The sequence below is a fragment of the Streptomyces sp. NPDC018029 genome, from assembly GCF_044327655.1.
GTDB lineage: Bacteria > Actinomycetota > Actinomycetes > Streptomycetales > Streptomycetaceae > Streptomyces.
Genome location: NZ_JBIRFV010000013.1, coordinates 56,486 through 169,399 on the forward strand (window position 1 = coordinate 56,486; position 112,914 = coordinate 169,399).

Sequence of the window (112,914 nt, forward strand, 5' to 3'; positions counted from 1 at the left end):
TCCCGGGGAGGTTGGACAGGAAGCGGTTCGAGTCGAGGTAGGCCGGGAAGTCGCGCCGGTCCTCGGGGACGTCCAGGCGGTGGTCGAGGACGCGGACCTTCGCCTGCCGGGCCCGCTCGACCAGGCTCGTCGCGTCGAGGGGCGTGGTGGGGGCCGGGTCCAGTCTGCGCAGGAAGTACGTGCCCGAGTCGTTGATCAGGAAGAAGTGCGTGCCCTGCGCGTTGTCGGGGCTGCCCGCGGTGCGGCCCGCCATGGTCATGTTGGGCTTGGCCATGATCGGCTTGCCGTCGCGCGGGTCGTCGAAGGGCCGGTCCGGCATGGTGAGGCCGGTGCAGCCGGTGAGCGCGATGAGCACCGCCTCCTCCAGCTCGGTCAGGGGCCGCGGCTCGTGCGGCGAGCGGTAGCTCATCGAGCCCGCGGGGACGGCGGCGCCGCGGCTCACCCGGTGGGTGCGGCGGCGCCAGACCGTCTCCAGGAGGGGCCGGGCGAACAGGTCCGCGAGGCCCGGGTGGCCGGGGTCGCCGTCAGCCGTCCGCACGCCCGCCACCGTCACTGATCGGCTGCACCTGGCGCCACGGCGCGAACGCGCTGGCGCCGCGCGGCAGCAGCCCTGCGAGGTCCGGGCAGTGCCGGAGGAGGACGGATTTCATGCCGCCCTTCTGGACCCAGTCGATGCCGAGCGGCGTGTAGATCTCGGGGCGGAAGTCGACGGTCAGGAAGCGGTCGCTCTGCAGCCGCCGGGTGGCCATCAGGATGAAGACGCGGAACGCCGTGTCGCTGAAGCCGAAGCCGTGCGGCGGGTTCTCGGCGAACAGGCCGACCACGGTGTCGATCTCGTCGACGGAGCGGTAGACGTCCTTGAGGCGGGCGACGGTCTCGGGGTCCTGCGACAGGTCCTCGAAGCGGCGGATGCGCTGCTTGTGCAGCCCCTCGCGGAAGTCGTTGTAGCGGGGCACGCCACGCCTGCGGGTGCGGACGAGGTCGACGACGGACAGGTCGATGATCTCGCCGTCGCGCTCGAAGTGCTGGAGCGCGCGCGGGAAGTTGTGCAGGGTGATGGCGCCCGGGTGGGAGATGCCGAAGGAGTACAGCGTGTCGGCGAGGCCCGTCTTGCGGATGGCGGCCTCGGCGGCGGCGCCCTGGATGTCGTGGAAGCCCAGGGTCTCCAGGCGCTGCCCGAAGTGGTGCTCGCGCATCTCGAAGTCGTCGGGGATCAGCGGGTGCATGCGGTAGACGGTGACGAAGTCCTCCGTCAGGGAGTACGGCGCGCCGTGGTGGTCCGGCAGCGTCCTGGGTATGCCCGTCAGCGAGTGCGACTCGAACAGCCAGAGTCCGAGCTTGTTGAGCCAACTGCTGGGCGGACCCTCCCAGTTGGTGCGCAGGCCGATGTCGATGGCCTCGGTGGCGAGGATCGCCGGGGTCCACTCCACGGTGTGGATCTTGGCGATGAGGGCGGAGACGACGAGGCGCGCGGTGTGGTAGACGCTCTCCTGGCTCATCGACGGGTAGGCCTGCCGCAGCGCGTCGCAGACGGCGTTGTGCTCGCGGGCGAAGAGGGTGTGCATGGCGCTGAGGCCCATCCACCAGCTCTCGGCGAAGCCGGTCAGCGGGATGCCGTTCGGGCCGATGGGCAGGTGGCCCTCCTCCAGGCGGAGTTTGGCGCCGCCGTCGGGCTCGCGCAGGAACCGGGCGGTGTGTTCGTTCTCGCCGTACACCTCGGAGCCGTCCCACCAGTGCGACGCGGTGTTGGCGAAGAGGATCGGCGGCTGGTCGCCGGGGAGTTCGACGCCTTCGTTGTCGGCGAACCGCATCACGCGTTCGGCGGGCCCGCCCGGGGTGTTGTACCAGGTGGTGCCGGGCGGCAGCGGCACCTCGACGGACTTGCCGCCGGGCTTGTGGCGGCGGTGGTTGACCCAGTCGTGAACCTGGAACTGGATCCAGGCGGCGGCCAGGACGTTCAGCGAGGTGGCGGGCAGGAACGTGTCGCGGTGCAGCAGCTCACGGCTGACGGTGACCGGGTTGGGGACGTCGAAGAGGTCGGGCCGGTAGACGGGCTTGAGGTTGCGTCCGAAGGGGGCGCCCACGGCCCCCATGGCCGGCCTGGAGAGGTCGTTGTACGTCCCGTCGTAGGAGCGGACGGTGCGCAGCTGCTCGTCGACCGGGGCGGGCACGGGCATGGTCTTCGGCGGCGCCTCGTGCACGTCGGTGTCGATGAGGTTGAAGCGGCGCAGCGCCTTGCGGAGGAAGACGAGGTTGAGCAGACCGGCCTGCAACGGCAGCTTGTGCCACGGCACGTAGCGGTTGAGCAGCCGGAGAGCCGCGTCGGCGGGCACGCCGACCACCTTGTTGCGCAGGGGCTCCTCGGTGACGAACCGCAGGCCGTGCCGGTGCGCGGCGCTCGCCTCGTACGCCGTCTTGCGGGCCCGGTTGAGGTTGCCGAGCGGGCGGAAGTCCTCCGTGGTGAACCAGGGGTTGAAGCCCATCACCTCCACGCGGCCGCCCGCGGCACGCGCCTCGGCGGTGTCGAGGTCCTGGCTGGGGATGGTGAGCGTGGCCACGGGCACGGCGGGGGCGACGGACTCCAGCCACTCCACCGAGCCGTCCTCGACGGGGGTGCGGCGCTCGTCGACGTACCGCTGCAGGCACAGCTCGAAGGTGATGTCCTGCCGGGCGAGCCGGGTCTCGAGGTCGCGGCGCAGGTACTGCGGGTCGCGGCGCTCGGGGTCGGACCTGGCGGTGGCCGCGCCGCCCGCGGGGCGCAGCAGGTAGCGTACCGGGCCCGCCTCGCCCCACAGGATGGCGCTGCGGCTCCAGTACGTCTCGGCGGCGAGGCTGTGCACGGTGCGCCGGGTGGCGGCCCGGACGTTGCGGCGCATCCTGGTGGCGGTGGTGAGGCCGACGGTGAGGGGGAGTTCGACGAAGAGCGCGACGGCTTTCCGCAGCCGGGTCGTCGCGCCCGCCATGGCCTTGGCGAAGGCGACGAACTCGCGGGCGTCGCGGGCGTGCGAGACCGGGTGGTTGGTGGCGAGCAGGTCGTGGTGCTCCTCGGTGGAGACGGCCACGCGCACGGCGGCGCCGCGCAGGTCGGGGGCGCCGTCGGCCTGCCGGATGCCGCCCGCGTTGGAGAGCCGCACGGTCGCCGGGTACTCGGCGCCGGGCTGGGCGAAGCCGCAGCGCAGCGTGTCGGGCAGGTCGTCGTGGAAGCGCAGGCGGGCGTTCTCCACGCCGAGCGCGGCCTTCTCGTGCTGGACGCGCCCGATGTCCGCCGCCCGGGCCGCGCGCCGGTTCTTCTCCTGGACCTTCATCAGTTCCTTGGCCAGTCGCTCGAAGAGCCGGCGCTCCGCTTCCGGGCTGCCGCCCAGATAGCGCTCGTAACTCTGCTGGTGCTGTCCGGTGTCGGCCATCGGGCGCCTCTTCCTTCGCACGTTCCTTCGCACGGCTGGTGGCGGTACTGCGTACGGGACAGGGGGGCAGGCAGACGCTACTGGCGGCACCGGTCGGCCGCAGCGATGGTTCCCGCCTATGTGCGGGGCCGCCCGGGTGCCTCGAACTGGCGGGCGGGCCAGGGCGTTTGGGCCCGTGGGCGGGGTGGGCCCGGGTGCGGCGGGCGACGGCGGGTGTTCCGTTCACACCCCGTGTGAGTCTCCGTTCCCATCAGTCCCACGCGCGGGGCGCGCGCGATGGCCAAGTCCCGTCGGGTGCCGGCCGCCGCGACGCCGGTGAGTTGACGGTGTGCCGGGCCGGTGGTGTGCTCGCAACTCCGTTGCAGTCACCGCTCGTTGTGGGGGGACGCCATGCGGGACGACTTCGCCAGGGGGCCGAGCTTCGCGGAGCTGCGCCCGTTCAAGGAGCCCACCGAGGGCGCGCCGGGACACCCGGCCTTCCCCGTCCACCGCGACCTGGTGGACCTGCTGGCCGCGGACAAGGGCCTGCCGGACACCGAGGGGCCCGTCCCGCACACCATGGCGACGTGCGCGGCGTACGCGTACGCCGGTGCGGGACGGGTCGGCGACCCGCGGACCGTCGCCATGATCATGTCCAGGCTGGGCCTGGAGGAGAACCGCTGCCGGGTCTTCGAGCAGCGGGTGGACGCCATGTACATCGCGTCGGCCGCGTATCTGATCCAGGACAAGGACCGGCGGGTGGTGATCCTCTGCTACCGCGGCACCCAGCCCGAGGACATCATCAGCATCCTCACCGACGCCGACGTGCGCCCCGAGACGCTCTGCGTGGACCTCGCTGGCGAGCGTCACGAGGTGCACGCGGGCTTCTACCGCAACATGCGCGCCACCCGCCATCTGATCATGCAGGCCCTCGACCGGGCGGCCCGCGGCGAGTCGGTCGACCCCGAGGAGAAGGGCGTACGCGGCGACGGCATGGAGGCGCTGTACATCACCGGGCACAGCCTCGGCGGGGCGATGGCCGCGCTGATGGGTGTCGTCCTGGCCCACGAGCCGCGCTTCCACTCCGTCGCCGAACGGCTGCGGGCCGTCTACACCTTCGGCCAGCCGCTGCTCGGCGGCCCCGAGTTCGCCGACGCGTGCGCGCGGGCCACCGACCACCGGGGCGAGTACGTGCTGCGCGACCGGCTGCTGCGCTACATCTTCGACCGTGACGTCGTGCCCGCGCTGCCGCCGCGGCCCGTCGGGCCGTACGCCCCCTTCGGCCGCGAGCTGCACTACCGCAGGCCCCGCGGGGTGGCGGAGGGGACGCTCGCCTTCGCGGCGGAGACGGCGATCGACGCGGTTTCACTCCCGGGCGACCTGCTGCGCGGGCAGCTGCGCCGGATGGCGGGCCGCAGGGCGCGGGCGGCGGGACGCTCGCTGGCCGAGCTGGCGCGGGGGCCGCGGGCCGGCGGCTGGGCCGAGGTGCGCGACCCGGGCCTGCACTATCCGCAGATGGACAGCCTCGCCGGGCTCGCGGTGGTGGCGCCGCTGGCGTTCTTCGCGGCGCGTCTCGCGTTGACGCGGACGATTCCGTTCACTTACTCGTTCGAGGACCACGGGCCGGGGCACTACGTCAACGCGCTTACTCCGCCGGGGGTTTTGAGCGAGTTCGGGGATGTGCGGTGATCGTGCAGGTGCGGGTCCGTTGTGGCTGGTCGCGCCCACGCGGCGGAGCCGCACATGTCAGGGCCCCGCGCCCCTGGCCTAGCCGTCTCACCCTCAGTCGATGAAGGCGCCGTCGACGTACGTCCACACCCCGTCAGTGCGCTCGAATCGGCTGCGCTCGTGCAGTGCGTCCGGCCGGCCACCGTCCGTGTAGCGGGCCCGGAACGTGACCGTGCCCGTGGTGTGGAAGGCCGTGCCCTCCGTGGTTTCCTCGATGTCCAGGCCCACCCAGCGCAGCGCCGGGTCGAACTCGACGCGCGGCGGCCTGGTCCGCGGGTGCCAGGTGCGCAGCAGGTAACCCTCGTCCCGTACGGCGAAGGCGCTGTAGCGGGAGCGCATCAGCTCCTCGGGGGTGGCCGCGGCGGCCTCGCCGCGGTGCAGCCTGCCGCAGCACTTCTCGTACGAAAGGGGCTGCCCGCAGGGGCAGGGCGTGGCGGTGGGGCGTGGCGCGCGTCGGGACATGGCGTCCATTGTCGCCGACCGTGAGCGGGCCGGGACCTCAGGGCGCGAGGATGTCCAGCTCCTCCAAGGCGCCGAGGGCGATCTCCCGCGTCAGCGCCTCGGCACGGACCGCGTCGCCCTCCCTGACCGCCTCGGCGACCTGGACGTGCAGGGTGACGGCGGGCGGGTCCGGGTCCTCGAACATCACCTGGTGCGCGGTACGGCCGGTGAGGACCTCGGCGACGACATCGCCGAGCCGGGCGAACATCTCGTTGCCGGACGCGTTGAGGATGACCCGGTGGAAGGCGACGTCGTGCTTGAGGTAGCCCTCCAGCTGGTGTCCGCGCGAGTGGGCGACCATCCCGAGGGCGCACTCGGTGAGCTCCGCGCACTGGGCGGCCGTGGCGTGCCGGGCGGCGAGCCCCGCCGCGACCGGTTCGACGGCCGACCGCAGGACGGTCAGGGAGCGCAGCTGCCGCGCCCGGTCGGTACCGGCGAGGCGCCAGCGGATGACCTGCGGGTCGAAGACGTTCCACTGCTCGGCGGGCAGCACGGTGACGCCCACGCGGCGGCGGGACTCGACGAGGTGCATGGACTCCAGGACCCGCACCGCCTCCCGCATCACGGAGCGCGACACCTCGAAGCGCTGGCCCAGCTCGTCGGTGCGCAGCACGCTGCCCGGCGGGTACTCGCCGGCGGTGATGGCGGGCCCGAGGCTTTCCAGGACGCGGGAGTGCAGCCCCCGGGCGTGTGCGGTCATGACGGAAGCCTACGAGGAGCGGCACGGGAACAATAAGTCAGACTTTTATGTCACAGACTCTTGAATTCGTCAGACCTAATGGGTTTCAGTGACGTGAACAACCGACCGATGTCGATGAAGACAGCGAGGCAGTACGCGATGCAGGATCGGCGCACCCCCCACGTCGTCGTGGTCATGGGCGTGGCAGGGACCGGCAAGACCACGATCGGGCCCCTGCTCGCGGACCGGCTCGGCGTTCCCTACGCCGAGGGCGACGACTTCCACCCGGCGGAGAACATCGCGAAGATGTCCTCCGGCACGCCGCTCACCGACGACGACCGGTGGCCCTGGCTCGACGCCATCGGCGCCTGGGCGCACGGGCGGGCCGGGCTCGGCGGGGTGGTCAGCAGCTCCGCGCTGAAGCGGAGCTATCGCGATCGGCTGCGGGCCGCCGCTCCCGATGTCGTCTTCGTCCACCTCACCGGTGACCGGGCCCTCATCGAGGACCGGATGTCGCATCGGCAGGGGCACTTCATGCCGACGGCGCTGCTGGATTCGCAGTTCGCCACGCTTCAGCCTCTCGGGGCGGACGAGGCGGGCGTCGCCGTCGACGTCGCCGGGTCCCCGGAGGAGATCGCCGACCGGGCCGTCGAGGCGCTCGGTCGTCTTGGCTGAGCGCTCCCGCCGGTAGTTCTTCGACTGCGGGCCGCTCGTGGCTGGTCGCGCAGTTCCCCGCGCCCCTGAGGGGCGCACCCCGTACCCACGTCCAAGGAAGCCACCGTGACCCATCTCAGCGTCGAGATGTTGGCAGCGGAGTCCGTCGAGCCGATCACCTCGGCGGGCCATGCCCAGCTGGGGATCGCCGTCCTCGCGGGCATCGCCGTCATCGTCCTGCTCATCACCAAGTTCAAGCTGCACGCCTTCCTCGCGCTGACCGTCGGGTCGCTCGCGCTCGGCGCCTTCGCGGGGGCGCCGCTCGACAAGGCCATCACCAGCTTCACCGGCGGCCTCGGCTCGACGGTCGCGGGCGTCGGTGTGCTCATCGCGCTCGGCGCGATCCTCGGGAAGCTGCTTGCCGACTCCGGCGGGGCCGACCAGATCGTCGACACGATCCTCGCCAAAGCGGGCGGGCGCGCGATGCCCTGGGCGATGGTCCTCATCGCCTCGGTGATCGGTCTGCCGCTCTTCTTCGAAGTCGGCATCGTGCTGCTGATCCCGGTCGTCCTGATGGTCGCCAAGCGCGGCAACTACTCGCTGATGCGGATCGGCATCCCGGCGCTGGCCGGCCTCTCCGTGATGCACGGGCTCATCCCGCCGCACCCCGGCCCGCTCGTCGCGATCGACGCGGTCAAGGCCAATCTCGGTGTCACGCTCGCGCTCGGCGTCCTCGTCGCGATCCCGACAGTGATCATCGCGGGCCCCCTCTTCTCGAAGGTCGCGGCCCGCTGGGTCGACGTACCGGCCCCCGAGAAGATGATCCCGCAGCGCCCGTCGGAGGACCTGGACAGGCGCCCCGGCTTCGGCGCGACGGTGGCGACCGTGCTGCTGCCCGTCGTGCTGATGCTGGCCAAGGCGCTGGTGGACATCGTGGTCGACGACCCCGAGACCACCGTGCAGCGGGTCTTCGACGTCATCGGGTCGCCGCTGATCGCCCTGCTCGCCGCGGTGATCGTCGGCATGTTCACGCTGGGCCGGGCGGCCGGGTTCACCAAGGACCGGCTGTCGACGACCGTCGAGAAGTCCCTCGCCCCGATCGCGGGCGTGCTGATGATCGTGGGCGCGGGCGGCGGCTTCAAGCAGACGCTCATCGACGTCGGCGTGGGCCAGATGATCCTGGACTTCTCCAAGGACTGGTCGATCCCCGCGCTGCTCCTGGCCTGGCTGATCGCGGTGGCCATCCGGCTCGCGACGGGCTCCGCGACGGTCGCGACGATCTCCGCGGCGGGTCTGGTGGCGCCGCTCGCCGCCGACATGTCGACCTCGCACACGGCGCTGCTCGTGCTCGCGATCGGTGCGGGTTCGCTCTTCTTCTCGCACGTCAACGACGCGGGGTTCTGGCTGGTCAAGGAGTACTTCGGCCTGGACGTCGGCCAGACGATCAAGACGTGGTCCGTCATGGAGACGATCATCTCCGTGGTGGCCGGAGCGCTGGTCCTGCTCCTGTCCTTGGTCATCTAGCGCGCCGTCTCCCGGGGCTCCGCCCCGGACCCCGCTCCTCGAACGCCGGAGGGGCTGACTTGGTCAGCCCCTCCGGCGTTCTGTTCACGCCCCCGGCGAGGAGGACGCCTTCTCCAGTTGGAACGCCTCGTTCCCGAGGCCGATCCGCGCATGGGCCTCCGGGTTCCTGGAGCGGAGGACCAAGCCGTAGAGGACGCCGATCACCGCCGCGGCGAAGATGACGCCGGGCAGCACCCAGCTGAGCGCCGAGCCCTCGCCCGCGCCGACGAGGACGTCGAAGTCCTTGACGGTGTAGCCCGCGATGACGAGCAGTCCGACCGCGGCGAGCGCGGACGCGGCGATCCGCCAGGCCTGGGCGCGCGCGGCGCCCCGGCGGGCGAAGAAGACGATGACGGCGACGGAGGCGGTGGCCATCAGCAGGATCACGCCGAGGGCACCGATGTTGCCGCCCCAGGTGAACAGGTGGAGGACGGGCGCCGTCGGGTCGCCCGCCTTGCCGTCGTCGGCGAGGGCGAAGCCGATCACGACCACGACGGAGACGACGGTCTGGAGCAGCGAACCCGTGCCCGGCGCGCCCGTGGCCGTGTTGGTGCGGCCGAACGCGGCGGGCAGCAGTCCCTCGCGGCCCATCGCGAACGCGTACCGCGCCACGACGTTGTGGAAGCTGAGGATCGCCGCGAACATGCCGGTGACGAACAGGACGTGCAGGACGTCGGTGAAGGTGCCGCCGAGCCGGGACTCGGTGAGGCCGAAGAGCAGGCCCGCGCTCTGCTCCTGGGCGGCCGGGACGATGCCGGACGGGCCGGCCGCGACCGTCAGCGCCCAGGAGCTGAGCGCGAAGAAGACGGCGACGAAGCCCACCGCGAAGAACATCACGCGGGCGACGACGACCTGCGGGCGGCTGGTCTCCTCGGCGTACACGGGAGCCTGCTCGAAGCCGGTGAAGGCGGCGATGCAGAAGCAGAGCGAGGTGGCCACGCCCGCGCCGGTGAGCGTGTCCGGGTTGAACGCGTGCAGCGACAGGCCTTCCTTCGCCGGGTCGACGACGGCCGCGATGTCGAAGATGACGACGAGCGCCACCTCGATGAGGAGCAGTACGCCGAGCACGCGCGCGTTGAGGTCGATCTTCAGCCAGGCGAGGACGCCGACGAGGGCCACGGTGACCAGCGCCGGTATCCACCAGGCGACCTCGACCTCGAAGTACGTCTGGAGCAGCCCGGACACCTCGAAGCCGAGCAGTCCGTAGAGGCCGGCCTGGAGGGCGCTGTAGGCGACGAGGGCGACCAGCGCGGCGCCGGCGCCCGCGGTGCCGCCGAGGCCGCGGGATATGTACGCGTAGAAGGCGCCGGCGTTGTGGACGTGCCGGCTCATCTCGGCGTATCCGAGGCTGAAGAGCGCGAGGACGACGCCGAGGATGAGGAAGAGGAGGGGCTGCCCGACGACGCCCATCACGCCGTAGGTGGTGGGCATGACGCCGGCGACGACCATCAGGGGGCCGGTCGCGGCGAGCACGGAGAGCAGCAGTCCCGCCGTGCCGAGCCGGCCCGCGCGCAGCGCCTGCTCCTGCCCCTTGTACGTGCTGATCCCGGTGCCGCCCGCCGGGTCGCTGGGGGATCTGGTTCCGCTCGGGCTCGAACTTCCCGTCGCCATGGCGCGGTTGTCCTTTCGGGGGTTTCGGAGAGTGCTTCAGGCCGCGCCGAACGCGGTGGCCCGCGCGGCGGTGAACGCCTCGTACGGGTCCCGGTCCGGGTACGACCAGGGGGCCGGGGTCGCGTGCCGTCCGATGCGGTGGAAGAGCGCGGCGGCTTCGGCCGCCCTGCCCTCGCAGGACTTCGCGTGGGCAAGGAAGTTGAGGTCGACGTGGCAGCGCGGGTGGGCGGGCTCGTCGGGCGTCTCCCACTCCAGCCACCAGTCGAAGGCGGCCTTCATGACGCCGCGGGCGCGCCGCCCGACCCAGTGCCCGGACGCGGCCGGGTCGGACGGTTCGAGGCCGGCGGCGGCGAGGACGCGGTAGCGCTCGGCGTGCGCGACGACGGGCAGCACCGCGAGCGGCGAGTCGGCGGGCGCCTGTTCGGCGGCCCAGGCCGCGAAGTCGTACACCTCGTGCATCGGGTCCTGGCCCGCGCCGGGGCGCCGCTCGGCGAGCCGGGCGACCATCAGGTGGTGGGCGTGGTGGTGTTCGGGGTGGCGGTGCCGGATCTCGTCGAAGAGGCGTACGACGTCCTCCTCGTGGCCCAGCGAGCGTTCGAGGAGGAGCAGCGCGAGGATCGGGGTCGGGTCGGCGGGGACGCGCGCGGCGGCGTCGCGGCAGCGGGCCCGCACCCGGTCCGAGCGCTCCTTGCCGCGCAGTGCCTTGTGCACGGCGGCGAAAGCGAGCAGCACCTCGGCGTCGTGGCTCTCGGGCTCGGCGAGCTGCCAGTCGCCGGCCCACGCGGTGGTGGTCGGCTCCTGGCCGAGTACGTCGAAGCGGTGGCCCCTGCGGTCCCAGTCGTCGCCGGTGGCGGCGAGCAGTGCGCGCGCCTCGGTCCAGCGGCCCTGCGCGAGTGCCGCCCGGGCGGTGACGAGTTCGGCGTCGTCGAGGGCGGCGTCGAAGGCGTACCCCGCGGCCTTCTTGCGGGAACGGCCCAGTGGGGGTGGGGGTGGTGACACCGCGGGACGTCCTCCCCGGCGCGGCTTGCGAGCGGATGATCACGCACAGCAAAGCGGTAGGCACTGCTCCACGTCAAGGCCCGGCGGTGCCCCGCCTTCACCAACTCGTCTCAAAATCCGCAGACTTCGCCCGCCACCCGGGACGGGCTCCCCTACCCTCCGCCGGTCGAGAGCCGCTCAACCCCCGCTGGAGTCCTGGTCAGTTCACCGCTCGGGCGGCCGCGCGGCCCGCCGTGCGTCCCGAGAAGAGGCAGCCGCCGAGGAAGGTGCCTTCGAGGGAGCGGTAGCCGTGCACTCCCCCGCCGCCGAATCCGGCGGCCTCCCCCGCCGCGTACACGCCCGGCAGGGGCTCGCCGCCCTCGGTCAGGACGCGTGAGGAGAGGTCGGTCTCCAGGCCGCCGAGGGTCTTGCGGGTGAGGATGTTGAGGCGGACGGCGACGAGCGGGCCGGCCTTGGGGTCGAGGAGGCGGTGCGGGGCGGCGGCGCGGATGAGGCGGTCGCCGAGGAACTTGCGGGCGCCGCGGACGGCCGTCACCTGGAGGTCCTTCGTGAAGGGGTTGGCGATCTCGCGGTCGCGGGCGGCGATGGTGCGGTGCAGGTCGTCCTCGTCGATGAGGGCCTTCCCGGCCAGCGCGTTCATGCCGCGTACCAGGGCGCCGAGATCCTTCTCGACGACGAAGTCGACGCCGTGGTCCATGAACGCCTTGACGGGGCCCGGCACTTCGGACCTGGCCCGGTCGACGACGCCGCGCACCGACTTGCCGGTCAGGTCGGGGTTCTGCTCGGAGCCGCTGAGGGTGAACTCCTTGCCGATGATGCGCTGGTTGAGCACGAACCAGGTGTAGTCGTAGCCGGTCTTCATGATGTGGTCGAGGGTGCCGAGCGTGTCGAAGCCGGGGAAGAGCGGCACGGGCAGCCGCTTGCCCTGCGCGTCGAGCCAGAGGGAGGAGGGGCCCGGCAGGATGCGGATGCCGTGCCGTTCCCAGATGGGGTTCCAGTTCTCGATGCCCTCGGTGTAGTGCCACATGCGGTCGCGGTTGATGAGGCGGGCCCCGGCGTCCTCCGTGATGCCGAGCATCCTGCCGTCCACGTGCGCGGGGACTCCGGAGATCATCTTCCGGGGCGGGGTGCCGAGCCGCTCGGGCCAGTTGGCGCGGACGAGGTCGTGGTTGCCGCCGATGCCGCCGGAGGTGACGATCACCGCCTGGGCGCGGAGTTCGAAGCTCCCGGTCACCTCGCGGCTGCTGGCCTTGCCCCGCTCCACGGTCGACGGCTCCAGGATCTCGCCGGTGACCGTGTCGACGCTGCCGCCGGTGCGCGAGAGTCCGGTGACGCGGTGCCGGAACCGCAGCTCGACGAGGCCGCGCGCGGCCCCTTCGCGCACCCGCCGCACGAACGGCGCGAGCAGCCCCGGGCCCGTCCCCCAGGTGATGTGGAAGCGGGGGACCGAGTTTCCGTGGCCCTGCGCGTCGTAGCCGCCGCGCTCGGCCCAGCCGACGACGGGGAAGAACCTGACGCCCTGGCCGTGCAGCCAGGGCCGCTTCTCCCCCGCGGCGAAGTCGACGTACGCCTCGGCCCACTTGCGCGGCCAGTGGTCCTCCGGCCGGTCGAAGGCCGCCGTCCCCATCCAGTCCTGGAGGGCGAGCGCGTGCGAGTCCTTGATCCGCATCCGCCGCTGCTCGGGCGAGTTCACGAAGAAGAGGCCGCCGAAGGACCAGTGCGCCTGACCGCCGAGCGATTGCTCCGGCTCCTGGTCGAGAAGGATGACCCGGCGGCCCGCGTCGACGAGTTCCGCGGTCGCCGCCAGTCCGGCGAGCCCTGCCCCGATCACGATCACATCTGCGTCGTACGCCATAGAGGTCGTCCTCCTCGACAAGGTCCCGCAAGGTTACTGGTGGGTCATGTGCCGTGCAGGTCGAATCCTGGGCAGCGGCGTGACGGACGTCAACCGGACGGTGGACGGGAACCTCCCCTCGCTTTTAATAATGGCCAGCATTAACATGTGGGCATGGCAAGGACGTCGGGCCCGGAGACCCGGGAGAAGCTCATCCGCGCCGGCGAGGAGGTCTTCGCCGCCCAGGGCGTGGACGGTGCCCAGCTGCGCGACATCGTCCGGCTCGCGGGACAGAGCAACCCCTCCGCGGTGCAGTACCACTTCGGTTCCCGCGGCGGTCTCCTCGACGCCGTGATGGCCGCACGCCAGCAGCGCACCGAGCGGGTGCTCGCCGCCGAGCTGGAGCGCGCCGGAGGGGACGCGGCGGATCTGCGCGGACTGCTGACAGCTTTGGTGAACGCCGAGGCGGGCGAGTTGCGCACCGAGCGCGGGCGGCGCTGTCTGCGCATCTCAGCGCAGCTCAGCCACGAGAGCGGCGTGCGTACGCGCACTCCGCACCCCACCATCGCCGGCACCGTCTACTGGACGCTGATCGGGCGGCTGGAGGAGCACCTCGCCCCCGTCCTGCCGGAGCCGTTGCGCCTGGAGCGGCTCGACCTCGCGCTCACGCTGATCGGCGCCGCCCTGGGCGACCGCGCCCGTCAGTACCTGGCCGGGACCACCCCCCTGACCGGCGAGGACGTCTTCCTCGCCGACCTCGTCGAGACCACCGCGGCGCTGCTGCGGGCCCCACGGCCCACCCTTGGCACGACCCCATGACCCTGACCCTTGGCACGCCCCATGCCCCTTGGAGAGACCCCATGACCCAGCACGACCTCACCGGCAGGACCGTCGTCATCACCGGCGCCGCACGCGGGCTCGGCGCCGAGGCCGCCCGGCAGGCCGTCGCCGCGGGAGCCAACGTCGTCCTGACCGACGTGCTCGACGAGGAGGGCAGGGCCACCGCCGCCGAGCTCGGCGAGCGCGCCCGCTTCGCGCACCACGACGTGACGTCCGAGGAGGACTGGCAGCGCGTCACCGACCTCGCGGTCGCCGAGTTCGGCGCGCTCCACGGCCTGGTGAACAACGCCGGCATATCCACCGGCCAGTTCCTGGAGTCCGAGTCCGTCGAGCACTTCCGCAAGGTCCTCGACATCAACCTCACCGGCGTGTTCATCGGCATGAAGACCGTCGTGCCCGCCATGAAGGAGGCCGGGGGCGGCTCGATCGTCAACATCTCCTCCGCCGCGGGCCTGATGGGCCTCGCGCTCACCGCGGGCTACGGCGCGTCGAAGTGGGGCGTGCGCGGCCTCACCAAGATCGGCGCCGTCGAGCTCGGCACGGCCCGGATCCGCGTCAACTCCGTCCACCCCGGCATGACGTACACCCCGATGACCGCCCAGGTCGGCATCGAGCTGGGCGAGGGCAAGTACCCCAACACCCCGCTGGGCCGGGTCGGCGAGCCGCACGAGATCGCGGGCGCGATGATCTTCCTGCTCTCCGACGCGGCGTCCTACGTGACCGGCGCGGAACTGGCCGTCGACGGCGGCTGGACGGCCGGGCCCACCGTGAAGTACGTCATGGGGCAGTGAGGCCGGAGCTCAGGCGCTGAGGTTGGATGGACGGCATGACGTCGAGCCATGGTCCCGTGTCCGATCCCCGTGCGGAGATGATCACTGTCGTCGACGAGAACGACGACGTGGTCGGTGCGGCGCCGCGCGGTGAGGCGTATGCGCGCGGCCTGCGTCACCGTTGCGTGTTCGTCCTGGCGCGGGACGCCGAGGGTCGCGTCTTCGTGCACCGTCGCACGCCGGTCAAGATGGTCTTCCCGTCGCTGTACGACATGTTCGTGGGCGGCGTGGTCGGGGCGGGCGAGTCGTACGACGACGCGGCGTTGCGCGAGGCCGAGGAGGAGCTGGGCGTGCGGGGGCTGCCGCGCCCCACTCCGCTGTTCAAGTTCCTGTACGACGACGGCGCGGGGAAGTCCTGGTGGTCGTACCTCTACGAGGTCCGCTGCGAGCTGCCGGTGCGGCCGCAGGTCGAGGAGGTCGCCTGGCACTCCTTCGTCACCGAGGACGAGCTGGAGCGACGGCTGGACGAATGGGAGTGGGTGCCGGACGGGCTCGATGCCTACCGCCGGCTGCGGGCCTTCCGCGCGGGCTGAGCAGCGCGGCACCCCTGACCACGGCTTATGGTGCGGCCGTGAGCAACTTCGTACAGAATCTGCGCCTGTGGTTCGCCCCGGAGCGCGTCCGCGAGGAGGGTGACACCCCCGACTACCGCTTCTCGCTCGCCAACGAACGCACCTTCCTGGCCTGGCTGCGCACCGCGCTGGCGCTGATCGGCGGCGGCTTCGCCGTCGACCAGTTCCTGCCGGACCTGCGGTGGGGCTGGCGGATCGGCCTCGCCCTCGCGCTGCTCGCCGCCGGCGTCCTGTGCTCGCTGCGCGCGGTGAACCACTGGGTGCGCTGCGAACGCGCGATGCGGCGCGGCGACGACCTGCCGACCAGCCGCTTCCCGACCGTGCTGAGCCTGGTGGTCGCGGTGGTCGCGCTCGCCATGGTGGTGGTCGTGCTCTTCGGGTGGGAGGGGTGACGCGGCGGGGGCCGCAGGACGGGCAGGTCCGCGACCCCGGGCTGCAGCCGGAGCGCACCCGCCTCGCCTGGCGGCGCACCACGCTGTCCTGCACGGTCGCCGCGGTGCTCGCCGCCCGCGCGGTGCTCCACGACGGGACCACCGCGCTCGGCGTGCTGGCCTGCGCGGTGTGTCTGCTGCTCTGGCTCGGGTTCCTGGCGGTGGCGCACCACAGGATGGTCGCCCTGGCGGCGCACCAGCCGCGGACGATGTCGTTCCGGGCGGCGTGGACGGCGGCGCTGTGCACGTTCGCGCTCGCGGTGTGCGCGGCGCTGATGCTTCTCTGAGAGCCGCTGCCCCCCTGAGAGAGCCCTCAGTCCTCCCAGGCCACCGTCACCACAATCTTGCCGCGGGTGCGTCCCTCCGCGCTGCGCCGGTGTGCGTCGGCCGCCCGCTCCAGCGGGAACGTCTCGTCCACGTGGACGGTCACGACGTCCTGTTCCGCGAGCTCGGACAGGCGCTGGAGGTCGGCGGCGACGGGACGTACGAAGCAGTAGTGGCCGCCCATGCCGAGCACCGCGCCGTCCGCGATGGACGCCAGCCGGCCGCCGGGCGCGAGGAGTTCGGCGGACGCCTTGAGCGTGTCGCCGCCGATCGTGTCGAAGGCCGCGTCGACCCCCTCCTCGACGAGCGCGCGGACGCGTTCGACGAGCCCGTCCCCGTACGTGACCGGCTCGGCGCCGAGCTCCCGCAGGAAGTCGTGGTTGCGCTCGCTCGCGGTGCCGATGACCCGGGCGCCCGCGTGCCGGGCGAGCTGCACGGCGATCGAGCCGACGCCGCCGGCCGCCGCGTGCACGAGGACCACGTCCCCCTCGGTCACGCGCAGGGCCTGGTCGATGACCTGGTAGGCGGTGAGACCGGCGAGCGGCAGGCCCGCGGCCTCCTCGAAGGTGAGGTTGCGCGGCTTGCGGGCGAGGGTGCGCACGGGGGCCGCGACGTACTCCGCGAAGGTGCCGCGCGAGAGGAAGTCCTCGCGCACATAGCCGATGACCTCGTCGCCGACGGCGAACTCCGGGGCGGAGGCGCCCGGCTGGACGACGACGCCCGCGACGTCCCAGCCGGGGACCACGGGGAAGACCGGTTCCAGGAGGCCGTCGAGGTAACCCTCGCGGCACTTCCAGTCGACGGGGTTCACGGCCGCGGCGCGCACCTTCACCAGGACGGAGTCGGGCCCGACCTTGGGGTCGCGCACCTCGCCGTACTCGAGGACTTCGGGCCCGCCGTAGCTGCGGTAGCTGATCGCCTTCATCGGGTCGCCTTCATGGGGTCGCCTTCTTGGGTCGCCTTCGCGGAGGACAGGGAGACAGCGGAGGAGAGGACATGGAAACAACGTCAACGCTCCCATAAAGGAATTAAAGGGGCATAGGGGGCTAGCCTGAGAGAGTCACCCCAACCCCCCGAAGTCACAGAAGGTGCGCGTCATGACCACGCTCCACCACGAACACCCGGTGCACGACCACATCCACGGCCCGGCCTGCGGCCACCCCGAGGTGCCGCACGGCGACCACGTCGACTACGCGCACGACGGCCACCTGCACCGGCGGCACACCGACCACTACGACGAGTGCGAGCCCGCCGGTCACGTCGCCCACCAGAGCCACGACCACCGGCACGGCGACGGCTGCGGGCACGCCTCCGTCCGCCACGGCGACCACGTCGACTATCTCCACGACGGCCACCGGCACGCCGAGCACGACGGACACTGGGACGACCACTGACCCCTTCGCGCGAGGCCTGAGGCGGGGGCCTCTGGACGGCATACCGACTGGTCGGCATCATGGGGTGCCACGCCACATCATGGTGTGGCGTGCCACCACCACGCCGATCAGGAGCGAAGATGAGCGCAGACCACCCGCCGGGCCTCGACCTCGACCAGTTGCGCGGCCACCTCGACCGCGAGCGGCCCGGCCTGGTCGGCGGGCCGCTCACCGCGCGGCTGATCGAGGGCGGCCGGTCCAACCTCACCTACGCGGTCACCGACGGCGTCGCACGCTGGGTGGTCCGGCGGCCCCCGCTGGGCCACGTCCTCGCCACCGCGCACGACATGCGGCGCGAGTACCGCGTGATCGAGGCGCTGCACCCCACGGACGTGCCGGTGCCCGCGCCCGTGCTGCTCTGCCAGGACGAGGCCGTGGTCGGATCGCCCTTCTACGTGATGGAGTTCGTGGACGGGACGCCGTACCGCACCGCGGAGGAGCTCGCCCCGCTCGGGCCCGAGCGCACCCGGGACGCGGTGCTCGGCCTCGTCGACACCCTCGTCGACCTGCACGCCGTGGACCCGGCGGCCGTCGGGCTCGGCGACTTCGGGCGGCCCGACGGGTTCCTCGACCGGCAGCTGCGCCGCTGGGGCAAGCAGCTCGACGCCTCCCGCAACCGCGAGCTCGCCGGCATCGACGAGCTGCACGCGGCGCTCGGGCGCTCGCTGCCCACCTCGCCCGCGCCGGCCGTCGTCCACGGCGACTACCGCCTCGACAACGTCCTGATCGGCGACGACGACCGGATCAAGGCCATCCTCGACTGGGAGATGTCGACGCTCGGCGATCCGCTCACCGACCTGGGCCTGCTCGTGATGTACAGCGCGAAGCTCGAGGTGCCCGACTCCCCCGTCAGCACCACGGCGGGCGCCCCGGGCCACCCCGACCCGGCCGAGCTGATCGAGCGGTACGCCGCGCGCTCGGGGCGCGACGTGTCGGCGATCTCCTGGTACACGGCGTTCGCGTGGTTCAAGCTCGCCGTGATCCTGGAGGGCATCCACTACCGCTACACGCTGGGCCAGACGGTCGGTGCGGGCTTCGACCGGATCGGCGAGCTGGTGCCCGTGTTCATCGAGCACGGTCTGACGACCCTCCAGGAAGGCTGATCCCCCGTGGACTTCGCATTCGACGCCCGCACCCAAGAGCTGCGGGAGCGGCTCCTCGCCTTCATGGACGAGCACGTGTACCCGGCGGAGGCCGTCGCCGACGAGCAGCGCGCGCGGCTCGACTCGCCGTGGCAGACGCCCGCCGTCGTCCGGGAGCTGAAGGCCGAGGCCCGCAGGCAGGGCCTGTGGAATCTGTTCTTTGTGGACCAGCACAGCCTCCCGGACGCCGAGCACGGCGCCGGGCTCACCAACCTCCAGTACGCGCCGCTCGCCGAGATCACCGGCCGCTCCCCGCAGTTGGCGCCCACCGCGCTGAACTGCGCGGCGCCCGACACCGGCAACATGGAGGTGCTCGCGCAGTTCGGCACGGACGAGCAGCGGAAGCGGTGGCTGGAGCCGCTGCTCGCCGGGGAGATCCGTTCCGCGTTCGCGATGACCGAGCCGGAGGTGGCCTCCTCCGACGCCACGAACATCACGACGCACATCGAGCGCGACGGCGACGCGTACGTCATCACCGGCCGCAAGTGGTACATATCCGGGGCGATGAACCCGGACTGCGAGATCTTCATCGTGATGGGCAAGACCGACCCCGACGGCGCCGACATCCGCCGCCAGCAGTCCATGGTCCTCGTCCCGCGCGACACCCCCGGCCTCGAAGTCCGGCGCGCCATGCGGGTGTACGGCTACGAGGACCACTACCACGGCGGCCACGCCGAGGTCGTCTTCGACCGGGTACGGGTGCCGGTCTCGAACCTCATCGGCGAGGAGGGCGGCGGCTTCGCCATCGCGCAGGCGCGGCTCGGCCCCGGCCGCATCCACCACTGCATGCGGCTGATCGGCATGGCCGAGCGTGCCATCGAGCTGATGTGCAGGCGGGCCGTGTCGCGTACGGCGTTCGGCAAGCCGCTCGCGCAGCAGGGCGTCGTGCAGGAGTGGATCGCGGACGCGCGGGTCACCGTGGAGCAGCTGCGGCTCCTCGTCCTGAAGACGGCCTGGCTGATGGACACGGTCGGCAACCGCGGCGCGCACACGGAGATCCAGTCGATCAAGATCGCGACCCCGCGCGCGGTGGTCGACATCCTCGACCGTGCGGTGCAGTTGCACGGTGCGGGGGGTGTGAGCCAGGACTTCCCGCTCGCCGAACTGTGGGCCGCGGCGCGCACGCTGAGACTGGCCGATGGGCCTGACGAGGTGCATCAGCGGTCGCTGGCGCGGCGGGAGCTGAAGCGGTACCTGTAGCCCCGTCAGGGGGCGGTCGCGTCTGCCGAGTCACGTTCCCTGGCGGGTGCGGCTTGTACCTGGTTGCGCGCGCAGTTCCCCGCGCCCTTACGGGGTCCGGAGGGCCCTCAGGAGGAGGTCTGCCAAGTGGTCGGCGACCTGTTGCGGGGTCAGGGGGCCGTCCGGGCGGTACCACGTGGACAGGTGGTGGACCGAGCCGAAGTGGTAGTCCACCACCAGGTCCGCGGGGGTCGCCGTGGAGAAGACGCCGGACTCCTGGCCCTCCTCGATCAGGGCGCGGAAGCGCTCGTGGTAGCGGCGCCGCTCGGCGCGGACCTGCTTGTTCTTCTCCGGGCTGAGGCTGTGCATGGAGCGGAAGAAGATCGACGCGTCGTCGAGGTTGTCAATGGTGGTGACCACGACGTCCGCGGCGGCGGCGCGGACCCGCTCGGCGACGGGGGCGTCCGCGTCGGCGATGGCGTCGAGCCGCTCCTGCTGGACGCGCAGCATCCGGGCGTAGACCTCGTGCAGCAGGTCGTCCTTGGAGCCGAAGTAGTGGTAGAGCGCGCCCTTGGTGACGCCTGCCGCCTCGACGATCTCCTGCACTGACGTGCGATCGTAGCCCCGGTCGGCGAAGAGCCTGGTGGCGGCGGCGAGGAGTCGCTGCGGGACGGGCGTGCCGTCACCGTCCGTCGTTCTGGCCACTGCCGCCACCTGCCTTTCGCGTCACTTGCTGTGTTGTGCCCGGGAACGCAGTTCCCGTCGGAGGATCTTCCCACTTGTGGTCTTCGGCAACTCCGCCAGGATCTCGACCTCGCGCGGGTACTTGTACGCGGCGAGCCGCTCCTTGCAGTACGCGGCCAGCTCGTCGGGGGCCGTGCCGCTGCCCGGGCGGAGGCTGACGTACGCCTTCACGGTCTCTCCCCGGTAGCTGTCGGGGATGCCGACGACGGCCGCCTCGCGCACGGCGGGGTGGGTGTAGAGGACGTCCTCGACCTCGCGGGGCCACACCTTGAAGCCGGACGCGTTGATCATGTCCTTCTTGCGGTCGACGACGTAGAGCCAGCCGTCCTGGTCCATGAACCCGATGTCTCCGGTGCGCAGTTCGCCGTCGGGGAAGGTCTCTGCGGTGGCGTCGGGCCGCTGCCAGTAGCCGGGCACGACCTGCGGTCCGCGGACGACGATCTCGCCCTGCTCCCCGAACGGCACCTCGTGGCCGTGGTCGTCCAGGATGCGTACGACCGTCTCGGGTCCAGGGACGCCGACGGCGAGGGTGCCGGAGACGGGGTCGACGGGGGCCTCCTGGCCCGGCGGCACGGAGGCGCAGGGCGCGGTGCACTCGGTGAGGCCGTAGCCGTTGTGGAGGTAGGGGCCGAAGGACGCGCGGAACTTCTCCACGAGGGCAGGGGGCAGCGGCGCACCGCCCGAGGAGATCATCGCGAAGGAGTCGAAGTGGGCACGGGTCACCGACGGGTGGGCGGCCAGGGCCATGAAGGCCGTGGAGGGGCCGACCGTGTACGCGGGGCGGTGCTCGGCGAAGGCGTCGAGGACGACGCCGGCCTCGAAGCGGTAGGCGAGCGCGAGCGTGCCGGCGTTGGCGACGCACGCGGCGAACTGCGCGACCATGCCGGTGATGTGGAAGAGCGGCGCCATCGCGAAGTAGCAGGCGCCTTCCGGTATTCCGGAGCCCGCGCGCTGGCGTTCGGCGTTGTAGGTGATGTTGCCGTGGGTGTTCATGGCGCCCTTGGGGGTGCCGCTGGTGCCGGACGTGTAGCTGATCAGCGCGATGTCGGAGGGGCCGACGGCGCGGTCGGCGGGGGCCGGGAGTCCCTGGCGCGCGACGGCCACCAGGTCGTCGGCGTCGGCGGCGGGCGGCAGGCGCTCGAAGTCGAGGACGCGCGGGTCGTTGCGGGTCTGGAGGTCGAGCTGGCAGGCGGTGAGGACGACGCTCACCGGGGAGGCCGCCGCCGTGTCGCGCAGATACGTCTCCCATGCGCGGTCCGAGCAGATCAGCGCGGTCACCCCGGCGTCGGCGAGGACGTGTGCGACCTCCGCCGACCGGTACATGGGGTTGACGGGGACGACCGTCGCGCCCGCCTTCCAGGCGCCGAGGAGCGCGAGGACGAAGTGCGGGGTGTTCTGCAGGAGGATCGCGACGCGGTCGCCGCGGGCGACGCCGCACGCGGCCAGGTGCCCGGCGACGGAGTCGCTGAGGGCATCGGTCTCGCGGTAGCTCAGCCGCCCGTCGAAGTAGGCGAGGGCGGTGCGCTCGGGAGCGCGATCGACGGCCGCACGGAAGGCATCGAGCACGGAGGCGGCGGGCTGCACGGGGGCGCGCTGGACATCGCTGAGCCGCCCGAGCCAGGGCTTGGCCGCGTAGAGGGACCCGGCGGGGACACGGCCGTGACCAAGACCGCGCACGCCGCCGCCGCGCGTGCCGGCGTCCTGGGGGAGGTCGTCCTGCGTGAGGTTGTGCGTGCCGTCGTTCACCGGTCGGTCGCCTCCCACTTCTGCTGGATGTGGTTCATGCCCTTCAGCCACTTGTCGGGGGTCTCGGCACGGGCCCGGTAGAACGCGGCGACCTCGGGGTGCGGCAGGATCAGGAAGCGGTCCTCCGCCATGCCGGCGAAGAGCGCGGCGGCGACGTCGTCCGGCTCGATGGCGGTGGGCGTGAGCACCAGGTCGCCCGCGGTGCCGGTGGCGGCGAGCATGTCGGTGCGGACGCCCTGCGGGCAGATCGCGTGGACCTTGAGGCCGCGGTGGCGGTAGGTGAGCGAGAGCCATTCGGCGAAGGCGTACGCACCGTGCTTGGTGACGCTGTAGGGCGCGGCGCCGATCATGGTGAGCAGGCCGGCCGCGGAGACCGTGGAGACGAAGCGGCCGCTGCCGCGCTCCAGCCAGTCGGGCAGCAGCGCGTGGGCCGCCCGTACGTGTGCCATCACGTTGACGTCCCAGGCCGCGGCCCAGACCTCCTCGGGCGCGGCCTCGCTGCCGCCGGAGCCGAGTCCGGCGTTGGCGCAGTACACGTCGACCGTGCCGCCGAGCGCCTCGCGGGCCTGCGGCACGATGCCGGACGCGTCGCCCGTTACGGCGATGCCGCCCACCTCGTCGGCGACGGCCTTCGCCTTGGCGCCGTCCAGGTCGTTGACGACGACGCGCGCCCCCTCCGCGGCGAAGCGGCGGGCGAGCGCGGCCCCGATGCCGCCGCCTCCGCCCGTGACGACGACTCCCTTGTCCCGCAAGGTTTCCACGATGGTTCTCCTTCGGCCCGCGGCTCGGCTTCGCTGGCAGACTAACCAGTCGGTATGTCGTCGCGAAAGGGGGGCGCCGCGGAGCGGGGCGGGGAAGCGGACGGCTCAGGTCCGCGCGGCGGCGTGCAGGATCCTCGCCAGCTCGCGCGGCTGGGAGAACATCGGCCAGTGGCCGGTGTCCATCTCGACGAGGCGCCAGCGCTCGCTCTTGAGGAGTTCGGTCACGTCGTCGGTCGGTTCGGCGCCGTCGAGCAGGCACTTGACGTACGTCGCGGGGATGTCGCCGAGCGAGCGCTCCAGGACGGCGGACTCCGTCAGGGTGGCGCCCGGATGCGGTGTCGAGCCGCCGGCGAACCGGGCGATCTGCTCGCTGTCCAGGTCCTGGCCGTCGAAGTCCGCGGCGCTGAGGGGCGGCCAGGAGCCGTCGCTCTCGTCGAGTGTGGCCTCGAACATCTGCTGGCCCTGCCACCACATCGACGCGAACGACTCGCCGTCGACCGGGACGCTCGCGTCGACGAAGACGACGCGCCTCAGCCGGTCGCCGATCCGCTCGGCGGCCTGGCCGACGGGAATGCCCGCGTAGCTGTGCCCGACGAGGACGACGTCACGCAGGCCGAGCCGTTCGACCTCGTCGACGATGTCCCGCACATGGGTCTGCTGTCCGGCCGGTACGTCCTGCTTGTCGGCGAGCCCCGACAGCGTGAGGGGATGAGCGCCGTGCCCGGCGGCGCGCAACTCCCGCGCCACGTCCTCCCACGCCCACGAGCCGAGCCACGCGCCTGGCACCAGTATGAATTCCGCCATGGCGCCGAACGTACACGCCGTGGCGGCGGTGGGGCAGACCCCACCGGTCAGGGTGGTGTCAGCCGGATGGTGCGGCGCCCGGCCCGCGCGGGACCGTGATCTTCACAGGAAATCGGTCGGGTTCAGGAGGCACGACATGGCACGGGTGATGCGCCGCAGGGCTTCTCTTCTGCTGGTCACGGCGGCCGGGACGGGTGCGTTGCTCGCTCCCCACACAGCGGTGGCCGCGCCACCGCCCGCGGATCCGGTCGCGGATCCGGTCGCGGCGATCGAACGCGCTGCCCACCCCCTGCGGTCGACCGATCCGGGCGGGAGCACGAAGGATCTTCGGCCGCTGGGCCGGATGGTCGGCGACGCGGCGGTGGTGGGTCTCGGCGAGGCGACGCACGGCTCGCACGAGTTCTTCACCATGAAGGAGCGGGTGTTCCGCCACCTCGTCGAGGAGAAGGGCTTCACCACCTTCGCGCAGGAGATGAGCTGGACGACCGGCGTGCGCTTCGACGCCTATGTGCGGGGCGGCGCGGGCGACGCGCGCGAGCTGGTCCACCGCGAGCTGGCGAAGACCCCGTGGGACACGGACGAGTACGTCCATCTGCTGCGCTGGATGCGCGCGTACAACGACAGACATCCGGAGCGCGAGCTGCGCTTCATGGGCAACGATCTCAACTACCCCGAGCAGGGCGCCGAGTTGTTCGACGGGGTGAGTGACTACGTGCGCGCCCACGAGCCGGATCTGCTGCCCCGGATCACGAAGCTGTACGCGCCGCTGCGGCGCCTCACGGACGGCGACACGTACATGGCACGGCCGCTCGCCGAGCGCGCGGCGCTGGCGAAGAAGGCGCGCGAGGCGTACGACCTGCTGAAGGAGCGCGGTCCCGGGGCGCGGAGCGAGGCGTACGAACTCGCCCTGCACCACGCCAGGTCCGTCGCGCAGACCGGCGACGTGTACGCCTTCCCGCTCGATACGCCCGAGGGCCAGCGGGACGCGATGCTGTACCGCGACCGGATCATGGCGGACAACACGGCGTGGTGGCAGCGGCACGCGGGCGGCAAGGTGCTCCTCTCCGCCCACAACGCCCATGTCGCGTACGAGTCCTTCGATCCGCGCTATCCGAAGATGCAGGGCGCCTTCCTGCGCGACCGGCTCGGCAAGCGGTACACGAGCATCGGGTTCACCTTCAACGAGGGCGGGTTGATGGCGCAGAGCGCGGACTCCCAGGCCTGGAAGCCCCGTTGGCTCGCCCCGGCGGACCGCGGCACGAACGAGCACACGCTCGACAAGGTGCGCTTCGACGACTACTTCGTCGACATGCGGACCGCTCCCCCGGCCGCCCGCACGTGGCTGGGCGAGCCCCGGACCACCCGGAGCATCGGCAACGTGTATCCGGACGGCCCGTACAAGATCCGCCTCAAGGCCTCGCACGACATCCTCATCCATCTGCACGACATCACACCGGCCCACCGTCGGTCTCAGTGACCGAGACCAGCCGTATCACCTATTGACTGCCCCCTACATCGACCACGAGAGTGCCGCTCGTGCACAGCGAAGCGACAGCAACAGAGAAGCAGCAGGTCCGGGCCTCGGAGGGCGACGCGGGTGGCGCGGAGGGCAGCGCCGAGAGCCTGCGCCGGGTGGCCGTGGCCTCCTTCATCGGGACGGCCATCGAGTTCTACGACTTCTACATCTACGGCACGGCGGCCGCCCTCGTCCTGAACGAGGCGTTCTTCCCGACCCTCGACCCGGTCAACGCCACCCTCGCGTCGTTCTCCACGTACGCGGTGGCGTTCGCGGCCCGGCCCATCGGCTCAGTGGTCTTCGGGCACTTCGGCGACCGGGTGGGACGCAAGTCGGTCCTGGTGGCCTCGCTGCTCCTGATGGGGCTCTCAACCGCCCTCGTCGGCCTCCTGCCCGGCTATGGGACATGGGGCGTCTGGGCGCCGCTGCTGCTGATCCTGCTCCGCTTCCTGCAGGGCATCGGGCTCGGCGGCGAGTGGGGCGGCGCCGCGCTCCTCGCGGTGGAGCACGCGCCGAAGAAGAAGCGCGGGATGTACGCGGCCTTCCCGCAGCTCGGACCCTCCGTGGGGTTCTTCGCGGCGACCGGTGTCTTCTGGCTCCTGTCGGCCACGCTCTCCGACGACGCGTTCAGGTCGTGGGGCTGGCGGGTGCCGTTCCTGCTCTCGTTCCTGCTGGTCGCCGTCGGCCTGTTCGTGCGCCTCAGGATCAGCGAGACGCCGGTCTTCGCGAAGGTCATGGAGGCACAGGAGGCGAGCAAGGTGCCCGCGCTCGACGTGCTGCGCCGCCACCCGCGCGAACTGCTGCTCGGCGCCGGCGGCATGGTCGTCGCGTACGGCCTCTTCTACACCGCCACGACCTACTGCCTCTCCTACGCCACCGGCACCCTGCACATCTCGCGCGACACCATGCTCGGCCTCTCCTTGGTGGCCTGCCTCTTCCTCGCGGCCGGCACCTGGCTCGCCGCGACGCGCTCCGACGGGGCGGGACGGCGCAGACTGGTCCTTGCGGGCACGGCGCTCGCGGTGGTGTGGGGGCTCGTGCTCTTCCCGCTCCTGGACACCGAGCAGCCGGTGCTCGTCGCCCTCGCGATCGGCGGCGCGCTGTTCTGCATGGGCGTCGTCTACGGCCCGATGGGCGCCTATCTGCCCGAGCTGTTCTCCACGAGCGTGCGCTACTCGGGCGCCTCGCTCGCGTACAACCTGGGCGGCGTGCTCGGCGGCGCCGTCTCGCCGCTGGTGGCGACCCGGCTGCAGTCGGCGTTCGGCTCCTCGTCGGTGGGGTGGTACGTGAGCGCCATGGCGGTCGTGTCGCTGCTGTGCGTCCTCGCGCTGCCGGAGACGCGGGAGCGGGAACTCGCCTGAGCCCTCGACGTGTTCGCGGGGCGGGTGCTGCGCGGCGTATGGCCAGGTGGCCCGGGCGGCAGGATCATATGGGCGTGGAGCCCTACTGGGAATTGACCTTCGACGCCGACGGCGACGTCGACACCGCGCAGCGTGCGCAGCTGCTGTCCGGCGCGGAACGCGAACGCGTCACCGATCTGCTGGTCTTCGCGCACGGCTGGAACAACGAGCAGAAGGACGCCAGGAAGCTGTACCGGCGCTTCTTCGGCCCCTGTCAGGACCTGGCCGGGCCAGGGGTGCGCCTCGGCTACGTCGGGGTGCTGTGGCCCGCCATCCGCTTCCCCGACGAGCCCATCCCCGACTTCGACCCCTCGGCCGCCCCCGTACCCGCCACACCGCCCGGCGAGCCCGTGCTCGACGCGGCGACCCGGCAGGCGCTCGACCGGGCCTTCCCCGACCACGCCGAGACCCTCGACCGGATCGGCGAACTGCTCGCGGAGCGCTCCCAAGTGCCGTCACGGGTGTACGAGTTCGGGCGGCACGTCCGGGAGCTCGTCTCCCTGCGCGAGACGCACCCGGCACGCCACTTCGGCCAGGACACCGGCGCGGGCGAACCCGCCATGCTCACCGACGACGCCGTCCAGGTCTGCGAGATCTTCGCCGCCGCGCGCGCGGACACCGGGGAGCCGCTGCTCCTCGGCGAACTGCGCGAGCGGCTGTGGGACGGCGCGCACGAGCTGCTGCGGCAGGGCACGTACTACGCGATGAAGCGGCGGGCCGGCGCGGTCGGCCAGCTGGGGCTCGGCCCCGCGATCGGGCTGCTCGCCGCCGATGTGCCGACGATCAGGGTGCACCTCATCGGGCACAGCTTCGGCGGCCGGCTCGTCTCGTACGCGCTGCGCGGGATGCCCGCCGACGTGCGTGCGGTGAAGTCGGTGACGCTCCTCCAAGGGGCCTTCTCCCACTACACGTTCGCCGAGCGCCTGCCGCACGACAAGTCGCGCGGCGGCGCCCTGCACGGCGTGCAGCGCCGCGTCGACGGCCCGCTGGTCTCCTGCTACTCGCGCCACGACGACGCGCTCGGCCGCCTGTACCCGCTGGCGTCGAAGCTGGCCGGTGACTCCTCCTCCTTCCTGAGCCTGTGGGAGCGGTGGGGCGCCATCGGCTACAACGGCATCCGTGCCGTGGACGGCACCAAACGCATCAAGCTCGGCGACAAGCTGCCGGCCAAGGGGTGCGTGAGCGTCGACGCGGCATCGGTGGTGCGGCGCGGCGGTCCGCCCTCCGGCGCGCACAGCGACGTGTGCCATGAGGAGCTGGCACGCCTCGTGTTCGCCGCGGGGCGGATCGCTCTCGCCTGAGGGGACGCGCCTACCGGTGCCGGGGGAACTCGACGACCTGCTGGTACGTCGGGCGGTTCTGCCACTGGATCGGCTTGTGCGTGATGCCGCCGAGTGCCCGGTGGATGACGGAGTCCGCGCACCACTGGTCGCCGGCCTTGCAGGAGTCGTCACCGGGGTAGACCTCGGTGGCGGGCTCGGCGACGGCCTGCGCGAGGGTGGCCAGCATGGCGTCACGGCAGGCGTCGAGTTCGCCGTCGCCGCAGTAGGCGTCGGCGAGCTCGCCCTTCACCGGTTCCCCGAGGACCTTGCGCAGGTCCTTGTCGGCATAGCCCCACCAGCCGTACTGGAAGGCCGATCCGGCGTGCGCCCCGGTGGGTCCGTGGCCCGCGGACGGCGCCTCGTCGGTGGCGAGCTGTGACGTGAGGGCGGCGTAGAGGTCCTTGCCGAGGCCCGGTTTGAACTCGGCCTCGATCAGCAGCGGCCACCAGGCGTCCATGATCCGCACGGCGTCGGGGTGGGCGTACGTCTTCGACCCGGCCGACGTCTGGTTGCGCTGCGCGCCCGCCTTGCGCCACGCCTCCAGCTGCTGGAGCGCCTTGGACAGCTGCGGATCGGTGACCGGCTTGCTGCGGAGCACCTTGAGCAGCTCGGGCAGCACCTGTTCGCCGCGCAGGTCGGTGACGGCCGCCTCGGACATGGCGCGGGTGAGGGAGGCGCGGGTGACGCCGCCCTCTTCGGTGAGCTTCCTGACCCGCCCGTCGAGCAGGTCGCCGCGGTGCACGGCGCTCACGCCGAACCCCGCCGTGCTGAAGTCCTTCGCCTGCTTGTTGTTCCAGGAGATGTAGTAGTCCTGGTTGACGGACTGCGGGTGCTCGGCGGGCGGGGTCTGCTCGGAGGTGTTGTTCTCGGGGTCGAAGTCCCGCCACTCGTAGGCCTGTTCGGCCTTGACCGGCAGGGCGGGGTCGACGCCGTCCGCGCGCTCGGGGTTGGCGCCGCTGTTGTAGTACGCGATGTCGCGGGAGTCGGCGTAGAACCAGTTGAAGGCGTAGCTGATGTGCTGCGCCGCCTTCTGGAAGCTCGCGGCGTCCTTGACGTACGACGGGTCGTTGAACATCTGGAAGCCGATGATGGAGTCGGCCTCGTGGCGGTAGGTGGAGCGCAGCGAGACGTATGCGACGGGCTTGCCGTCGACGCTCGCGCGGTGCGTCACGATGCCGTACTTCGTGCGGAAGACCTGCATGCGGTAGGAGCCGGCGGCCGTGGAGTCGGCGAGGGTCGGCTTCCAGGCGTTCTTGCGCTCCAGCTTCTCCATGGGGGTGCAGGTGCCCCGGTGGAGGTAGCCGGCCGACTGCTTGGTGGGGGTGCCGCCGCCCGGTTCGCAGAGCTCGACGGCGTACGTGTCGGTGATGTCCTGTCCCGCGGAGGTGGCCGACCAGGCGTAGTCCTGGCCGCGCCCCAGCTGGACGTACATGCCGACGCCCGCGAAGGAGACGCCGCGGGCGCTGATGCCGGGGCCCTGGAGCTCCTGCTGCATGAGGAGCTGGGGCGCGAAGTAGCCGGTCTGCGGGCCGAAGACGGCGACGGGGTTGCCGCTCGCGGTGTGCTTGCCGGAGACGAGCAGGGCGTTCGACATGCCTTTCTTGTGGCCGTCGGCGCGGAAGAGGTCAGCGGGCAGGACGCCCTTGTCGTACATGCCCTGGAGCGGCTTGAGCTTCTTCGGGGCCTTCACCGGGTCCTTCGCGCCCGTCCTCGCGCCACCCTCGCGGTCGTACACGAGCTGCTCGCGCTCGACCGAGCCGGGGTCGGGCAGCGCGGTGCCGCGCGCCTTCTCCGGCTTGCCCGCGTACGGGAAGCTCGTGCCGTCGTGGATGGTCTGCACGGCCTCGGGGTCGTTGCGGGCGCGGAAGGACTCCCAGACCTTCGTGCCCTTCTCGACGCCGTACTTCTCCTGGGACTTCAGGAGGGAGAGGGCCGACTCGACCTCTCCGCCGCCGCCGTTGCCGAAGAGGCCGCCGACCACGGAGGCCAGCGCGATCATGTCGGTGACCTTGAAGGGTTCGATCTCACCGGCGTTGGTGATCGCGTCGACCTTGCCGGTCAGGACGTACTCGCCGGGGAAGTAGCGGCCGTTCTTGGACTTGACGCGGTAGGCGTTGAGCCCGTCTATGTAGGCCTGCGCGTCCTCCATCGCCTGCCTGCCGCGCTCGCCCTGCGTCGACTTGATGTACTCGACCTGCTTCTCCAGGTCCTTCTCGGTGTACGGGGCCTGCGGCCAGAACTGCTGCTCCAGGCCCTGGTTGGCGAGCGCGCCGCCCGCGAACGAGGTCAGCTGCCCGCGTCCGATGTGCCGGAAGAGGTCGATGAGCCAGAGCCGGTCCTGTCCGGCGGCGAAGCCCGCGCCGAACTCGGTGCCGTAGCGCGTGGTGCCCTTGATGTGCGGGATGCCGTACTTCTTGTCCCGGGTGATCGTCACGTCGTCGCGCGGCCTGGTCACGGAGGCGACCTGGCCCTCCCGCACGCCGAAGGAGGCGTCGTTGAAGAACTCGGTGAGCCGGTCGTCGGTGAGTGAGGGGTAGCCGGAGGAGAGCGCGTCGTAGGGCGCCAACTGGTCGTCGGCGTGCGCGGGCTGGGTGCCGAGGAGCCGGTGGGCGAGGATCTCGGCGAGCGTCGCACTGCCGTTCGCGCCGGGCGGCAGGATGTCCGCGCACTGGCTTCCGCAGTGGTCGACGGCCTCCTCCTTCGGCGCCGGGTCCCGCGGGGCGGCGGCGCCCGCCTGGGGCGTGAGCAGGGCGGCGCCGAGCGCGAGCACCGCCCCCGACGTGAGCGTTCTGAGCCTGAGGGTGCGACGTCGCATGGGTGCTCCTCCGGTTTCTGCGGAAGGCCGATGCGGCGGAGGCTACTGGCGGGTTGCCGAACCCGAAAGATGAACAAGCGTCGCCTTTGCCGAATCACCACAACGCGCCCCCCTTGTGCCGGCATCACCCCAGATGAGGCGGGCAGGCGAAAAACAGTCGCGCGAAGAGGGAGCCGAATCGCGTGTCGATACGTCTACTCGGCAACGTCGTTTCGAACTCGATCGACTTGGCTCGACATCGACGCAGGCGAATGCGGAACACGGGGTACCAGTACGCGAAGCATGTGTGACGGAGGTGCAGGGCGATGGCCGGATTCCGGAGTCTCGCGAGACAGGTGCGCGATCCGAAGAGCGATCTGGCGCTGCGACGCTACTCGCTGCGCAAGTGCCTGGAGAGGTTCGCCCCCTACGGACACCGGGCGACCTGGGACCATCTGTGCGCCAGGGCCGGGTTCGGGCCCGAGGACAGGTCCCCCGACCCGGCACGGCTGGTGTCGGCGCTGAACGAGCTGGAGGCGGCCCGCGCGGTCTGGCTCGCCTACGAGGCGGGCTTCGCGGAACGCCGCCGCAAGGAGAAGCACGACGGGCTCAGGCGCCCGGGCAGCGTCGACGACTGGCACCGCTGCACCTGGGGCGGGTTCGGGGTCGCCTGGTGCGACGACCCTGACGTCCACCCGCACGAGCCCCTCGCCGAGGTGCTGCGCCGGCTCATCGCGGCGCTGGAGAGGGAGCCGGGCACGGCCTGCCCCGTCTGCGCGGACACCGCCCTCGCCTGGAAGCACGGCCTGGCGCACGAGCCGTCGTCGGGAGCGGTCTGCACGGGCTGCGGCATCGTCGTCCCCGGCCCCGTCCTCACACCGGAGGCGGTCACCCAGGCACGGTCGAGGTCCCTGCGCCCTCTGGTGTCCGTGTGACCGTCCCTCGGTGAACTCCGTACCGGGTGGACTCTGTACCGGCGCGGCCTGGCAGCTCCGGGCCGCACCGGCAGACGGCGGCTAGGGCGTCTTCACGTCCGTGTGGATGGCCAGCTTGAACTGGGCGTGGATCAGTGGGGTCCGGAGCTTCACGTCGCCCGCGCCGCGGGTCGAGATCTTCAGGCCCACGGGTGTGTCCGGGTGCACGAACATCTGCCAGAGGTAGGTGCGGTACTGACCTCCCCTGGTGGGTGCCGCGTCGGTGGTCGCGGTCGAGTCGTAGCCGGTGGTCAGGTTCAGCGGGTCGCGGACGTAGCGCGAGCGGTGCTCGGTGGCCTTGGCGTCGGCCGTCCAGAAGACCATGGCGGAGAGCATGCCCCAGCCGTCGTGGCTGGGCCATATCAGCCCTGAGCGGGCGTCCGGGAACTTCGACGGGCTGGTGCCGCCCTTGGAGGGGTCGTGCATGCGCCACGGGTCGTAGGACTCGTCACCCGTGCCGTACGGAAAGCGCACCAAGTAGTAGCCGTCACTGTCGTACTTGATGGGCTGCTGGCCGTGCCGTGCGGCGTCCCACAGCAAGGAGCAGATGGCGACAGACATGTGATCCCCCGATCCGCGTCGATGTGCTCTGCGTTCTTCCTTCTGCGTTCTTCCTTCTGCGTACTTCTCTCTGCTTTCCCTCTTGCTTGCCCTCTGCAGAACACGTTGGTGCCTCGCGGGCGGTTGCGGGAGGCCTAGCACAGGGAAATTCCGGTGGTCACGTCGATTTGCGGGACGGCAGAGTGATCGTCGATGACGGACACCGGAAGCACTTGAGGAGAACGGCCCCATGTCGACGCTGCGCGTCACCGCCGAAACACTGACGATCCATGAGCATCCGGGCGCCGACGCCCTCGAACTGGCCCAGGTGGGCCTGTACCGCGCGGTCGTCGCCAAGGGCGCTTACCGCACCGGTGACAGCGCGGTCTACATCCCGGAGCAGTCGGTGCTGCCCGCCGCGCTCATCGAGGAGCTGGGGCTCACCGGACGGCTGGCGGGCGGCAACCGCGACCGGGTCAAGGCGGTGCGGCTGCGCGGTGAGCTGTCGCAGGGCATCGTCTGCCGCCCGGCCGCGCTGGCCGGCGTCGACCTGGCGCGGGCGGCGGCCGACGGCACGGACTTCGCGGAGCGGCTCGGCATCACCAAGTGGGTGCCGCCGATCCCGCCGATGATGAACGGCGACGTGGAAGCCGCGCCCGACCTGCTCCCGTGGGTCGACATCGAGAACATCCAGCGCCATCCGGACGTCTTCGAGGCCGGCGAGCCGGTCGTCCTGACCGAGAAGCTGCACGGCTCGGCCTGCCTGCTGACGTACGTCGCCGACAGCGGCCGCGTCCACGTCTCCTCGAAGGGGTTCGGCGCCAAGTCCCTGGCCCTGCGGGAGGACCCGCGCAATCTGTACTGGCGGGCGGTCCACGGCCACGGCGTCGCGGCCGCGGCGGCCAGGCTCGCGGAGCGGCTCGGGGCGCGCCGGGTCGGCATCTTCGGCGAGGTGTACGGGGACGGGGTGCAGGACCTGGCGTACGGCGCGGACGGCCGGCGCGACACGCTCGGGTACGCCGTCTTCGACGTCAGCGCGGACATCGACGGGCAGGTGCGCTGGCTGGACGCGGCCGAGCTGCTCGCCGGCGAACTGCCGCTCGTGCCACGGCTGTACGAGGGCCCCTACGACGCCGAGCGCGTCCTGGAGCTCGCGACGGGCCGCGAGACCGTGTCGGGGCGGGCGCTGCATCTGCGCGAGGGCGTCGTGATCCGGCCGGCCATGGAGCGGTACAGCCCGGTGACGGGCGGGCGGGCCATCGCGAAGGCGGTCAGTCCGGCGTATCTGACGCGCAAGGGCGGCACGGAGTACGAGTGACCGCGGGCTCCGGCGGGCGCCGCACACTCGTCGGGGCCTTCCGGTCCACCAGCAGCCGGGAGCCGCTGTGCCGCTCGCCGAAGACGTCGTCGGGATTGGAGAGGACGCAGGTGTCCAGGGAGAGGCAGCCGCAGCCGATGCAGTCCGTGAGGTGGTCGCGCAGCCGGCCCAGCTGCTTGATGCGCTTGTCCAGCTCCGAGCGCCACCCCTCCGAGAGGCGCGCCCAGTCCTCGCGAGTGGGGGTGCGCTCCTCGGGGAGCGAGTCGAGGGCCTCGCGGATCGTGGAGAGCGGGATGCCGACGCGCTGGGAGGCGCGGATGAAGGCGACGCGGCGCAGCGTGTCCCGGTGGTAGCGGCGCTGGTTGCCGGAGGTGCGGCGGCTGGTGATGAGGCCCTTGGACTCGTAGAAGTGCAGGGCGGACACGGCGACGCCGCTGCGGTCGGCCAGCTGGCCGACGGTGAGTTCGTGGACCTTCTCCGGTATCTGGGGCACACCTCAAACCTACTGGCAGGTCCGTTGACACGCGTCGGCCCACACCTCATGCTGAGCAAGCGCTTAGTCTGCGTACGTTTCTTGCATGCGTACGTCTCTCGCATGCGTACGTTTCTTGCATACGTCTAGGAGGCCAGGGACATGGCGGAGCCGAGGATCTTCACGTCGCCCGAGGAGCTGCGCGCCGCGGTCGGCGAGCAGCTCGGGTACAGCGACTGGCTGGAGATCGACCAGAAGCGGATCGATCTCTTCGCGGAGGCGACCGGCGATCACCAGTGGATCCACGTGGACGCCGAGAAGGCGGCGCAGGGGCCTTTCGGCAAGACGATCGCGCACGGCTATCTGACGCTGTCGCTGCTGCCGAGCCTGGTGCCGCAGACCATGCGGGTCGAGGGCATGAAGATGGGCCTCAACTACGGCACCGAGAAGGTCCGCTTCCCCTCCCCCGTGCCGGTCGGCTCGCGGCTGCGCGCCACCGCCGTGCTCACCGACGTCACACCGACGAAGGACGGGGGCGTGCAGGTGACGGCCAAGGTCACCGTGGAGCGCGAGGGCGGCGACAAGCCCGCCTGCGTGGCGGAGTCGGTGTCGCGCTACTACTTCTGAGGCCGGGCTGTTTCCGGTTCTGAGGCCGGGCTACTTCCGGGTCTCCGCGGGCCGGGCGCCCACCATCCGCAGCACGAGGTCGGCGTAGAGCGCGCCGACCTCGTCGGGCGTCCGGTGGCCCGCCACGTTGAACCAGCGGGCGACGTCGATGCAGAGCGAGAGCACGGCGAGCGTGGTGCCCGGCACGTCGGGGACGTCGAACTCCCCCGTCCGCACCCCGTCGTTGATGATGTCCCGCACGGCCGCGTCCGACTTGCGGCGCAGCGCGACGATCTCCGTGCGGTGCTCCTCGCCGAGCGCGTCCAGCTCGTACTGCACGACGCGCGCGGTCGTGTGGTGGGCGGCGTGCCAGCCGACGAAGGAACGCACGGCCGCCGCGAGCCGCTCGGCGGGGCCGCCCTCGCCGTCCGCGGCGGTCCGCAGGATGGCCAGGGCCTTGTCGTGGCCGATCCGGCTGATGCGGTGGAGCAGCTCTTCCTTCGTCTTGTAGTGGATGTAGAGCGCGGCGGGGCTCATGCCGGCGCGGCCCGCGATGTCCCGGGTCGTCGTCGCGTGGTAGCCGCGCTCGGCGAAGGCCTCGACGGCGGCGATCAGCAGTCGCCTGGCCGCGTCGGGGCTGACCTCGCCCCACGGCTGCTCCTCGCCGCCGGTCTCCTCCGCCGCACCCATGTCCGCTCCTTCGTGCCTGACCCGTCTGCCGGGAGGGACACCATACCCCCGACGGTGAGCAAGCGCTTAGAGCGACGGTCAGGGCTTGGCGAACGGGTCGTGTTCGGCGAGGAGCCTGTCGACACGGGCCTGGTCGACCCTGCTGACGATCTGTTCCAGCTCCTGGCGGTCCCTGATCACCTTGGCGAGGGTGAACGCGGAGGTCGTCAGATAGAGCACGGCGATGGCCAGGAAGCCCCGCACCCAGGCGGAGGCGTCGAGGTAGCCGATGCCGACGGTGACCGCGCCCAGGGCGATGGAGAAGGAGGCGATGGCCTGGCCGTAGTAGGCGGTCGTTGTCTGCTGTTTGACGGGTGAGTCGGTCATGACCGAAGCTTCCGGGTCAGCCGGGCCCCGCCGCATCCGCTCGCGTACTCAGACGCGTACTCAGTCGGACACGTACACACGCAGAGACGCGTTCAGAAGGCCGAAACCCCGGTCAGCGCACGGCCGATGACGAGCTTCTGTATCTGGCTGGTGCCTTCGTAGAGGGTCATCACCCGGGCGTCGCGGAGGAGCTTGCCCGCCGGGTACTCGTCGATGTAGCCGTAGCCGCCGAAGACCTGGAGGGCGTTGTTGGCGGCGCGCACGGCGGCCTCGGAGGCGAACAGTTTGGCCTTGGAGGACTCCGTGGCGAAGGGCTGCCCCCGGTCGATGAGGTCGGCGACCCGCCAGGTCAGCAGGCGCGCGGCGTCCACGTCCACCGCGATGTCGCTGATCAGCTCCTGCACCAGCTGGTGGTGGGCGATGGTCCTGCCGAACTGCTCGCGCTCGGTGGAGTACCGCACCGCCGCGTCGAGGGCGGCCTGCGCGATGCCCACACAGCCGGCGGCCACCGACATGCGCCCCTTGGCGAGGGCCGACATGGCGACGGAGAAGCCCTTGCCCTCGGGGGCCATCATGGCCGACGCGGGGACCCGCACGTCCTCAAGGACGAGTTCGGCGGTGGCCTGGCCGCGCAGGCCGAGCTTGCCGTGCAGGGTGCGGCGGGTCAGGCCGGGGGTGTCGGCCGGGACCAGGAAGGCGGAGACGCCCTTGTGTCCCGGGGTGTCGTTGGTGCGGGCGAAGAGGAGCACGACGTCGGCCCAGGTGCCGTTCGTGATGAACATCTTGGTGCCGTTGAGGACGTACGCGTCGCCGTCGCGCACGGCCCTGGTCGTCAGGCTGCCCGCGTCGGAGCCGGTGCCCGGCTCGGTGAGCCCGAAGCACCCGACGTACTCGCCGGAGGTGAGCCCCGGCAGCCACTGCCGCTTCTGCTCCTCGCTGCCCCAGTGCGCGATGGTCTTGGCGACCAGGCCGAGCGAGACGGAGACGATGCCGCGCACGGACGAGTCGCCGCGGCCGAGCTCCTCGGTCACCAGGCAGTACGCGAGGTGGTCGCCGCCCGAGCCGCCGTACTCCTCGTCGATCGTGAGCCCCAGGAAGCCGACCTCGCCGAGCTTCTTCACGAGGGCCCGGTCGACGCTCTCGGCGCGGTCCCACTCGACGACGTGCGGTGTGATCTCGCGCGCGACGAAGTCCTCGGCCAGCGCCCGGACGGCGGCCTGCTCGTCGCTGAGCTCCAGGTTCATCGGGGGCACCTCTTCACATCGGTACGGCGGGTACGTCTCGTACGGGTCGGGCAGGGGCAGAGCGGGTTACTTCAAGTTAGGTCGCATTTAAATTAGCACTGCTAGTTTGTTGCGGCAGCCCTACTATGTGCCGCATGGCCCGACCGCGCAAGCCCCTCCTCAGCCGAGAACGCATCGTCGACACGGCCCGCGCCCTCGTCGACGCGGAGGGACTCGCGGCCGTCTCCACGCGCCGCCTCGCCGCCGAGCTCGGGGTCAGCGGGCCGTCCCTCTACAACCACTTCCGCACCAAGGACCAGATCTTGGAGGCGGTCGCGGACTCGGTGAGCGCCCAGGTCGACCTGTCGATGTTCGAGGCCGCCGACGGGCGCGACTGGCGCACCGCGCTGCACGACTGGGCGGTCTCCTACCGGGCCGCCCTCACGCGGCACCCGAACATCGTTCCGGTGCTCGCGCGCGGTCCCGGCCGCCGGCCGGCCGGACTGCGGCTCGCGGACGCGGTGTTCGGGGCGATGGTCGACGCGGGCTGGCCCGCCGCGCAGGCCACGTCGATCGGCGCGCTGATGCGGTACTTCATCATGGGCTCCGCGCTCGGCTCGTTCGCCGGGGGCTTCGTGGACGACGAGGCCGCCTACGACCCCGCCGACTACCCGCACCTGGGACAGGCCCACCTGCTCGCCGAGCGTCAGCAGGTCATCGACGAGCGCGCCTTCGAAGCGGGCCTCCAGGCGCTGCTCGACGGGCTCGCGCTGCAGTACGAACAGGTGGCGGCCCAGCGGCTGTGACGCATCGGGCGCGCGCCCTGCGGTATCGGCGCCCGCCCCGCCGCGCGGACGCCTGCGACACTTCGGCACGCGCCGAAGTGTTCCTGCCGCATCCTGAGGGCATGAAGCCGAGAGCCACGAAGAGCGCCGGCGCCCCCGCCCTCGCCTCCCTCGCCGCGCTGTTCGCCGACGAGACGCGGGCGGCCTGTCTGCTCGCGCTGCTCGACGGGCGGGCCTGGACGGCGGGCGAGCTGGCCCGGCACGCGGGCGTCGCGGCGTCGACGGTCAGCGAGCACCTGGGCAGACTGGTCACGGGCGGCCTGCTGGCCGAGGCCAGGCAGGGCCGGCACCGCTATGTGCGGCTCGCCGACGCGCGCGTGGCCCAGCTCGTCGAGGACCTCGCCGCCCACGCGGCGCCCGGCTCACCGGCCGGGCCCCGCACGCTGCGCGAGGCCGGTGCCGCAGGCGCGATGGCGCGGGGCCGCACCTGCTACGACCACCTGGCGGGACGGCTCGGCATCACGATCACCGGGGCGATGACGGAGCGGGGGCTGCTGCGGCAGGACACCGGGTTCGCCCTGACCGACCAAGGGGTGGACTGGTTCGGGGAGATGGGGATCGAGCTCGCGCGCGGCGGGCGGCGCCCGCTGGCCAGAGCCTGCCTGGACTGGACGGAGCGCAGACCCCACCTCGCCGGGGCCGCGGGGGCGGCGCTGTGCCGGCACGCGCTGGCCACGGGCTGGTGCGAGCGGATCGGTTCGGAGCGCGCCGTGCGGGTGACCCCGGCCGGGGCCCGGGCCTTCGCCACACACCTCGGCATCGACGGTCTCTGAGGCGACGTCACTCCTCGACGATGCGCTCCACCGCGGCCGCGACGAGGGCGTCGCGCTCGGCCTCCGAGAGGACGTCGGGCAGGGTGAGCTGTTCGACGATGAGCCAGTTGAAGGCCATGTACAGGAGCTTGACCGCCGTCGCGTCGCCCGGCAGCCCGGAGTCGGCGTGGTACGAGAGGTTGGCGGCCAGGTCGGCGCGGACGCGCTCGGTGAGGACGGCGCGCAGCTCCGGGCGCCGGGTGGCCTCCAGGCGCAGTTCGAGCAGCGCCAGATAGCCCGTACGGAAGCCGCTGACGCGCCCGACGACCTCGCGCATCAGCGTCACGTAGGTCTCCTTGTCGGGCTTGGCCGTGCGCTGCCGTTCGACCTCCGCCTCGTCGGGCGTGAGGCGTTCGTATACGCGGGCGCCCGCCTGGGTGAGCAGGTCGTCGCGGTTGCTGAAGTAGTTGGAGGCCGTGCCCGTGGGCACCGCGGCCTCCGCGTCCACCGCCCGGAAGGTCAGCCCGCGGGCACCCTCTCTGGCCAGCACTTCGATGGCGGCGTCCACCAGAGCCGCCCGCCGCCCGTCGTTCCTGCGCACCATCGCCACCACTCCATCCGCAGTACTACACCTTGACCACTATGAGGAGAGTACTGGATCGGGCCCCGCCCCGGGCGAAGTAGCTGTAATCTGCATCCGTCCTGCCGGACGAAACACGGACGAAACAAAGGACCTGACACGGGAGTGGCCGTGGGGTACGCGACGGATGCGCTGGGCGCCGGGGGCTCGACCGACGGTGCGGGAGGGGCGAGGCGAGGGGCGACGGGACGCGGGGGCGGGCCGCCCCTCGCCCGGCTGTCCGCGGCCCGCCTCTTCGCCGCTCAAGTGCTGCGCGGCCAGGCGCAGGTGACGTTCCTGCCGAGCGTGGCCGCGGGCGCCGTCTTCTGCGTGGCGCTGTTCGCGGCGGGCTGGGAGTACGGGCTCTACGGCCTGGCGGGCACCGCCGTGGGCACGGCCACCGCGCGGCTCCTCGGCGTGGACCGCGACCGCGTCGCGACCGGCCTCGAAGGGTTCAACGCCTGCCTCACCGCGCTCTCTTTCGCGGTTTTCCTCGGCGCGGAGCACGTGTCGACGGCGCTGCTCGCCGTCGCGGGCTGCGTGGTCGTCACGGTCGTGACCGCGGCCGTGGTCCGGTTCCTCGGGGCCTGGGAGCTGCCCTCGCTCACCCTGCCGTTCTGCCTGACCGCCTCCGCGGCGACCGTCGCCGCGCCCGGCTTCCGGCACGTCTGGCACCACGGCGACGCCCCGGCCGCGCTCGCCCGGGCCGCGACGGGCTCCACCGCCCTCCAACCGGCCGACGTGGTCCGGGGGTTCTTCGCCGGGTTCGGCCAGATCTTCTTCATGCCGCAGTGGTACGTGGGTGCCCTGCTGCTGCTCGGCCTCCTCGTCGCGGGCCGCCGCGCCGCGGCCGTCGCGTGCCTCGGCAGCGCCGTCGGGATGGCCGCGGCGTGGGCCCTCGGCGCCCCCGCCGCACAGCTCGCCGACGGCACGGCGGGCTACAACTCCGTCCTCGTGGCCCTCGCCCTGTGCGGCGTGTTCCTGCCGGTGCGGGCGGCGACACTCGCGTACGCGCTCGTGGGCGCCGCCACCGCGACGGCGCTCGGCCCGGCCGTCGCGGCGTTCTTCGCACCGGCCGGCGGGCACGCCTTCACCTGGCCGTTCGTACTGACCACGCTCGTTTTCCTGGCGGCGGCCAAGTCCTTTCCCCGGCTGACGGGTTCGGCCGCCGGGGACTGACGGCGGCCTGACAGTGGCCCGGCAGCGGTCTGACAGTGGCCTGGCAGCGGCCGGGCGCCGATCAGAACACGACGAGCGCCCGCCCGCCCTTGCCCGCGACCATGTTCTCGAAGGCGGCCGGGATGCCGTCGAGGCCGATCCGGTCGGTCACCAGGGCGCCGAGGTCCAGGCTTCCCGCCCGGATGTGCCCGGCCAGGACCGGCAGGTCCACCGCCGGGTCGCAGTTGCCGTACACGCAGCCGGACAGGGTCCTGCCCCAGTGGAAGAGCTCCAGGGCATTGAAGGTGACCTGCTGGTCCTTGCCGCCGATGCCGACCACCGTGGTGCGCCCGCCGCGCCGCGTGGACTCCCAGGCCGAGCGGATCGTCACCGCGCGGCCCACGCACTCGACCGCGACGTCGGCGCCGTTGCCGCCGGTGAGCTTGCGGATGTCGCGGGCCGTGGTCTCCGAGGCCACCACGTAGTCGGTGGCCCCTGCCGAGCGCGCCAGCTCCTCCTTCGCCGGGGAGACGTCGACCGCGATGATCTGCCCGGCGCCCGCGATCCTGGCCGCCTGCAGCGTGGCGAGGCCCACCCCGCCGACGCCGAAGACCACGACGCTCTCGCCCGCGCGGACCCGCGCCGAGTGGTGCACGGCGCCGTACCCGGTCAGGACGGCGCAGCCGAGCAGGGCCGCGTCGGTGAGCGGGACGCCGTCCGGCACCGGCAGGACGCAGTTGGCGGCGACCACCGTCTCCTCGGCGAACGCGGCGACGTTCAGACCGGGGTGCAGGTCCGAGCCGTCCGGCCGCCTGGCGTAGACGTCGGCGGCGCCCGCGAGGGCGTTGCCGCAGAGCCACACCTCGCCGAGCGAGCAGGCGTGACAGCTGCCGCACGACGGCGCCCAGTTCAGGACGACGCCGTCGCCGGGCGCGAGGTGCGTGACCCCCTCGCCGACGGAGACCACGGTGCCCGCGCCCTCGTGACCGAGGACGGCGGGCACCGGCACCCGCATCGTGCCGTTGGTCAGGGACAGGTCGGAGTGGCAGACCCCGGCCGCCGCGAGGCGCACCCGGACCTGGCCGGGGCCCGGCTCCGGCAGGTCGATCTCGGCGATCTCCAGCGGGGAGCCGACGGCGGGGAGGATGGCGGCGCGGACCACGTTCACGTACTCCTTGGGAAGGTTGGCGGACTCGGGGCGGCCGAGCGGGTCGGAACTGCGTCAGAACTGCAGGGATTTCGTCTGGAGGTACTCCGTCAGGCCGTGCGCGCCCAGCTCGCGGCCGACGCCCGACTGCTTGTAGCCGCCGAAGGGCGCGATGGGGTTGAAGCTGCCGCCGTTGATGTCGACCTGGCCGGTGTCCATGCGGCGGGCGAACGCGACCGCAGTCTCGTCGTCGGCCGCCCACACCGCGCCCGCGAGCCCGTACACGGTGCCGTTGGCGATGCGCAGGGCGTCGTCCTCGTCCTCGTACCGGATGATCGAGACGACCGGGCCGAAGATCTCCTCCTGGGCGATGGTCATTTCGGGCGTGACGTCCGCGAAGACGGTCGGCTGGACGAAGTAGCCCTTGTCCTTGGGTGCTTCGGGGCCGCCCGCCACGATCCGGGCGCCCTCCTCGACGCCCTTCTCGATGTAGCCGCGTACGCGTGCCTGCTGCTTGGCGTTGACGACGGGGCCGATGCGGTCGCCGTACTTGGCGGCGGCGGCCGCGGCGAGCTCCACCGCCTCGTCGTACCGGTCGGTGTGCACCAGCATGCGGGTCCAGGCGCTGCACGTCTGGCCGGAGTTGGACATGACGTTGGCGACGCCGACGTTGACGGCCTTGGCGATGTCGGCGCCGGGCAGGATGACGTTGGCGGACTTGCCGCCGAGCTCCAGGGCGACCCGCTTGACGGCCGCGCCCGCGGTGGCGCCGATCTGCTTGCCGACCGCCGTCGAGCCCGTGAACGAGACGAGGTCGACGCCCTCGTGCTCGGCGAGCGCCTGGCCCGCGACCGGGCCGAGGCCGGTGACCAGGTTGAACACCCCGGCGGGCACGCCCGCCTCGTGCACCGCCTCGGCGAAGAGCTGGGCGGTGAGCGGGGTGTCCTCGGCGGGCTTGAGCACGACCGTGCAGCCCGCGGCGAGCGCGGGGGCCACCTTGTTGACGATCTGGTGGAGGGGGTAGTTCCAGGGCGTGATCGCGCCGACCACGCCGACCGGCTCCAGGTAGACGGTGGAGTTGCCGACCCGCTCCTCGAAGGGGTGGGTCGCGGCGAGTTCGGCGTACGAGCCGGAGACCAGGATGGGCACCCCGGCGTGCACGGCCTGCGAGAACGGCAGCGGGGCGCCCAGCTCGGCGGTGACGGTCTCGGCGACCTCGTCCTTGCGGGCGACGAGGCGGTCGCGGAGGGCGCCGATCAGGGCGGCGCGCTCGGCGGGCGGGGTGGCGGCCCAGCCGGGCAGGGCGGCCCGGGCGGCGCGGACCGCGGCGTCGACGTCCTCCGCGGTGCCCGCGGGGACCTGGCCGATGGGCTGTTCGTCCGCTGGGTTCAGGACCGTGATGGTGTCGGTGCCCGCAGCCGGCCGCCAGGCGCCGTCGATGTACATCCCGTCGTGGGCCTTCATCGCATTCCTCCAGGTTGTCGTCCGCGCTACAAACTAGCGCTGATAGTTTTCAGACACCAGGGGCCCCGGCCCCGCCGCGGCCGCCGACCGCTCCGACTCACTGGTTCGCGCCCCGCGGGCCGGTTCCAGCTCCGGCCTAGGCCCGGTCCACCCCGTTTCCAGACCGTCCCGAGGCCTACACCAGGCCGCTGACCAGCGCGCGAAGGGGCGGTGCGGCTCACGCCTGCTCCGCGCACCCCGCCCCGCCCTCAGCTGTTTTCCGGACACACCCCACCCATTCGCCCTGTATTCGATTTCGAATACATGACGGACGCATGACAAGGCGTCGACTCTCTTGATCTGGACACGTCGAACAGTCAATCTTCTGATCGCGACGGGAGCGGCACGCACCGCTCCCTTCTGTGTGTGCGATCCCGTGCACACCCCCCACAGTCGCGCGCCCGACCCCGGGCACGCCGCCAATGAGGAGGACTCCCTCGTAATGGCCATGCTTCGCAGCAAGAAGACTGTGATCGCCGCGGCGATCTCGACCGCCACCGCCGCCGCCGTCATCGGTACGGTCACCGCCCTGCCCGCCCAGGCCGCCCCCGCCGAGGGCACCGTGCTCGCGGCCGGCTCCGCCGACGCGATCAAGGGCAGCTACATCGTCACGCTGAAGAACGGGTCGGGCCTCAAGGCCGCCACGAGCCAGGGCAAGGACCTCATAGCCGAGTACGGCGGCTCGGTGCAGAAGACCTTCAAGTCCGCGCTCAACGGCTACTCCGCGAAGCTGACCGAGACGGAGGCGAAGAGACTCGCCGCCGATCCCGCCGTCGCCTCCGTCGAGCAGAACCAGAGACTCCAGTCCTCCGCGACGCAGACCGGCGCCCCCTGGGGCCTGGACCGCATCGACCAGACGAAGCTGCCGCTGAACGGGTCGTACACCTACCCGGACACCGCGGGCTCCGGCGTCACCGCGTACGTCATCGACACCGGCGTGCGCATCTCGCACTCCGAGATCAGCGGCCGCGCGGTGAACGGATACGACGCCGTGGACGGCGACAGCACCGCCCAGGACGGCAACGGCCACGGCACGCACGTCGCCACGACCATCGCCGGCAAGACGTACGGCGTGGCCAAGAAGGCCAAGGTCGTGGCTGTCCGCGTGCTCGACAACAACGGCTCCGGCACCACCGCCGGCGTCATCGCGGGCATCGACTGGGTGACGAGCAACCACGCCGCCGGCGCGCCGGCCGTGGCCAACATGTCGCTCGGCGGCGGCGCGTCCACCTCGCTGGACAACGCCGTGAAGAACTCCATCGCCGACGGCGTCACCTACGCGGTCGCCGCGGGCAACGAGAGCACCAACGCCGCGAACTCCTCCCCCGCGCGCGTCCCGGCGGCCATCACCGTCGGCGCGACCAGCAACACCGACGCGCGGGCGAGCTTCTCCAACTACGGCTCGGTCCTCGACATCTTCGCGCCGGGCGTCTCCATCAAGGCGGGCTGGCACACCGGCGACACGGCGACCAACACCATCTCCGGTACGTCGATGGCCACCCCGCACGTCGCGGGCGCGGCGGCGATCTATCTGGCGGGCCACACCTCGGCCACGCCGGCGCAGGTCGCCTCCGCTCTGGTGAACGGTGCCACGCCGAGCGTGGTGACCAACCCCGGCACGGGTTCGCCGAACCGGCTCCTCAAGATCGTTCAGTGATCCGCGGGTCCTTGGAGTGAGCGCACCCCGGAGGCCGACGTGTCCGCATGCCGCGGGCCGTCGGCCTCCGGCGGTCGTCGGTGGCCGGGCGCGCAGTTCCCCGCGCCCCTGACGGGGCGCACCCGGTCTCGGCCGCGTGAGGCCCGCGTACGCCGAGACCCGCCGCGACCAGCAGCAGTCCGCCCAGCATCACGAACGGCGCGGCCACCCCCGCGACACCGGCCACCAGTCCCGCGGACGCGGGTGCCGCCACCTGACCGAGCCGGTTGCCGGTGAGCCGCAGGGCGAGGGCCGTGGAGCGCGCGTCGTCGGGCGCCGCCTGGACCACCGTCGTCATGGAGAGCGGCTGCCCGACGCCGAGGCAGAAGCCGAGCACGGCCAGCATCAGGGCGAGCGCCCACACCGGCACCGGCAGCGCGAGCCCCGCGCACAGCAGCCCGCCGAGCAGGCACGTGCAGGTCAGCAGCGTGGCCCTGCCGAGCAGCCGGATCATCGGCGTCATCACCAGACGGCACGCGATGGTCGCCGCGGCCCGCAGCGAGAGCAGCACGCCGACCGTGGCGGGCGCGATGCCCCGGTGCTCGCCGACCACGGGCAGGTAGGCCGTGAGGATGTCCGTCGCGGAGAGCACGGCGAGACTGATGAAGATGCCCGCGGGCACGCCGCGGGTGCGCAGGATGCCGAGCACCGGCACGCGGCCGGCACGCTCGGGGGCGGCGGACCGGGGACGCTTGTGCTCGATGCGCCACAGCGAGGTGAGGGAGACCGCGCCGACCACCGCGGAGACGATGAGGGCGAAGGCGCTCGTGCGGCCCGTGTCGGCGCCGATCAGGGCGCCCGCGGCGATCGGCCCGATCAGCTGGCCGAGGGAGGCGCCGATGGTGAAGTGGCCGAAGTTGCGGTCCTGTTCGGCGGGCGCGGACTGCCGGGCGACGATCGACTGCGCGCCGATCACGAAGCAGAGGTGGCCGAGCCCCATCACCCCGCTCCAGGCGGCCATCGCCGCGAGCGAGTCCGCCGTACCGCTGAGGGCGCAGCCGCCGGAGATGAGCACCACGCCGACGGGCAGCAGCGGCGCGCAACGGCCGTGGTCCGTCCGGCGTCCGAGCGGTACGGCCGCGAAGAGCGGCAGCAGGGCGTAGACGCCCGCGATGACGCCGATGGCCCGCTCGTCGGCGCCCAGCGACAGGGCCCGGTAGGAGACGGCGGGCCGCGCCATCGACACCGCCCCCTGCGCGAAGCAGAAGGCGATGACGAGACGGAGCAGCCAGCCCCTGCCACCGGGCCCGGACGACGCGGCAGGCATCAGATGATGCCGAAGAGGATGCCGGAGCCGAGCACGACCAGCGAGGTGAGAACGGCCCATTTGACGGTGAACTTGGTGTGGTCGCCGAACTCGACCTTGGCCATGCCGACGAGGACGTAGACGGCGGGCACCAGCGGGCTCGACATGTGCAGGGCCTGTCCCGCGATGGAGGCGCGGGCGATCTCCAGGGTGCCGACGCCGTGCGCCTGGCCCGCCTCGGCGAGGACCGGCAGGACGCCGAAGTAGAAGCCGTCGTTGGACATGAAGTAGGTGAGCGGGATGGAGAGCAGTCCGGTCACCAGGCCCATGTGCGGGCCCATGCCCTCCGGGATGGCGTCGACGAGCCAGTCGGCCATGTGGTCGACCATGCCGGTGCCGGTGAGGACGCCGGTGAAGACGGCGGCGGCGAAGACCATGCCGGTGACGTTGAGGACGTTCTCCGCGTGGGCGGCGATGCGGGCCTTCTGGTCCGGCATGTGCGGGAAGTTGACGGTGAGGGCGAGCGCGGCGCCGAGCAGGAAGAGGACCGGGATCGGCAGCCACTCCATGATCATGGCGGTGAGCAGCAGGACAGTGAGGGCGGCGTTGAACCAGTAGAGCTTGGGGCGCAGGGTGGCGCGGTCGGGGTCCAGCCCCTGGAAGCCGTCGTCGTCGGACTCGGGGTCGGAGCCGGCCTCCGCGTCCGTCTCGGCGTCGGTGCCGGTCCCCGCTCCCCCGGTGGTCTTCTTCGTGAGCGACGTACGCCCGTCGGCACCGCCCCCGCTGCCCACGAGGACGGTCTCGTCGGCCGGCTCGATCTCCTTCTCCAGGACCTCGTCGAGCGACAGCACGCCGAGCCGCTTGCGCTCGCGCAGACCGAGGGCGTACGAGAGGAGGAACACGGCGACCAGACCCATGGCGAGCGCCGGGATCATGGGGACGAAGATGTCGGCGGCGTCGACCTTCAGCGCGGTCGCGGCACGGGCCGTCGGGCCGCCCCAGGGCAGTGTGTTCATGACGCCGTTGGCGGTGGCGGCGACGCCCGTCATCACGACGAGGCTCATCTTGAGGCGCTTGTACAGCGGGTACATCGCCGAGACCGTGATCATGAAGGTGGTCGAGCCGTCGCCGTCGAGGGAGACGATCGCGGCGAGCACGGCGGTGCCCACCACGATGCGCATCGGGTCCGCCTTGCAGAAGCGCAGGATGCCCCGGACGATCGGGTCGAAGAGGCCGACGTCGATCATGACGCCGAAGTACACGATGGCGAACATGAGCATGGCCGCCGTGGGCGCCAGATTGCCGACGCCGTCGAGGACGTAGTCCCCGAGATGGGCTCCCTTTCCTACGAAAACGCAGAAGAGCGCGGGGATCAGCACCAGCGCCGCGATCGGCGACATCTTCTTCATCATGATCAGCACCAGGAAGGTGGCGATCATGACGAATCCGAGGATTGTCAGCATGGGGGCTACCTAACGTTCACCATCGAACTCCCACCAGGTCTGGCGGTCCGGACGACGTTAGGACCCGCCATCCAGCGTTAACAAGATGTTGACGCGCGAGCAATAAGCGCAAAACTCCTGGTCACGGCCGTGTGTCGGGCACGTCGAGGAGAATCGCGCCGTTGCGGGTCGCGACGGCGAGCTCGCCGCCCGGGCCCGCGGCGAGGCCCGTGCAGACGGAGGGGAGTTCGAGGCCCGTCCGCAGGACACCGTCCCTGGCCCCGACGACCACGAGGTGCCGCCAGGCCGCGACGGCGTACGCCGCCCCGCCGGGCAGCACGGCGGCGTACCGCACCCCGAGGAGCGCGGCCGGGTGCTCGTGGGTGGCCCGCACGTCCAGCCGCGGTCCCGGTCCCGGCCCCTCGGCGAGTCCCGCGAGGACCGGGGCGGCGGGCAGCACCGAGGTGCCGGTCCTGCCGACGAGGATCAGCTCGCCGGGGCCGTCCGGGGCCGCGCCCAGCGCCAGCACCGGATGCTGGCCGGGCACCAGCGCCCGGTGTCCGGTCTCGGCGTCCACGAGGCTGAGGCCCTTGGGCATCGGGACCCCGATGAGCCACCGGCCACCGCAGCGCACCGCGGCCGCGCCGCCGGTCAGCGGGTACGGGGAACGCCCCACGGACGGCCAGTCGTGGCTCACGGCGCGGCCCGCGCCGATGGAGTGCACCCGCACGGGGATCCGGCCGAAGTCGCTCCGGAAGTCGAGCGCCAGCGCCACGTCACTGTCGCGCGGGCTCCGCCCCGCCAGCCGCACGAGGCCCGACAGCGCGCCCCCGTCGGACAGGACGACCTCGCGCAGCACCGTTCTCCCCGGCCGCTCGCCTTCCGGGCCCCCGAGGTCCCAGCGCTCAAGGACCCCCAGCTCGCTCCGCGTGAACAGCACGGGCCGCGGCGCACCGCCGGGCGCCGCCCCGCTCGCCGCCATCAGTTCCACGACCGCGCTCTCGCAGGCGGGCCGCAGCTGGTGCCGCAGCGCGCCACTCGTACCGTCGCGCACCTGGACCGTGCCGTCGGAGCCGCCGACCGCGACGGCGGTGCGCCCGTCCGCGGTGAACGCCGAGACGGCCGTCGCGCTCGGCACGGCGTCCAGCGCCTCGGTCAGCTCCCAGCCGCCGGCGCGCCCGTCGAGCCGCCACAGGGTGCCCCGATCGTCGCCGCCGAGCAGGCCTCCGCCGTCCGCCCGCGCCAACGACCGCAGGGGCAGCGGGAGTCTGCGCTCCCATGTCTCGCCCCGGACGGCGACGAGGCGGCGGTCACCGCCCGCGCTGAAGGCCCGCGCGCCCCGGGCGCCCTGTGTGAAGGCGAGGGCGTGCACGGGTGCCTCGTGCAGGAGGAGCGGCTCGCCGAGCGGGCGGCAGGCGGGCAGGGCCCACTCCCGTACGGTGCCGTCGTCGGCGCCCGCGAACAGCCGCCCCGACCCGGCGGGGTCGAGGGCCAACGCCGTTGCCCACGCGGGGTGTTCGGGCTCAGGCCCGAGTCCGTACCACCTGCCGTGCGTGACGTCCCAGCAGGCGACGCGCCCACTGTCGGTGGCGGCCACGACCACGTCACGGCCGCTCACCGTGCCCGTCGTCACGGCGGTCACGATGCCCGGGACGGTGAACTCCCTTTCCGCCAGGGGCACTCCGCCGATCAGTGTCAGGACGGTCACCCGGCCGCCGATCTCCCCGGTCACCACCAGAGCGTGTCCTTCGCGGGTGCGGCCGACCGTCGCGCAGACCACCAGCGAGTACGTCCACGGTTCCGTGTGGGACAGCCGTCGCCGCCACAGCTCCCGCTGCTCGACCACGTCCCAGCAGCGGATCAGATGGTCCCCGCCGACGCTCACCAGGGCGCTCCGCGTGCCCCGGGCGCGCACCGCGCCCACGGCGAGCACGGGTGCCTCATGGGCGTTGATCCGAGTGGAATCGGCGGCGTGCACACCGGGCCAGAGCCGGATCACGCCGTCGTCGCCGCCGATGGCCGTCGTCCCGTCCACCGCGCACACCGCCGAGGCCTCGTGCAGCCCCTCCTGCCCGCCGACGCGGTCGCCGGTGACCAGGTCGTACAGCTGGAGGCCGCGCCCGGCCCCCTGCACGCCCACGCACTCCGTCGAGCCGAGCCGGAACGTCGAGAGGCGCACCCTTCCGCCGCTGCCGATCCGCAGCGGCAGCCCCAGCGGGCGCCCGCTGTCCAGGTCGACGCGGTGCAGCAGCCCGTCCGACGTGGCGACGGCCACGACCCACTGGCGGCCCACCCGGCGCACGGCGAGCGCGCGGGGCGGCGGCGTGTGTTCGAGCAGCGTGCGCACGGGTGCCTCTTCGGTGAGCGAGGTCAGGCGGACCGTGCCGTCGGCACCCAGGGTGACAGCGAGATCCCCCTGGGCGTGCCCGGCCACATGCGTGAGCGCGAGGACTTCGCCGTCGTGCCCGGTGGACACGGCGGGGCCGAACGCGTCGAGGTCGGTGAACCGTACGGTGGCGTTGGAGTACCCCGCGAGCATCAGGTGCTCGTATCCGGGGGGCAGCTCGGCAAGCGCGGTGATCGGTGCCGTCGTCCCCGACCGCGCGCTGCCCGCCACGGAACGGCCCACGCACTCCGCGTCGAGCTGCAGTCCGAGACGCTCCTGTCGCCTCCTCTCGACGTCGAGCAGCGCACGTCGGTGGCGCCGGGACAGCCGCGGCTGCGCGCTCTTCGTGCCCAGTGCGTACGTGAGAAAGTCACCTCCCGCGAAGCGCAGTACCGCGCGGGTCGGCGGCCCCTGCCCGTCGACGCCGCCCCATACCTGCACCTGTGCCGCCCGGCGCAGCCCGAGGCGCTCGTGCCCGGCGTCGGTCTCGGGGTCAGGAGGGAGCCGCCAGCACCAGTACCCGCCCCGGGCCGCGTCGAAGACGTGCAGCAGCCGCCACTGGAGCGGGAAGGCCTCGCCCCGGCGCCACGTCACGTGCCCGTAGTTCGACACCGCCGCCGCGCAGCCCGGCAGTCGGCGTATCGCCGTCCATGCGGTGTCCAGGACGAACTGATCGGTGACGGGCTGGTCCGAGCGGTCACCGGTGTCCAGGTCCCACACCGTGACATCGGAACGGAAGAGCTGCTTCTCCAGGAAGTACGCCCCGGCGTCCACCGGCACCACGATGCCGCTCATCGGGGAGGCGTCCATCCCCTCGTACCGCCGCGCCCCACCATGCGGATTCCACGCCGCCCACCGCGCCCGCCACGGCAGATCCCCCCGGTCGCACGACGCGGCGAGCCCCGTCGCCTTCCGGCAGACGGCGGCGAGCCGCAGCCGCGCCCGGCTCCCGGGGTCGGCGGCGCGCGCCCGGCTCCCGCGCAGCAGCTCCTCCACGTCCCGCACAGCACGTCCGGCCCGCCGTCCCTTCGCGGTACGCAGCCGGGGCAGCGCGGCGAGCAGCTGGTCCGGGTCGGCGGTGAGCACGAAGTCCGCGTCCTCCACCAGTGGGTCGAGGACGCCGCCCTCGGCCGCGTGCAGGGCGAGGTACCGCCGTACGTAGGGGTGGTCGAGGCCCTTCAGCACGTCCGCGACCACGGCCTGCACCCGCGCGGCGTCCTGGCCCTCGCGCAGGTACTCGACGAGGGCCCGGTGGTAGATGCGGTACACGGAGACGCCGTCCTCGACGGACTCGACGTCCTCGACGAGGTACGAACCCGCGGCCTTCCGCAGCCAGACGATGTCCTCGTCGCCGTAAGGGTGGCCGCCGATGGCCGCCGCGAGGCGGGGCCACACCCCGGCCCAGGGCAGGCCCACGCCCTGCGCGAAGGCGAGCGGGCGCAGCAGGTCGCGGGCGCGGCCGGCGAGCGGGCCGAGGCGCTGTTCCAGGTCGCGCTCCATGGCCTGGCCGGGCAGGCGCGGCAGTTCGTCGCGCCAGCGCCGGTCGTCCGGGTCGGGCACCCGGGTCTCGCGGGCCGTGGTGCGCGCGGTGATCCGGGCCACCAGGAAGGAGCGTCCGGCCGCCTCCGCGATGGCCCGGGCGACGGCGTCGACCCGGTCGGGCGGCGCCGTGCACAGCACCGATCCGGGGGTGGTGAGCAAGGTGCGGGTGTAGGCGCGCACGGCGTCGGGGTCGCCGTGGCGTTCGTCGTCGAGGTCGATGCGGCTCGCGGTGCGGGGCAGCAGGCGGGCGATGTGGGGGCGGGCGCCGACGAGGAGGCGCACGGGCAGCCGGCGGCGCGGGTCGGTGAGCGGGGCGATGAGTTCCTCGACGGTCTCGTGCGGGTCGAGTGCCTCGTCGAGGGAGTCCATGAGGACGACGAGGGGTTCGGGCCTCGCCTGGAGGTGGGCGGCGAGCGCGCCGAGGGACGCGGCGGCGCAGCCGGATGCGGCGGCGAGCGCGTCGAGGAGCTGCCGTTTCGTCTTGTGGCTGGCGTTGACGGCGACGTCCACGGCGCCGGGCCCGGGCAGCCTGGCGGGCAGTCCTGCGCGGGGCACGGCGGCGCCGTGGGCCGCGTCGGTGAGCACGGTGACCATGCCGAGCAGGGAGGACTTGCCGGAGCCGGGGTCTCCGGTGACCACGCAGAGCCGGTCGGCGGCACGGTGGGGTGCGAGCCAGTCGGTGATGTCGGTCAGCGCGGTGTGCCGGCCGGTGAAGTCCCAGACCTCCTCGGTGGGCACGTCGGTGCCGCGCGCCCTGGGCAGGAAGAATCCGGTCAGTTCGGCTTTCCTGGCCCGGCGTTCGCGGCCGGCGAGGTCGACGATCCGGTCGATCTCCTCCAGCTTCAGGCCACAGGCGCCGGGGACGTGCCGGGGGTTGGGCAGGAAGTCGGGGATGTCGGCGTCGGCGTGGGTCACGGACCAGATGGCCCGCTGCGTCGCCGGCAGCCGGGGGTCGGCCTTGATGGCGCGCATGACCTGGCCGATGCCGATGTGGGCGGGTGCGTGGCCCGCGGTGGCCTGGCTGCGCACGGCCCGGTCGAAGGCCGCGGAGAGGGCTCCGGCCAGCGCTTCCTCCTTGCGCCGGGTCGCGGCGACGATCACCAGGCCGGTGGCGCCCGCGCCGGTGGGGCCGGGGTCGGAGCGGCGCGCTTCGAGGGCGGCGCGCAGTGCGCTGTCGGCGCCTTCCTCGGCGTAGCAGGCGTCGATGAGGACGAGGAGCCGGGCCACGGGAGTGTCCTCCCACAGCAGGGTCACGAGGTCTTCGGTGGGCAGGGCGGTGCCGGGCAGGTCGCGCGCGTCGCTGTCGGCGAGCAGCAGGTAGTGCCGGCCGCTGCCCTCGGCGGTGACGCCGTGGCAGGTGAGGTAGAGGACCACGTAGTCGTCGGGGGTGCGCTCGGGGTCGGTGGCGAACTTCCGCAGGGCCTTGGTCAGTTGTTCGCGGGTCGGGTCGAGGCCCAGGTCGGCGCCCCTGCGGTAGTCGAGTTCGCCGAGGAAGAGGCGGTCGATGCGGGCCACGTCGTCGGCGAGTTCGGGCCGTGCCGCCTCGGGGTGCGCGTGGACCTCCGTGACCGCCGTCGACAGCAGGAAGCGGCGGGCGGGAGCGGGCCGGTCGGCGGGCGCGTCCGCGGGTGCCGTGCCGGACCCGTCACCCCGCACCGCGCCCCTCGCTCACCGCTCTGCCCGCCTCCGCCGTGCACAGGTACCGGGTCACGTCGTGGGCCTTCGCGCCGTTGTGCACGAGATGGCCGCGCACGCGCTCGCCGAAGAGCGGGCGCAGGTCCTTGACGAGGGCGACGACGTCTCCTTCGTCCGCGATGTTGGTCCAGTGCTCGACGCGGCCCGGCCAGTCCCCCGGCCTGCCGTCGGCACCGGCCCTGAGCCGGTCGAAGACGAGGTGGCGGATGCCCAGCGGGGAGCCGAGCGTCAGCAGCGCGCGGGCGGGCCAGTCGGGGTGGGCGCACAGGGCTTCGTAGGCGACGACGCTGCCCAGGGAGTGGCCGATGACGACGCGTGTGTCGGGGGTGACGGCGGCGGCGACGCGGCGCTGGACCTCGGCGTGGACGGCCGCGTCGGTGAGGTAGGCGCGCACCTGTTTGAGGTCGAGGATCAGGGAGCGCAGGGCCACGTCGGCGAAGAAGCGGGAGCGGCTGAGCGCACGGAGGGCGCGCTGCACGGCGCCCGGGGTGCTCGTGAGGCTGCGAGCAGTGGGCGGCATGACGGCGGGGTCGGTGCGGGCGGCCTCCGCCCACCACTGCAGGAGCAGTTCGCTCTCCAGCCCTTCGGCCACGTCGGCGGCGTCGAGCGGTGCGTCGAGCAGGCCGAGCGTCCGGCCCGCGGGCCGGAACAAATCCCCGTAGAAGACGCAGGTCATGTCCGAGGGGTCCAGGGGCGGCGCGGCGGCGCGGGTCAGGCCGTCGGCGAGCGCGGGGTGCCAAGTCGCGAGCAACTGGCGCTCACCCAGGTGCTGTTGGCCGATCCCGTGGACGCACACCACACGTGCCATGTTCCCCCTCGTGGCCGCAGGCGGGTTCGATCACCTTAGCAACGCAGCGTTCTGCGGGGGCCGTTCACGCGGCAAACCGGCGCGGCCCGGGCCGCCGGGCGGCGTTCAGTCCAGCGACCGCGCGAAGTACGCGTGCAGCAGGATCCGTGCCTCGTCGACGAGCGCGGGGTCGCCCGCCGGGTCGGCGCGGAACGCCAGCTGGAGGACCGCGTCGACGGCCTCGACGCCGACCAGCATCGTGCGGCGCAGCCCGGCGTCGAGCGGGCGGTCCAGATGGCCCGCGAGCAGGGCCGCCACCCGTTCGGCGACCTGCGAGTTGGCGTCCGGCATCGCGTCGGGGGCCGAGGGGATGCCGAAGTCGACGAGGCCGAAGCCGGGGACGGTGCGCATCATCGCCAGGTACTCGTCGAAGGCGGCGTCGACGGCGCCGCGCCAGTCGCCGCGCTCGACGCCGGTCACGCGTGCGGCCACGCGCTCCGCGTACGCGTCGAGGTTGCGGTGGGCGAGGGCGTCGGCGAGGGCCCGTTTGTTGCCGAAGAAGCGGTAGACCGAGCCGATCGGGACGCCCGCGCGCTGGGCCACGGCGCGGGTGGTGAGGCCTTCGTAGCCGGTCTCGTCGAGGACGGCGGCGCAGGCGTCGAGGATCCGGGTCAGGCGCTCGGCGCTGCGCTCCTGCACGGGGACGCGGCGCAGGGAGGCCGGGGTCCTGGGGTCCTTGGGCGGGCTCGGACGGCCCTCGGACGAGTGCGGGCGATCCTCGGACGGGTTCGGGCGGTCCTCGGACGGGTTCGGGTGGTCCTCGGACGGGTTCGGGTGGCGCATCCCGGGAGAGTAGAGCACCGCTCACATTCCCGGCTTCCTCTTGCGGAAGGAAAACGTGAATCCTACGGTGTCCCATAGGAATCGTTGACGAGGGAGCTGTGATGCGCGGGGACCACGCAAGCAACGCCGGCCGAGCGGGCGCGAGCGACGCCAGGAAGGCCGCCGAAGGGCTGACCTACCTCTCCGGCTTCGGCAACGAACACAGCTCCGAGGCGGTGCCCGGCGCCCTGCCGCACGGCCGCAACGCGCCGCAGCGCGCACCCCTCGGGCTCTACGCCGAGCAGCTGAGCGGCTCGGCCTTCACCGAGCCGCGCGCCCACAACCGCCGCTCGTGGCTCTACCGCATCCGCCCTTCGGCGGCGCATCCGCAGTTCACCCGGGCCGACAACGGCGCGCTGCGCACGGCCCCCTTCACCGAGACGGTCCCCGACCCGAACCGGCTGCGCTGGAACCCGCTCCCGGAGCCCGCGCCCGGCACGGACTTCCTGGCGGGCCTGTGGACGCTCGGCGGCAACGGCGACGCGACGCAGCGCACCGGCATGGGCATCCACCTCTACCACGCCAACTCCTCCATGGCCGACCGGGTGTTCAGCGACGCGGACGGTGAGCTGCTGATCGTGCCGGAGAGCGGCGGGCTGCTCCTGCGCACCGAGTTCGGGCTGCTGCACGCCGAGCCCGGCGAGGTCGCACTGATCCCGCGCGGCGTCCGCTTCCGCGTGGAGCTCCTGGAGGCGACCGCGCGCGGGTACGTGTGCGAGAACTACGGCGCGCCCTTCCAGCTCCCCGACCTCGGCCCGATCGGCGCCAACGGCCTGGCGAACGCCCGGGACTTCCGGGCCCCCGTCGCCGCCTACGAGGACGTCGAGGGCCCGGTGGAGGTGGTGAACAAGTTCTGCGGCAACCTCTGGCGCGCGACGTACGACCACTCCCCGCTCGACGTGGTCGCCTGGCACGGCAACCACGTCCCGTACGTCTACGACCTGCACCGCTTCAATGTGATCGGCTCGATCAGCTACGACCACCCGGACCCGTCGATCTTCACCGTGCTGACCTCCCCGTCGGACACCCCGGGCCTCGCCGGCGTCGACTTCGTCGTCTTCGCCCCGCGCTGGCTGGTGGGCGAGGACACCTTCCGGCCGCCGTACTTCCACCGGAACGTGATGAGCGAGTACATGGGCCTCATCGAGGGCGCGTACGACGCGAAGGCGGAGGGCTTCGTGCCGGGCGGCGGCTCCCTGCACAACATGATGTCCGCGCACGGTCCCGACCGCGAGACCTTCGAGAAGGCGTCGGCCGCCGAGCTCAAGCCGCAGAAGATCGACGACGGCCTCGCCTTCATGTTCGAGACGCGCTGGCCGGTGACGGCCACGGAGCAGGCGGCCACCGCGTCCCACCTGCAGCGCGGTTACGACGACGTATGGCAGGGTCTGGAGCGCCACTTCCGCAACTGACGCATTACCACGCTGATTCGGAGAGACCGTGACCGCTTTTGCCCCGGACTCGATCGTCCTGAATCGGAAACTGCCGCTCTGGTACCAGGTGTCGCAGTCCCTGCGCGCCTCCATACTGGGCCGCACCCCTGACGCCCCGCTCCGGCTGCCCACCGAGGAGCAGCTGGCGGGGCACTACGGGGTGAGCGTGCTGACGATGCGGCAGGCGCTGAAGGAGCTGGAGGACGAGGGGCTCATCACCCGCCACCGGCGGCGCGGCACCTTCATCGAGCCGAGCGCGCGGCGCGGCTCCCCGGTCCGGCTGCTCGGCTCGGTCGACGCGATCGTGGCCCAGCAGTCGGGCATGACCACCCGGCTCCTGGACCACGGCACCGCGCCGCTCCCCGCCGACCTCGCCGGGCACTTCCCGGGGTCGGCCGAGGTGGCGACGTACCACCGGCTGCGCAGCGACGAGAAGACGGGCGAGCCCACCAACCACGCCCGCAACTACGTCCGCCCCGAACTGGCCGCCCGCATCGAGCCGGCCGACCTCGCGCGCTGGCCCATGACGAAGGTCCTGCGCGACGTGGTGGGCGTCCGCATCAGCCGCATCACCGACACCGTCGAGGCGACGCTCGCCGACCCGGAGACCGCGCGGCTCCTCGAAGTGCCGCTGCTCAGCCCGATCCTGCACTACACCGGCGTCACGTACGACGAGGAGGGCCGCACCCTGGACGTGGCCCGCATCCACTACCGCGGCGACCGCTTCTCCTTCTCGGTCACGCTCGACGCGACGTGACGGGGCCGGGCGGACACGTCGTACGATGCCGGGCGTGACGCACGACGAAGCGCCGCTGCTCGCGGACCTCATGCCGTGGTCCGTCGCACCGCTCCGGCCGGGCCGCGGGTGGCCGATGGGTCCGGATCCCGCATCCTTGAAGGCCCGTTGGGGCGCCCTCGTCCGCGCCGGGGGCCAGGACCGCGAGGCCCTGTTCCGGCCGACCCGTGCCCGCACCCTGCACACCGCGGTGGCCCAGCTGCCCGGCCACTCCGGCGGGACGGGCCGGCTGGCCAAGGAGACCGGTCCCTGCCCCGAGCCCGTGCGCGTCCTGCACGGACCGTTCGACGAGCAGTGGCTGATCCCCGACCACCGGCTGCTCGACGTCGCCCGGCCCGAGCTGTGGCGGGTGGCGGGCGAGGGCCAGCTCTTCGCCGTCGAGCAGGGTCACGTCCCCGGGTCCGCGGGGCCCGCCGTCCTCGCCTCGGCGGTGCTGCCGGACGGCCGCTCGCCCGCCGGGCGCCCGGGCAGGATACGGCCGCTGTTCCGCCGCCCCGGCGGCCTTGAGCCCAATGTGACGCCGGGCCTGCTCGCGCACCTTTCGGGGCTGCTCGGCCAGGAGGTCACCGCGCGCGCCCTGCTCGCCTGGGTGCTCGCGGTGGGCACCGGTTCCGCGGCGGGCTGCCGGGTGCCGCTCACCCGCGACGCCGGGGTCTGGGCGCGGGGCGTGGAGCTCGGGCAGCGTCTCCTGCGCCTCCAACTGCGCGGCGACGGCGAGCGCCCGAAGCTGCCGGGCGGACGCAGGCCCTATGTCCGGGCGCCCCTCCCCGCCCGGCCCGACGCCCTGGAGTACGACGCCGAGGACGAGGTCCTGCGGGTCGGCGAGGACGGCGTCATCTCGCCGGTGCCGTGGGAGGCCTGGGAGTACGAGGTGAGCGGGGTGCGTGTCGTCGAGCGCTGGTTCGCGCGGCGCACGGAGCCGGCCGAGGCGGGCACGCTGGAGGCGATCCGGCCCCCGGCGTGGCCCCAGCCGTGGACGTCCGAGCTGCTCGAACTGATCACGGTGCTCGCCCTCCTCGCGGAACTCGGCCCGGAGCGGGCGGAATTGGCGTCCTCGCTCGACGCTCCCCTCACCGCGGCCGACCTGCGCGCCGCGGGCGTGCTGCCCGTGCCGGGCGCCGCGCGGCGCCCGGCGTCCGTCCTCGACCACCACGAAGAGGGCCCGGAGGGACAGTTCGCCCTGCTCTAGCTAGCTCTCCAGCCGCTCCTCCAGGCGGACGGTCACGGTGTCCCCCTCCTCCTTCCCGATCGCCTTGCGCACCTCCGCCTTCACGGGCAGCTTGTGCGTGCCGTCCCCCAGGGCCATGAAAGACCCCCGGAACGGATGACCGTCGATCGTGCCCCTGACCTTCACCAGGCCGCGGGTGCGGAAGTACGCGGCCGACTCGGGCCACACCACGTACGTCCAGCCACCCTTGTTCGGACTCTTCCGCAGCGTCGCGGTGAACTGCTCGTCCATCCTCATGCCTCCGCTTCTGGGGTTCACGGAATAGGACGGGAGCGGGCCGGGAAACTCATCGGCCGCCGCGCGTGTCCGGGCGGAACGAGTCGAGGAGCCTGCGCAGCGCGCGTTCGAAGCTCTCGTCCGCGTCGCCGGGCGGCGGCGCCTGCGCCAGCATCCCCGCGAGCCGCGGATACGCCCCGCTCGCCACCTGCGCGGCCAGATAGGCGAACCGGACTTCCTGCTCCTGCTCCGCCGACCAGGGCAGGCCCCTGGTGCGCTCGGCGATGGCGATCTCGTTGGCCACGGCGGTCATCGCCGTGCCGTTGACCATCGCGATGAGCTCCATCTTGGTGCCGTAGGGCGCGTCGAGGCCCTCCAGGACGCCGAGGCAGTGCTCCAGATACCGCAGCGCGTTCGGGCTGGAGCCGTAGACCGTCGACATGACGTGCACCAGCCACGGGTGCCGCCGCAGGATCGCCCGGGTCTGCCGGCCGAGGGCGAGCATCTCCGCGTACCAGTCGCCGCCCACGGCCTCCTCGGACAGCTCGTACTCCCCGCTGGCCATGTCGACCATCAGCTCGTACAGGTCCTCCTTGCGCGGCACGTAGTTGTACAGCGACATCGTGCCGCAGCCCAGCTCGGCCGCCACGCGCCGCATGGACACCGCGGCGATGCCGTCCGCGTCGGCGATGCGGACGGCCGCCCGCGCGATGTCGGCCCTGCTGTACGCGGGCTTGGGGCCGCGGCCCGCACGCTCGGGGCGCGCCCAGATCACTTCGGGGGTGGCCGCTCGGCCCGCCATTGATCATCACCTCGCCCCCCATGTTAGTTACGTACAGCGTACGTAGTGAGGTACCGTGACGGCATGACTACTACGTACGCTGTACTTAGTGAGGGTCTGGAGAAGCGGTACGGCTCCGGCGACTCGGCCGTCACCGCCCTGCGGGGCCTGGACCTCGCCATCGCCGAGGGCACCGTCTGCGGGCTGCTCGGCCCCAACGGCGCGGGCAAGACCACCGCGGTCCGGGTGCTCACCACCCTTCAGGCGCCGGACGCCGGGACCGCGCGCGTCGCGGGGCACGACGTGGTGCGCGAGCCGGCCGCGGTACGCCGGCACATCGGCGTCACAGGGCAGTACGCGTCGGTCGACGGCGATCTGACCGGGCGGGAGAACCTGCGGCTCTTCTCCCGCCTCCTGCGCGCGCCGCGCGGACGCGCCGACGAACTCCTCGGACACTTCGGGCTCACCGACGCGGCGGACCGCCCGGCCCGTACGTACTCCGGCGGCATGCGGCGCCGCCTCGACCTCGCGGCGAGCCTCCTCACCCGGCCCGCCGTGCTCTTCCTCGACGAGCCCACCACCGGCCTCGACCCGCACAGCAGGAACGGCATCTGGGAGGCCGTGCGGAAGCTCGCGGGCGAGGGCACGACGGTGCTGCTCACGACCCAGTACCTGGAGGAGGCCGACCAGCTGGCCGACGACATCGTGCTGATCGACGGCGGCCGTGCGGCCCACCGCGGCACGCCCACGGAGCTGAAGGCGCAGATCGGGAGCTACGCGGAGGTCGCCGTCGCGGAGGGCGCGGCGCTGCCCGCGGCGGCCGCGGTCCTGGACCGGCTGACGGGCGCGGAGCCGGTGCTCGACGCGGAGTCCCGCACCGCCGGGGTGGTCTCCCTCGATCCCGCGCTCACGCTGCCGCGGCTGGTGCGCGAGCTGGACGCGGCGGGCGTTCCCGTCGTCGACGTGAGCCTGCGCCGCCCGTCGCTGGACGACGTCTTCCTCCGGCTCGTCCCGTGAGTCAGGACGTCGCTCCCGCCCCGGGCCACAGGCCCGCTCCCCGACTCCCGGAGGTCTCCCCCATGAACGCCATCCTCTACGACGGCGCGGCCACGCTCGGCCGGCATCTGCAGCGCGTCCGGCACGCGCCCGCGATCCTGGTCATGACCCAGACGATGCCGATCGTCTTCCTGCTCTTCTTCGGCTACGTCTTCGGCAGCGCCCTCGCGATGCCCGGCTCCGACTACCGGGCCTTCCTCGTGCCCGGCATGCTGGTCGCGACCGCCGCCAACGGCATCATGACCGGCATGTTCACCGCCGCCCAGGACACCCACCGGGGCGTGATGGACCGGTTCCGGACGCTGCCGATGAGCAGGGCCGCCGTGCCGCTCGGGCAGGCGCTGGCCGATCTGGTGACCACGGCGGCGGGGCTCGTGCCGCTGGCGCTCGTGGGGTTCGCCATGGGGTGGCGCGTCGAGGGCGGGCCGCTCGCGGCGGCCGGCGCGTTCGGGCTGCTGATGCTCTTCCGGTTCGCGACCACGTGGATCGGGATCCTGCTGGGCCTCGTGTCGCGGAGCGAGGAGGCGGCGGGGCAGCTGGGCAGCGCCACCTTCATGCTGCCGCTGCTGTCGAACGCGTACATCCCCACCGACGGGCTGCCGTCCTGGCTGCGGTTCGTCGCGGAGTGGAATCCGATCAGCGCGGTGGCGACGGCGGTGCGCGACCTGTGCGGCAACGCGCCCGTCCCGGCGGACGCGGCCTGGCCCGTCACGCACCCGGTGGCGGGGTCGGTGCTCTGGTCGCTGGTGCTGCTGGCGCTGTGCGTGCCGGCGACCGTCCGGCGGTATGCCCGCGGGGAGCGCTGAAAACCGCGGGAGGCACGGGGAAGAAGGGGAGGCAGAGGCGCTTCGGCGAACACGCACCGACCGGGGGAGTTTGGGCGCGTCGGCCCGGCGATCGGTGCGGTTCGGCTGAATCTCTGCGCGTCAGGAGCCGACGAGCGGCCCGTCGAGCCCGGGGTCTACGGGGTGGTGTGACAGACGGGGGAAGGAGAGCGGGGTGGCGGGAAAGACCCGCCGCGGAGCGGCGGTTCAGTCCCGGGGGCCACCCGCGGTCAGCGTCCGCCGAACAGCGAGCGCCGCAACCGGCGCAGTGGCGCGAAGAGCGAGACTCGCCTCACTCGGGCACCCCTGCTGCTGCGGGCGTGCGCGGTGTCACGTGAGGTCAGCTCACGCATCAGCAGCGTCGCCTCGTGCGACTCCCGCTGCGGGACGGCGGGGCCGCCCAGCACCGAGAGATGGCGGTCGAGACGCGAGCTGCTCGCGCTGCTGCCACAAGTGATCGCAGGGACACGCGCCCTGCTGCGCACCGTTATCTGTTCCATGTCACTCCCCACCCGTACGAGGGCACCCGGCCCAGGGCAGGTTAACCCTATCGCCCCATCCTGACACGCGTGTATCCCGGTCGCAGGATTCACCTACCCCACAAGGAGGTTGACGATTACTCTCCGAATACGACTGATTCCAGGGCGAGTTGGACATACGTCCTGACCGTGGCGCGGCAGCGCTCCGGTGACGTGGGCCATCTCACGCGGCTTCCCGGACGCCATGTCCGCGTCACTGGGGCGAGCGGGCTCGCTCTTGGGTGTGGATTGGTGTGCAAGGGGGCCGCAACAGCGCTCGGTTGAGCTACTTTTGTGGAGAATCGCACCGCTGCGGATGGGGGGCGCCCGTGAGCCGGCCAGAGCGCGTGATCGCCGGGCGGTACCGCCTTCTGGCGCCGCTGGGCGAGGGGGGCATGGGCACCGTGTGGCGGGCCCGTGACGAGGTGCTGGGCCGTGAGGTGGCCGTCAAGGAAGTGCGCGCCCCCGCCGGGCTCCCGGCGGGTGAGGTCGACCGGCTGTACGCGCGCCTGGAGCGCGAGGCCTGGGCCGCCGCCCGCATCCCCCACCGGAACGTGGTGACGGTCTACGACGTCGCGAGCGAGAGCGGCCGCCCCTGGATCGTCATGGAGCTGGTGCGTGGCCTCTCCCTGTCGGACGTGCTGGACGCCGAGGGAGCGCTCACCCCGCAGCGGGCCGCCCGGATCGGCGCCGAGGTCCTCGGCGCCCTGCGCGCCGCCCACGACGCCGGGGTCCTGCACCGCGACGTCAAGCCGGGCAACGTCCTGATCGCGAACGACGGCCGGGTCGTCCTCACGGACTTCGGGATCGCCCTGGTCGAGGGGAGTTCGGCGCTGACGATGACCGGTGAGGTCGTCGGGTCGCCGGAATTCCTCGCGCCGGAGCGGGCGTTGGGGCAGCGGCCGGGCCCCGCGTCCGACCTGTGGTCGCTCGGCGTGCTGCTGTACGCCGCGGTGGAGGGCAGCTCGCCGTTCCGCCAGGACACCCCTCTCAGCACGCTGCGCGCGGTGGTGGACGAGCCGCTGCCGCCCGCCCGCGGCGCCGGGCCGCTCACCCCGGTCATCGAGGGGCTGCTGCGCAAGGGTCCGGACGAGCGGATGTCCGCGGCCGACGCCGAGCGCGATCTGCGCACCGTCGCCTCGGGCGGCACGCCGCGCACCGGATCCGCGCTCCCCTACATGCCGACGACCACGGCCGAGCGGCCCCCGCCCGAGCCGACACCGCCCGCTCCCCTGCCCGCCCCCGCGCCATGGCCCACCGCGGCCACCACCGACACGTCGACGGCCGGGCCCGACCGGTCCCGCCGGGCGGTGGCCGTCCTGGTGGCGGGCCTAGTCGCCCTGGCGCTCGCACTCGGCGGGCTCACCTACTACCTGGTCAACCGCGACGACGGCGGAGGCGGGAGCGGCAACGAAGGCAGTGACAGCAGCGGCCAGTCCACCGGGGGCGGCGGCAGTACGTCGGAGGGGTCGGACGGCGGCTCCGGCGGAGGCGGGTCGACCGGCTCCACGGACGGGAACGGCGACGACGGCGGCTCCACGGACGGCGGCGGAGGCGACGGAAACAACGGAGGGAGCGGAGGGAGCGGGGGGAACGGCGGAAGCGGCGGGAGCGGGGGCAGCACCCCGGCGCCGCAGTCCGTGAAGGTGCACGTCTCGGGCGCCTACACGCAGTACGAGGGCGCGTGCCCGCCGGCGGCCGCTCATGCTCCGTCGTTCACCGCGACGTTCACGGTGGGGCGCGTCCCCGCCACCGTCGAGTACCGCTGGGTGACGGAGTCCGGTGAGCCGAGCGAGCCCGGCTGGAAGACCCTGTCCTTCCCCTCGGGGAGCAAGACCCGGCAGGTCAATCACGTCGAGACGGCGTACGACACGGGCGGCGGGACGTACGAGAACGCGATCAGCGTCCAGGTGCGCAAGCCCGTGGAGACGACGTCGAACTCGGTGGCGTACACGGTGACCTGCGAGGAGGAGACCCCGACGGGCGGGGCCTCCTACACGCCGAACGGGTACGGACAGCCGGTGGGGGTCAGGCCGCCGCGGTGAAGACCGGGAGGTAGCCACCGGACTGGCCGGCGGCGGTGGGGTGGTAGGACTCGCCGATGTTGAGCCAGTTCACGCTGTGCAGCCAGGGGCTGCCGGAGCAGATCTCGTGCCCCGCGAAGGTGGAGGTGACGTCACCGAAGGCGAAGCCGTGGTCGGCGGCACGCTTTTCGGTGGCGGCGTTGAGGTGGTCCGCCGCGCCGTTGATGGCGGCCCGCTCGCGCTCGGAGAGGCCGGCGGCGCAGCTGCCGCTGAGCTTGTAGAAGCGGGGGTAGCCGAGGACGACGACGCGGGCGGAGGGGGCCTTCGCCCTGATCGCGTCGTACACCCTGTCGAGGTTCCCGGGGAGCGTGGTGTCGACGTACCGGCGCGCCTGGTCGATGCGGGCCAGGCAGTTGCTCTCGGACTGCAGCACACAGGTCGTCATGACATCGGCGAAGCCCGCGTCGTTGCCGCCGACGGAGAGGGAGACGAGGCCGGTGCCGGCACCGAGCGGACCCAGCTGGTTCGCCAGAACATCACCCGTACGAGCGCCCGAGCAAGCGGTGAAGGCGAAGCTAGAGGGTGAGTGGGCGGCTGCCCACAGGGCGGGGTAGGCGCGGGTGCTGCGCTTGCAACTGCCGCTTCCGCTGTCGTAGTTGCCGGCGCCGACGCCCGACGAGTAGGAGTCGCCGAGGGCCACATAGCCGGTGGCCGCGGCCTTCTGGTCGGACGACTGTTCGGCGTGGGCCGCTGCCGCGCCGGTGAGCGCGAAGGCGGCCGCAAGGAGGAGCGAGGACACGTATGCCGTGATCCGGGACAATTTCATGGAACCTCCCTTAGCAGGGTTTCTGCCTCGACCGTGGTAGCACGCACCCCCGACCGCCGATAGTGTCCATGTCAATAAGTTCTTGAACAATTCCCTTGTGATCGCGGGAAGTTCAGCTTCGACCGGTTGTGGCGGGGAACATTTGCACGCCCTCTCCGCATCTTGACGGGCCGCCGAGGGGTGGGCGACATTGAAGCCCGGCATCCGGCGCGTCGGGGGGCAAAGTCGCCCATGCAGACCAACGTCAAGGCACCACCAGCGGACACGGGGCAGCACACCGGAGGGGGCGGCCGCCACGACCTGGTACCGCTGCTCGCGGGGGCGGCCGTCGCCGTCGGCGGGGTCGGCGCGGTGCTCGCACTCGTCGACCTGGACTCACCGCTGCGCGGCCCGTGCACCCTCTTCTTCCTCCTCGCCGCGCCCGGGGCCGCGATCGGCGCGGCACTGCGGGCCCTCACACCGTGGGGCAGGGCCGTGGTGTCCGTGTCCGGGGCCGCCGCGGTCAACCTGCTCGTGGCCCAGGGCATGCTGGCGCTGCACGTGTGGTCGGTGCGCGGCGGTGTCGCCGCGGTCGCCGCCCTCAGTTCGCTCATCCTCCTGCTGACCGTGGTGCGACGGCTGCGCGGCCGTCCGGCGAGAAGGTGGACCACCTGACGTGAACATCACCGTGCACCGCCCCGGCGAACTCACCGCGGCCGACCGGGCGGCGTGGACCGCGCTGCAGTCCAAGGCACACCTCCACGGCTCGCCCGGTCTCGCCAACCCCTTCCTCTCCCCCGAGTTCGCACTCGCGATCGGGCACGAGCGGCGCGGGGTGCGGATCGCCGTGGCGCGCGAGGACGGCGGGCCCGCCGCGTTCCTCCCCTTCCAGAGATCGGCCACCGGCATCGGCCGGGCCATCGGTCTCGGCGTCTCCGACTGCCAGGGCCTGGTGCACCGGCCGGGCTTCGACTGGGACGCCAGGGAGCTGCTGCGGGCCTGCGGGCTCTCCCTGTGGGAATTCGACCATCTGGTGGCCGGTCAGACGCCGTTCGAGGCGCACGCCTCCGGCACCTTCGCCTCCCCCGTCATCGACCTCGACCAGGGGTACGAGGCCTATCTCCGCCAACTCCGCGAGGAGTCCCCGAAGTTCCTCAAGCCGACGCTCGCCAAGGAGCGCAGACTCGGCCGCGACCACGGCGCCGTGCGGTACGTGCACGACGAGCGCGACCCCGCGGTCCTCACCACGCTGATGGGCTGGAAGTCCGCGCAGTACCGCAGGACGGGCCGCAGCGACCGCTTCGCACGCCCCTGGATCGTCCGGCTGCTGCGCCGGCTCTTCCACACCCGCACCGACTCCTTCGCCGGGGTCCTCTCCGTCCTCTACGCCGCCGACGTGCCGGTCGCCGCGCACTTCGGGCTGCGGTCCGAGCGGATCCACACCTGCTGGTTCCCGGCGTACGACCCGGCCTACGCGAAGTACTCGCCCGGCCTGATCATGCACCTGCACATGGCCGAGGGCGCCGCCGCCGACGGGATCGCACACATCGATCTCGGCCGCGGTCAGAAGGCCTACAAGGACTCCCTCAAGACACGTGAACTCGTCGTGTCCGAGGGGTGGGTGGCGCTCCGCCGTCCAGCGGCGTTCGGGCACCGGGCGCGGCGCGCCCCGGTCAGGGCGCTGCGCAACACCGTGCAGTCACGACCGGAATTGTTCGAACCGGCCGACAAACTGCTCAAGCGTATGGGTCGAATTCGATCTAGGGGCAGGGAATAAGCCGGTCCGAATAAGATCGAACAGTTTACGCAAATCATGAAAAACGTGGGACCACGCTCCAGGTCTTGCCATACAGTCTCATTCATCAATACCGTCGTACATCCACCCGCAACGGCCCATCACGCAATGCGATCAAGGGGAGGGCTCAAGATCGCGGTGATGCCGGTGCGGGCGCGGTAGGGGGGTGCCGTGCTCGGTGACCGCTCTTTCACCGAGTCACGTCCCGCGCAAATGCCAGCTCACTCGGCATGCACGGAGATCCATTTCGTCACGCTCAAGTGAGAACCCCCCTTTCGAACCGGATCAATTTCCGGACTGCCCGGGGGCGGGCCGTCCACCGGACGAGAGGGACCACCGGACTCATGACTTCTTTTGTGCGCCCGGCAGACGCCGGGCAAGAGCCATTGGAAGAGATCTCAAGGAACTACCGGCCGATCTCCACGCACTTGGCGATCACCCCACCCGTCAGTGTGGTGATACCGGCCATGAACGAAGCGGAGAATCTTCCGTACGTTTTCAAGACACTGCCCGAATGGGTGCACGAGGTCGTCCTCGTGGACGGCAATTCCACCGACGACACGGTGGCGGTCGCCCGTGAGCTGTGGCCGGACGTGAAGGTCGTCCGCCAGCTCGGCAAGGGCAAGGGTGACGCTCTCATCACCGGCTTCGCCGCGTGCACGGGCGACATCATCGTGATGGTCGACGCCGACGGCTCCGCCGACGGCAACGAGATCGTCTCCTACGTCTCCGCCCTCGTCTCGGGCGCGGACTTCGCCAAGGGCTCCCGGTTCGCCAACGGCGGCGGCACGGACGACATGACGCCCATCCGCAAGCTCGGCAACCACGTCCTGTGCTCCGTGGTGAACACCAAGTTCGGCGCGCGCTACACCGACCTGTGCTACGGCTACAACGCCTTCTGGCGGCACTGCCTCGACAAGATCGAGCTCGACTGCACCGGCTTCGAGGTCGAGACCCTGATGAACATCCGGGTCGTCAAGGCCGGGCTCAAGGTCCAGGAGATCCCGAGCCACGAGTACCTGCGGATCCACGGCACCAGCAACCTCAGAGCCGTCCGGGACGGCATCCGCGTACTGAAGGTGATCCTCTCCGAGCGCTCCAGCCGCGGCAGGCGCGGCGGGCGGCGCAAGGGCGGCCGGGGGCTGCCGCTCCGGGCCGGTCAGGGAGAAAGGTCTTGAACGCGGACACATCCGTCGTAATCTGCGTGTACACCGAGGACCGCTGGGAGGACATTCTCGCGGCGGTCTCCTCGGTGCGCGCGCAGTCACGGGCGGCGCTGGAAACCCTTCTCGTGGTCGACCACAACGCCTCGCTCCTGGACCGCCTCACCAAGGAGTACAAGGAGACCGAGGGTGTGCGGGTGCTCGCGAACGCGGGCCCCCGCGGTCTCTCGGCGGGCCGCAACACCGGGATCGCCGCCGCCCGCGGCGACTTCATCGCCTTCCTCGACGACGACGCCGTCGCCGAGCGGGACTGGCTGCGGTACTTCGCCGAGGCGTTCGAGGACCCACGGGTCCTCGCCGTCGGCGGCCGCACCCTGCCCGCCTGGGAGTCGGGGCGGCGGCCGGACTGGTTCCCCGAGGAATTCGACTGGGTGGTCGGCTGCACGTACAAGGGGCTGCCCCGCGGGCGGGTGCGGGTGCGCAACGTCCTCGGCGGTAACGCCTCCTTCCGGCGCACCGCCTTCGCCGCGGCGGGCGGCTTCGCCACGGGCATCGGACGGGACGGCGACAAACGGCCGCTGGGCTGCGAGGAGACGGAGTTCTGCATCCGCCTCACCCGCACGAGACCGGACGCCGTCCTGCTCATAGACGACCGCTCGGTGATCCACCACCGGGTGCCCGCCGCGCGGGAACGATTCCGCTACTTCCGTACGCGGACGTACGCCGAAGGCCTCTCCAAGGCACTCGTCTCCCGAAGTGTCGGCGCCGCCAAGGGCCTCGAGTCCGAGCGGCGCTACACCACGCGCGTCCTGCCCGCCGGGGTCGCCCGCGGCCTGCGCGACGCGGCGCTCGGCCGCCCGGGCGGTGCGGGGCGCGCGGGGGCCATCGTGGCGGGAGTGCTCACCGCGGCGGGGGGGTACGTACTCGGGAGCGTCCGTGCGCGCAGGGGAGGCGCGACGTTCTCGGTCGTGGAGATCGCCGGGACGGCAGAGACGGGCGGCGAGGGGGCTGCCGCATGAGCACGGGACCCGTGCCGATACTGATGTACCACTCCGTCGCGCGCGCGCCGAACGCCGCGACGCACGACCTCTCGGTCTCCCCCGACGCCTTCGAACGCCAGATGAAGGTGCTCGCCGAGCGCGGCTTCACCCCGCTCACGACCGCCCGGCTGGCCGCTCTCTGGCGCACTTCCTGCGGGTCGCTGCCCGAGCGGCCCGTCCTGATCACCTTCGACGACGGCTACGAGGGCGTGCACCGGTACGCGCTGCCCGTGCTCGCCGGGCACGGCTTCGCGTCGACCCTCTTCGTCACCACCGGCTGGCTGCGCGGGGCGTACGACACCGGGGGCGCCCCCGACCGCATGCTCGACTGGGACCAGGTGCGCGAACTCGCCGCCGCCGGGGCCGAGATCGGCGGGCACAGCCACACCCACCCCGAACTCGACCAGCTCGACGACGACCGGCTCCGCTCCGAGCTTCGGCGCTGCCGCGACATCGTCACCGACGAGCTGGGCACCCGGCCCGTGTCCTTCGCGTACCCGTTCGGCTACTCCGACCGCCGGGTGCGCGAGCGGGTGCGCGAGACGGGCTTCGGCCAGGCGCTCGCCGTCGGCAACCGGCTGGCGTGCCGGACGCAGGGGCCGTACGCGCTGCGGCGCGTGACCGTGCGGCGCACTACAGGGGCCGAGGAGTTCGAGCGGCTCGTGACGGGCCGCTCGATCGGCCGCATCTTCGCCAGGGACCGCGCCCTCACCAAGGGGTACGCCGTGGTCCGCAGAGCCCGACAGGTACGTCGGAAGGCAACGCGTTCCAGTGTCTGACACGACCACGGCCCAGGCCGGCGCCCCCGATTCCGCGAGCGCCGGGGGCCGGTCACCGTCCGGCAAGCCCGGTAAGTCCGGTAAGTTAAGCAAGCCTGGTAAGTCCGGCAAGTTCGGCAGGGCCCGCAGGCTGCGTCTGCCGGGCCGTGGAGACGATCAGAGCCCGCTGTTCCGCAACGCGTACGCACTGATGCTCAACACCGGCATCTCCGGCGTGCTCGGCGTGGGCTTCTGGCTGGCCGCCGCCCGGTACTACTCGGAGTCGGCGGTCGGTCAGGGTTCAGCGGCGATCGCCGCGATGAAGCTCCTCGCGGGGCTCGCCGCGCTGACACTGATGGGCGCCCTCGCGCGGTTCATCCCCATCGCGGGGCGCGCCACGGGCAAGCTCATCTTCCGTACGTACGCGGGCAGTTCCGCCGTGGTGGCGCTCGCCGCCGTCCTCTTCCTGCTCACGCTGGACCTCTGGGGCCCCTCGTACCGCTTCCTGCACGGTCCCGTGCACGGCGTCGGCTTCGTCCTCGCCGTGGTGGCCTGGTCGGTCCTGACGCTGCAGGACGGCGTCCTGACCGGGCTGCGCAGCGCGCTCTGGGTGCCGGTGGGCAACACCGTCTTCTCGGTCGCCAAGCTCGCGCTGCTCATCGCGATCGCCGCCGCGATCCCCACCGCGGGCGTCTTCGTGTCCTGGGTCGCCTCGATCCTCGTGTCGGTGATCCCGCTCGGCTGGCTGGTCTTCCGGCGCCTGGTGCCGCGGCACGTGCAGGCCACCGAGGGGAAGGCGCAGCCGCCGACGCTGCGCGAGATCGGCCGTTTCCTCGCCGGCGACTACACCGGCTCGCTCTTCTCGCTCGCCGTGGTCTACCTCGTCCCGGTGATCGTGGCGTCGCAGGTCAGCTCGGTCGACAACGCGTACTTCTACATCACCACCACCATCGGCAGCACCATCAACCTCCTCGCCATCAACATGGGTGCCTCGCTGACCGTGGAGGGCGCGCACGATCCGGCGCTGCTCGCCGCCAACACCCGCTCGGCGCTGCGCCGGATGGCGGTGATCATGCTGCCGGTGTGCGGGATCCTCTTCCTGGCCGCACCGCTGATCCTGAGGATGTTCGGCAGGGGGTACGCGGACGCGGCCACTCCGCTGCTGCGCTGGTTCGTGGTGGGGGCGCTGCTGCGGGTCGTCATGGAGACGTACTTCGCGGTGCAGCGCGCACAGAGCAAGACGTCCGGCATCGCCTGGCTGCAGGGCCTGTTGTGCGTCCTGGTGCTCGGCCTCACGCTGATCCTGCTGCCGCGGATGGGGCTGACCGGCGCGGGCGTCGCGGAGATCTGCAGCCTGGCGGTGATCGTGGCCATCGCGGCGCCGAAGCTGTACCGCGTGGTGCGGGCGGCGCCCTCGGGGCAGGCCGCAGGGGCGGCGCCGGACGGGGACCTGGCGGACCTGGGGACGCCGGACGCGCCCGCCGAACAGGTGCGGGCGGGGGCCTCGGCCAGGGACGGGGAGCGCAAGCAGCATCGCGGGCCCGCGTGGGCGTTGCGCGAGTCGCTCGACTCGGACACACTCCAGCTCGCGGTGCAGCTCGACTTCGAGCACCAGGAGCGCAGGCCGGACGTGCGCCCCGGTCCTGGCACGCCCGCGGCGGGGACGCCCGTGGCGCGGAGCGAGGGGGACGACATGGACCACCGGCCGACCTGGGCGCTGAGAACCCCGGCCGGGCCGGACACCACACCCGTCCCGGGGCCTGAACCGGACCACGTGCCCGACGCCGTGGAGGACGCGGCGCCAGCAACTCCCCCGGAACCGGCGGCACCGGCAGAACCCGTCACAGCTCCTCCGGAACCGACGGCACCGGCAGAACCCGTCGCAGCTCCTCCGGAACCGGCGGCCCCCGAGGAACCGGCCCCGCCACCACGCGCCCCCCGCCGCCACGTCCTCGTCATGGCGCTGCTCCTCGCCGCCGCGCTCGCCCTGTACTGGCTGCCCGTCCTCGGTCTCGGCGAGAAGGACCTGGACGGCATGGGCGGGCTCGGTCTGATCTCCGTGCTCCCGACGCCGACCCTGGTCGGCGCCGCCCTCCTGGTCGTCGTGTTCGCCGCGCTGCTCTGGATGGACCGGCCGGTCAAGAGCCTCCTCCTGCTCACCCTGCTCGCCACCGTCGTGTCGCTGCACGCGCTGCCCGCGGTCGTCGAGACCGAGCCGCGGTTCGCCACGGCCTGGCAGCACCTGGGCTTCATGGAGTACATCGACCGGACGGGCTCCGCGGTGCCCGATCTGGACGCGCGCTGGAGCTGGCCGGGCTTCTTCGCCGCGGCCACCTTCGTCGCGGAGGCGTGCGGCGTCTCGGACATGACCGAGGTGATCCGCTGGTGGCCGACGGCGATCCAACTGCTCTACCTGGCCCCGATGTTCCTGCTCGTGCGGTCCGTGCGGGCGGCCTGGCGCGCCAAGTGGGCGGGCCTGTGGATCTTCGTCCTGAGCGGCTGGGTCGGTCAGGACTACTTCTCCCCGCAGGGCTTCACGTACCTCCTCTACATCGTCTTCGTCGCCATCCTCCTGGTGTGGTTCCGCGCCCCGCGCGTGCTGTGGACCAAGCGGCGCCCGGGCGAGGCCGAGGTCGAGCCGGCCGGCCGCGGGGAACGCGCGGTGCTGCTCCTGGTCCTGATCGGCCTCTTCGCCGCGACGGTCCCCGCGCACCAGCTCACGCCGTTCGTGATGCTCGGCGTGCTCACGGTGCTCGTCCTGGTCGGCCGCTCGGAGCTGCGCGGCCTGCCGCTGCTCTTCGGGGTGCTCGTCGTCGTGTGGCTCGGCTTCCTCGCCGAGCCGTACTGGTCGGGGCACTTCGGCGAACTGTTCGGCGGGGTCGGCGGGGTGGGCGGCAATGTGTCCTCGTCGGTCTCCGGACGCATCGAGGGCGGCGATCCCACCCACAAACTGGTGCTGTACGTGCGGGTGGCGATGGCCGGCGGCGTCATGGCGTTCGCCTGCTGGGGCTGGTGGCGGCGGCGCTTCCACAAGTACGGCGAACGCTCGCTCCTCGTCCTCACCTTCGTGCCGTTCCTGGGCTTCGGCATGCAGTCGTACGGCGGTGAGATGGCCCTGCGCGTCTTCATGTTCGCGCTGCCGGGCGCGGCGCTGCTCGCCGGTCTTGCGCTGTTCCCGCGCGCGGGCGGCACACCGGACGAGCCCGACCTTGACCGCGGCGGTGGCGGTGGCCGGGTGCATCTCGCGCCGCTGGCCGCCCTGCTCGCCGGGCTCGTCCTGATGGGCGGGTTCCTGGTGGCCCGCTGGGGCAACGAACCCTTCGAGCGGGTCCGCCCCGGCGAGGTCGCCGCGATGGAGTACGTGTACGCGCACGACGAGCCGACGGCACGGCTGCTCTGGATGACCAACGACACGGTCAACAACGTGACGCCGTCGATCCCGTGGGGCTCCCGGGACATGGAGAAGGTGGAGTACGTTCCGACGCTCGCGCCCGCCGACCCCGTCCTGGTGTCCGGCCTGGCGAAGGCCCTCAAGGACGCGGGACCCAACTCGTACCTGATGATCAACCGCAGCCAGACGGCCTTCCTGCAGCTGGACGCCGGCTACTCGAAGACGTGGGAGACGCGGCTCGTCCGCAACCTCGACGCCCGCGAGGACCTCAAGAAGGTCTTCGCCAACGCCGACGCGACCGTCTACACCCTGAGCGAGCGGCCGGACGGCAGGGTCGCGCGGGCCGATCCGGGCCCCATCGGGCCGAAGGTGACCTGGACGCCGTGGTCCGTGGTGGGCGGTCTCGCCGCCGTCGCGCTCGTGCTGCTGCTCGGGGCGCGCGAGGTGGTGCGGGTCGCCGCGGCGCCGAGCGTGCGGCAGCAGCGGTGGCTGCAGGGCAGCTTCTGGTTCTCGCTGCCGCTGCTCGCGGTGCTGCTCGCCTCGCTGATCCAGCGGTTCGTGACGATGGCGTGAGGCATGGCGGTGCCTGACGGTGGCGGGAGGCGTGGCGGTGCGCGACGATGGCGGGAGGCCCGGCGCTTCAGCGGCGTGAGGTTCAGCGCTTCAGCCACTGCACCTCGTACCCCGCCAGGTCGACGCGGCGCCCGTCGACCTTCGCGCTGGTCCGCCGGTCGAGGGTGTTCACCACAAGGACCGCCTCGTCGTCGGCGAGGACGCGGACGTGGGGGCCGTCGTCGGCGGCGACCGTCACCGTCTCGTACGCGGTGCCGGGGCCGAACTCCTTGCCGAACCGCTCGATGAGCTCCAGCATCGGCAACTTCGCCCCGCCGTCGGCCTGTTGGGTGGCCGTCCACAGGCAGCCCGCGCATTTCGCGCCCCGCTTCTGCGGGTTCCAGTAGAAGCCGCTGGTGGCGCCGCCACGGGCGATCGCCATGAGGCCCGAGGCGTGGACGGCCACGCGGTGCGCCTCGGACCAGTCGTCGCGGTTGTCCTGGCTGTCGCCGGGCTCCACGTAGTACTCGGCCCACCACAGGGGCAGGTCCCCGGTCCGCTCGCGCACCCACTCGCCGACGGCCGTGAACTTGTCGGTGGCCTTGAACTCGTCGGGCAGCAGCTCGTCGTCCTCGGTGTAGCTGGCGCCGTCGACGACGACGAAGTCCGCGCCCTTCTTGTGCTTGTTCCAGTACTCGAAGGCGTCGAGAGGCCGCTGGTCGAGCCGGCCCCAAGGCCCCTCCACCTCGGAGGCGTTCTGGGTCTGGCGGGGGTCGATGCTGTCCATGACCAGGTAGGGACCGCCGACCATGATGTCCCTGTTGACCTTCTTGAGCTCGCGGTAGACGAGGTTGTAGAGCTCGGTGTAGCCCTCGTAGTCCCAGCGGGCCTCTTCGTTGTTCCAGAAGCCCTTGAACTCGTTCCAGACGACGAAGTGGCGTACGTCGGGATAGCGCTTGGCGACGGTCGCGGCGAGCCGCGCGAAGTCGTCGTAGTGCTCGCGCTCCGGGGCGGTCTCCAGGGCCTGCTGGCTCCAGTCGGTGTTCTCCGCGCCGGGCTCGCCGCCCTTCATCCAGTCCGGTGCGCAGCACAGCGTGACCACGGGCGTGCCCCTGCTCGCCCGGACGAAGTCGATCCGGCGGTCCATGTCGGAGAAGTCGTAACGGCCGTCGACCGGCTCCGGGTTGCCCGCGCCCCAGCCCATGATGTGCTGGATCTGCGGGACGGGCCGCCCCTGTCCCGCGAGTCCGGCGCGGACGCGCTCGACGGCTTCCTCCTCGCCCTCGTCCGCGCTGTACTGGGTGTGGGTGAAGCCCCAGCCGACCTCCGGATCGGCGTCCTTGGGCGGAACCGCGGGCGTGCCGTGCACCTTGTCGCCGTCCCGGGTGGTGCCCTTGGTGCTGCCACCGTCCCCGGGAAGCGTGTCGATCAACGTGATCACCAGGGCCAGTAAGGCCAGACCGACTCCGAGCAGTGCGGCGAGTCGCCACCGCCGTGCTTCCGAAAACCACCCATGACGTCCCATCAGCGACAAGCGTATCGGGGGTCATACGCGGTAGGACAGGTTCCGGACCACAGCTCCGCACCGCGGCCACGGCGCTCGGAAGTGCGAACGGCGCAAGCGGAGCGCCTGCGCAAACCGGGTGCGCGCGGGCGGTGCGTGCCGGATCATGTCGGCATGTCTGCGAACCCCCAGGACGCCCTGCCGATCCGGCTCAACGTCGACGACAGCGACTCCCCGTCGGATGTCGTGGACGCCCTCTTCCTCGGCCGTTTCGCGACGGGCGAGCAGCCCTTCTCGCACAGCGCGAACATCGACCGCGTCAAGTCCGGTTCCACGCTGCTGCCGCCCGCGGCGAAGGTGCTGCGCGCGGCCCGCGACGACGACCGCAGCGCGACGCTCGCCGAGGGCGACGGTTGGACGCTGCTGATCTCCCGCTGGAACCGGGGCGCGGACGTCACGGTGACGGCGACCACCGCCGAGCTCGCCGAGAAGGTGCTGAAGCAGGCCACGGACGGCGCGCAGGACGAGCCCGAGCCCCAGCCGGAGAACGTGACCATGGGCTTCTGGTACGTCTCCCCGCGGCGCGGCCCGCACCGCACCACCCGCCAGATCTCCGCCGGTACGTGGGAGGAGGTGCGGCCCAACTACACGGCGCCCGTCGCCGACGCCATGGACAAGCTGATGAAGACGGTGCCCGATGACATCTCGGGCCGGCTGCTCCTCCTCCACGGGCCGCCGGGCACGGGCAAGACGTCGGCGCTGCGGACGCTCGCGCGGTCATGGCGGGACTGGTGCCAGGTGGACTGCGTGCTCGACCCGGAGCGGCTGTTCAGCGACGTCGGTTACCTCATGGACATCGCGATCGGCGAGGACGACGGGACGGCGAAGGGGCGGTGGCGGCTGCTGCTCCTGGAGGACTGCGACGAGCTGATCCGCGGGGAGGCGAAGCACACGGCGGGCCAGGCGCTCTCGCGCCTGCTCAATCTCACGGACGGGCTGCTCGGCCAAGGGCGGAACGTTTTGGTGGGCGTGACGACCAACGAGGACCTGGAGCGCCTGCACCCCGCCGTGGTCCGCCCCGGCCGCTGCCTGGCCCGCATCGAGGTCGGCGCGCTGACCCGCTCCGAGGCGGTGGACTGGCTCGGCACGGAAGAGGGCGTGGGCCGCGAGGGCGCCACCCTCGCCGAACTCTTCGCCCTGCGCCGCGGCACAGCCCCGACCTCGGTACCGGACCAGCGGGAGGGCGCGGACTCGGGGTTGTATCTGTAGGAACGCGATCCGGGGCCGGGCCTGGAGGGCCTGGAGCAGGTGGGCCGGGCCTACCCGGAGCTTCCGTAAGCGGCGCGCAGGGCGTCCCGTACCGCGGTGAGTGCGTCCTCCTCCGAAAGGCCGAGGCGGCGGGTCCGCTCGGCGTACGACTGTGCGGCGGTGGACGCCTCCTTCGCGGCCGCGTCACCCGCCGCCGCGACGAACGTCCCGTTCCGCCCCCGGGTCTCGATGACCCCGTCGGACTCGAGCGCACGGTAGGCCTTGGCCACCGTGTTCGCGGCGAGCCCGAGCGACTCGGCGAGCCCTCGGACCGTGGGCAGCTTGTAGCCGACCGGCAGCGCCCCGGACCTCGCCTGCTCGGCGATCCGGGCCCGCACCTGCTCGTACGGCGCGTCGCTCGCGCCCCCATCGATGTGGATCTTCAGTGTCACGGAGCGATTGTCCCGCACGTCGCGCCTCCGGCGGCACCGCCGCGGCCACGAGGGTCGCGGCGGCGGTCATGGCAGCAGTCGGGGCGGCGAAAAATGGGAGGCGGCCCGGCGCGCCCCGCACGTAGCGTGCGGCTCCATGACAGTGATCGTCCGAGCCCTCGCCCACGGCGCGCCGACAGCCGCCGCGGACGACGCGGGTTTCGCCGCCGTACGCCGGGCCTGCGTACCCGCCATGCTCGCCACTCCCGAGTCCGTCGCGTTCGACCGGGCGCACGCCCATCCGGACTCCGCCTACCGGCAGTTGGTCGCCGAGACGGACGGCGAGATCATCGGCACGGCGCAGGTGGGCATCGCCTACGACAGCCCCGAGCCGGGCCAGGGCTACGCCAACGTCTACGTCCACCCGGACCGGCTCGGCAGGGGCGCCGGAACGCTGCTCCTGCGCACCGCGGAGGATTACCTCGCGGACGCGGGCGCCCACACCGTCTACTCGTGGGTGCTCGACGAGCCCGCGAACCGCGCCTTCGCCGAGCGCCACGGCTACCGGGCGCGGCGCAGCGCGCACTTCCTCCGCCTGGACCTGGCGCACGGCACGCTGCCGCCCCGCCGGGAGCCGCCGGCCGGGGTGGAGCTGGTCAGCGGTTCGGTTTTCGAGGACGACGCACGCGCGCTGTTCGCGCTGGACGCGGAGACGGTGGCGGACGAACCGAGCGATGTGGCCGCCGAGTTCACGGACTACGAGCACTGGCTCGCGGAGACCTGGCACCATCCGCTGGTCGATCAGGAGCTGACCAGCGTGGCGCTGGTGGACGGCCGCCCTGCGGCGTTCAGCCTGGCCCGCACGGACGGCGCGGGCCGCTACGCGTCCAACATGACGGGGACCGCCCGCGCCCACCGCGGCCGTGGCCTCGCCAAGCTCGCCAAGAACGACTCCCTGCACCGGGCCCGCGCGGCGGGCTGCACGGAGGCGTTCACGGGCAACGACGCCGGGAACGGACCGATGCTGGCGATCAACGAATGGTTCGGTTACGAGATCTGCGCGACGGAGGTCCGCCATGTCCACACCCTCGGCTGACCCGGCCGACCCGGCCGACCCGGCGACACCGGCGGTCACCCTGGAGATCGCCCTGGTCAAGGCGGGCCGCACCAAGATCCGCTACCCGGCACGGCTCGTCCGCGACGACGGAACCAGGATCACCGTCCGCGCCCCCTGGGCGGCCCCCGACGCCCGCGACTTCGGCTTCGTCCGCTTCGAGCCGGGCGACGTCTTCACCGAGCACTACTGGCGCGACCGGTGGTACGCGATCAAGGAGGTGTACGCCGCGGACGGCACCCTGAAGGGCTGGTACTGCGACGTCACACGCCCCGCGGTCCGCACCGGCTCCGTCCTCACGGTGGAGGACCTGGATCTGGACCTGTGGTGCTCGGCGGACGGCGGCACCGTACTCCGCCTGGACGAGGACGAGTTCGCAGCGAGCGCCCTGCCCACCACGGACCCGCCGGCTGCCGCCGCGGCGGTCCGCGCCCTGGAGGAACTGGAGGCGATGGCCATGGGCAAGGGCTTGCTCGCCGACTAATCGGCGACCGGCTCCACGTGGTGGATCCCACCGGCCCGCGCGGGGGCCAGCGGTGTCGGTGTCGCTGTGCGGGCGCTGTCGTACGCGACGGGCTCGTCGTCCGACTGCCAGTGGACGATGAAGCGTTCGCCCGCGTGCCAGGCGGTCAGGGCCGCGCGGCAGTACGCCACCATGTCGTGCGGCAGCGCGGACAGGGGGTGCCAGACGAGCTCGGCGCATTTGGCCGGCTCGGCGTTGAACGGCTCGCCGCCCGCGCCGTGCTCCGCGGAGAAGAACCAGCCGGTGCGCAGTGCCTCGCCGGGGCCGCGGTGCTGGACGACCGCCTCCGCGCGCAGGTCGGCGGGGGCCAGGTCGAGGCCGACCTCCTCGCGCGCCTCCCGGAGCATGGCCGCGCGGACGTCCTCGCCATCCTCCACGTGGCCCGACGGGAGGTGCAGCAGACCGTCGCCGTACCCGGTCCCGGCGCGGCGGGACAGCAGGATCTCGTCGCCGCGGCGCAGGATGAGGTGGACGTCGACGATCTCGGTGTGCCGCGCCGGAGCGGCCGGCACCACCCCCACCACCGCATACCGCTCGTCGTCGACCTGTCTGCCCCACAGTCGCGCGTCCCCCGAGAGGCGCTCGGAGTGGAGGTGGGAGACGAGTGGGGTGAGGGCCGAGACCAGGCGGGGCATCGGGAGCCCGGCGGGGGCCACCGTGCCCCACACGCCCTCGATCAGGATCAGCCGGCCGCCGGGGCGCAGCAGTCCGCGCCAGCGCCGCAGGGTCGCCTCGGGGTCGGGCAGCATCCACAGGATGTGCCGGGCCAGGACGACGTCGAACTGCCGTCCCTCGACCGGCGGGTGGTCCGCGTCGCCGACGAGGACCTCGGCGCCCCGGCCCACCAGCTTCTCGCGGGCCCGCTCCACCATGGCCGGGGACAGGTCGACCGCGGTGACGCGGTGGCCCCGGTCCGCGGCGAGCAGGGCGAGGCTCCCGGTGCCGCAGCCCAGGTCGAGGACGTCTCCGGGGGTGTCGGGCAGCCAGTCCCGCAGGCGGTCCGCCCATGCCAGGCGCACCGTCTCGTCGCGCAGGCCGTGGTCCGGTTCGTCGTCGAAGGTGGCTGCCGCGGCGTCCCAATCGACGGGCGCGATCGCCTCGTTGTTCGTCATCCCCAGATGGTCGCAGCCACCACTGACAATCGGCCCTCGATCAGAAAGCGGCCGCCAAGAGGTCTACGGCGGTCCTCGAATGGACATCGGTAAGGCAGGGAGTCGGAAGTCAGGGAGGCCGCCATGCGCCGAGTGACCACGCACAAACCCGCGGGCAAGTCCGTCAGCCGCCGGGTGCGGGACCGCCAGGAGGCGGAGGTGCGGCCGCAGGAGAGGCCCGAGGTCCGCAAGGACATCCAGCGGACGTGGTGGCCCGACGGGTGAGATCCCGTCAGGTGTCCAGCCGCTTGCGGTAGTGGATCCGGTCGTACGGCCCCTCCACCCGCCGCTCGACGAACTCGTATCCGTACCGGGGGTAGATCTTCTGGTTCTCCCACATCATCGCGTTGGTGTAGAGGCGGATCTCGATCAGGCCCAGCGCACGCGCGTGGTCGTCCACGAAGGACAGCAGGCGGCGGCCCACCCCCTGCCCCGCGGCATCGGGGTGGACCGCGATCGACTCCAGGAGGAGCCGGCCCTCGTACGGACGCGGGACGAGCACCAGGAGACCCACCACGGGGTCTCCGGTGACGTACACGAAACCCGCCGCGACATCGGCCGCGTGGTCGGCCTCCATCGGGCTGGGGACGAGCCCGATGCGTTCGATGTAGTGGTGGTACGCCGCGTCCGTGACGGCCCGCACGGCGGGGACGTCGGCGGCGGTGGCGAGACGGATGTCCGTGTGCTGCGGGGCGTTCTCGGGCGTCGTCATGCCTCTACGTCTACGTCACGCCGGCGCGCCCGCGACACCGCCTTCTTCAACAAGGGCCACGCCAGGATCAGGACGACGAGTCCATAGACCGTCAGGGAGAACGGTGTGTCGACGAGGCCGCGCACGCTGCCGTCGCTGATCTGCAGGGCCCTGCGCAGCTGTTGCTCCGCGTTCGGGCCCAGGATGACGCCGATGACGGCGGGCAGCACGGGCAGTCCGTAGCGCCGCATGCCGAAGCCGATCAGGCCGATGACGAGCAGGATGACGAGGTCGAGGGATTCGCCGCCGACCGCGTAGGCGCCCACGGCCGCGAAGAAGAGGATGCCCGCGTAGAGGTAGGGGCGCGGGATGCGCAGGAGTTTCGCCCAGAGCGGGGCGAGGGGCAGGTTCAGGGCCAGGAGCAGCACCATGCCGACGAAGAGTGAGGCGATCAGGCCCCAGACCAGGTCGGCCTCGCGTTCGAAGAGGAGCGGGCCCGGCTGGATGCCGTACTGCTGGAAGGCGGCGAGCATCACGGCGGCGACGGCGGTCGTGGGCAGGCCGAGCGTCAGCATGGAGACGAGGGTGCCCGCGGCCGAGGCGGACGACGCCGACTCGGGGCCCGCGACGCCCTCGATGGCGCCCTTGCCCCACTCCTCCTTGTGCTTCGAAAGCCGCTTTTCCGTCACGTACGACAGGAACGTCGGGATCTCCGCGCCGCCCGCCGGGATCGCGCCGAACGGGAAGCCGATGAGGGGTCCGCGCAGCCAGGACTTCCAGGTGCGCCTGACGTCGTCCCTGCCCAGCCAGGGGCGGCCGACCGGGATCGCCCGGGCGCTGGTGCGGCGCAGGTGGGCGGCGACCCAGAGGGCCTCGCCGATCGCGAAGAGGCCGACCGCGACGATCACCACGTCGACGCCGTCGGCGAGTTGGAGCGAGCCGAAGGTGAGCCGCTGCTGGCCGGTCATCTGGTCGAGGCCGACCAGGCCGATGGTCAGGCCGATGAGAAGCGAGGCGAGGCCGCGGACACGCGAGGAGCCGAGCACCGAGGTGACCGCGATGAACGCGAGGACCATGATGGCGAAGTAGTCGGGCGCGCCGATGTCGACGGCGAGGTCGGCGACGGTGGGCGCCAGGGCCACCAGCAGGAGCGTGCCGATCATGCCGCCCGCGAAGTGGCCGATGGCGGCGGCCGCGAGGGCCTGCGCGCCCCGCCCGGCCTTGGCCATCGGATGGCCTTCCATGGCGGCGACGACGGCCGCGCTCTCCCCCGGTGTGTTGAGCAGGATGGAGGTGGTGGAGCCGCCGAACATCGCGCCGTAGTAGATGCCCGCGAACATGATGAAGGCGCCGGTCGGTTCGAGTCCGTAGGTCACCGGGAGCAGCAGGGCGACGGCCATCGCCGGGCCGATGCCGGGCAGCACGCCGATCGCGGTGCCGAGGAGGACGCCGACGGCCGCCCAGAGGAGGTTGACCGGGGTGAGGGCCGTGCCGAAGCCGTCCATGAGGGAGTTGAAGGCGTCCATGTCACAGCACTCCCATCAGGGGGCCGCCCGGCAGGGGCACGCCGAGCAGGTTGTTGAAGACTTCGTACGTGACGACGGAGAGCACGGCGGCGATGAGCGGGTCGCGGTCGAGGTGGCGGCTGCCGAGTGCGTAGGCGGAGCCCCAGAAGAGCAGGGCGCCCGCGACGGGGAAGCCGACGGGTTCGATGAGGACGGCGGTGGCGAGGAAGACGCCCGCCAGGATCAGCACGGTGCGCCAGTCGGCGGGTTCGGACAGGTCGATGTCCTCGCCGCCCTCGGCCTCGCCGCGTCCGCCGCGCAGCACGTCGACGGCGAGCAGGACGGCGACGACGAGCAGTCCGACGCCGACCGCGACCGGGACGGTCTTCGGGCCGACGGGGCCGCGCTGGGTGATCTCGACGTCCATGGTGAGGGCGTCGGTGAGGACGAGGGCGCCGAGGGCGAGGAGCAGGACGGACACGCCGAGTTCGGAGTGTTCGCGCAGCCAGGCGCGGCGGTCCCGGTCCCGCGGCTCGTGGGGGACGTCGGTGGTGGTCACAGCCCCAGCTCCTTCAGTACGGACACGACGCGCTTGTCCTGGGCCTTCAGGAAGTCGCCGAAGTCGTCGCCGGTCAGGAAGGCGTCGTCCCAGCCGTTCTTCTTCAGGGAGGCGCGCCACTCCTTGGAGGCATGCAGCTTCCTGACGAGCCCGGTGAGTTTCTTGCGCTCGGCGCCGCTGAGGCCGGGCGGGGCGACGATGCCGCGCCAGTTGGTGAAGTCCACGTCGTACCCGGACTCCTTGAGGGTGGGCCCGTCCAGGCCGCGCACCCGCTCCGGTCCGGTGACCGCCAGCAGTCTGAGCTCACCGGACTTGATCTGGTCGAGGTACTCGCCGACTCCGGAGACGCCGAAGGCGACCTTGCTGCCGAGGATGGAGGCGAGCAGTTCGCCGCCGCCGTCGAAGGGGACGTAGTTGACCTTCTTCGGGTCGATGCCGGCGGCGCGGGCCATCAGCATCGGGGCGAGGTGGTCGGGGCCGCCGGGGGACGAGCCGCCGCCGACGGGCACCTTGCCGGGGTGCTTCCGCCAGGCGTCGACGAGTTGCTCGATGGTCTTGTACGGGGAGTTCTTGGCGACCACGACGACGTCCTGCTCCTCGGTGAGGCGCGCGATGGGCGTCGTGTCGGCGAGGGTTTTGGGTGAGTGGTTGGAGCGGGCGGCGCCCACGACGCCGAGGCCCATGGACATGGCGAGCTTGCCGTTGCCGTGCTCGCCGACGAGCCGGCTCAGGCCGACGGTGCCGCCCGCGCCGGGCAGGTTGAACACCTCGATGTTGTGGGTGAGTCCGGCGTCCTCGGCGTTCTTCGCGGCGGTGCGGGCGGTGATGTCGTAGCCGCCGCCGGGGGTGTTGGGGACCATGAAGCGCAGGCCGGGGATCTGGGTGCCGGTGTCGGCGCCGCTGCCCGTGGTGAGCAGCGGCGGCGCCACGAGCACGAGGAGGGCGGCCCCGAGCAGGGCGAGGGGGGTGCGCAGGCGCACGTGTGCCACCACCTGTCGGCTGTAGTCGGTTGTGAGGTGGCCCACATGTTGCCCGCGCGCCGACAACCTGTCTCTCTTCCGGAATCAACGGACGTTGTGGTCGTTGTGGTCGCGCCCATAGCCTGCGGCGATGACAAGGGTGCTGGTGGTGGACGACGACTTCATGGTCGCCAAGCTGCACAGTCGGTACGTCGCCGCGGTGGCGGACTGCGCCGTGGTCGGGGTCGCCCACAGCGGCGCGGAGGCGGTCGACGCGGTGGAGCGGCTGCGCCCCGACCTCGTCCTTCTCGACGTGTATCTGCCGGACATGGACGGCATCGCGGTGCTGCGTGAGCTACGGGCGGCCGAGGAGCGCGATCCGGCGCGCCGGCCGGTGGACGCGCTGTTCATCACGGCGGCGCGGGACGCGCAGGTGGTGCGGGCGGCGCTGCGGGCCGGCGCCCTGCACTATCTGATCAAGCCGTTCAACCAGGCGGCCCTGCATGAGCAGTTGAGGCACGTGGTGGCGCTGCGGGCCCGCCTGGACGGTCTGGAGGAGGCCCGCCAGGAGGACGTCGACCACCTCTTCGGCGCCCGGCCCCCTGGCTCCAGGGAGCTGCCGAAGGGCCTCGCGGCGCACACGGCGGACCTGGTGGAACAGATCCTCCGCGACCACCCGGAAGGCCTCTCTGCCTCGCAGTGCGCCCAGGCGGGCACCCTCTCCCGCGTGAGTGCCCGCCGGTACCTGGAGTTCTTCACGACGACGGGCAGGGCCGAGGTGACGCTGCGGTACGGGGGGACAGGGCGGCCTGAGCGGCGGTACCGGTGGGTGGGGTGACGGGGGCGGTGCGGAGGACGTCGCGGTTCCCGCAGGGCGGGCCGGGCTCGGTTCGGCCGCGCCGTTTCGCCGGACACATGGCTCTCTCCCTGGTTGAGCCTGGCGATCCCTGGCGAATAGTGGCGCGCGGTCGAGCGGGTGCCTGGCGCGCCGGTAGGTTGCGAGATGCCCGGCGCTGTCTCTCCCGGAACGCCCGCCTGTTCGGGCGGGTCCCAACCCAGTTGGGGACGTAGAGAGACGGGAGGCCGGGCATGGTGGACGGACCGGGACGGAAGGGCAGGTGCCGCAGGCACCCTCGGCGGTACGAGTGGGTGCAGCTGGCGGCACTGTCCCTGACAGCGGTCGCCGCCGTCGCGGGGTGCGTCGAACGCTTTCTGTGACGCATGAGGTGTGAGCCGGACGGCTGGTCGGGCAGTGAGCGAGCCCGGCCGACGGCTGCTCGGCCGGACTCACCCGCCCCGCGCACGGGCCTGGCTCCGGGCTGCATTCCCGGAGCCGGGCCTTTCGTGTGTGCGCGAGGAGCATGCGGCACGCCTCCGCGGGCCCGCGTGCACTCCTGGACGAGATAACCCCATGTCACGGCACTCATCAAGCCGTTCCGCCCACCCGGTTCGGCAATTTGCGGCTTTTGCCGGTGGCGAATGACCTTGCTAACCCTGGCGTCTGCGTGGCGCGGAACGGGGAACTCCCAGGTGGCGGACGGCCGGGGGTGGCGAACCCTGGCGTATTGGCGCCCGGGTCAGGGCGATCCCGGGACACACGGGACACCCATGTGGTATGTCCGAGGCGCAGTCTGAGCCCTCGGTTAGCTCTCCCTTAAAGCGACCATAAGGATCTCCGTTCCCCGTCCTCAGCAGGGGTTTTCGCGGATTTCAGGGGCTAGCTTTCTGGTCGCCCCCTGAACCGTCGTTGAGGAGAACCACCATGACTGCCCGCCGCCGCAAAGTGTCCGCCATCGCCGCCGTCGGTGTCGCGCCGCTCGCCCTGACCGCCCTGTCGGTCACGCCCGCCGCCGCGCACGGCTCCATGACGGACCCGGTCAGCCGGGTCTCCGCCTGCTTCCAGGAAGGGCCGGAGTCCCCGAAGTCGGCCGCCTGCAAGGCCGCTGTCGCCGCCAGTGGCGCGCAGGCCTTCTACGACTGGAACGGCGTGAACATCGCCAACGCCGCCGGCAAGTCGAAGGAGATCATCCCCGACGGCAAGCTGTGCAGCGCGAACAACGACAAGTACAAGGGCCTCGACCTGCCGCGCGCCGACTGGCCCGCCAGCAAGCTGTCCGCGGGCAACCACACGTTCCACTACAAGGGCACCGCCCCGCACAAGGGCTCCTTCGAGCTGTACGTCACGAAGGAGTCGTACGACCCGACGAAGCCCCTGAAGTGGTCGGACCTGGAGGAGAAGCCCTTCGCCAAGGTCACCGACCCGAAGATGGAGAACGGCGACTACGTCTTCGACGGCAAGGTCCCCGCCCGGCAGGGCCGTCACCTGATCTACTCGGTCTGGCAGCGTTCGGATTCCCCCGAGGCCTTCTACACCTGCTCCGACGTCGTCTTCGGCAAGGACACCGGCGGCTCCGGCGCCGCCCCGGCCCCGACCGCCTCCGCCCCTTCCGACCAGGAGATCGCGGCGGGCGCCGAGAAGTCCACGGTCGAGCACCACGGGCACGGTGACGCCGACGCCGCGACGGGCGCCAAGGCCACCGAGGCCGCTCCGGCCGCCGATGCCCCCGACACCCCCGATGCCGCCGGTGCCGGGGACGCCCCGGGCAACGCCCCCGAGGTGAAGGGCGGCGCCGAGAAGCCGGTCTCCACCGCGAACGACAACCTCGCCGAGACCGGCGGCGACAGCACCACCCCGTACATCGCGATGGGCGGTGCCGCCATTCTGGCCATGGGTGCCGCGGCGATGTTCGCCACCACCCGTCGCCGGGCCGCCGGACGCCACGGCCGCTGACCCGGCCCGGGCGTTCCGTCTAGGACAGGCAGGTGGTCGGGGTCGCGTGCGCCGGGTCCAGGGCGTTCGCGACCTCGTGGTGGGCGACGCGGTCCAGGACACCGACCGCGACGTGCTCCGCCAGGTCGACGGGGCACAGGTCCTGGACGGTTACGTTCCGCACGCCGGGGCCGTCGAGGAACTGGCTGCGGTACGGGGTGACCACCTCGTCGTACTTGGTGGCGATGACGGTGTAACGCACCCCCGGCACCGTGTCCCCGCCCTCGTTGAGCTTGGTCAGGAAGGGCGAACCGGCCACCTGGTCGGCGAGGGCGGGGGTCTTCGTGGTCAGCAGGTCCTCGATGCCGGGGAAGTACGGCAGCAGCCTGGTGAGACCGAGCAGAGTGGTGCCGTGGTTGTCGGGGGCGAGGCCGATCAGGGCGTTCACCTCGTCGGCGCCGCCGAGGAACTTGAGGTAGTGGCGGGGCATCATGCCGCCCTGCGAGTGGCCGACGAGGTCCACCTCCTTCGCGCCCGTCGAGGCGAGCACCTTGTCGACGAAGCCGTCGAGCTGCTCGGCCGACTTCTCGACGGGGCCGAGTCCGTGGAAGAACGGCACGCCCTTCAGCTGGCCGTAGTCCAGGGAGTAGACGCAGTAGCCGCGCTTGACGAGGTAGGGCGCGAGGACGAGCCAGTTGTCGACGGAGTTCCCGAACGTGCCGTGCACGAGGACGACGGGGCGGGGGTGTGCGGTGGACGGCTTGCAGTCGTAGTCGTTCCACCCCCGCGACACCGCCGTCGTCGTCGAGGTCTGCGACGCGTCGGCGGCGGCCGTGGCGGCGGGAGCGAGGGTGACCGCGCCCGTGACGAGCAGGGTGGCGGCGAACGCGCGCAGCGCGCGTCTCCAGGAGGGCAGCATCGTGTGATCTCCTTGCGGCTCAAGGGAGTACGAGGGTGTGCGTGGGGCTGCGATGGGGGTGCGATGGAGGTACGCCCTGTGATCCGGATCGACAGGATGCCGTGCTCACGTCAAATTACGCGCGAGTAGACGAAGACAGAAGCGGCGCGCCGGTAAAACTTCCAGCGTTCACTGGCACGGTCCTGCCCGCCCGCCCCGAGCTCACCGCGTCGGCGTCACGAGCCCCGTCTCGTACGCGATGATGACCAGCTGGACCCGGTCACGGGCGCCGAGCTTCGTGAACAGGCGCGCCACGTGCGCCTTCACCGTGGCCACGGTGATGAAGAGCTCGGCGGCGATCTCGGCGTTGGCCAGGCCGCGCCCCACGAGAGTGAGGACCTCGCACTCCCGGTCGGTGATGCCCTCCACCGCACGCGGCGCCGGCGGCGGGCCGGACTCGGGACGCGCGGCGAACTCCTCGATCAGGCGCCGGGTGACGCTCGGTGCGATCAGGCCGTCCCCGGCGGCGACCACCCGGATCGCCGCGAGGATGTCGTCCAGCGCCATGTCCTTGACGAGGAAGCCGCTCGCGCCGGCCCGCAGGGCGCCGTAGACGTACTCGTCGTCGTCGAAGGTGGTCAGGACGACGACTCGCGGTCCGGCGGGATCTCCCTGGTCCGCCGTGATCAGGCGGGTGGCCTCGATGCCGTCCATGCCCGGCATGCGGATGTCCATGACGACGACGTCCGGGCGTACGCCGTCGGCCAGCCGCACCGCTTCTGTCCCGGTGCCCGCCTCCCCCACGACCTCGAGGTCCGGGGTGTCGGCCATCAGGACCCGCAGGCCGGCACGGACCAGCGGCTGGTCGTCGGCGAGGACGACGCGCACGGTGCGGCCGGTCATCGGCCCACCGACACGGCGGACGCAGACACGGACTCAGCCCCGGACTCGGGCACGGGGAGCCGGGCCGACACCCGGAAGCCGCCCTCGGGGCGCGGCCCCGCGGTGAAGCGGCCGTGCAGCAGGCCGACGCGCTCCCGCATGCCGACGATGCCGTATCCGGTGCCCGCGCAGAGACCGCCACCGCCGTCGTCCTCGACCTCGACGCGCACCTCGTCCGCGTCGTACGCGATGGTCACCCGGCACTCCCCCGTCCCCGCGTGCCGCACGACGTTGGTGAGCGCCTCCTGAAGGATGCGGAACGCCGCCAGGTCGATGTCGGCGGGCAGCGGCCGCCGTTCGCCGTACAGCCGCACGTCGGCGCGGACCCCCGCGTCCAGGGCCGAGGCGACGAGGCGGTCGAGGTCCGCGAGGCCGGGGGCCGGGTCGAGCGGCGCGTGCGACTCGGCCGATGAGCGCAGCGCGACCAGCGTGCGCCGCAGCCCCGCGAGCGTCTCCCTGCTGGTCGCCTCGATGGTGGCGAGCGCGTTGCGCGCCTCGGCGGGCTGCGTGTCGATGACGCGGCTGCCGACGCCCGCCTGGATGGCGATGACGCCGATGCTGTGCGCGATCATGTCGTGCAACTCCCGGGCGATGCGCAGCCGTTCGGCGGTCACCGCCTGCTCGGCGGCCCGCGCGCCGAGCGCCTCGGCGTGCGCGCGGCGCTCCCGCACGGAGTCGCCTGCCAGCCAGGCGGCGAGCGTCGCGAGGGCGATGAACGCGGCGAGCTGGACCACCCGGGCGGGGGTCTGCCCGAGGCTGGTCAGATGCGTGCCGAGCTGCGCGCCGAACGCCAGGACGGCCGCCACGACCGAGGTGCGGCGCGGCCGGACGGCGGCGATGTAGCCGACGGCGAGATCGCCGAGCAGCACCTGCAAGTACACGATCTCCGAGTTCTGCATCTGCGTGCGCGCGACGGCCCAGCCGGCGAGCAGCACCGCGAGGGCGGGCAGCGGCCTGCTCCGCAGGAGCGCGCCCACCAGCGCGGTGAGGACGATCAGCGGGACAACGGTCACGGCACTGAAGCCGCCGCGCCCGTCGCGCATCACGAAGTACAGGGCGAAGGGGTACACGAGCGCGGCACACCAGGCGACCGGCGTCAGCCAGGCACGCGGCGGCCGGGGGTGTGCCGGCCGGGCCCGTACCGACCGCCACCGGGCCGTCGAAGCGGCCCGGGCCGTCACGGTCGCCCCGCCCCAGGCGGGTGGTGAGGTGGGCGGGGCCGAGGCCTCCGGTGTCGCGTCCATGTCCCGATCGTAGGCGCGCGGCCCTGACCTGGGCATGGGCCCGAAGACGTACGCCCACGGGCTACCTCCCCGGGCCGGAGGGTGGCCGAGGGGCCGATGCCGAGGGCCGTGCGTGCGCGTCACCGTGTATCCCGTGATCGAAGTCCATGAACTGACCAAGCGCTACGGCGACATCACCGCTGTCGACCGTCTCTCCTTCACCGTGCCGCCCGGCCGGGTGACCGGCTTCCTCGGGCCCAACGGCGCGGGCAAGACCACCACCTTGCGGATGCTGCTCGGTCTGGTCGCGCCGACCGCCGGGGCCGCCACGATCGGCGGCCGCCCGTTCCGGGAACGCCCGCGCGGGCTGCGGCACGTCGGCGCGCTGCTCGACGCGGGCGACGTGCACGGCGGGCGCACCGCGCGGGCCCATCTGTCGGCCCTCGCCCGCAGCAACGGCATCCCGCGGCGCCGGGTGGCCGAGGTGCTCGGGGAGGTGGGGCTCGACCGGGCCGCGGGGCGCCGCGTCGGCGGCTTCTCGCTCGGCATGAGGCAGCGGCTCGGGATCGCTGCCGCGCTCCTGGGCGACCCGCCGGTGCTGCTGTTCGACGAGCCCCTCAACGGACTCGATCCGGAAGGGGTGTTGTGGATGCGGGGCCTCTTCCGGCGGCTGGCCGACGAGGGGCGCACCGTCCTCGTCTCCAGCCACCAGATGAGCGAGATGGAGAGCTCCGCCGACCACCTCGTCGTCATGGGCAGGGGTGCGCTGATCACCGCGGAGAGCGTGGCACGGTTCGCGGCGCGCGGCATCCGGCCGGGGGTGCGCGTACGCAGTCCGGAGGCCGTCGCCCTGTCTGCCGCGCTCACCGCGGAGGGCGCCGTCGTGGAGGCGGCGGACGGGGACGTCCTCACGGTCGGCGGTCTGGCGGCGGACCGCGTCGGGGAGCTCGCCCACCGGCACGGTCTGCCCCTGCACGAACTCACGCCCCGGGCCGCCTCCGTGGAGGCGACGTTCCTGGAACTGACCGCCGGCAGCGTCGAGTACACCGCGTACGGCACGCGGCCCTCGTCCACCACGGGAGAAGCGGGAGCGGCCCGATGAGCCCCGCCCCCGCCCCTGCCCCCGCCCTCGCCCTCGCCCCGGAGCGGCCCCGTTTCACCGACCTCCTCGCCGCCGAGTGGATCAAGCTCTGGTCGCTGCGCTCCACCTACTGGATCCTCGGCGTCGGCGCGCTGGTCGTCGTCGGGATCAACGTCAACTCCGCCCGGTCCAACGCCGATCTGCTGGCGCGCGGGTCGGCCGCGTCCCCGGGCGGGATCATCGGGATCGACCCGATGCACACCGCGTTCGTCGAGCCCGCCTACCAGATCCTCATGATCGTCGCCGGCAGCGTCGGCGCCATCGCGGTCTTCGGCGAGTACGCCAGTGGGCTGATCCGCACGACGTTCGCGGCCGTCCCCGACCGCCGTGCGGTGGTGGCGGCCAAGACGTGCGTCGTGGCGGTGGTCATGTTCGGGCTCGGCGCGGTCGTCTCCGCGGCCTCGTTCGGTCTGACCCAGGCCGTCCTGAGCGACACCATCGGCCTGTCGATCGGCGCGCCAGGCGCCCTGCGCGCCGTGGTGGCGTCCGCGCTGCTCGCTCCCCTGTGCGCGCTGGTCGGCATGGCGCTCGGCGCGCTGGTCAGGCACGCGGCGGGCTCCGTCGTCGCGACCCTGGTGACCCTGTTGCTGCTGCCCGCCCTCTTCCGGGGCGAGACGTACCGCTGGGTCAAGGAGATCGGCAACGCGATGCCCCTCACGGCCTGGGAGGCGCTGGTCGAGAACCCCGCGACGGACCGCCCGCCGGGCAGGTACCCGGAGTCGATCGCCGAGGCGTGGACCGTCTTCGCGGCGTGGCCGCTCGTCGCGGTGATCGTCACGGTGGTCGTGGTGCGGCGCCGCGACGCGTGACGCGGGCACCGAACAGGGCACCGGACGGGTCACGCCGCCAGCGTCCCCGGCACGATCGCGCCGGGCCCGAACTTCTCCCGTGCCCGGTCGGCCACCTCCTCGATGCGGCGGGCCTTCTCGTCCGCCGGGTCGAACGTCAGCTGGTGGGCGGCCCGTTCGGCGGGCACGATCCCCTCGGCGCGCAGGGACACGGCGCGCACCCGGGCCCGCTGCAGGCCCAGCGCCTCGTACATGCGGTACGCGGCCGTGGTCAGCGCGGTGGAGTGCGCGGTCGGCTCGGGCAGGGCCCGGGTGCGGACGGTCGTGCTCCGGTCCGCGTACCGCACGGTGAGGGTCAGCGTGCGGCACACCTGGTCCTCGTCGCGCATCCTGGCGCCCAGCTCCTCGGCGCCGGAGAGCAGGGCGCGGCGGTGCCGGAAGGGGTCCAGCTCGTCGCGGGGGAAGGGGCGTTCGACGGAGAGCGAGCGTGCGGCGGCGTTCGGCACGACGCGGGTCCGGTCGATGCCCCGCGCCTTCTCGCTCAGCTCGCGGCCCGCGCGGGCGCCGACGAGCCGTTGCAGGGTGGACAGGGGCGCGGCGCCGACCTTCCCGAGGGTGTCGAGGCCGTATTCGCACAGGGTGCGGGCGGTGGCGCGGCCGATGCCCGGCAGCTCGCCCACCGGCCGGTCGGCGAGGAACTCCCGTACACCGTCCGGGCCTTCGGGCACCGCGCGGGTCACCCCGGGGGCGGCGCCGCGTGCCGCCATCCGCGCCAGCATCGGCCCGGGCCCCGCGCCGATCGCGCACTCCACCCCGTACAGCGCGAGCGCCCGCACCCGGATCAGCGCGGCGAGCCCGACGGCGCTCCGCCCGAAGTACCGCCGCGCGCCCCGCACGTCGACGAGCGCGGCGTCCGGCGGCAGCGCCTCGACCTGCGGGGAGAACTCGCCGAGCAGGGCGAGCAGTCGGGGCAGGAGCGCCTCGTACATGGGCGGCAGCAGGAACCGTATGTAGAGGGTGGTGACGCCGTCGTTCATCCCGCGCTCCCCGGACTCTGGTGCCACAGCTTCCGTGTCGATGCCGTCCCTTCGCCCGCCGGGCGCAGGTCCGCCCAGGGGTGCATCTCGTATCCGTTGGGCATGCGGATGCGGCGCCCCTCCGCCGCCGGGTCCCGCTCCCCCGGCTCCGGCCCCGGCTCCGCCAGGCGCCGCGCCACCGCGTCGAGCCCGCCTTCCTCCCGCAGCTCCACCAGCTCCGCCAGGTTCCACGCCGCCGCGCCCACCACGCTGAGGCTGCGCGGCCCGCGGCGCTGCACCACGCCGCGCACGAGCAGCAGCCAGGAGTGGAAGACGGTGTGCGCGCACCGCTCGTGGGCGTCGTCGAAGAAGGCCAGGTCGACCAGGCCCGTGCCGTCGTCCAGGGTGGTGAAGATGACGCGTTTCCCGGAGCGGATCGGCGGGGTCTGCGTGGCGGCCTTGGCGCCCGCGACCAGGACGGTCGCGCCGTGCTCGGCCTCGCGCAGGCGCCGGGCGCCGAGCACGCCGAGCTCCGCGAGGAAGTCGCGGTGGTCCACCATGAGGTGGCGCGACGAGTCCATGCCGAGGACGCCCAGTTCGGCGCTGAGCCGCTCCGCGTCGTCCAGGTCGGGGAGGCCCGCGGGTGCCGTCTTCCGCCCGCCCGCCAGGGGCAGTTGGGCGCCCGCGGCGCCGCGCGTGCCCCGCCGCAGCTCGGCCAGGTGCAGTTGCAGGTCGCGGCGGTTGGCGCCGAACGCGTCGAGCGCGCCGACCTGGGCGAGCCGCTGCGCGACCGGCTTGGAGGGCCTGGCCCGTTCCCAGAAGTCGACGAGTGAGGCGTAGGGCCGGCCGTCGGCGATCCGGGCGGCCTCGGCCTCGCTGATGCCGTGCACGTCGGAGAGGGCGAGCCGCAGCCCCCACACCGGCCGCGACCCTGAGTTATCAGACACCAGTTCGATACGGTGGGCGACCGCCGACCGGTTCACGTCCAGCGGCAGGATCGGCACCCCCCGGCGCCGCGCGTCCGCGAGCAGCAGCCGCTTCGGGTACATCCCGGGGTCGTGCGTGAGCAGCCCGGCGTAGAACGCGGCCGGGTGATGGGCCTTCAGCCAGGCCGACTGGTACGTCGGCACGGCGAAGGCCACCGCGTGCGCCTTGCAGAAGCCGTACGACCCGAAGGCCTCGACGATCTCCCAGGTGCGGCCGATCGTCTCCGCGTCGTACCCCCTGGCCGCCGCCTGCTGCGCGAACCAGAAGCGGATCCGGCCCTGCGACTCGGGGTCGGAGAGCCCGCGCCGCACCCGGTCCGCCTCGTCGCGCCCGCAGCCGGTCATGATGTCCACGATCTGGATGACCTGCTCGTGGAAGACGACGACGCCGTACGTCTCCTTCAGCGGCTCCGCGAGATCCGGGTGCGGGTAGCGGACGGGCGCGCGGCCGTGCCTGGCCTCGATGAAGGGCCGCACCATGTCGGCGGCGACCGGGCCGGGACGGAACAGCGAGATGTCGACCACCAGGTCGTGGAAGGTCGCGGGCTGCAGCCGCCCGACCAGGTCGCGCTGGCCGGGCGACTCGATCTGGAAGCAGCCGAGCGTCTCGGTGGACTGGATGAGCCGGTACGTCGCCGGGTCGCCCGGCGGTATCGCGTCCAGGTCGACCCGCTCCCCCGTGGCCCGCTCGGTCTCCGCCACGGCGTGCGCCATCGCGGACTGCATCCGCACCCCGAGGACGTCCAGCTTGAGCAGCCCGAGGTCCTCGACGTCGTCCTTGTCGAACTGCGACATGGGCAGGCCCTCGCCGCTGGTCGGCACCACCGGCGTACGGGCGAGCAGCGAGGCGTCGGAGAGCAGCACCCCGCACGGGTGCATGGCGACGCCGCGCGGCAGCGCGTCGAGGGCCTCGACCAGCTCCCACAGCCGGTCGCGGTCGCCCAGCTCCGCCGCGATCCGCCGCAGCTCGGGCAGCTCCTCCAGCGCGGCGCGGGCGTCGCGGGCGCGGATGTGCGGGAAGGCCTTGGCGATCCTGTCGATCTCGGCCGGGTCCATGGACAGGGCGGCGCCCACGTCGCGTACGGCGTGGCGGACCCGGTAGGTCTCGGGCATGGCGACCGTCGCGACCCGCTCGGTGCCGAAGCGGCCGATGATCGCGCGGTAGACCTCGAGGCGGCGGGCCGACTCGACGTCGATGTCGATGTCCGGCAGGACGTGCCGCCGCTTGGAGAGGAACCGCTCCATGAGCAGCCCGTGCTCGACGGGGTCGGCGTGCGCGATGCCGATGAGGTGGTTGACGAGGGAGCCGGCGCCGGAGCCGCGGGCCGCGACCCGGATGCCCAGGTCGCGCACGTCGTCGACGACCTGCGCCACGGTCAGGAAGTACGAGGCGTAGCCGTGGTGGTCGATGATGTCCAGCTCGTGGTGCATGCGCTCCCAGTACTCGCGCCGGGAGTCGTAGCCGCGCCGCACCATGCCGGCCGCCGCGCGCGAGGCGAGGACGCGCTGCGCGGTGCGGCGCCCGGCGCCGACCAGGCGGGGCTCGGGGAAGTGCACGGTCCCGATGCCGATGTCGTCCTCGGCGTCGACGAGGCACTCGGCGGCGGTCGCCCGGGTCTGTTCGAGCAGGCGGTGGGCGGTGTCGCGGCGGAAGCCCGCGGCCTCGACGACACGCTCGGCGACGCGCAGCATGTCGTCCGCGCCCTTCAGCCACCGCTCGCCGCTGTCGAGTTCCTTGGTCGGGTCGACGGGGACGAGGCGGCGGGCGGCGTCGAGGACGTCGGCGACGGGGCCCTGTCCGGGGTCTGCGTAGCGCACGGCGTTGCTCAGGACGGGGCGCACGCCCTGTTCGGCGGCGAAGCCGACGGTGCGCGCGGCGAGGCGCAGCGAGCCGGGCCCGGTGCCCTCGCGGCCGTGCCAGACGGATTCCAGGCGCAGCGCGTCGCCGTACCGCTCGCGCCAGGGGGCGAGGAGGCGGGCGGCCCGGTCGGGGCGGCCCGCGGTGAGTGCGCGGCCCACGTCGGAGGCGGGTCCGAGCAGCACGGTGAGGCCCTCGCCGTGGTTCTCCTGCCAGGGCAGGACGGGCTGACCATCGGTGCCGCCCTCGGCGTCGGCGCGGTGCGCGGCGGTGACCAGGCGGCAGAGCGCGGCCCAGCCGGTGGCGCCGTCCCGGGCGAGGAAGGTCACGCGCGGGGTCGACTCGTCGATGAAGGCACCGCCGCGCACGGGGGCGCGGCGCCGCTCGCCCTTGGCCGGGGCGGGCGCCCCCACCGCGAGCTCGGCCCCGAACAGCGGCCGCACGCCCGCCTTGGCGCAGGCCTTGGCGAACCGGACGGCGCCCGCGAGGGTGTCCCGGTCGGTGAGGGCGAGGGCGTCCATGCCCCGCACGGCGGCGCGCTCGGCGAGCCGCTCCGGGTGCGAGGCGCCGTACCGCAGGGAGAACCCGGAGACGGTGTGCAGATGCGTGAACCCGGGCACACGCACCTCCTGAAACCCTGAATCGATCCGTTCTCACATCCCCCGCCTCCACCATAGACCAGTTTCGAACGCACGTACGACACATACGTTCGATTCACTGGTCCGGCGTGCCCCACGGCCCGGAACGTCGTCCGTTCGGCCCATCCCACCTGCGGAAACGCCCCGGGACCCGGAGCGTGGGGGCATGAGGTTCGCCGACGAATTGAAGAGCGCCGTCACCCCGCGAGCAGCCCTGCTCGTCATCGGCGTACTCGCCCTGCAACTGCTGTTCATCGCCTCCTACGTAGGAGCCCTCCACCACCCGAAGCCGAAGGACGTGGCCTTCGGAGTGGTCGCCCCGGGCCCCGCGGCCGAGCAGACGGCCGACCGTCTCGGGAAGCTCCCCGGCGACCCGCTCGACACCCGCGTCCTCAAGGACGAGGCCACGGCCCGCCGCCAGATCATGAACCGCGACATCGACGGCGCCCTGCTCGTCGACCCGCGCGGCACCACCGACACCCTCCTGGTCGCCTCCGGCGGCGGCACCGCCCTGTCCAGGACCCTCACCGAGCTCGTCTCCGAGGCCGACGCCGCCCAGAAGCGCACGGTGAAGACCGACGACGTGGCCGCGGCGTCGCCCCAGGACTTCAACGGCCTCTCGTCCTTCTACCTGGTCGTCGGCTGGTGCGTCGGCGGCTACCTGTGCGCGTCGATCCTCGCGATCAGCGCGGGCTCCCGGGCCTCCAACGTGCCGCGCGCGGTCATCAGGCTCGGCACCATGGCGCTCTACTCGATCGTCGGCGGGCTCGGCGGCGCGGTCATCATCGGGCCGATCCTCGGCGCCCTGCCGGGCAGCGTCATGGGCCTGTGGGGCCTCGGCGCCCTGGTGATCTTCGGGGTCGGCGCGATCACGCTCGCCCTGCAGTCGCTCACCGGCATCGTCGGCATCGGCCTGGCCGTCCTCCTCGTCGTCATCGCGGGCAACCCGAGCGCGGGCGGCGCCTTCCCGCTGCCGATGCTGCCGCCCTTCTGGCAGGCGATCGGGCCCTGGCTGCCGCCGGGCGCCGGCACCTGGGTGGCCCGCTCCATCGCGTACTTCGAGGGGAACTCGGTCACCCGGGCGCTCCTCGTTCTCTCCGCCTGGGCGGTCCTCGGCACCGTCGTCACCCTCGCCCTGTCCGCCCGGCGCAGGACACGCAGCGCCTCCATCGACCTCAGCGGCACGAACTACGGCAGAGGCATCGGCTGAGCGGAGCGGCGGACGCGCGGCACGGCGGACGCGGCGCGGCGGACACGGAAAAGCCCCGCCCCCACTGTCGCGGGGGCGGGCCTCAGGGTGTCCGGCGGCCTCAGCCGATCTCGGCTCCGTAGGCGCTCAGCGCCTCGGGAACCGGCTGGAAGAACGTCTCTCCACCGGAGGAGCAGTCACCGCTGCCGCCCGAGGTGAGACCCAGCGCGGTGTCGCCGGCGAAGAGCGCGCCGCCGCTGTCGCCGGGCTCGGCACAGACGGTGGTCTGGATCAGGCCGTCGACCTGGCCCTCCTGGTAGTTCACCGTCGCGTCGAGCGCGGTGACCTCACCGTCGTGGACCTGCGTGGTGCTGCCGCTGCGCGTCACCTTCTGGCCGACCGTGGCGTCCCCGGCCTTGCTGATCGCCTGGGAGCTGCCGTTGTAGAGGTTCACCTCGCTGGGGTGCGGGGTGTCGGCCGTGTACTTCACGAGGGCGTAGTCGTTGCCCGGGAAGCTGGACTCCTCCGTGGTGCCGATCTCCGAACCGCCCTGCGAGTCGGACCAGCTCTTGACCGCGTTGCCGCAGTGTCCGGCCGTCAGGAAGTACGGCTCGCCGCCCTTGACGACGTTGAAGCCGAGCGAGCAGCGCGAACCGCTCCCCCAGATCGCGTCGCCGCCGGCCAGGAAGGCCTTGAACTCGCCCTTGCTGTGCCTCAGTTCGGCCTTGCCGCCGAGGCTCTTCACGATCGAGGCGACCTTGTCGAGCCGCGCGCCGTCGACCGTGCGGTCCGCCGTGACGACGATCTTGTTCGTGGCCGGGTCCATCGCCCATGAGGTGCCGGGCACGGCGGCCTTGTCGTCGAGCGTCGCGCGGGCGCTCTTCAGCTCGGCGAGGGAGTTCTCCACGATTCTGGCCTTGCCGCCCGCCGACTCGACGGCGCTCGCGGCGCTCTTGTTCAGCACGTTCACGACGAGGGCCTCGGCCTTCGCGTCGTAGTACGTGCCCGCGGTGTCCGCGCCGAGTTCCTCGACGAGGGTCGAGGCGAGCTTTCCGGCCTTCGCCACCGAGAGGGTGTCCGGTGTGGGCGTCGGGGAGTTCTCGCTCGCGTTCGCAGTCTGGAAGGTGATTCCCGCGACGACCAGCGCGGCGATGCCCGCGCCTGTCACGGCGGCACGCCGCTTGGGTATGCGTCGGTGCTTCAAAACTCACGACCTCCTGTGGGGGGAACGGCTCGCCGGGCGTGGGGGCCTGACGGGCCGCAAGGTTGCACCGCACGGAGTTGCCACGCTGAAAAAGCCGCGTCCATGCCAAAGTTGCCTCGTCCACTATCCCGAGGCTTTCCGGTAGCACACAAGGTCGACTTCAGGACGCGCACACGACAACACCAGTGCGCCCCCCGCACATCGAGTGAGCCCGGTCACGCCACGTCGGTTCCCGCTGCAAACACCCCGCGCGAGGAACGATCGTCAGCCTGTGAGGACTAGTCCTGTCCGGTTCTCGACCCTTCCACCGGGGGTACCTGCGGCGGGTGTTGCTGCTGTTGTCGCTGTTGCTGCTGCGGCAGGGACTGCTGGGCCCGCTCCAGGAAGCGGAGCAGCTCCACCGGGAAGGGCAGGACGAGAGTGGAGTTCTTCTCGGCGGCGACGGCCACCACGGTCTGCAGGAGCCGGAGTTGGAGCGCGGCGGGCTCCTCGGCCATCTCATGGGCGGCCTCGGCGAGTTTCTTGGAGGCCTGGAGTTCGGCGTCGGCGTTGATGACGCGGGCGCGCCGCTCGCGGTCGGCCTCGGCCTGCCGGGCCATGGAGCGCTTCATGGTCTCGGGCAGCGACACGTCCTTGATCTCGACGCGGTCGATCTGCACGCCCCACCCGATGGCCGGAGAGTCGATCATCAGCTCCAGGCCCTGGTTGAGCTTCTCGCGGTTGGACAGCAGGTCGTCCAGATCGCTCTTGCCGATGATGGAGCGCAGCGACGTCTGCGCCATCTGCGAGACCGCGAAGCGGTAGTCCTCCACCTGCACGACCGCCTCGGCGGCGTCGACCACCTTGAAGTAGATGACCGCGTCGACCCGGACCGTGACGTTGTCGCGCGTGATGCCGTCCTGCGCCGGCACCGGCATCGTCACGATCTGCATGTTGACCTTGTGGAGCCGGTCCACGAACGGCACGATCATGGTGAACCCCGGCCCGCGCACGGAGCGTTGCAGCTTTCCGAGGCGCAGCACCACGCCCCGCTCGTACTGCTTGACGACGCGCGCCGCCGCCATCGTGTAGACCACTCCGGCCGACCCGAGGGTCAGTCCCGCCGCCACCAGCTCCTCGACCATGCCGGCCCCCCAGGGTCCGAATCGGGCGTGTCGGGCGTTCCCTTCGAAGGTAGCCCTCCCCCCGGACGAGGGCGAGCCCCCGCCCGGTGTCCGGACGGGGGCCCACCCACTGCTGGCCAGAGCTTCAAACGGCGTGCGCCGGCCTCAGTAGACGCTCACGTTGTACGCGCGCAGCGCCTCGGTGACCGGCTGGAAGAAGGTCGTGCCGCCCGACGAGCAGTTGCCGCTGCCGCCGGAGGTCAGGCCCAGCGCCGTGGTGCCCGAGTACAGCGGGCCACCGCTGTCGCCAGGCTCGGCGCAGACCGTCGTCCTGATCATGCCGTAGACGACGTCGCCGCCGCCGTAGTTGACCGTCTGGTTCAGCGCGGTGACACGGCCGCTGTGCGTACCGGTCGTGGAGCCGCGCCGGGTGACGTTCTGCCCGACGGTGGGGTCGGCGGCGCGGGTGATGTCCTGGCTGCCCACGGTGCCGGACTTGGTGATCGAGTCGTTGGTGTAGCGCACGATGCCGTAGTCGTTGGTCGGGAAGCTGGAGCCCGACGTGGTGCCGAGCACGGTGGTCTTCGCCGAGTTGGCCCACCACGTGGTCGCGCCGTCGGTGCAGTGCCCGGCGGTCAGGAAGTAGTAGGCGCCCGCGCTGTTGCGCACGTTGAAGCCGAGCGAGCAGCGCCAGCTGCTCGCGTAGATCGCGTCGCCACCGGAGATGTACTTCTGGAACTTGCCCGGCGTGCGCTCGATCTTCAGGGCGCCGGCGTTGGTCCCCGCCGCGTCCTTGATCCTGGCGATCTCGGACTTGGAGACCGTGCTGTCGGCGGTCACGACGACCTGCTTGGTCTTCGGGTCGACACCCCAGGCGGTGCCCGCGACGTCGGCGTCGAGGACGGCGTCACTGGCCTGTTCCAGCTGGGACGCGCTGAAGGTCGCCATGCCGTCCTGGGCGTTGGCCGCGGGCACGGCGAGCGCTCCTGCGGCGACAAGTCCGGTGGCTATGGCGAGCAGGCGGGTGCGTCTCGCCGTGCCACTGTGGGGGATGGTGCGCTTGATCCTCACGTTGTTCCCTCCCGAGGGAAGTCAGTGGGTCCTTGTGGGTTGAGGACCCGTGAGGCGCAGCCAAAGAGCAAGCCCGGATTCCGGTTACGCCGTGCTCCTGACAAGCGCTGCTCGGGAGTATTGAGGGGCGGACACGAGCCGCACAAGGGCGCCTTTCGGCCGTGCCGGATCGGCACGGCCCGGCCCCCGCTCAGCGGTCGAGAAGGTTCCGCTCTCCCGCCGCGACCTCGGTGACCAGCGTGTTCCCCGGCGGCGGGAAGGGGCAGACGAAGTGGTCGGCGAAGGCGCACGGCGGCAGCAGCGACCGGTTGAAGTCGACGGTGGTGCGCCCTTCCGCGTCGGGCGCGGCGGGCCGCAGGAAACGGAAGCGGTAGCTGGACGTTCCGCTGGTGGCATCCGCGAAGACGGCCCACAGCGATCCGTCCGCCTCGACGCTCACCTGGAGGGTGTGCTCGACTCCCCCGAGCCGGAAGGAGAGTTCACCGCCGAGGCCGAGACCGCGCTCCTTGCCGTCCGCGTTGCGGACCGTGACGGTGCGGTCCTCGGCGTACGGGACGAAGCGGCCCGGCACGGCCCAGCGGGCGTCGTACGGGGTGGCGTCGATGCCCCGGAAGGCGCGGCGGGCGGCGGCGTCCGGGTCGAAGTCGCGCACCGCCCAGAGGCCCTCGCGCCGGATGACGACGAGGCGGCGCCCGCCGTGCGCGACGCGGGCACCGGCGACCGGGCCGCTGTCGGCGTCCAGCCGGACCTCTCCGGTCAGGGGCTGCCCGTCGACGGTGAGGCCGTCCTCCTCCCCGGCGGTCAGCACCACCGCGTCGGCCGTCGGGGCCCAGTGCCCGGGGACGCCCGGCAGGTGTCCGTCCGGGTGGTCCGCGAGCCAGTGCGTGCCGGTGAGGGAGAGCGGCCCGTAGGGGGCCGACACCGTCTCCGTCCGCTGCTCGTGCCAGTGCTTCCAGTCCTGTGCGTCGTCCGTCATGGTGATCAACCCTTCCATACGGGCTCGGGCAGCCCGAGGTGGGAGCGCAGCGTCGCGCCCTCGTACTCCGTGCGGTACGCGCCGCGCTCCTGGAGCAGCGGCACCACCTTGTCGACGAAGTCGTCGAGACCGCCCGGGGTGAGGTGCGGCACGAGGATGAAGCCGTCGGCGGCCTCGGTGCGCACGGCCTCCGTCAGGTCGGCGGCGACCTGGTCCGGGGTGCCGATGAAGGACTGGCGGGCCGTGGTCTCGATGACGGTCTGGCGGATGGAGAGCCCCTTGGCCTCGGAGAGCGCCCGCCACTTCGCGGCGACGGCGAGCGGGTCACCGATCTTCACCCGGCCCTGGACCAGCTGCGAATCCGGGTCCGGGTCGATGTCGGGCAGCGGTCCGTCCGGGTCGTACGCGGAGAGGTCCACGCCCCAGACCTGTTCCAGGGCGAGGATCGCGTTCTGCGGGGAGACCTGGAGGCGGCGGATCTCGGTGGCCTTCTCCTGTGCCTCGGCCGCGGTGTCGCCGAGGACGTAGGTGACGCCCGGCATGATCTTCAGGTCGTCGGCGGCCCTCCCGTACTTCGCGAGGCGCCCCTTCACATCCGCGTAGAACTCCCGGCCGGCCTCCGGCGTGCCGTGCCGCGTGAAGACGACGTCGGCGGCCGACGCGGCGAACTCCCGCCCTTCCGGGGAGTCGCCGGCCTGGATCACGACGGGGTGTCCCTGCGGGGAGCGCGGCAGGGTGAACTCGCCCTCGATCGTGAAGTGTTCGCCGTGGTGCGCGAAGGGCCGCGGCCGGCCGTCGGGCGTCCAGGAATCCCACAGCTCGCGTGCCGTCGCCAGGAACTCGGCGGCGCGGGTGTACCGGTCGGTGCGGTCGAGGTAGCCGCCGCGCCGGAAGTTCTCGCCGGTGAAGGCGTCCGACGTGGTGACCACGTTCCAGGCGGCGCGGCCGGCGCTCAAGTGGTCCAGGGAGGCGAATCTGCGGGCCAGTTCGAAGGGTTCGTTGAAGGTCGCGTTGACGGTGCCTGCCAGGCCGAGCCGTTCGGTGACGGCGGCGAGCGCGGTCAGGACGGTGAGCGACTCGGGCCGTCCGACCACGTCCAGGTCGTGGATCCGCCCCTTGTGCTCGCGCAGCCGCAGCCCCTCGGCGAGGAAGAAGAAGTCGAAGAGGCCGCGCTCGGCGGTGCGGGCGAGCGTCGCGAAGGACGAGAAGTCGATGTGCGAGCCGGACCTCGGGTCGGACCAGACGGTGGTGTTGTTGACGCCTGGGAAGTGGGCGGCCAGGTGCACCTGCTTGGGCGACTGCGCCTCAAGGGGCTGATGGGGTCGATGTGTCATGAGGGCTCCCCCGCGAGGGTGGCGTAACGGTTGGCGGGCCGGGCGAGCCCCAGGTGTTCGCGGAGCGTGCTGCCCGGATAGAAGGTGCGGAACAGGCCGCGGTGCTGGAGCAGCGCGACGGTGCCGTTGACGAGCCGCTCCAGGTCACGGCGCGGCTCCGCGGGCGTGAGGTGGAAGCCGTCGACGGCGCCCGCGCGGTGCCAGTCGGCGATCAGCTCGGCCAGGTCGACGGGGCCGCCCCGGTAGGCGGGCCCCTCGGCGGTGGGCAGCGGCCCGCCCCCGTGCCCCGGCTCCGCGGCGTGCTCCCCGCCGCCGAGGTCGACGTGGAGGGCGGCGAACACAAGGAGCGTCCCCGGATCGCGCCCCGCCCGGGCCGCGAGGCCCCGCAGTTCGGACCGTGCGGCGTCGGCCCGCTCGGCGGACGCGACCCGCACCAGGGCGACGTCCGCGTACCGGGCGGCCGTCTCACGGGCCTGCGGAGCGGTCGCGTCGACGACCCGCACCGGGTGCCCCTGCGGCGGCCGCGGCACGATGGACGGGCCGCGCACCGAGAAGCCGCGCCCCTGGAAGTCGACGTAGTGCAGCTTGTCCCGGTCGATGAAGCGGCCGGTCGGCACGTCCCGTATCTCCGCGTCGTCCTCCCAGCTGTCCCACAACCGGGCGGCGACGTCGGCCACTTCACCGGCCTCGCGCCACAGCTCCTCGCGGGACGCGGCGCGGCGCCGCCCGAAGAGGCGGGCCTCGGCCTCGGTCGTCGACACGTCGACCGTCCAGCCGGCCCGCCCGTGGCTGACCCAGTCGAGGGTCGCCACGGCGGCCTGCACGTGGAACGGCTCGGTGTGGGTGGTCGTGACGGTCGGCACGAGGCCGATGCGCCCGGTGCGGGGCGCGATCCTCGCGGCCACGGCGAGCGCGTCCGGACCGGGCCGCGCGAAGGAGTCGCCGAGGGTCACGAAGTCCAGCGCCCCGCGCTCGGCGAGCAGCGCGGGCTCAAGGTAGGCGTCGGCTTCGTAGGCCTCGGCTTCGTGGGCGTCGGGCCGGTCGACGGCGACGGCGAGGTGGAGGGAGCCGCGGCAGGCCGCGGCGGTGGGCGGGGTGGGCATGCGGAACTCCTAGAGGACCTTGGAGAGGAAGGCGCGCGTGCGGTCGTGGCGCGGGTTGTCGAGTACGTCGGCGGGGGCGCCCTGTTCGACGACGCGGCCGTCGTCCATGAAGACGACGGTGTCGGCCACCTCGCGGGCGAAGCCGATCTCGTGCGTGACGACGATCATCGTGGTGCCCCGGCGGGCCAGGTCCTTGATGACGTCGAGGACCTCGCCGACCAGTTCGGGGTCGAGCGCCGAGGTCGGCTCGTCGAAGAGGAGCAGCTTCGGTTCCAGGGCGAGCGCGCGGGCGATGGCGACGCGCTGCTGCTGCCCGCCGGAGAGCTGTCCCGGGTAGGCGTCGGCCTTGTCGGCGAGGCCGACCCTGGCCAGGAGCCGCCGCGCGGCCTCATCCGCGGCGGGGCGGGGCCGCTTGAGGGCGAAGACGGGCGCCTCGACGACGTTCTCCAGGACGGTCAGGTGCGGGAAGAGGTGGAAGTCCTGGAAGACGAAACCGATGCGGGTGCGCTGCTTGAGCACGTCGCGTTCGGGCAGCTCGTACAGCTTGTCGCCGGAGCGCCGGTGGCCGATGGGCGTGCCGTCGACGCCGACCGAGCCTGCGTCGGCCTTCTCCAGGTGGTTGATGGTGCGCAGGAGGGTGGACTTGCCGGAGCCGGACGGGCCGAGGACGACCGCGACCTCGCCCCTGCGGACCTGGAGGTCGACGCCTTTCAGCACCTCCAGCGAGCCGAAGGACTTGCGCACGGAGCGAAGTTCGACCATGAGGGGATCGACGAGAGGATCACTGGGCTGCGGCACGGGTTCCTCCGGTCCGGGTGGTGTGCAGGAAGTCGAGTACGGCACGCGCGGTGGCGTCGTTCTGCCGGAAGGTGGGGCTGTTGGTCCGCGGCCTGGTGAAGGCGCCCGCGCCGCGCGCGTCGGTGTGCGGGCCGAGCGCGAACCGGCGCGGGTGCGCGGCGCCTGCCCGGTCGAGCACCCGCCCGTCGGCCGGGTCGACGGCGAGCAGCCCCGCCTCGGTCGACGCGGCGCCCTCGGCGTACAGGGCGCGCAGCAGCGGGTCGCGGGTGCGGGCGAGGGTGGGCTGCGGCAGCCGTGCCTCGACGAGCGCGCGGGCCTCGGTGACCTGGCCGGGCAGGGTGGGGCTCTGCGCGCGGAACACCCCGTCCTCGGCGGCGACCCGGACGTCCGCGCCGAGGAACCGCACGACTCCGGCGCGGGAGAGCGCGAGCAGCTGCCTCAGCCGGGGCCCCGGCGGTCCGGAGGCGAGGTGGCTGAAGAAGCCGTGCCACCACGGCCCCACGTCGCCGAGCCGCACCACCTGTCCGTAGACGGAGAGGAGTCCGAGGAAGACGGCGAGGTCGGGGCTGTGTCCGGGGTCGTGCCGGCGCGCGAGGTCGTCGGCGACGTGGCGGCGCAGCCCGTCCTGCAGCGCTTGGTACGAGGTGTGGCGCACCCCGGACAGGGGGCGGTCGAGTGCCGTGAGGTCGAGCCGGTCGGCGGGGTCGGGCACGGCGGAGGCGACGAGGGCGTCCAGTTCGGGGCTGCCGGGGTCGCAGGCGTCGTACTTCTCGTCGAAGTCCGTCCAGGCGGTCCGGGTGCGTTCGGGGTGTGCGGTGAAGAGGCGGTGGTAGTGGGCGAAGCCGAGTTCCTTCTCGACGAGCGGCCACACGTCCCGCCGGAAGTCGAACCCTCCGGGTCTGGCCAGGAGCGCGTCGATCTCGGCCGGTCCCAAGTAGCGAGGCAGGGGCGGGCGTTCACCGTCCCAGTCGTAGCCGATCTTCGAGCGGTAGGGGACGCCGCGCCGCGAGCCGACGTACAGGACGGGCTCGCGGCCCGACGGATGGTACGTGTCGCCTTCGTGCCGTCCGCCGCGCCCCTCGGTGAGCAGCACCATCAGGTCGACGAAGGCGAGGCCGAAGCCGCGCACGATGACGGGTGCGCCGGGCGCGAGCCGCGACAGGTCGCTGTCGGCGGTGAAGTCGGGCGGGAGGTACACGAGTCCGTTGCGCTCGGCGTACGCGGCCAACTCGGCCTGTTCGGGGTCCGGTTCGGCGTCCAGGTGCCCTTGGGCGAGGATGACGAGGTCGGCGGCCAGCGGTTCTTCAACACCCTCCAGGGTCACCTCCTGGCGGGTGTCGTGTGCCCCGGTGACGCGCAGCGCCCTGCGCCGGTGGTGGTGGACGGCGACGCCCGCGGGCAGGGCGGCCACGGCCTTCTCGTACACCCAGCGCAGATAGGCGCTCTGCTCGCGGCGGCCGAGGAAGGCGCGTCCGTCGCGCCCGGCCCACTCGTGCAGGGCGGGGCCAGGCAGGACGGGGCCCGCCACCTCCACCGTGTCGTCGGTGAACATGGTGACGTCCTGGGCCTGCGAGTTCATCCAGAGCAGCGGCGACTGGTCGGTCCGCCAGACGCGCCCGCCGCCCGGCGGGTAGGGGTCGACGAGGTGGATGTCCAGGCCCGCTCCGCCGTACGGCGAGGGCGCGTTGGCGGCGATGCGCTCCAGGATTCCGGTGCCGCGGGGCCCGGCTCCCACGATCACCAGCGAGTGCCGCGCCGGACTCATCGCGCCCGCTCCGACCCGCGTGCGTAGTACCGCTCGACGTAGTACTGGCCGACGCTCAGCACCGAGGTGACCACGACGTACCAGAGGGTCGCGACCATCAGCAGCGGGATGACCTGGTAGGTGCGGTGATAGACGAGCTGCACGGAGTAGAGCAGGTCCTGGACGGCGATGACGGAGACGATCGAGGTGCCCTTGAGGGTGCCGATCAGCATGTTCCCCGCGGGCGGCACGATGGACCGCATCGCCTGCGGCAGGACGATCCGCCGCAGCCGGCGCCACCGCCCGAGCCCGAGCGACCGCGCGGCCTCGGTCTGCCCGCGGTCGACGGAGAGGAGCCCGCCGCGCACCACTTCGGCGGCGTACGCGGCCTCGTGCAGGGTGAGCCCGATGACGGCGATGGTGACCGGTCCGAGCAGGTCCACCGTCCGCACGCCGAACACCTGCGGGTACAGCGCACCGATGTTGAACCAGAAGAGCAGCTGCACCAGGATCGGCATCGACCTGAAGAACCAGATGTAGCCCCAACTGACCGCGCGCAGCACGGGGTTGGCGGACAGTCTGCCGAGAGCGAGGAGCGTGCCGAGCGCGAAGCCGAGCACCATGACGACGGCGGTCAGCCAGAGTGTGAGCCCGAGTCCGCGCAGCACGGACGCCGAGGTGAAGTAGTCGGCGACGACGTCCCACTGGAACGCCTCGTTGCGGACGACGGAGTCGGCGGCCAGCGCGAGCAGAACCAGCACGGCCGCGGCCGCCGCCCACTGCCCCACGTGGCGGCGGGGCACGAGGCGCGGTTCGGCGGGTGGCTCGGTGGGATCCCGGGGCGGAGGGGCGGTCGCCGCTTTGGCGAGGGTGTCGGAAGACATGCGGAAGGCTCCGTGGATACAGAAGATCGAACACGGGTGACGCCTTCACACGGACCGAGCCCCTCAGCACGATCCGCCTTGAGATTACGGTCCCCTTCACGCCCACTGTCAAGGCCGTCCAGCATATGAGCCGTACGTCTCACGGCAGTTGACGCGGAAACGGATGCCTGTTCCACTTGGCCCATGCATCCGCAGCAGTGGCTGGTCACACGCTCCCACATCGACTTCGGTCGAGTGTGGTCCGCGTCTTGTTGATGTTCCTCTGAGCCGACCCCCTGCGCGCCGAGCCCGTTGAGGGCTCCCTTCTTCCTCCTGCCACGGACCGGTCGGTCTGCCGCGTACGTCCGACGTCCGCGCCGTCGCGCGCCGACGCCCCCGCCTTCACACGCGTACGTCACCGCTGCTCCGTCACGAGCGGTGACACCCCCTCCCCTCGTACGTCCGCTTCGCCCTGCCCTGCCCTGCCGAGCTGGAGACCCGTCACGCCATGAGCACGCCCCCGCACTCCCGCCGCCTCCCGGTGGCCTTCGCCCTGATCACCGCCGCCACGCTCGTGCTGACCGGCTGCGGCTCCGGTGACGCCGCCGAGACCGCGGGCGGCGCCGGCCCCGCGGGCAAGGGCGCCCGGATCCCGACCGCGGACGTGGTGTCGTCGGTCAAGAAGAACGAGGCGGCGGCGCGTCTGCTCCCCCGGGACGTGCGCGACCGGGGCACGCTCGGCATCGCCTCCTCCGTCGGCGGCTCCCCGCCCGGCGCCCTCTACCTCGCGGACGGCAGGACGATCGTCGGCCAGGACATCGACTTCGCGGACGCCGCCGCGAAGGTCCTCGGCCTGAAGCTGAAACGGGAGGCCGCGAGCTTCGAGGCGATCCTGCCCGCCCTCGGCAGCGGCAAGTACGACCTCGGCACGGGCAACTTCGGCGTGACCGACGAACGCCGGAAGACCATCGACTTCGTCACGTACATCAACGACGGCCAGGGCTTCGCCGTCCGCGAGGACAGCAGGCTGAAGAAGGTCACCGACTTCGAGCAGCTGTGCGGCCTGAACGTGGCGACCGGCGCGGGCACCACCTTCGAAGTCACGCTGGAGGACAACAAGCACGTCTGCGAGGAGGCGGGCAAGAAGCCGTACGCCGTGAAGACGTACGCCGAGCAGAGCGCGATCTGGGCCGCGCTCCAGCAGGGCCGCGCCGACGTGGTGATGTCCACCATCAACGGTCTGCGGTACGCCGTGAAGCAGCAGGAGGGCCTGAAGTTCCTCGGTGAGTACCGGCGGCTCGACGTCGGCTTCGCCTTCAAGAAGGACACGAAGCTGGCGCCCGCGTTCCGGGCGGCCGTCGACCAGCTGATCAAGGACGGGACGTACGACCGCATCCTGCGGAAGTGGGGCACGCAGGGCTCCGCGATCGAGAAGTCACGGATCTCCCCGCCGGAGATCAAGGACTGACGTCCGCTCAGGCGCCGCGGCGCCCGGCCGCGCCTGCACCCGCCCCGGTCAGAGCCCGCAGTCGCAGCAGGAGCAGCACTCACAGATGCCGCAGCAGCCGCAGTCGCAGTCGCCGCAGTTGCTGCAGCAGCCCTCGCGCTTCTTGCGGGACCAGGGACCTTCGTACTGGTCGGCGCAGCACATCTTGCAGGTGCAGCAGAGCCCGATGGCGACGGCACACCCCGCCCAGAAGCCGCGCCTGCCGGGCTTCGGTGGCTGCGGCTCGAAGGCGGGCCCACCGCCGAAGCCCCCGGGACCGCCCGAGCCGCCCGGTCCCCCGGGACCGCCCGGTCCACCGGGACCACCGGGCACCCCACCCCCGTACGGATTTCCGACCCCGCCTCCGTACGGATTCTGCGAGTCGTACGGACCACCGGCGGGCGGCTGCCCGTACGGCCCGCCCTGCTGCGGCGGCCCGAAGGAACCGCCCTGATGCGCCGTCACCTCATGCGCGTGCCCGCACGCGACGGTGCCGAAGGCCCGGTCGATCGACGTGCCCAGCTCGTGCGCGAGCAGCAGGTGCGCCAGCTTTCCGTCGGTGAACTCGGCGTCGCGCAGCGCGAGCCGGATGCCGTGCAGGGCGTCGTCGGCCAGGCGGCGCGCCTCGGCCAGGGACGTGCCGGTTGCCGTGAGGGGATTCCAGGCGCCCGCCGCTGCGTCGGCCTCCCTGTCCTCCACGGCGTCGAGCAGGTGCGCGAGCCTGCCGAAGAGCCGGCCCGCCTCGGCGAGCGGCTCCGCGTTGCCGGGCCGCCCGGCGAGCACGGCGGTGTGCGCGAAGGCCGCGGCGGTCGCGGTCTCGGTCGGCTCGGTGACCGCGAGCAGCGAGCTGCCGGGCCCCGCCAAGGCCTCGACACCGGCCTGCCGTTCGACGGCGTCGACCAGGACGGCGGTGTCGAACCCCACGTCGGCGCCGGTCCGCGCGCCCGCCCTGTCCCAGTTCCTGGCCACGCGCCGGGCGGCGAAGGAGACCGGCTTGCGCGCCAGGAGCCCGTCCCCGTCGACGACATGGTCGCGGACCTTCGCCGAGGCGAGCACCAGTGAGACGGCGGCGGCGAGCCGCGCCCCCTCGCCCTGGGCGACGGAGGCGGTCCGCATGCCACGCAGCGGACAGGGCCCCGCGGTGCGCCGCCATCCGGTCGACCGCTCGGCCTGAGCCTCCGTCAGAACCGAGATGATGAGCCCGTCGTAGTTGGTGACGACGCGGGCGAACTGCCCGTGGTCACCGCGCAGCGCGAGACAGAGCCCGCAGAGGTGCGCCATCCACTGCGTCTTGAGGCCCTCACCGAGACGGTGGCTGCAGGGCCTGACGATTCCGAACAAGACGACTCCCCCGAGTGGCCCGGATACGATCAACTCCGGCATCGTAGCCACGGGCTCGTTCACCCGTACGCACCGGCCGTCACCCATACGCCGTGAAGAATCATATTTCACTCACAGTCAGCAGCCGTGCACAGCACGACCCTTGGAGGGCACCGCACAACGGCGTGTTGACTCTGCACCAGTACCGTCACGAAAACCCCGCGCGGCGACTATCCACTTGGCGCATCATCCGCATCATGGACGACGATAGGGATGCGGAATTCAGGGAAACCGCTGCGAGAGGAGGCGTCCATGGGATCGGTGCGCAAGGCGAGTGCCTGGCTTGGCCTCGTCGACGACAACAACGACGAGCGTTACTACGACGACGGCTACGAAGACGACCGGGCCGAGGGACCTGACCAGCCGGAGGCCTGGGTCACGGACCCGCGTGCGCGGGTGGCGAGCGAGCCGGCCCAGGACCACGGGCAGCGGATCGGCACCGTGACCCCGGACAGCTTCCGGGACGCGCGCCACATCGGTGAGCTCTTCCGGGACGGCGTCCCGGTCATCATGAACCTCACGTCCATGGAGCCCGCCGACGCCAAGCGCGTGGTCGACTTCGCGGCCGGCCTCACCTTCGGCCTGCGCGGTTCGATCGAGCGCGTGGCGACGCGGGTCTTCCTGCTCACCCCCGCCGACACGCAGATCGTCAACGGCGAGGCCGTGAGTCGCCCGTCGGACGGTTTCTTCAATCAGAGCTAGGGGCAGGGCCGCTCACCGGAGCCCGCACCGGCACAGGGCCGGTCACCGGAAGGCATCGAGACCGGTGAGCGCCTTGCCCAGTACCAGTTGGTGCATCTCGGAGGTGCCCTCGTAGGTGAGCACCGACTCGAGGTTCGTCGCGTGCCGCATGACGGGGTACTCGAGCGAGATGCCGTTGGCGCCCAGGATCGTCCTGGCCGTGCGGCAGATCTCGATCGCTTCCCTGGCGTTGTTGAGCTTGCCGAAGCTGATCTGCTCGGGACGGAGCCGGCCCGCGTCCATGCGCCGTCCCAGATGATGGGCGAGCAGGACGCCCTTGTGCAGCTCGACCGCCATGTCGGCGAGCTTGGCCTGGGTGAGCTGGAAGCCGCCGATGGCCCGGCCGAACTGCTCACGGCTCTTCGCGTACTCCACGGCCGCCTCGAAGGACGAGCGGGCCGCGCCCATGGCACCCCAGACGATGCCGTAGCGGGCGTGGGAGAGACAGCTCAGCGGCCCCTTGAGACCGGTCACCTCGGGCAGCACGGCGTCCGCCGGCAGCCGCACCTCGTCGAGGACCAGCTCGCTGGTGACACTCGCGCGCAGTGACCACTTGTGCTTGATCTCGGGCGCCGAGAAGCCCCGCGTGTCGGTCGGTACGACGAATCCCCTGATGCCGTCGTCGGTCTGCGCCCAGACGACGGCGACCCCGGCCACCGACCCGTTGGTGATCCACATCTTGCGGCCGTTGAGCACCCAGTCGGTGCCGTCCTTCTTCGCGTGCGTCCGCATGGACGCCGGGTCGGAGCCGTGGTCCGGCTCGGTCAGCCCGAAGCAGCCGATGATCTCGCCGGCGGCCATGCCGGGCAGCCACCGCTGCTTCTGCTCCTCGGAGCCGAACCTCCAGATGGCATACATCGCGAGGGACCCCTGCACGGAGACGAGAGACCGGATGCCGGAGTCGGCGGCTTCCAGCTCCAGACACGCGAGCCCGTACTGCACGGCGCTGGCGCCCGCGCAGCCGTACCCCTCCAGAGACATCCCGAGGGCCCCGATGGAGCCGAGCTCACGGGCCAGCTCGCGGATCCCGGGCAGCTCGCCCTTCTCGTACCAGTCGGCGATGTGAGGCAGGACCCGGTCGGTCGCCCAGGTGCGGACGGTGTCGCGGATCGCGAGGTCCTCCGGGTCGAGGAGGTCGTCGATGCCGAGGGGGTCGGCGGGGTCGAAGGGCGGCAGCGGGGTGCGGGCGCTTGCGGACATGCGGGCCTCCGGCGACACAAAACTAGCAGCGGTAGTTAACAACGACTCACGCCGACGTTACGACGCAGTCTCCCGCACGTCCAGAGCGTCCAGCCCCCCGTCCCGGGGGCGCCCCTATAAGGGGCGCGGGGAACTGCGCGCCCAGCCCAAATCAACCCGCACCCGAAAACGGCCCCCTTCAGGGGCGCGGGGAACTGCGCAAAACCCGCCGCGGAGGCTCAGGCATCCACAGACGACCCGGCACCGACCCGCTCCGGGTCACGAGGCCCCGGCACCCCGGGCTCAAGCCGCGCCGCAGGCGCCCCGCACTCCATCCCCCGAGGCAACCGCAGCGCGGCCACCGCCCCGAGCAACAACAGCCCCGCACTGACGAGCAGGGTCACGTGCAGCCCGTGCACGAAGGAGTCCCGCGCAGCGGCCCGCAGCGCGGCGCCCGATTCCCCGCCGAGCCGCGCGGCGACCTCGTACGCCTCGCCGAGCGAGTGCCCCGCCGCGGCGCTGTCCGCCGGGGACACCCCGGGCACGGAGGAGAGCCCCGGCGTGTACGCCGCGTTCATGACGCTGCCGAGCAGCGCGATGCCGATGCCCGCGCCCAGCTGGTAGGAGGTCTCGCCGATCGCCGCGGCGCCGCCCGCCTGGGCCGGCGGGGCCTCGCTCAGCATCGACTCGTACGCGCCGAAGAGCGTGGTCTCCAGGCCGAAGCCGAGCAGGACGAAGCCGACGAGGAGCAGCGTGTCGTCGGCGTGGGCGCCCATGCCGGTGAGCAGCAGCACGGCGGCCGCGGTCAGGCAGAAGCCGGCGCAGACCATCGTGCGCGGCCCGAGGCCGCTGAGCATCTTCGAGCCGGCGAGGCCCGCGGCCATCGCGGCGACGGTGAGGGGCACGAGCCGCAGCCCCGTCTCCAGCGGGGAGAGGCCGAGGACCAGCTGGAGGTACTGCGCGGCGATCAGTTCGAGGCCCACGAGGGCGAGCATGGCGAGGACGATGCAGCCGACCGACGTGCTGAACGCGGGCCGCGCGAACATCGACAGGTCGACGAGTGGATGCTTGCGCCGCCGCTGCCGGCGGACGAAGCCGACGAGGAGGACACCGCCGACGGCGAGGGAGACCAGCGTCGTGGCGCCGAGCGGCGACTCGCCGCCGCCGAGCCGCTTCACCCCGAGGACGAGGCCGAAGAGCCCGCCCGCGGCCATCAGCGCGCCGACCACGTCCCACGGCCCGTTCCTGTCGCCGGTGGACTCGGGCAGCAGCCAGCGTCCGATGGGCAGGCTGACCAGCATCAGCGGGATGTTTATGAGGAAGACCGAGCCCCACCAGAAGTGCTCGAGGAGGAACCCGCCGAGGAGCGGTCCGACGGCGGCGCCCACCGCGGCCACCGCGCTCCAGATGCCGATGGCGAGGGCCCGCTCGCGGCGGTCGGGGAAGACCTGGCGCAGGATCGACAGGGTCGCGGGCATGATCATCGCGCCGCCGACGCCGAGCAGCGCGCGGGCCGCGATCAGCACCTGCGCGTTGTCGGAGAGGGCCGCGATCGCGGAGGCGACGCCGAAGAGGGCGTAGCCGAGGAGGAGGACGCGTCTGCGGCCGACGCGGTCGCCGAGCGTGCCGAAGAGGATGAGGAGCGAGGCGCAGACGAGTGGATAGATGTCGACGATCCACAGCAGCTCGATCGCGCCGGGCTTCAGGTCCTCGGTGACCGCGGGAACCGCGACGTGCAG

Annotated in this window: 98 protein-coding genes (2 of these 98 only partly in view); 44 read left to right on the plus strand and 54 right to left on the minus strand. The window is 72.4% G+C overall.

The window, feature by feature from the left end; translation table 11 throughout:
* Positions 1-538: the start of a hypothetical protein gene (locus ACH4D5_RS33065; RefSeq protein ID WP_398309857.1), read on the minus strand. The gene continues 842 nt to the left of window position 1, outside the view; only the first 538 of its 1,380 coding nucleotides appear in the window; it begins with the start codon at positions 536-538; the stop codon falls past the left edge of the window.
* Positions 525-3,404 carry a peroxidase family protein gene (locus tag ACH4D5_RS33070; protein ID WP_398309860.1) on the minus strand — a complete coding sequence of 960 codons (2,880 nt, stop codon included), beginning with the start codon at positions 3,402-3,404 and terminating at the stop codon, positions 525-527. The genes ACH4D5_RS33065 and ACH4D5_RS33070 overlap by 14 nt, the downstream gene beginning before the upstream one ends.
* 390 nt (positions 3,405-3,794) lie before the next feature.
* Between ACH4D5_RS33070 and ACH4D5_RS33075 the strand changes: the two genes are divergently transcribed.
* Positions 3,795-5,072: a lipase family protein gene (locus ACH4D5_RS33075; protein WP_398309863.1), complete on the plus strand. Its 1,278-nt coding sequence runs from the start codon at positions 3,795-3,797 to the stop codon at positions 5,070-5,072.
* 93 nt (positions 5,073-5,165) lie between these two features.
* Here ACH4D5_RS33075 and ACH4D5_RS33080 read toward each other — a convergent pair whose 3' ends face one another.
* Together ACH4D5_RS33080 and ACH4D5_RS33085 are read right to left on the minus strand one after the other, a co-directional pair.
* Positions 5,166-5,573 (minus strand): YchJ family protein, encoded by a 408-nt coding sequence (locus ACH4D5_RS33080; RefSeq protein WP_398309866.1) that lies wholly within the window; start codon positions 5,571-5,573, stop codon positions 5,166-5,168.
* 37 nt (positions 5,574-5,610) lie between these two features.
* Positions 5,611-6,312 (minus strand): FadR/GntR family transcriptional regulator, encoded by a 702-nt coding sequence (locus ACH4D5_RS33085; protein ID WP_398309869.1) that lies wholly within the window; start codon positions 6,310-6,312, stop codon positions 5,611-5,613.
* A 138-nt stretch (positions 6,313-6,450) separates the two neighbouring features.
* On the opposite strand from ACH4D5_RS33085, the gene ACH4D5_RS33090 reads away from it, so the two are divergent.
* Together ACH4D5_RS33090 and ACH4D5_RS33095 are read left to right on the plus strand one after the other, a co-directional pair.
* Positions 6,451-6,966, plus strand: a complete 516-nt coding sequence (locus ACH4D5_RS33090) for a gluconokinase (RefSeq protein ID WP_398310253.1) — start codon at positions 6,451-6,453, stop codon at positions 6,964-6,966.
* A gap of 105 nt (positions 6,967-7,071) precedes the next feature.
* A complete protein-coding gene (locus ACH4D5_RS33095) occupies positions 7,072-8,469 on the plus strand; it encodes a GntP family permease (RefSeq protein WP_398309872.1) in 1,398 nt (465 codons plus the stop codon).
* Between the two features lie 84 nt (positions 8,470-8,553).
* Here the strand turns inward: ACH4D5_RS33095 and ACH4D5_RS33100 are convergent, their stop codons facing one another.
* From ACH4D5_RS33100 to ACH4D5_RS33110, 3 genes are all read right to left on the minus strand, one after another.
* Positions 8,554-10,119 carry an APC family permease gene (locus ACH4D5_RS33100; RefSeq protein WP_398309874.1) on the minus strand — a complete coding sequence of 522 codons (1,566 nt, stop codon included), beginning with the start codon at positions 10,117-10,119 and terminating at the stop codon, positions 8,554-8,556.
* A 36-nt stretch (positions 10,120-10,155) separates the two neighbouring features.
* The gene (locus ACH4D5_RS33105; protein ID WP_398309877.1) at positions 10,156-11,118 is read right to left on the minus strand and encodes a hypothetical protein; all 963 of its coding nucleotides are present in this window, start codon (positions 11,116-11,118) and stop codon (positions 10,156-10,158) included.
* A 199-nt stretch (positions 11,119-11,317) separates the two neighbouring features.
* Positions 11,318-12,973 (minus strand): FAD-binding dehydrogenase, encoded by a 1,656-nt coding sequence (locus tag ACH4D5_RS33110; RefSeq protein WP_398309880.1) that lies wholly within the window; start codon positions 12,971-12,973, stop codon positions 11,318-11,320.
* A gap of 153 nt (positions 12,974-13,126) precedes the next feature.
* Between ACH4D5_RS33110 and ACH4D5_RS33115 the strand changes: the two genes are divergently transcribed.
* Genes ACH4D5_RS33115 through ACH4D5_RS33135 form a run of 5 tightly spaced genes read left to right on the plus strand, consistent with a single transcriptional unit; the run spans position 13,127 to position 15,912 of the window.
* Positions 13,127-13,771, plus strand: coding sequence for a TetR family transcriptional regulator (locus ACH4D5_RS33115; protein WP_398309883.1), 645 nt, complete (start codon positions 13,127-13,129; stop codon positions 13,769-13,771).
* A 41-nt stretch (positions 13,772-13,812) separates the two neighbouring features.
* Entirely contained in the window at positions 13,813-14,583 is a 771-nt protein-coding gene (locus ACH4D5_RS33120; protein WP_398309885.1) for a glucose 1-dehydrogenase, read from the plus strand.
* A gap of 35 nt (positions 14,584-14,618) precedes the next feature.
* Complete coding sequence (locus tag ACH4D5_RS33125; protein ID WP_398309888.1) at positions 14,619-15,155, plus strand: NUDIX hydrolase; 537 nt, start codon at positions 14,619-14,621, stop codon at positions 15,153-15,155.
* A gap of 38 nt (positions 15,156-15,193) precedes the next feature.
* The gene (locus ACH4D5_RS33130; RefSeq protein ID WP_398309891.1) at positions 15,194-15,586 is read left to right on the plus strand and encodes a YidH family protein; all 393 of its coding nucleotides are present in this window, start codon (positions 15,194-15,196) and stop codon (positions 15,584-15,586) included.
* Positions 15,574-15,912, plus strand: a complete 339-nt coding sequence (locus ACH4D5_RS33135; protein WP_398309894.1) for a DUF202 domain-containing protein — start codon at positions 15,574-15,576, stop codon at positions 15,910-15,912. The genes ACH4D5_RS33130 and ACH4D5_RS33135 overlap by 13 nt, the downstream gene beginning before the upstream one ends.
* Before the next feature lie 26 nt (positions 15,913-15,938).
* Here ACH4D5_RS33135 and ACH4D5_RS33140 read toward each other — a convergent pair whose 3' ends face one another.
* Positions 15,939-16,874: an NADP-dependent oxidoreductase gene (locus tag ACH4D5_RS33140; RefSeq protein ID WP_398309897.1), complete on the minus strand. Its 936-nt coding sequence runs from the start codon at positions 16,872-16,874 to the stop codon at positions 15,939-15,941.
* A gap of 172 nt (positions 16,875-17,046) precedes the next feature.
* Here ACH4D5_RS33140 and ACH4D5_RS33145 point away from each other — a divergent pair, with 172 nt between their 5' ends.
* From ACH4D5_RS33145 to ACH4D5_RS33155, 3 genes are all read left to right on the plus strand, one after another.
* Positions 17,047-17,343 (plus strand): hypothetical protein, encoded by a 297-nt coding sequence (locus ACH4D5_RS33145; protein WP_398309900.1) that lies wholly within the window; start codon positions 17,047-17,049, stop codon positions 17,341-17,343.
* A gap of 119 nt (positions 17,344-17,462) precedes the next feature.
* On the plus strand, positions 17,463-18,485 hold the full coding sequence (locus ACH4D5_RS33150) for a phosphotransferase family protein (protein ID WP_398309903.1): 1,023 nt from the start codon (positions 17,463-17,465) through the stop codon (positions 18,483-18,485).
* A 6-nt stretch (positions 18,486-18,491) separates the two neighbouring features.
* Positions 18,492-19,724 carry an acyl-CoA dehydrogenase family protein gene (locus ACH4D5_RS33155; RefSeq protein WP_398309906.1) on the plus strand — a complete coding sequence of 411 codons (1,233 nt, stop codon included), beginning with the start codon at positions 18,492-18,494 and terminating at the stop codon, positions 19,722-19,724.
* Between the two features lie 87 nt (positions 19,725-19,811).
* On the opposite strand, the gene ACH4D5_RS33160 is transcribed toward ACH4D5_RS33155, so the two are convergent.
* The 4 genes from ACH4D5_RS33160 to ACH4D5_RS33175 form a co-directional block, all read right to left on the minus strand.
* Positions 19,812-20,408: a TetR/AcrR family transcriptional regulator gene (locus ACH4D5_RS33160; protein ID WP_398309909.1), complete on the minus strand. Its 597-nt coding sequence runs from the start codon at positions 20,406-20,408 to the stop codon at positions 19,812-19,814.
* Between the two features lie 21 nt (positions 20,409-20,429).
* Positions 20,430-22,124 (minus strand): class I adenylate-forming enzyme family protein, encoded by a 1,695-nt coding sequence (locus ACH4D5_RS33165; protein WP_398310256.1) that lies wholly within the window; start codon positions 22,122-22,124, stop codon positions 20,430-20,432.
* A gap of 65 nt (positions 22,125-22,189) precedes the next feature.
* Positions 22,190-22,957: an SDR family oxidoreductase gene (locus ACH4D5_RS33170; RefSeq protein ID WP_398310259.1), complete on the minus strand. Its 768-nt coding sequence runs from the start codon at positions 22,955-22,957 to the stop codon at positions 22,190-22,192.
* A 102-nt stretch (positions 22,958-23,059) separates the two neighbouring features.
* Positions 23,060-23,758 (minus strand): alpha/beta fold hydrolase, encoded by a 699-nt coding sequence (locus tag ACH4D5_RS33175; protein WP_398309912.1) that lies wholly within the window; start codon positions 23,756-23,758, stop codon positions 23,060-23,062.
* A gap of 136 nt (positions 23,759-23,894) precedes the next feature.
* Between ACH4D5_RS33175 and ACH4D5_RS33180 the strand changes: the two genes are divergently transcribed.
* The 3 genes from ACH4D5_RS33180 to ACH4D5_RS33190 all read left to right on the plus strand — a co-directional run bounded on the left by ACH4D5_RS33180 (position 23,895) and on the right by ACH4D5_RS33190 (position 27,975).
* A complete protein-coding gene (locus tag ACH4D5_RS33180) occupies positions 23,895-25,235 on the plus strand; it encodes an erythromycin esterase family protein (RefSeq protein WP_398309915.1) in 1,341 nt (446 codons plus the stop codon).
* Between the two features lie 146 nt (positions 25,236-25,381).
* Positions 25,382-26,635: an MFS transporter gene (locus ACH4D5_RS33185; RefSeq protein WP_398310262.1), complete on the plus strand. Its 1,254-nt coding sequence runs from the start codon at positions 25,382-25,384 to the stop codon at positions 26,633-26,635.
* A 68-nt stretch (positions 26,636-26,703) separates the two neighbouring features.
* Positions 26,704-27,975: a serine-threonine protein kinase gene (locus ACH4D5_RS33190; RefSeq protein WP_398309918.1), complete on the plus strand. Its 1,272-nt coding sequence runs from the start codon at positions 26,704-26,706 to the stop codon at positions 27,973-27,975.
* Between the two features lie 10 nt (positions 27,976-27,985).
* On the opposite strand, the gene ACH4D5_RS33195 is transcribed toward ACH4D5_RS33190, so the two are convergent.
* Positions 27,986-30,811, minus strand: a complete 2,826-nt coding sequence (locus ACH4D5_RS33195; protein WP_398309921.1) for a penicillin acylase family protein — start codon at positions 30,809-30,811, stop codon at positions 27,986-27,988.
* Between the two features lie 305 nt (positions 30,812-31,116).
* Here ACH4D5_RS33195 and ACH4D5_RS33200 point away from each other — a divergent pair, with 305 nt between their 5' ends.
* A complete protein-coding gene (locus ACH4D5_RS33200; protein ID WP_398309924.1) occupies positions 31,117-31,725 on the plus strand; it encodes a hypothetical protein in 609 nt (202 codons plus the stop codon).
* 81 nt (positions 31,726-31,806) lie between these two features.
* Here ACH4D5_RS33200 and ACH4D5_RS33205 read toward each other — a convergent pair whose 3' ends face one another.
* A complete protein-coding gene (locus tag ACH4D5_RS33205) occupies positions 31,807-32,325 on the minus strand; it encodes a hypothetical protein (RefSeq protein WP_398309927.1) in 519 nt (172 codons plus the stop codon).
* A 229-nt stretch (positions 32,326-32,554) separates the two neighbouring features.
* Here ACH4D5_RS33205 and ACH4D5_RS33210 point away from each other — a divergent pair, with 229 nt between their 5' ends.
* Positions 32,555-33,622 (plus strand): RNA ligase (ATP), encoded by a 1,068-nt coding sequence (locus ACH4D5_RS33210; protein ID WP_398309930.1) that lies wholly within the window; start codon positions 32,555-32,557, stop codon positions 33,620-33,622.
* On the opposite strand, the gene soxR is transcribed toward ACH4D5_RS33210, so the two are convergent.
* Positions 33,576-34,115 carry a redox-sensitive transcriptional activator SoxR gene (soxR, locus tag ACH4D5_RS33215; protein ID WP_398309933.1) on the minus strand — a complete coding sequence of 180 codons (540 nt, stop codon included), beginning with the start codon at positions 34,113-34,115 and terminating at the stop codon, positions 33,576-33,578. The genes ACH4D5_RS33210 and soxR overlap by 47 nt on opposite strands.
* Positions 34,116-34,256: 141 nt before the next feature.
* On the opposite strand from soxR, the gene ACH4D5_RS33220 reads away from it, so the two are divergent.
* A complete protein-coding gene (locus tag ACH4D5_RS33220) occupies positions 34,257-34,721 on the plus strand; it encodes a MaoC family dehydratase (RefSeq protein ID WP_398309935.1) in 465 nt (154 codons plus the stop codon).
* A 30-nt stretch (positions 34,722-34,751) separates the two neighbouring features.
* Here the strand turns inward: ACH4D5_RS33220 and ACH4D5_RS33225 are convergent, their stop codons facing one another.
* The 3 genes from ACH4D5_RS33225 to ACH4D5_RS33235 form a co-directional block, all read right to left on the minus strand.
* Positions 34,752-35,390 carry a TetR/AcrR family transcriptional regulator gene (locus tag ACH4D5_RS33225; RefSeq protein WP_398309938.1) on the minus strand — a complete coding sequence of 213 codons (639 nt, stop codon included), beginning with the start codon at positions 35,388-35,390 and terminating at the stop codon, positions 34,752-34,754.
* Between the two features lie 78 nt (positions 35,391-35,468).
* Positions 35,469-35,756 (minus strand): YiaA/YiaB family inner membrane protein, encoded by a 288-nt coding sequence (locus ACH4D5_RS33230; RefSeq protein WP_398309941.1) that lies wholly within the window; start codon positions 35,754-35,756, stop codon positions 35,469-35,471.
* Positions 35,757-35,848: 92 nt separating this feature from the next.
* The gene (locus tag ACH4D5_RS33235) at positions 35,849-37,000 is read right to left on the minus strand and encodes an acyl-CoA dehydrogenase family protein (RefSeq protein ID WP_398309943.1); all 1,152 of its coding nucleotides are present in this window, start codon (positions 36,998-37,000) and stop codon (positions 35,849-35,851) included.
* A gap of 134 nt (positions 37,001-37,134) precedes the next feature.
* Between ACH4D5_RS33235 and ACH4D5_RS33240 the strand changes: the two genes are divergently transcribed.
* Positions 37,135-37,785, plus strand: a complete 651-nt coding sequence (locus ACH4D5_RS33240) for a TetR/AcrR family transcriptional regulator (protein ID WP_398309946.1) — start codon at positions 37,135-37,137, stop codon at positions 37,783-37,785.
* A gap of 101 nt (positions 37,786-37,886) precedes the next feature.
* Positions 37,887-38,597 carry an ArsR/SmtB family transcription factor gene (locus ACH4D5_RS33245; RefSeq protein WP_398309949.1) on the plus strand — a complete coding sequence of 237 codons (711 nt, stop codon included), beginning with the start codon at positions 37,887-37,889 and terminating at the stop codon, positions 38,595-38,597.
* A 7-nt stretch (positions 38,598-38,604) separates the two neighbouring features.
* Here ACH4D5_RS33245 and ACH4D5_RS33250 read toward each other — a convergent pair whose 3' ends face one another.
* Complete coding sequence (locus tag ACH4D5_RS33250) at positions 38,605-39,180, minus strand: TetR/AcrR family transcriptional regulator (RefSeq protein ID WP_398309951.1); 576 nt, start codon at positions 39,178-39,180, stop codon at positions 38,605-38,607.
* 147 nt (positions 39,181-39,327) lie between these two features.
* Between ACH4D5_RS33250 and ACH4D5_RS33255 the strand changes: the two genes are divergently transcribed.
* Entirely contained in the window at positions 39,328-40,374 is a 1,047-nt protein-coding gene (locus ACH4D5_RS33255) for an urea transporter (RefSeq protein WP_398309954.1), read from the plus strand.
* A 61-nt stretch (positions 40,375-40,435) separates the two neighbouring features.
* Here ACH4D5_RS33255 and ACH4D5_RS33260 read toward each other — a convergent pair whose 3' ends face one another.
* Together ACH4D5_RS33260 and ACH4D5_RS33265 are read right to left on the minus strand one after the other, a co-directional pair.
* Positions 40,436-41,515: a Zn-dependent alcohol dehydrogenase gene (locus tag ACH4D5_RS33260; protein ID WP_398310265.1), complete on the minus strand. Its 1,080-nt coding sequence runs from the start codon at positions 41,513-41,515 to the stop codon at positions 40,436-40,438.
* A gap of 60 nt (positions 41,516-41,575) precedes the next feature.
* A complete protein-coding gene (locus tag ACH4D5_RS33265) occupies positions 41,576-42,964 on the minus strand; it encodes an aldehyde dehydrogenase family protein (RefSeq protein WP_398309957.1) in 1,389 nt (462 codons plus the stop codon).
* A 481-nt stretch (positions 42,965-43,445) separates the two neighbouring features.
* Between ACH4D5_RS33265 and ACH4D5_RS33270 the strand changes: the two genes are divergently transcribed.
* The gene (locus ACH4D5_RS33270; protein WP_398309960.1) at positions 43,446-44,660 is read left to right on the plus strand and encodes a S8 family peptidase; all 1,215 of its coding nucleotides are present in this window, start codon (positions 43,446-43,448) and stop codon (positions 44,658-44,660) included.
* On the opposite strand, the gene ACH4D5_RS33275 is transcribed toward ACH4D5_RS33270, so the two are convergent.
* The 5 genes from ACH4D5_RS33275 to ACH4D5_RS33295 form a co-directional block, all read right to left on the minus strand.
* Positions 44,644-45,966, minus strand: a complete 1,323-nt coding sequence (locus ACH4D5_RS33275) for an MFS transporter (protein ID WP_398309963.1) — start codon at positions 45,964-45,966, stop codon at positions 44,644-44,646. The two genes, ACH4D5_RS33270 and ACH4D5_RS33275, sit on opposite strands and share 17 nt — an antisense overlap.
* On the minus strand, positions 45,966-47,408 hold the full coding sequence (locus ACH4D5_RS33280) for a CitMHS family transporter (protein ID WP_398309966.1): 1,443 nt from the start codon (positions 47,406-47,408) through the stop codon (positions 45,966-45,968). The genes ACH4D5_RS33275 and ACH4D5_RS33280 overlap by 1 nt, the downstream gene beginning before the upstream one ends.
* Positions 47,409-47,529: 121 nt before the next feature.
* Complete coding sequence (locus ACH4D5_RS33285) at positions 47,530-52,971, minus strand: caspase family protein (protein WP_398309969.1); 5,442 nt, start codon at positions 52,969-52,971, stop codon at positions 47,530-47,532.
* Complete coding sequence (locus tag ACH4D5_RS33290) at positions 52,961-53,818, minus strand: hypothetical protein (protein ID WP_398309972.1); 858 nt, start codon at positions 53,816-53,818, stop codon at positions 52,961-52,963. The genes ACH4D5_RS33285 and ACH4D5_RS33290 overlap by 11 nt, the downstream gene beginning before the upstream one ends.
* 105 nt (positions 53,819-53,923) lie before the next feature.
* Complete coding sequence (locus ACH4D5_RS33295; protein WP_398309975.1) at positions 53,924-54,640, minus strand: TetR/AcrR family transcriptional regulator; 717 nt, start codon at positions 54,638-54,640, stop codon at positions 53,924-53,926.
* Between the two features lie 101 nt (positions 54,641-54,741).
* On the opposite strand from ACH4D5_RS33295, the gene hmgA reads away from it, so the two are divergent.
* Genes hmgA through ACH4D5_RS33310 form a run of 3 tightly spaced genes read left to right on the plus strand, consistent with a single transcriptional unit; the run spans position 54,742 to position 58,097 of the window.
* Positions 54,742-56,091: a homogentisate 1,2-dioxygenase gene (gene hmgA, locus ACH4D5_RS33300; protein WP_398309978.1), complete on the plus strand. Its 1,350-nt coding sequence runs from the start codon at positions 54,742-54,744 to the stop codon at positions 56,089-56,091.
* A 28-nt stretch (positions 56,092-56,119) separates the two neighbouring features.
* Positions 56,120-56,869 carry a GntR family transcriptional regulator gene (locus ACH4D5_RS33305; RefSeq protein WP_398309981.1) on the plus strand — a complete coding sequence of 250 codons (750 nt, stop codon included), beginning with the start codon at positions 56,120-56,122 and terminating at the stop codon, positions 56,867-56,869.
* A 25-nt stretch (positions 56,870-56,894) separates the two neighbouring features.
* The gene (locus ACH4D5_RS33310; RefSeq protein ID WP_398309984.1) at positions 56,895-58,097 is read left to right on the plus strand and encodes a type ISP restriction/modification enzyme; all 1,203 of its coding nucleotides are present in this window, start codon (positions 56,895-56,897) and stop codon (positions 58,095-58,097) included.
* On the opposite strand, the gene ACH4D5_RS33315 is transcribed toward ACH4D5_RS33310, so the two are convergent.
* Positions 58,098-58,367, minus strand: coding sequence for a DUF1905 domain-containing protein (locus ACH4D5_RS33315; protein ID WP_398310267.1), 270 nt, complete (start codon positions 58,365-58,367; stop codon positions 58,098-58,100). It lies immediately after the preceding gene.
* Between the two features lie 55 nt (positions 58,368-58,422).
* Positions 58,423-59,154 (minus strand): TetR/AcrR family transcriptional regulator C-terminal domain-containing protein, encoded by a 732-nt coding sequence (locus ACH4D5_RS33320; protein ID WP_398309986.1) that lies wholly within the window; start codon positions 59,152-59,154, stop codon positions 58,423-58,425.
* Between the two features lie 63 nt (positions 59,155-59,217).
* On the opposite strand from ACH4D5_RS33320, the gene ACH4D5_RS33325 reads away from it, so the two are divergent.
* Together ACH4D5_RS33325 and ACH4D5_RS33330 are read left to right on the plus strand one after the other, a co-directional pair.
* Positions 59,218-60,150 (plus strand): ATP-binding cassette domain-containing protein, encoded by a 933-nt coding sequence (locus tag ACH4D5_RS33325; RefSeq protein ID WP_398309989.1) that lies wholly within the window; start codon positions 59,218-59,220, stop codon positions 60,148-60,150.
* Positions 60,151-60,212: 62 nt separating this feature from the next.
* Complete coding sequence (locus ACH4D5_RS33330; protein WP_398309991.1) at positions 60,213-60,995, plus strand: ABC transporter permease; 783 nt, start codon at positions 60,213-60,215, stop codon at positions 60,993-60,995.
* 248 nt (positions 60,996-61,243) lie between these two features.
* On the opposite strand, the gene ACH4D5_RS33335 is transcribed toward ACH4D5_RS33330, so the two are convergent.
* Positions 61,244-61,513, minus strand: a complete 270-nt coding sequence (locus ACH4D5_RS33335; RefSeq protein WP_358590355.1) for a hypothetical protein — start codon at positions 61,511-61,513, stop codon at positions 61,244-61,246.
* Between the two features lie 413 nt (positions 61,514-61,926).
* Here ACH4D5_RS33335 and ACH4D5_RS33340 point away from each other — a divergent pair, with 413 nt between their 5' ends.
* Positions 61,927-63,576, plus strand: coding sequence for a serine/threonine-protein kinase (locus ACH4D5_RS33340; protein ID WP_398310270.1), 1,650 nt, complete (start codon positions 61,927-61,929; stop codon positions 63,574-63,576).
* Here the strand turns inward: ACH4D5_RS33340 and ACH4D5_RS33345 are convergent.
* Positions 63,560-64,381 (minus strand): SGNH/GDSL hydrolase family protein, encoded by an 822-nt coding sequence (locus ACH4D5_RS33345; RefSeq protein WP_398309995.1) that lies wholly within the window; start codon positions 64,379-64,381, stop codon positions 63,560-63,562. The two genes, ACH4D5_RS33340 and ACH4D5_RS33345, sit on opposite strands and share 17 nt — an antisense overlap.
* A gap of 231 nt (positions 64,382-64,612) precedes the next feature.
* On the opposite strand from ACH4D5_RS33345, the gene ACH4D5_RS33350 reads away from it, so the two are divergent.
* From ACH4D5_RS33350 to ACH4D5_RS33375, 6 genes are all read left to right on the plus strand, one after another.
* Positions 64,613-65,035, plus strand: a complete 423-nt coding sequence (locus ACH4D5_RS33350) for a hypothetical protein (protein ID WP_398309998.1) — start codon at positions 64,613-64,615, stop codon at positions 65,033-65,035.
* A gap of 1 nt (position 65,036) precedes the next feature.
* Positions 65,037-66,137: a GNAT family N-acetyltransferase gene (locus tag ACH4D5_RS33355; RefSeq protein WP_398310000.1), complete on the plus strand. Its 1,101-nt coding sequence runs from the start codon at positions 65,037-65,039 to the stop codon at positions 66,135-66,137.
* Between the two features lie 362 nt (positions 66,138-66,499).
* Positions 66,500-67,333: a glycosyltransferase family 2 protein gene (locus tag ACH4D5_RS33360; protein ID WP_398310003.1), complete on the plus strand. Its 834-nt coding sequence runs from the start codon at positions 66,500-66,502 to the stop codon at positions 67,331-67,333.
* Positions 67,330-68,337 (plus strand): glycosyltransferase family 2 protein, encoded by a 1,008-nt coding sequence (locus ACH4D5_RS33365; protein WP_398310006.1) that lies wholly within the window; start codon positions 67,330-67,332, stop codon positions 68,335-68,337. The genes ACH4D5_RS33360 and ACH4D5_RS33365 overlap by 4 nt, the downstream gene beginning before the upstream one ends.
* Positions 68,334-69,137 carry a polysaccharide deacetylase family protein gene (locus ACH4D5_RS33370; RefSeq protein ID WP_398310009.1) on the plus strand — a complete coding sequence of 268 codons (804 nt, stop codon included), beginning with the start codon at positions 68,334-68,336 and terminating at the stop codon, positions 69,135-69,137. Before ACH4D5_RS33365 ends, ACH4D5_RS33370 begins: the two co-directional genes overlap by 4 nt.
* Positions 69,130-73,080 (plus strand): lipopolysaccharide biosynthesis protein, encoded by a 3,951-nt coding sequence (locus ACH4D5_RS33375; RefSeq protein ID WP_398310012.1) that lies wholly within the window; start codon positions 69,130-69,132, stop codon positions 73,078-73,080. The genes ACH4D5_RS33370 and ACH4D5_RS33375 overlap by 8 nt, the downstream gene beginning before the upstream one ends.
* 82 nt (positions 73,081-73,162) lie before the next feature.
* Here ACH4D5_RS33375 and ACH4D5_RS33380 read toward each other — a convergent pair whose 3' ends face one another.
* Positions 73,163-74,584 carry a xylan 1,4-beta-xylosidase gene (locus tag ACH4D5_RS33380; RefSeq protein ID WP_398310015.1) on the minus strand — a complete coding sequence of 474 codons (1,422 nt, stop codon included), beginning with the start codon at positions 74,582-74,584 and terminating at the stop codon, positions 73,163-73,165.
* Between the two features lie 153 nt (positions 74,585-74,737).
* On the opposite strand from ACH4D5_RS33380, the gene ACH4D5_RS33385 reads away from it, so the two are divergent.
* On the plus strand, positions 74,738-75,832 hold the full coding sequence (locus ACH4D5_RS33385) for a DUF5925 domain-containing protein (protein ID WP_398310018.1): 1,095 nt from the start codon (positions 74,738-74,740) through the stop codon (positions 75,830-75,832).
* Between the two features lie 50 nt (positions 75,833-75,882).
* Here ACH4D5_RS33385 and ACH4D5_RS33390 read toward each other — a convergent pair whose 3' ends face one another.
* Positions 75,883-76,263: a GntR family transcriptional regulator gene (locus tag ACH4D5_RS33390; protein ID WP_398310021.1), complete on the minus strand. Its 381-nt coding sequence runs from the start codon at positions 76,261-76,263 to the stop codon at positions 75,883-75,885.
* Positions 76,264-76,399: 136 nt separating this feature from the next.
* Between ACH4D5_RS33390 and ACH4D5_RS33395 the strand changes: the two genes are divergently transcribed.
* Both ACH4D5_RS33395 and ACH4D5_RS33400 read left to right on the plus strand, forming a co-directional pair.
* Positions 76,400-77,338 carry a GNAT family N-acetyltransferase gene (locus ACH4D5_RS33395; RefSeq protein ID WP_398310024.1) on the plus strand — a complete coding sequence of 313 codons (939 nt, stop codon included), beginning with the start codon at positions 76,400-76,402 and terminating at the stop codon, positions 77,336-77,338.
* Positions 77,319-77,840, plus strand: a complete 522-nt coding sequence (locus ACH4D5_RS33400) for a DUF402 domain-containing protein (protein WP_398310027.1) — start codon at positions 77,319-77,321, stop codon at positions 77,838-77,840. The genes ACH4D5_RS33395 and ACH4D5_RS33400 overlap by 20 nt, the downstream gene beginning before the upstream one ends.
* Here ACH4D5_RS33400 and ACH4D5_RS33405 read toward each other — a convergent pair.
* Entirely contained in the window at positions 77,837-78,991 is a 1,155-nt protein-coding gene (locus ACH4D5_RS33405; RefSeq protein ID WP_398310030.1) for a methyltransferase domain-containing protein, read from the minus strand. The genes ACH4D5_RS33400 and ACH4D5_RS33405 overlap by 4 nt on opposite strands.
* Before the next feature lie 123 nt (positions 78,992-79,114).
* On the opposite strand from ACH4D5_RS33405, the gene ACH4D5_RS33410 reads away from it, so the two are divergent.
* Entirely contained in the window at positions 79,115-79,255 is a 141-nt protein-coding gene (locus tag ACH4D5_RS33410) for a hypothetical protein (protein ID WP_398310033.1), read from the plus strand.
* Positions 79,256-79,262: 7 nt separating this feature from the next.
* Here the strand turns inward: ACH4D5_RS33410 and ACH4D5_RS33415 are convergent, their stop codons facing one another.
* Genes ACH4D5_RS33415 through ACH4D5_RS33430 form a run of 4 tightly spaced genes read right to left on the minus strand, consistent with a single transcriptional unit; the run spans position 79,263 to position 82,765 of the window.
* Complete coding sequence (locus ACH4D5_RS33415; RefSeq protein ID WP_398310036.1) at positions 79,263-79,742, minus strand: GNAT family N-acetyltransferase; 480 nt, start codon at positions 79,740-79,742, stop codon at positions 79,263-79,265.
* Positions 79,739-81,247 carry a tripartite tricarboxylate transporter permease gene (locus ACH4D5_RS33420; RefSeq protein WP_398310039.1) on the minus strand — a complete coding sequence of 503 codons (1,509 nt, stop codon included), beginning with the start codon at positions 81,245-81,247 and terminating at the stop codon, positions 79,739-79,741. Before ACH4D5_RS33420 ends, ACH4D5_RS33415 begins: the two co-directional genes overlap by 4 nt.
* 1 nt (position 81,248) lies before the next feature.
* Complete coding sequence (locus ACH4D5_RS33425) at positions 81,249-81,785, minus strand: tripartite tricarboxylate transporter TctB family protein (RefSeq protein WP_398310042.1); 537 nt, start codon at positions 81,783-81,785, stop codon at positions 81,249-81,251.
* Entirely contained in the window at positions 81,782-82,765 is a 984-nt protein-coding gene (locus ACH4D5_RS33430) for a Bug family tripartite tricarboxylate transporter substrate binding protein (RefSeq protein ID WP_398310273.1), read from the minus strand. The genes ACH4D5_RS33425 and ACH4D5_RS33430 overlap by 4 nt, the downstream gene beginning before the upstream one ends.
* A 130-nt stretch (positions 82,766-82,895) precedes the next feature.
* Between ACH4D5_RS33430 and ACH4D5_RS33435 the strand changes: the two genes are divergently transcribed.
* On the plus strand, positions 82,896-83,582 hold the full coding sequence (locus ACH4D5_RS33435; RefSeq protein WP_398310045.1) for a response regulator: 687 nt from the start codon (positions 82,896-82,898) through the stop codon (positions 83,580-83,582).
* Between the two features lie 924 nt (positions 83,583-84,506).
* Positions 84,507-85,535 (plus strand): lytic polysaccharide monooxygenase, encoded by a 1,029-nt coding sequence (locus ACH4D5_RS33440; RefSeq protein ID WP_398310048.1) that lies wholly within the window; start codon positions 84,507-84,509, stop codon positions 85,533-85,535.
* Positions 85,536-85,554: 19 nt separating this feature from the next.
* Here ACH4D5_RS33440 and ACH4D5_RS33445 read toward each other — a convergent pair whose 3' ends face one another.
* From ACH4D5_RS33445 to ACH4D5_RS33455, 3 genes are all read right to left on the minus strand, one after another.
* On the minus strand, positions 85,555-86,433 hold the full coding sequence (locus tag ACH4D5_RS33445) for an esterase/lipase family protein (RefSeq protein ID WP_398310051.1): 879 nt from the start codon (positions 86,431-86,433) through the stop codon (positions 85,555-85,557).
* A gap of 201 nt (positions 86,434-86,634) precedes the next feature.
* On the minus strand, positions 86,635-87,315 hold the full coding sequence (locus tag ACH4D5_RS33450) for a response regulator (protein ID WP_398310054.1): 681 nt from the start codon (positions 87,313-87,315) through the stop codon (positions 86,635-86,637).
* Complete coding sequence (locus tag ACH4D5_RS33455) at positions 87,312-88,598, minus strand: sensor histidine kinase (protein ID WP_398310057.1); 1,287 nt, start codon at positions 88,596-88,598, stop codon at positions 87,312-87,314. Before ACH4D5_RS33455 ends, ACH4D5_RS33450 begins: the two co-directional genes overlap by 4 nt.
* A 133-nt stretch (positions 88,599-88,731) precedes the next feature.
* Between ACH4D5_RS33455 and ACH4D5_RS33460 the strand changes: the two genes are divergently transcribed.
* Both ACH4D5_RS33460 and ACH4D5_RS33465 read left to right on the plus strand, forming a co-directional pair.
* Complete coding sequence (locus tag ACH4D5_RS33460; RefSeq protein WP_398310059.1) at positions 88,732-89,679, plus strand: ABC transporter ATP-binding protein; 948 nt, start codon at positions 88,732-88,734, stop codon at positions 89,677-89,679.
* Positions 89,676-90,527, plus strand: a complete 852-nt coding sequence (locus ACH4D5_RS33465) for an ABC transporter permease (protein ID WP_398310062.1) — start codon at positions 89,676-89,678, stop codon at positions 90,525-90,527. The genes ACH4D5_RS33460 and ACH4D5_RS33465 overlap by 4 nt, the downstream gene beginning before the upstream one ends.
* A 29-nt stretch (positions 90,528-90,556) precedes the next feature.
* On the opposite strand, the gene ACH4D5_RS33470 is transcribed toward ACH4D5_RS33465, so the two are convergent.
* Positions 90,557-91,543 (minus strand): DNA polymerase thumb domain-containing protein, encoded by a 987-nt coding sequence (locus tag ACH4D5_RS33470; protein WP_398310065.1) that lies wholly within the window; start codon positions 91,541-91,543, stop codon positions 90,557-90,559.
* A complete protein-coding gene (locus ACH4D5_RS33475) occupies positions 91,540-94,986 on the minus strand; it encodes a DNA polymerase III subunit alpha (RefSeq protein WP_398310068.1) in 3,447 nt (1,148 codons plus the stop codon). Before ACH4D5_RS33475 ends, ACH4D5_RS33470 begins: the two co-directional genes overlap by 4 nt.
* Before the next feature lie 184 nt (positions 94,987-95,170).
* Between ACH4D5_RS33475 and ACH4D5_RS33480 the strand changes: the two genes are divergently transcribed.
* Positions 95,171-96,214, plus strand: coding sequence for a DUF3533 domain-containing protein (locus ACH4D5_RS33480; RefSeq protein ID WP_398310070.1), 1,044 nt, complete (start codon positions 95,171-95,173; stop codon positions 96,212-96,214).
* A 100-nt stretch (positions 96,215-96,314) separates the two neighbouring features.
* On the opposite strand, the gene ACH4D5_RS33485 is transcribed toward ACH4D5_RS33480, so the two are convergent.
* The 9 genes from ACH4D5_RS33485 to ACH4D5_RS33525 all read right to left on the minus strand — a co-directional run bounded on the left by ACH4D5_RS33485 (position 96,315) and on the right by ACH4D5_RS33525 (position 106,410).
* The gene (locus ACH4D5_RS33485; RefSeq protein ID WP_398310073.1) at positions 96,315-97,397 is read right to left on the minus strand and encodes a S1 family peptidase; all 1,083 of its coding nucleotides are present in this window, start codon (positions 97,395-97,397) and stop codon (positions 96,315-96,317) included.
* 278 nt (positions 97,398-97,675) lie between these two features.
* Entirely contained in the window at positions 97,676-98,521 is an 846-nt protein-coding gene (locus ACH4D5_RS33490; RefSeq protein ID WP_398310076.1) for a slipin family protein, read from the minus strand.
* A gap of 144 nt (positions 98,522-98,665) precedes the next feature.
* The gene (locus tag ACH4D5_RS33495) at positions 98,666-99,571 is read right to left on the minus strand and encodes a S1 family peptidase (protein ID WP_398310079.1); all 906 of its coding nucleotides are present in this window, start codon (positions 99,569-99,571) and stop codon (positions 98,666-98,668) included.
* Positions 99,572-99,761: 190 nt separating this feature from the next.
* Positions 99,762-100,547: a DUF1684 domain-containing protein gene (locus tag ACH4D5_RS33500; protein ID WP_398310082.1), complete on the minus strand. Its 786-nt coding sequence runs from the start codon at positions 100,545-100,547 to the stop codon at positions 99,762-99,764.
* Positions 100,548-100,552: 5 nt separating this feature from the next.
* Positions 100,553-101,881 (minus strand): NtaA/DmoA family FMN-dependent monooxygenase, encoded by a 1,329-nt coding sequence (locus tag ACH4D5_RS33505; protein WP_398310085.1) that lies wholly within the window; start codon positions 101,879-101,881, stop codon positions 100,553-100,555.
* Positions 101,878-102,984, minus strand: a complete 1,107-nt coding sequence (locus tag ACH4D5_RS33510) for an LLM class flavin-dependent oxidoreductase (RefSeq protein WP_398310088.1) — start codon at positions 102,982-102,984, stop codon at positions 101,878-101,880. Before ACH4D5_RS33510 ends, ACH4D5_RS33505 begins: the two co-directional genes overlap by 4 nt.
* Positions 102,985-102,993: 9 nt before the next feature.
* Entirely contained in the window at positions 102,994-103,746 is a 753-nt protein-coding gene (locus ACH4D5_RS33515) for an amino acid ABC transporter ATP-binding protein (protein WP_398310091.1), read from the minus strand.
* 19 nt (positions 103,747-103,765) lie between these two features.
* Positions 103,766-105,547, minus strand: coding sequence for an FAD/NAD(P)-binding protein (locus tag ACH4D5_RS33520; RefSeq protein WP_398310093.1), 1,782 nt, complete (start codon positions 105,545-105,547; stop codon positions 103,766-103,768).
* Positions 105,544-106,410 (minus strand): amino acid ABC transporter permease, encoded by an 867-nt coding sequence (locus tag ACH4D5_RS33525; protein WP_398310096.1) that lies wholly within the window; start codon positions 106,408-106,410, stop codon positions 105,544-105,546. The genes ACH4D5_RS33520 and ACH4D5_RS33525 overlap by 4 nt, the downstream gene beginning before the upstream one ends.
* Positions 106,411-106,897: 487 nt before the next feature.
* On the opposite strand from ACH4D5_RS33525, the gene ACH4D5_RS33530 reads away from it, so the two are divergent.
* Positions 106,898-107,857, plus strand: coding sequence for an ABC transporter substrate-binding protein (locus ACH4D5_RS33530; RefSeq protein WP_398310099.1), 960 nt, complete (start codon positions 106,898-106,900; stop codon positions 107,855-107,857).
* A 48-nt stretch (positions 107,858-107,905) separates the two neighbouring features.
* Here the strand turns inward: ACH4D5_RS33530 and ACH4D5_RS33535 are convergent, their stop codons facing one another.
* Positions 107,906-109,216 (minus strand): DUF5685 family protein, encoded by a 1,311-nt coding sequence (locus ACH4D5_RS33535; protein ID WP_398310102.1) that lies wholly within the window; start codon positions 109,214-109,216, stop codon positions 107,906-107,908.
* A 291-nt stretch (positions 109,217-109,507) separates the two neighbouring features.
* On the opposite strand from ACH4D5_RS33535, the gene ACH4D5_RS33540 reads away from it, so the two are divergent.
* A complete protein-coding gene (locus tag ACH4D5_RS33540) occupies positions 109,508-109,957 on the plus strand; it encodes a cell division protein SepF (protein WP_398310104.1) in 450 nt (149 codons plus the stop codon).
* A 42-nt stretch (positions 109,958-109,999) separates the two neighbouring features.
* On the opposite strand, the gene ACH4D5_RS33545 is transcribed toward ACH4D5_RS33540, so the two are convergent.
* Both ACH4D5_RS33545 and ACH4D5_RS33550 read right to left on the minus strand, forming a co-directional pair.
* Positions 110,000-111,196 carry an acyl-CoA dehydrogenase family protein gene (locus ACH4D5_RS33545; protein WP_398310107.1) on the minus strand — a complete coding sequence of 399 codons (1,197 nt, stop codon included), beginning with the start codon at positions 111,194-111,196 and terminating at the stop codon, positions 110,000-110,002.
* Positions 111,197-111,414: 218 nt separating this feature from the next.
* On the minus strand, positions 111,415-112,914 hold the 3' portion of the coding sequence (locus tag ACH4D5_RS33550) for an MFS transporter (protein ID WP_398310110.1). 132 nt of this gene lie beyond the right edge of the window; the window shows 1,500 of its 1,632 coding nt (coding positions 133-1,632); its start codon lies off the right edge, out of view; its stop codon occupies positions 111,415-111,417.

Excerpts from the sequence above, each read along its gene's own strand:
- ACH4D5_RS33490 (WP_398310076.1), bottom strand. The coding sequence starts at position 98,521 with ATGGTCGAGGAGCTGGTGGCGGCGGGACTGACCCTCGGGTCGGCCGGA.
- ACH4D5_RS33225 (WP_398309938.1), bottom strand. The coding sequence starts at position 35,390 with ATGGGTGCGGCGGAGGAGACCGGCGGCGAGGAGCAGCCGTGGGGCGAG.
- ACH4D5_RS33520 (WP_398310093.1), bottom strand. The coding sequence starts at position 105,547 with ATGAGTCCGGCGCGGCACTCGCTGGTGATCGTGGGAGCCGGGCCCCGC.
- ACH4D5_RS33100 (WP_398309874.1), bottom strand. The coding sequence starts at position 10,119 with ATGGCGACGGGAAGTTCGAGCCCGAGCGGAACCAGATCCCCCAGCGAC.
- ACH4D5_RS33335 (WP_358590355.1), bottom strand. The coding sequence starts at position 61,513 with ATGGAACAGATAACGGTGCGCAGCAGGGCGCGTGTCCCTGCGATCACT.
- ACH4D5_RS33455 (WP_398310057.1), bottom strand. The coding sequence starts at position 88,598 with ATGGACGCGACACCGGAGGCCTCGGCCCCGCCCACCTCACCACCCGCC.
- ACH4D5_RS33400 (WP_398310027.1), top strand. The coding sequence starts at position 77,319 with ATGTCCACACCCTCGGCTGACCCGGCCGACCCGGCCGACCCGGCGACA.
- ACH4D5_RS33145 (WP_398309900.1), top strand. The coding sequence starts at position 17,047 with ATGACCACGCTCCACCACGAACACCCGGTGCACGACCACATCCACGGC.
- ACH4D5_RS33515 (WP_398310091.1), bottom strand. The coding sequence starts at position 103,746 with ATGGTCGAACTTCGCTCCGTGCGCAAGTCCTTCGGCTCGCTGGAGGTG.
- ACH4D5_RS33320 (WP_398309986.1), bottom strand. The coding sequence starts at position 59,154 with ATGGCGGGCCGAGCGGCCACCCCCGAAGTGATCTGGGCGCGCCCCGAG.
- ACH4D5_RS33420 (WP_398310039.1), bottom strand. The coding sequence starts at position 81,247 with ATGGACGCCTTCAACTCCCTCATGGACGGCTTCGGCACGGCCCTCACC.
- ACH4D5_RS33440 (WP_398310048.1), top strand. The coding sequence starts at position 84,507 with ATGACTGCCCGCCGCCGCAAAGTGTCCGCCATCGCCGCCGTCGGTGTC.
- ACH4D5_RS33075 (WP_398309863.1), top strand. The coding sequence starts at position 3,795 with ATGCGGGACGACTTCGCCAGGGGGCCGAGCTTCGCGGAGCTGCGCCCG.
- ACH4D5_RS33385 (WP_398310018.1), top strand. The coding sequence starts at position 74,738 with ATGTCTGCGAACCCCCAGGACGCCCTGCCGATCCGGCTCAACGTCGAC.
- ACH4D5_RS33150 (WP_398309903.1), top strand. The coding sequence starts at position 17,463 with ATGAGCGCAGACCACCCGCCGGGCCTCGACCTCGACCAGTTGCGCGGC.
- ACH4D5_RS33330 (WP_398309991.1), top strand. The coding sequence starts at position 60,213 with ATGAACGCCATCCTCTACGACGGCGCGGCCACGCTCGGCCGGCATCTG.
- ACH4D5_RS33540 (WP_398310104.1), top strand. The coding sequence starts at position 109,508 with ATGGGATCGGTGCGCAAGGCGAGTGCCTGGCTTGGCCTCGTCGACGAC.
- ACH4D5_RS33325 (WP_398309989.1), top strand. The coding sequence starts at position 59,218 with ATGACTACTACGTACGCTGTACTTAGTGAGGGTCTGGAGAAGCGGTAC.
- ACH4D5_RS33505 (WP_398310085.1), bottom strand. The coding sequence starts at position 101,881 with ATGACACATCGACCCCATCAGCCCCTTGAGGCGCAGTCGCCCAAGCAG.
- ACH4D5_RS33205 (WP_398309927.1), bottom strand. The coding sequence starts at position 32,325 with ATGTCTGTCGCCATCTGCTCCTTGCTGTGGGACGCCGCACGGCACGGC.
- ACH4D5_RS33280 (WP_398309966.1), bottom strand. The coding sequence starts at position 47,408 with ATGCTGACAATCCTCGGATTCGTCATGATCGCCACCTTCCTGGTGCTG.
- ACH4D5_RS33410 (WP_398310033.1), top strand. The coding sequence starts at position 79,115 with ATGCGCCGAGTGACCACGCACAAACCCGCGGGCAAGTCCGTCAGCCGC.
- ACH4D5_RS33480 (WP_398310070.1), top strand. The coding sequence starts at position 95,171 with ATGAGGTTCGCCGACGAATTGAAGAGCGCCGTCACCCCGCGAGCAGCC.
- ACH4D5_RS33080 (WP_398309866.1), bottom strand. The coding sequence starts at position 5,573 with ATGTCCCGACGCGCGCCACGCCCCACCGCCACGCCCTGCCCCTGCGGG.
- ACH4D5_RS33265 (WP_398309957.1), bottom strand. The coding sequence starts at position 42,964 with ATGAAGGCCCACGACGGGATGTACATCGACGGCGCCTGGCGGCCGGCT.
- ACH4D5_RS33470 (WP_398310065.1), bottom strand. The coding sequence starts at position 91,543 with ATGAACGACGGCGTCACCACCCTCTACATACGGTTCCTGCTGCCGCCC.
- ACH4D5_RS33525 (WP_398310096.1), bottom strand. The coding sequence starts at position 106,410 with ATGTCTTCCGACACCCTCGCCAAAGCGGCGACCGCCCCTCCGCCCCGG.
- ACH4D5_RS33315 (WP_398310267.1), bottom strand. The coding sequence starts at position 58,367 with ATGGACGAGCAGTTCACCGCGACGCTGCGGAAGAGTCCGAACAAGGGT.
- ACH4D5_RS33500 (WP_398310082.1), bottom strand. The coding sequence starts at position 100,547 with ATGACGGACGACGCACAGGACTGGAAGCACTGGCACGAGCAGCGGACG.
- ACH4D5_RS33295 (WP_398309975.1), bottom strand. The coding sequence starts at position 54,640 with ATGCGCCACCCGAACCCGTCCGAGGACCACCCGAACCCGTCCGAGGAC.
- ACH4D5_RS33380 (WP_398310015.1), bottom strand. The coding sequence starts at position 74,584 with ATGGGACGTCATGGGTGGTTTTCGGAAGCACGGCGGTGGCGACTCGCC.
- ACH4D5_RS33290 (WP_398309972.1), bottom strand. The coding sequence starts at position 53,818 with ATGGCACGTGTGGTGTGCGTCCACGGGATCGGCCAACAGCACCTGGGT.
- ACH4D5_RS33465 (WP_398310062.1), top strand. The coding sequence starts at position 89,676 with ATGAGCCCCGCCCCCGCCCCTGCCCCCGCCCTCGCCCTCGCCCCGGAG.
- ACH4D5_RS33195 (WP_398309921.1), bottom strand. The coding sequence starts at position 30,811 with ATGCGACGTCGCACCCTCAGGCTCAGAACGCTCACGTCGGGGGCGGTG.
- ACH4D5_RS33240 (WP_398309946.1), top strand. The coding sequence starts at position 37,135 with ATGGCCCGACCGCGCAAGCCCCTCCTCAGCCGAGAACGCATCGTCGAC.
- ACH4D5_RS33070 (WP_398309860.1), bottom strand. The coding sequence starts at position 3,404 with ATGGCCGACACCGGACAGCACCAGCAGAGTTACGAGCGCTATCTGGGC.
- ACH4D5_RS33110 (WP_398309880.1), bottom strand. The coding sequence starts at position 12,973 with ATGGCGTACGACGCAGATGTGATCGTGATCGGGGCAGGGCTCGCCGGA.
- ACH4D5_RS33190 (WP_398309918.1), top strand. The coding sequence starts at position 26,704 with ATGGGCGTGGAGCCCTACTGGGAATTGACCTTCGACGCCGACGGCGAC.
- ACH4D5_RS33200 (WP_398309924.1), top strand. The coding sequence starts at position 31,117 with ATGGCCGGATTCCGGAGTCTCGCGAGACAGGTGCGCGATCCGAAGAGC.
- ACH4D5_RS33115 (WP_398309883.1), top strand. The coding sequence starts at position 13,127 with ATGGCAAGGACGTCGGGCCCGGAGACCCGGGAGAAGCTCATCCGCGCC.
- ACH4D5_RS33370 (WP_398310009.1), top strand. The coding sequence starts at position 68,334 with ATGAGCACGGGACCCGTGCCGATACTGATGTACCACTCCGTCGCGCGC.
- ACH4D5_RS33220 (WP_398309935.1), top strand. The coding sequence starts at position 34,257 with ATGGCGGAGCCGAGGATCTTCACGTCGCCCGAGGAGCTGCGCGCCGCG.
- ACH4D5_RS33350 (WP_398309998.1), top strand. The coding sequence starts at position 64,613 with ATGCAGACCAACGTCAAGGCACCACCAGCGGACACGGGGCAGCACACC.
- ACH4D5_RS33340 (WP_398310270.1), top strand. The coding sequence starts at position 61,927 with ATGGGCACCGTGTGGCGGGCCCGTGACGAGGTGCTGGGCCGTGAGGTG.
- ACH4D5_RS33445 (WP_398310051.1), bottom strand. The coding sequence starts at position 86,433 with ATGCTGCCCTCCTGGAGACGCGCGCTGCGCGCGTTCGCCGCCACCCTG.
- ACH4D5_RS33210 (WP_398309930.1), top strand. The coding sequence starts at position 32,555 with ATGTCGACGCTGCGCGTCACCGCCGAAACACTGACGATCCATGAGCAT.
- ACH4D5_RS33250 (WP_398309951.1), bottom strand. The coding sequence starts at position 39,180 with ATGGTGCGCAGGAACGACGGGCGGCGGGCGGCTCTGGTGGACGCCGCC.
- ACH4D5_RS33085 (WP_398309869.1), bottom strand. The coding sequence starts at position 6,312 with ATGACCGCACACGCCCGGGGGCTGCACTCCCGCGTCCTGGAAAGCCTC.
- ACH4D5_RS33125 (WP_398309888.1), top strand. The coding sequence starts at position 14,619 with ATGACGTCGAGCCATGGTCCCGTGTCCGATCCCCGTGCGGAGATGATC.
- ACH4D5_RS33405 (WP_398310030.1), bottom strand. The coding sequence starts at position 78,991 with ATGACGAACAACGAGGCGATCGCGCCCGTCGATTGGGACGCCGCGGCA.
- ACH4D5_RS33275 (WP_398309963.1), bottom strand. The coding sequence starts at position 45,966 with ATGCCTGCCGCGTCGTCCGGGCCCGGTGGCAGGGGCTGGCTGCTCCGT.
- ACH4D5_RS33545 (WP_398310107.1), bottom strand. The coding sequence starts at position 111,196 with ATGTCCGCAAGCGCCCGCACCCCGCTGCCGCCCTTCGACCCCGCCGAC.
- ACH4D5_RS33230 (WP_398309941.1), bottom strand. The coding sequence starts at position 35,756 with ATGACCGACTCACCCGTCAAACAGCAGACAACGACCGCCTACTACGGC.
- ACH4D5_RS33310 (WP_398309984.1), top strand. The coding sequence starts at position 56,895 with ATGCCGGGCGTGACGCACGACGAAGCGCCGCTGCTCGCGGACCTCATG.
- ACH4D5_RS33435 (WP_398310045.1), top strand. The coding sequence starts at position 82,896 with ATGACAAGGGTGCTGGTGGTGGACGACGACTTCATGGTCGCCAAGCTG.
- ACH4D5_RS33395 (WP_398310024.1), top strand. The coding sequence starts at position 76,400 with ATGACAGTGATCGTCCGAGCCCTCGCCCACGGCGCGCCGACAGCCGCC.
- ACH4D5_RS33360 (WP_398310003.1), top strand. The coding sequence starts at position 66,500 with ATGACTTCTTTTGTGCGCCCGGCAGACGCCGGGCAAGAGCCATTGGAA.
- ACH4D5_RS33235 (WP_398309943.1), bottom strand. The coding sequence starts at position 37,000 with ATGAACCTGGAGCTCAGCGACGAGCAGGCCGCCGTCCGGGCGCTGGCC.
- ACH4D5_RS33245 (WP_398309949.1), top strand. The coding sequence starts at position 37,887 with ATGAAGCCGAGAGCCACGAAGAGCGCCGGCGCCCCCGCCCTCGCCTCC.
- ACH4D5_RS33120 (WP_398309885.1), top strand. The coding sequence starts at position 13,813 with ATGACCCAGCACGACCTCACCGGCAGGACCGTCGTCATCACCGGCGCC.
- hmgA (WP_398309978.1), top strand. The coding sequence starts at position 54,742 with ATGCGCGGGGACCACGCAAGCAACGCCGGCCGAGCGGGCGCGAGCGAC.
- ACH4D5_RS33270 (WP_398309960.1), top strand. The coding sequence starts at position 43,446 with ATGGCCATGCTTCGCAGCAAGAAGACTGTGATCGCCGCGGCGATCTCG.
- ACH4D5_RS33530 (WP_398310099.1), top strand. The coding sequence starts at position 106,898 with ATGAGCACGCCCCCGCACTCCCGCCGCCTCCCGGTGGCCTTCGCCCTG.
- ACH4D5_RS33180 (WP_398309915.1), top strand. The coding sequence starts at position 23,895 with ATGGCACGGGTGATGCGCCGCAGGGCTTCTCTTCTGCTGGTCACGGCG.
- ACH4D5_RS33090 (WP_398310253.1), top strand. The coding sequence starts at position 6,451 with ATGCAGGATCGGCGCACCCCCCACGTCGTCGTGGTCATGGGCGTGGCA.
- ACH4D5_RS33415 (WP_398310036.1), bottom strand. The coding sequence starts at position 79,742 with ATGACGACGCCCGAGAACGCCCCGCAGCACACGGACATCCGTCTCGCC.
- ACH4D5_RS33345 (WP_398309995.1), bottom strand. The coding sequence starts at position 64,381 with ATGAAATTGTCCCGGATCACGGCATACGTGTCCTCGCTCCTCCTTGCG.
- ACH4D5_RS33140 (WP_398309897.1), bottom strand. The coding sequence starts at position 16,874 with ATGAAGGCGATCAGCTACCGCAGCTACGGCGGGCCCGAAGTCCTCGAG.
- ACH4D5_RS33450 (WP_398310054.1), bottom strand. The coding sequence starts at position 87,315 with ATGACCGGCCGCACCGTGCGCGTCGTCCTCGCCGACGACCAGCCGCTG.
- ACH4D5_RS33510 (WP_398310088.1), bottom strand. The coding sequence starts at position 102,984 with ATGCCCACCCCGCCCACCGCCGCGGCCTGCCGCGGCTCCCTCCACCTC.
- ACH4D5_RS33175 (WP_398309912.1), bottom strand. The coding sequence starts at position 23,758 with ATGGCGGAATTCATACTGGTGCCAGGCGCGTGGCTCGGCTCGTGGGCG.